General features: G+C 44.8%; 87 protein-coding genes (1 of these 87 running past the window's edge). 35 read left to right on the forward strand and 52 right to left on the reverse strand.

Features of this window, described 5'->3' with window-relative positions; genetic code table 11:
* Positions 1 to 547, reverse strand: a 547-nt coding sequence (locus A4R26_RS21590) for a trehalose-6-phosphate synthase (RefSeq protein WP_207625799.1), incomplete at its 3' end; no start/stop codon positions are given.
* 190 nt (positions 548 to 737) lie between these two features.
* On the opposite strand from A4R26_RS21590, the gene A4R26_RS21595 reads away from it, so the two are divergent.
* Both A4R26_RS21595 and A4R26_RS21600 read left to right on the forward strand, forming a co-directional pair.
* Positions 738 to 1088 carry a hypothetical protein gene (locus tag A4R26_RS21595; RefSeq protein WP_081168375.1) on the forward strand — a complete coding sequence of 117 codons (351 nt, stop codon included), beginning with the start codon at positions 738 to 740 and terminating at the stop codon, positions 1086 to 1088.
* Positions 1089 to 1183: 95 nt separating this feature from the next.
* Positions 1184 to 1561, forward strand: a complete 378-nt coding sequence (locus A4R26_RS21600; RefSeq protein WP_081168379.1) for a YidH family protein — start codon at positions 1184 to 1186, stop codon at positions 1559 to 1561.
* Here the strand turns inward: A4R26_RS21600 and A4R26_RS21605 are convergent.
* Positions 1532 to 2371 (reverse strand): hypothetical protein, encoded by an 840-nt coding sequence (locus A4R26_RS21605; RefSeq protein ID WP_133054749.1) that lies wholly within the window; start codon positions 2369 to 2371, stop codon positions 1532 to 1534. The genes A4R26_RS21600 and A4R26_RS21605 overlap by 30 nt on opposite strands.
* A gap of 158 nt (positions 2372 to 2529) precedes the next feature.
* Between A4R26_RS21605 and A4R26_RS21610 the strand changes: the two genes are divergently transcribed.
* The 4 genes from A4R26_RS21610 to A4R26_RS21625 all read left to right on the forward strand — a co-directional run bounded on the left by A4R26_RS21610 (position 2530) and on the right by A4R26_RS21625 (position 7766).
* Complete coding sequence (locus tag A4R26_RS21610) at positions 2530 to 4041, forward strand: glycoside hydrolase family 43 protein (protein ID WP_081168386.1); 1512 nt, start codon at positions 2530 to 2532, stop codon at positions 4039 to 4041.
* A gap of 326 nt (positions 4042 to 4367) precedes the next feature.
* Entirely contained in the window at positions 4368 to 4616 is a 249-nt protein-coding gene (locus tag A4R26_RS21615; protein WP_081168389.1) for a hypothetical protein, read from the forward strand.
* A gap of 208 nt (positions 4617 to 4824) precedes the next feature.
* Positions 4825 to 5124 (forward strand): RNA-binding regulator, encoded by a 300-nt coding sequence (rbp, locus tag A4R26_RS21620; protein WP_081168392.1) that lies wholly within the window; start codon positions 4825 to 4827, stop codon positions 5122 to 5124.
* A gap of 311 nt (positions 5125 to 5435) precedes the next feature.
* Positions 5436 to 7766 (forward strand): PAS domain S-box protein, encoded by a 2331-nt coding sequence (locus A4R26_RS21625; RefSeq protein ID WP_165760365.1) that lies wholly within the window; start codon positions 5436 to 5438, stop codon positions 7764 to 7766.
* Positions 7767 to 7868: 102 nt separating this feature from the next.
* On the opposite strand, the gene A4R26_RS21630 is transcribed toward A4R26_RS21625, so the two are convergent.
* Together A4R26_RS21630 and A4R26_RS21635 are read right to left on the reverse strand one after the other, a co-directional pair.
* The gene (locus tag A4R26_RS21630) at positions 7869 to 8690 is read right to left on the reverse strand and encodes a class I SAM-dependent methyltransferase (protein ID WP_081168400.1); all 822 of its coding nucleotides are present in this window, start codon (positions 8688 to 8690) and stop codon (positions 7869 to 7871) included.
* A 483-nt stretch (positions 8691 to 9173) separates the two neighbouring features.
* Positions 9174 to 10367 (reverse strand): epoxide hydrolase family protein, encoded by a 1194-nt coding sequence (locus tag A4R26_RS21635; protein WP_133054750.1) that lies wholly within the window; start codon positions 10365 to 10367, stop codon positions 9174 to 9176.
* A 184-nt stretch (positions 10368 to 10551) separates the two neighbouring features.
* Between A4R26_RS21635 and A4R26_RS21640 the strand changes: the two genes are divergently transcribed.
* Positions 10552 to 11364: an oxidoreductase gene (locus A4R26_RS21640; protein ID WP_081168406.1), complete on the forward strand. Its 813-nt coding sequence runs from the start codon at positions 10552 to 10554 to the stop codon at positions 11362 to 11364.
* A 5-nt stretch (positions 11365 to 11369) separates the two neighbouring features.
* Positions 11370 to 11939, forward strand: coding sequence for a Crp/Fnr family transcriptional regulator (locus A4R26_RS21645; RefSeq protein WP_081168410.1), 570 nt, complete (start codon positions 11370 to 11372; stop codon positions 11937 to 11939).
* A 30-nt stretch (positions 11940 to 11969) separates the two neighbouring features.
* On the opposite strand, the gene A4R26_RS21650 is transcribed toward A4R26_RS21645, so the two are convergent.
* Positions 11970 to 12428 (reverse strand): RidA family protein, encoded by a 459-nt coding sequence (locus tag A4R26_RS21650; protein WP_207625800.1) that lies wholly within the window; start codon positions 12426 to 12428, stop codon positions 11970 to 11972.
* A gap of 142 nt (positions 12429 to 12570) precedes the next feature.
* On the opposite strand from A4R26_RS21650, the gene A4R26_RS21655 reads away from it, so the two are divergent.
* Positions 12571 to 14820 (forward strand): tetratricopeptide repeat protein, encoded by a 2250-nt coding sequence (locus tag A4R26_RS21655; protein WP_133054751.1) that lies wholly within the window; start codon positions 12571 to 12573, stop codon positions 14818 to 14820.
* Positions 14821 to 14870: 50 nt separating this feature from the next.
* On the opposite strand, the gene A4R26_RS21660 is transcribed toward A4R26_RS21655, so the two are convergent.
* The 3 genes from A4R26_RS21660 to A4R26_RS21670 form a co-directional block, all read right to left on the reverse strand.
* Positions 14871 to 18065 (reverse strand): reprolysin-like metallopeptidase, encoded by a 3195-nt coding sequence (locus A4R26_RS21660; RefSeq protein ID WP_081168417.1) that lies wholly within the window; start codon positions 18063 to 18065, stop codon positions 14871 to 14873.
* Positions 18066 to 18260: 195 nt separating this feature from the next.
* A complete protein-coding gene (locus A4R26_RS21665) occupies positions 18261 to 19418 on the reverse strand; it encodes a FecR family protein (RefSeq protein WP_081168420.1) in 1158 nt (385 codons plus the stop codon).
* 41 nt (positions 19419 to 19459) lie between these two features.
* On the reverse strand, positions 19460 to 20032 hold the full coding sequence (locus tag A4R26_RS21670) for an RNA polymerase sigma-70 factor (RefSeq protein WP_081168423.1): 573 nt from the start codon (positions 20030 to 20032) through the stop codon (positions 19460 to 19462).
* Between the two features lie 375 nt (positions 20033 to 20407).
* Between A4R26_RS21670 and A4R26_RS21675 the strand changes: the two genes are divergently transcribed.
* The 3 genes from A4R26_RS21675 to A4R26_RS21685 are packed head-to-tail and all read left to right on the forward strand — an operon-like array spanning position 20408 to position 26278.
* Positions 20408 to 23689 (forward strand): SusC/RagA family TonB-linked outer membrane protein, encoded by a 3282-nt coding sequence (locus A4R26_RS21675; protein ID WP_165760366.1) that lies wholly within the window; start codon positions 20408 to 20410, stop codon positions 23687 to 23689.
* A gap of 11 nt (positions 23690 to 23700) precedes the next feature.
* Positions 23701 to 25107, forward strand: coding sequence for a RagB/SusD family nutrient uptake outer membrane protein (locus A4R26_RS21680; protein ID WP_081168427.1), 1407 nt, complete (start codon positions 23701 to 23703; stop codon positions 25105 to 25107).
* 31 nt (positions 25108 to 25138) lie between these two features.
* Complete coding sequence (locus A4R26_RS21685; protein ID WP_081168429.1) at positions 25139 to 26278, forward strand: TlpA disulfide reductase family protein; 1140 nt, start codon at positions 25139 to 25141, stop codon at positions 26276 to 26278.
* 59 nt (positions 26279 to 26337) lie between these two features.
* Here A4R26_RS21685 and A4R26_RS21690 read toward each other — a convergent pair whose 3' ends face one another.
* Positions 26338 to 27123, reverse strand: a complete 786-nt coding sequence (locus tag A4R26_RS21690) for a PI-PLC domain-containing protein (protein ID WP_081168431.1) — start codon at positions 27121 to 27123, stop codon at positions 26338 to 26340.
* A 318-nt stretch (positions 27124 to 27441) separates the two neighbouring features.
* Here A4R26_RS21690 and A4R26_RS21695 point away from each other — a divergent pair, with 318 nt between their 5' ends.
* Positions 27442 to 28191: an energy transducer TonB gene (locus A4R26_RS21695; RefSeq protein ID WP_081168433.1), complete on the forward strand. Its 750-nt coding sequence runs from the start codon at positions 27442 to 27444 to the stop codon at positions 28189 to 28191.
* 30 nt (positions 28192 to 28221) lie between these two features.
* On the opposite strand, the gene A4R26_RS21700 is transcribed toward A4R26_RS21695, so the two are convergent.
* From A4R26_RS21700 to A4R26_RS21800, 21 genes are all read right to left on the reverse strand, one after another.
* Positions 28222 to 32454 carry a P-loop NTPase fold protein gene (locus A4R26_RS21700; RefSeq protein ID WP_165760367.1) on the reverse strand — a complete coding sequence of 1411 codons (4233 nt, stop codon included), beginning with the start codon at positions 32452 to 32454 and terminating at the stop codon, positions 28222 to 28224.
* 600 nt (positions 32455 to 33054) lie between these two features.
* A complete protein-coding gene (locus A4R26_RS21705; protein WP_081168437.1) occupies positions 33055 to 33417 on the reverse strand; it encodes a DUF2200 domain-containing protein in 363 nt (120 codons plus the stop codon).
* Between the two features lie 152 nt (positions 33418 to 33569).
* A complete protein-coding gene (locus A4R26_RS21710) occupies positions 33570 to 35108 on the reverse strand; it encodes a right-handed parallel beta-helix repeat-containing protein (RefSeq protein WP_165760368.1) in 1539 nt (512 codons plus the stop codon).
* 169 nt (positions 35109 to 35277) lie between these two features.
* Positions 35278 to 35571: an NIPSNAP family protein gene (locus A4R26_RS21715; RefSeq protein ID WP_081168441.1), complete on the reverse strand. Its 294-nt coding sequence runs from the start codon at positions 35569 to 35571 to the stop codon at positions 35278 to 35280.
* Positions 35572 to 35781: 210 nt separating this feature from the next.
* Positions 35782 to 37980, reverse strand: coding sequence for a B12-binding domain-containing radical SAM protein (locus tag A4R26_RS21720; RefSeq protein WP_081168443.1), 2199 nt, complete (start codon positions 37978 to 37980; stop codon positions 35782 to 35784).
* A gap of 80 nt (positions 37981 to 38060) precedes the next feature.
* On the reverse strand, positions 38061 to 38648 hold the full coding sequence (locus A4R26_RS21725; protein WP_081168445.1) for a hypothetical protein: 588 nt from the start codon (positions 38646 to 38648) through the stop codon (positions 38061 to 38063).
* 47 nt (positions 38649 to 38695) lie between these two features.
* A complete protein-coding gene (locus tag A4R26_RS21730; RefSeq protein ID WP_081168447.1) occupies positions 38696 to 39436 on the reverse strand; it encodes a DUF1573 domain-containing protein in 741 nt (246 codons plus the stop codon).
* A 31-nt stretch (positions 39437 to 39467) separates the two neighbouring features.
* Positions 39468 to 40490, reverse strand: coding sequence for a BT_3987 domain-containing protein (locus tag A4R26_RS21735; protein WP_107685875.1), 1023 nt, complete (start codon positions 40488 to 40490; stop codon positions 39468 to 39470).
* A gap of 27 nt (positions 40491 to 40517) precedes the next feature.
* Positions 40518 to 41777, reverse strand: a complete 1260-nt coding sequence (locus A4R26_RS21740) for a DUF1735 and LamG domain-containing protein (protein ID WP_081168451.1) — start codon at positions 41775 to 41777, stop codon at positions 40518 to 40520.
* 21 nt (positions 41778 to 41798) lie between these two features.
* Positions 41799 to 42872: a glycoside hydrolase family 18 gene (locus tag A4R26_RS21745; protein WP_081168453.1), complete on the reverse strand. Its 1074-nt coding sequence runs from the start codon at positions 42870 to 42872 to the stop codon at positions 41799 to 41801.
* Between the two features lie 20 nt (positions 42873 to 42892).
* Positions 42893 to 44461 (reverse strand): RagB/SusD family nutrient uptake outer membrane protein, encoded by a 1569-nt coding sequence (locus tag A4R26_RS21750; RefSeq protein ID WP_165760369.1) that lies wholly within the window; start codon positions 44459 to 44461, stop codon positions 42893 to 42895.
* 70 nt (positions 44462 to 44531) lie between these two features.
* Entirely contained in the window at positions 44532 to 47837 is a 3306-nt protein-coding gene (locus A4R26_RS21755) for a SusC/RagA family TonB-linked outer membrane protein (RefSeq protein ID WP_081168904.1), read from the reverse strand.
* Between the two features lie 242 nt (positions 47838 to 48079).
* Positions 48080 to 49348, reverse strand: a complete 1269-nt coding sequence (locus tag A4R26_RS21760; RefSeq protein ID WP_081168457.1) for a FecR family protein — start codon at positions 49346 to 49348, stop codon at positions 48080 to 48082.
* Between the two features lie 121 nt (positions 49349 to 49469).
* Positions 49470 to 50036 (reverse strand): RNA polymerase sigma factor, encoded by a 567-nt coding sequence (locus A4R26_RS21765; protein WP_165760370.1) that lies wholly within the window; start codon positions 50034 to 50036, stop codon positions 49470 to 49472.
* A 236-nt stretch (positions 50037 to 50272) separates the two neighbouring features.
* Positions 50273 to 52666: an ABC transporter permease gene (locus A4R26_RS21770; protein WP_081168462.1), complete on the reverse strand. Its 2394-nt coding sequence runs from the start codon at positions 52664 to 52666 to the stop codon at positions 50273 to 50275.
* Complete coding sequence (locus tag A4R26_RS34655; RefSeq protein ID WP_133054752.1) at positions 52656 to 53036, reverse strand: hypothetical protein; 381 nt, start codon at positions 53034 to 53036, stop codon at positions 52656 to 52658. The genes A4R26_RS21770 and A4R26_RS34655 overlap by 11 nt, the downstream gene beginning before the upstream one ends.
* A gap of 411 nt (positions 53037 to 53447) precedes the next feature.
* Entirely contained in the window at positions 53448 to 54371 is a 924-nt protein-coding gene (locus A4R26_RS21780; RefSeq protein WP_081168465.1) for a DUF4249 family protein, read from the reverse strand.
* Between the two features lie 3 nt (positions 54372 to 54374).
* Positions 54375 to 56720, reverse strand: a complete 2346-nt coding sequence (locus A4R26_RS21785; RefSeq protein ID WP_165760371.1) for a TonB-dependent receptor — start codon at positions 56718 to 56720, stop codon at positions 54375 to 54377.
* Between the two features lie 323 nt (positions 56721 to 57043).
* On the reverse strand, positions 57044 to 59776 hold the full coding sequence (locus A4R26_RS21790; protein WP_081168470.1) for an alpha-L-rhamnosidase: 2733 nt from the start codon (positions 59774 to 59776) through the stop codon (positions 57044 to 57046).
* A 265-nt stretch (positions 59777 to 60041) separates the two neighbouring features.
* Positions 60042 to 60740 carry a DUF2461 domain-containing protein gene (locus tag A4R26_RS21795; RefSeq protein ID WP_081168472.1) on the reverse strand — a complete coding sequence of 233 codons (699 nt, stop codon included), beginning with the start codon at positions 60738 to 60740 and terminating at the stop codon, positions 60042 to 60044.
* A gap of 30 nt (positions 60741 to 60770) precedes the next feature.
* Positions 60771 to 61127 (reverse strand): winged helix-turn-helix transcriptional regulator, encoded by a 357-nt coding sequence (locus tag A4R26_RS21800; protein WP_081168474.1) that lies wholly within the window; start codon positions 61125 to 61127, stop codon positions 60771 to 60773.
* Between the two features lie 162 nt (positions 61128 to 61289).
* Here A4R26_RS21800 and A4R26_RS21805 point away from each other — a divergent pair, with 162 nt between their 5' ends.
* Positions 61290 to 61898 (forward strand): FMN-dependent NADH-azoreductase, encoded by a 609-nt coding sequence (locus tag A4R26_RS21805; protein ID WP_081168475.1) that lies wholly within the window; start codon positions 61290 to 61292, stop codon positions 61896 to 61898.
* Between the two features lie 100 nt (positions 61899 to 61998).
* On the opposite strand, the gene A4R26_RS21810 is transcribed toward A4R26_RS21805, so the two are convergent.
* Positions 61999 to 62652 carry a hypothetical protein gene (locus tag A4R26_RS21810; protein ID WP_081168477.1) on the reverse strand — a complete coding sequence of 218 codons (654 nt, stop codon included), beginning with the start codon at positions 62650 to 62652 and terminating at the stop codon, positions 61999 to 62001.
* A gap of 4 nt (positions 62653 to 62656) precedes the next feature.
* On the reverse strand, positions 62657 to 63079 hold the full coding sequence (locus A4R26_RS21815; protein ID WP_242674985.1) for an RNA polymerase sigma factor: 423 nt from the start codon (positions 63077 to 63079) through the stop codon (positions 62657 to 62659).
* 25 nt (positions 63080 to 63104) lie between these two features.
* Between A4R26_RS21815 and A4R26_RS35095 the strand changes: the two genes are divergently transcribed.
* The 6 genes from A4R26_RS35095 to A4R26_RS21845 all read left to right on the forward strand — a co-directional run bounded on the left by A4R26_RS35095 (position 63105) and on the right by A4R26_RS21845 (position 72078).
* Positions 63105 to 63371, forward strand: a complete 267-nt coding sequence (locus tag A4R26_RS35095) for a hypothetical protein (protein WP_165760364.1) — start codon at positions 63105 to 63107, stop codon at positions 63369 to 63371.
* A gap of 261 nt (positions 63372 to 63632) precedes the next feature.
* Positions 63633 to 64199: an RNA polymerase sigma factor gene (locus tag A4R26_RS21825; RefSeq protein WP_165760372.1), complete on the forward strand. Its 567-nt coding sequence runs from the start codon at positions 63633 to 63635 to the stop codon at positions 64197 to 64199.
* A gap of 192 nt (positions 64200 to 64391) precedes the next feature.
* On the forward strand, positions 64392 to 65243 hold the full coding sequence (locus A4R26_RS21830) for a FecR family protein (protein ID WP_081168485.1): 852 nt from the start codon (positions 64392 to 64394) through the stop codon (positions 65241 to 65243).
* Between the two features lie 79 nt (positions 65244 to 65322).
* The gene (locus A4R26_RS21835; protein WP_242674986.1) at positions 65323 to 68838 is read left to right on the forward strand and encodes a SusC/RagA family TonB-linked outer membrane protein; all 3516 of its coding nucleotides are present in this window, start codon (positions 65323 to 65325) and stop codon (positions 68836 to 68838) included.
* 40 nt (positions 68839 to 68878) lie between these two features.
* Positions 68879 to 70444 (forward strand): SusD/RagB family nutrient-binding outer membrane lipoprotein, encoded by a 1566-nt coding sequence (locus A4R26_RS21840; protein WP_081168489.1) that lies wholly within the window; start codon positions 68879 to 68881, stop codon positions 70442 to 70444.
* 26 nt (positions 70445 to 70470) lie between these two features.
* Positions 70471 to 72078, forward strand: coding sequence for a DUF5689 domain-containing protein (locus tag A4R26_RS21845; protein WP_165760373.1), 1608 nt, complete (start codon positions 70471 to 70473; stop codon positions 72076 to 72078).
* 210 nt (positions 72079 to 72288) lie between these two features.
* Here the strand turns inward: A4R26_RS21845 and A4R26_RS21850 are convergent, their stop codons facing one another.
* The 7 genes from A4R26_RS21850 to A4R26_RS21880 all read right to left on the reverse strand — a co-directional run bounded on the left by A4R26_RS21850 (position 72289) and on the right by A4R26_RS21880 (position 88387).
* Positions 72289 to 72684 carry a hypothetical protein gene (locus A4R26_RS21850; RefSeq protein ID WP_081168490.1) on the reverse strand — a complete coding sequence of 132 codons (396 nt, stop codon included), beginning with the start codon at positions 72682 to 72684 and terminating at the stop codon, positions 72289 to 72291.
* 12 nt (positions 72685 to 72696) lie between these two features.
* Positions 72697 to 78786 carry a DUF6443 domain-containing protein gene (locus A4R26_RS35475; protein ID WP_081168492.1) on the reverse strand — a complete coding sequence of 2030 codons (6090 nt, stop codon included), beginning with the start codon at positions 78784 to 78786 and terminating at the stop codon, positions 72697 to 72699.
* A gap of 34 nt (positions 78787 to 78820) precedes the next feature.
* Positions 78821 to 82702 carry a DUF5977 domain-containing protein gene (locus A4R26_RS21860; protein ID WP_081168494.1) on the reverse strand — a complete coding sequence of 1294 codons (3882 nt, stop codon included), beginning with the start codon at positions 82700 to 82702 and terminating at the stop codon, positions 78821 to 78823.
* 811 nt (positions 82703 to 83513) lie between these two features.
* On the reverse strand, positions 83514 to 83885 hold the full coding sequence (locus tag A4R26_RS21865; RefSeq protein ID WP_081168496.1) for a cupin domain-containing protein: 372 nt from the start codon (positions 83883 to 83885) through the stop codon (positions 83514 to 83516).
* Entirely contained in the window at positions 83875 to 86787 is a 2913-nt protein-coding gene (locus A4R26_RS21870) for an endopygalactorunase (RefSeq protein WP_107685878.1), read from the reverse strand. The genes A4R26_RS21865 and A4R26_RS21870 overlap by 11 nt, the downstream gene beginning before the upstream one ends.
* Before the next feature lie 213 nt (positions 86788 to 87000).
* Entirely contained in the window at positions 87001 to 87987 is a 987-nt protein-coding gene (locus A4R26_RS21875; protein ID WP_242674987.1) for an NAD-dependent epimerase/dehydratase family protein, read from the reverse strand.
* Positions 87988 to 88153: 166 nt separating this feature from the next.
* Positions 88154 to 88387 (reverse strand): hypothetical protein, encoded by a 234-nt coding sequence (locus tag A4R26_RS21880; protein WP_081168500.1) that lies wholly within the window; start codon positions 88385 to 88387, stop codon positions 88154 to 88156.
* A gap of 306 nt (positions 88388 to 88693) precedes the next feature.
* On the opposite strand from A4R26_RS21880, the gene A4R26_RS21890 reads away from it, so the two are divergent.
* The 10 genes from A4R26_RS21890 to A4R26_RS21935 all read left to right on the forward strand — a co-directional run bounded on the left by A4R26_RS21890 (position 88694) and on the right by A4R26_RS21935 (position 98000).
* Positions 88694 to 89644: a D-2-hydroxyacid dehydrogenase gene (locus A4R26_RS21890; RefSeq protein ID WP_207625801.1), complete on the forward strand. Its 951-nt coding sequence runs from the start codon at positions 88694 to 88696 to the stop codon at positions 89642 to 89644.
* 113 nt (positions 89645 to 89757) lie between these two features.
* Positions 89758 to 91020: a dihydroorotase gene (locus A4R26_RS21895; protein WP_081168506.1), complete on the forward strand. Its 1263-nt coding sequence runs from the start codon at positions 89758 to 89760 to the stop codon at positions 91018 to 91020.
* Positions 91021 to 91030: 10 nt separating this feature from the next.
* Complete coding sequence (locus tag A4R26_RS21900; protein ID WP_081168508.1) at positions 91031 to 91579, forward strand: DUF4199 domain-containing protein; 549 nt, start codon at positions 91031 to 91033, stop codon at positions 91577 to 91579.
* 3 nt (positions 91580 to 91582) lie between these two features.
* A complete protein-coding gene (locus tag A4R26_RS21905; RefSeq protein ID WP_081168510.1) occupies positions 91583 to 92527 on the forward strand; it encodes a glycosyltransferase family 2 protein in 945 nt (314 codons plus the stop codon).
* Between the two features lie 2 nt (positions 92528 to 92529).
* Entirely contained in the window at positions 92530 to 93672 is a 1143-nt protein-coding gene (locus A4R26_RS21910) for a glycosyltransferase (RefSeq protein ID WP_081168512.1), read from the forward strand.
* Between the two features lie 49 nt (positions 93673 to 93721).
* Positions 93722 to 94750: a GHMP family kinase ATP-binding protein gene (locus tag A4R26_RS21915; protein ID WP_081168514.1), complete on the forward strand. Its 1029-nt coding sequence runs from the start codon at positions 93722 to 93724 to the stop codon at positions 94748 to 94750.
* Positions 94751 to 94902: 152 nt separating this feature from the next.
* Positions 94903 to 95481 (forward strand): D-sedoheptulose-7-phosphate isomerase, encoded by a 579-nt coding sequence (locus tag A4R26_RS21920; RefSeq protein WP_081168516.1) that lies wholly within the window; start codon positions 94903 to 94905, stop codon positions 95479 to 95481.
* A gap of 60 nt (positions 95482 to 95541) precedes the next feature.
* On the forward strand, positions 95542 to 96249 hold the full coding sequence (locus tag A4R26_RS21925) for a nucleotidyltransferase family protein (protein WP_081168518.1): 708 nt from the start codon (positions 95542 to 95544) through the stop codon (positions 96247 to 96249).
* Positions 96250 to 96263: 14 nt separating this feature from the next.
* Entirely contained in the window at positions 96264 to 96821 is a 558-nt protein-coding gene (locus A4R26_RS21930) for a D-glycero-alpha-D-manno-heptose-1,7-bisphosphate 7-phosphatase (RefSeq protein WP_081168520.1), read from the forward strand.
* A gap of 132 nt (positions 96822 to 96953) precedes the next feature.
* Positions 96954 to 98000: a hypothetical protein gene (locus A4R26_RS21935; RefSeq protein ID WP_081168522.1), complete on the forward strand. Its 1047-nt coding sequence runs from the start codon at positions 96954 to 96956 to the stop codon at positions 97998 to 98000.
* 136 nt (positions 98001 to 98136) lie between these two features.
* On the opposite strand, the gene lepA is transcribed toward A4R26_RS21935, so the two are convergent.
* Positions 98137 to 99930 carry a translation elongation factor 4 gene (lepA, locus tag A4R26_RS21940; protein ID WP_081168524.1) on the reverse strand — a complete coding sequence of 598 codons (1794 nt, stop codon included), beginning with the start codon at positions 99928 to 99930 and terminating at the stop codon, positions 98137 to 98139.
* A gap of 87 nt (positions 99931 to 100017) precedes the next feature.
* Positions 100018 to 100632, reverse strand: coding sequence for a hypothetical protein (locus tag A4R26_RS21945; RefSeq protein ID WP_133054753.1), 615 nt, complete (start codon positions 100630 to 100632; stop codon positions 100018 to 100020).
* 393 nt (positions 100633 to 101025) lie between these two features.
* Between A4R26_RS21945 and A4R26_RS21950 the strand changes: the two genes are divergently transcribed.
* From A4R26_RS21950 to A4R26_RS21960, 3 genes are all read left to right on the forward strand, one after another.
* On the forward strand, positions 101026 to 101307 hold the full coding sequence (locus A4R26_RS21950; protein ID WP_081168528.1) for a hypothetical protein: 282 nt from the start codon (positions 101026 to 101028) through the stop codon (positions 101305 to 101307).
* A gap of 311 nt (positions 101308 to 101618) precedes the next feature.
* Positions 101619 to 102449 (forward strand): sigma-70 family RNA polymerase sigma factor, encoded by an 831-nt coding sequence (locus A4R26_RS21955; protein WP_081168530.1) that lies wholly within the window; start codon positions 101619 to 101621, stop codon positions 102447 to 102449.
* 189 nt (positions 102450 to 102638) lie between these two features.
* Positions 102639 to 103103: a carboxymuconolactone decarboxylase family protein gene (locus A4R26_RS21960; RefSeq protein ID WP_081168532.1), complete on the forward strand. Its 465-nt coding sequence runs from the start codon at positions 102639 to 102641 to the stop codon at positions 103101 to 103103.
* Positions 103104 to 103171: 68 nt separating this feature from the next.
* Here the strand turns inward: A4R26_RS21960 and A4R26_RS21965 are convergent, their stop codons facing one another.
* The 7 genes from A4R26_RS21965 to A4R26_RS21995 form a co-directional block, all read right to left on the reverse strand.
* Positions 103172 to 104785, reverse strand: coding sequence for a recombinase family protein (locus tag A4R26_RS21965; RefSeq protein WP_081168534.1), 1614 nt, complete (start codon positions 104783 to 104785; stop codon positions 103172 to 103174).
* Entirely contained in the window at positions 104782 to 105054 is a 273-nt protein-coding gene (locus tag A4R26_RS21970) for a hypothetical protein (RefSeq protein WP_081168536.1), read from the reverse strand. Before A4R26_RS21970 ends, A4R26_RS21965 begins: the two co-directional genes overlap by 4 nt.
* A gap of 89 nt (positions 105055 to 105143) precedes the next feature.
* Positions 105144 to 105398, reverse strand: a complete 255-nt coding sequence (locus A4R26_RS21975) for a hypothetical protein (protein ID WP_081168538.1) — start codon at positions 105396 to 105398, stop codon at positions 105144 to 105146.
* Positions 105399 to 105793: 395 nt separating this feature from the next.
* Positions 105794 to 106195: a response regulator gene (locus A4R26_RS21980; RefSeq protein ID WP_081168540.1), complete on the reverse strand. Its 402-nt coding sequence runs from the start codon at positions 106193 to 106195 to the stop codon at positions 105794 to 105796.
* Between the two features lie 74 nt (positions 106196 to 106269).
* Positions 106270 to 106398, reverse strand: a complete 129-nt coding sequence (locus A4R26_RS35895; RefSeq protein ID WP_278248442.1) for a hypothetical protein — start codon at positions 106396 to 106398, stop codon at positions 106270 to 106272.
* 169 nt (positions 106399 to 106567) lie between these two features.
* Positions 106568 to 106888 carry a hypothetical protein gene (locus tag A4R26_RS21990; RefSeq protein ID WP_081168544.1) on the reverse strand — a complete coding sequence of 107 codons (321 nt, stop codon included), beginning with the start codon at positions 106886 to 106888 and terminating at the stop codon, positions 106568 to 106570.
* A 13-nt stretch (positions 106889 to 106901) separates the two neighbouring features.
* Positions 106902 to 107810 (reverse strand): HEPN domain-containing protein, encoded by a 909-nt coding sequence (locus tag A4R26_RS21995; RefSeq protein WP_081168546.1) that lies wholly within the window; start codon positions 107808 to 107810, stop codon positions 106902 to 106904.
* Between the two features lie 215 nt (positions 107811 to 108025).
* On the opposite strand from A4R26_RS21995, the gene A4R26_RS22000 reads away from it, so the two are divergent.
* Positions 108026 to 108436, forward strand: a complete 411-nt coding sequence (locus A4R26_RS22000) for a helix-turn-helix domain-containing protein (RefSeq protein ID WP_081168907.1) — start codon at positions 108026 to 108028, stop codon at positions 108434 to 108436.
* Between the two features lie 245 nt (positions 108437 to 108681).
* On the opposite strand, the gene A4R26_RS22005 is transcribed toward A4R26_RS22000, so the two are convergent.
* The 4 genes from A4R26_RS22005 to A4R26_RS35100 all read right to left on the reverse strand — a co-directional run bounded on the left by A4R26_RS22005 (position 108682) and on the right by A4R26_RS35100 (position 112421).
* Complete coding sequence (locus tag A4R26_RS22005; protein WP_081168548.1) at positions 108682 to 109341, reverse strand: AbiV family abortive infection protein; 660 nt, start codon at positions 109339 to 109341, stop codon at positions 108682 to 108684.
* 17 nt (positions 109342 to 109358) lie between these two features.
* The gene (locus tag A4R26_RS22010) at positions 109359 to 110138 is read right to left on the reverse strand and encodes an HNH endonuclease signature motif containing protein (protein WP_081168550.1); all 780 of its coding nucleotides are present in this window, start codon (positions 110136 to 110138) and stop codon (positions 109359 to 109361) included.
* 563 nt (positions 110139 to 110701) lie between these two features.
* Complete coding sequence (locus tag A4R26_RS22015) at positions 110702 to 111919, reverse strand: ComEC/Rec2 family competence protein (protein WP_081168552.1); 1218 nt, start codon at positions 111917 to 111919, stop codon at positions 110702 to 110704.
* 355 nt (positions 111920 to 112274) lie between these two features.
* Positions 112275 to 112421 carry a hypothetical protein gene (locus A4R26_RS35100; RefSeq protein WP_165760374.1) on the reverse strand — a complete coding sequence of 49 codons (147 nt, stop codon included), beginning with the start codon at positions 112419 to 112421 and terminating at the stop codon, positions 112275 to 112277.
* A gap of 382 nt (positions 112422 to 112803) precedes the next feature.
* Here A4R26_RS35100 and A4R26_RS22020 point away from each other — a divergent pair, with 382 nt between their 5' ends.
* A protein-coding gene (locus tag A4R26_RS22020; protein WP_081168555.1) for a P-loop NTPase fold protein crosses the window boundary here: on the forward strand, positions 112804 to 115343 show its 5' portion. The gene runs 310 nt beyond the window's last position; 2540 of the gene's 2850 nt are visible here — the first part of the coding sequence; the start codon lies at positions 112804 to 112806; its stop codon lies off the right edge, out of view.

Raw genomic sequence — 115343 nt, forward strand, 5'->3', positions numbered from 1 at the left:
AGCTGCGGGGCAGCAACCTGAAAATTTCGTAAGAAGGGAACGGTATATGTAAAAAGAAACCGATAGTAATTTCAGGCATTTCATTCCGCAACAATTGTGGCAGGGCAAGCAAATGGTAATCGTGGATCCAGACCGTATCGCCGGGAAGTAAATGTTTTAACAATGTATTAGCGAAGTGCACATTTACCTGGCCATATTGCTCATAATGATCGGCATTATATTCGGCATAGGAAGGGAAATAATGAAATAATGGCCATAACAGGGAATTGGCGTGTCCGTTATAGTAACCACTGTATTGCGCGGGCTTTATGAAAACCGGTAAATAGGTAAAATTCGGATCGATGTTATTTTCTGCTTTTTCTGACCACGTATTTTTTGAACAACCGGGCACCCCGGCCCAATAAACTGTAGAGAACTGCTGTTGACTGCTGTTGCGCATGTAGCCATTGATCGCCGTTACGAGGCCGCCCGATGCGGGTTGTACGCCATTTTCTTCATCTATGGTAATGGGTAATCTGCTGGAAACTATAAATAACCTTTTATCCATGTCTGCAACTTACGATCCGTATCCTTGGAAGGCGTTAAGCTCATGTTAGAATGACATTATAATTTAACTCCGGTAACAATAAAATAGTTGTTTAATAGCGTGAACCTGGCCGCATTATAGGCAGATTCTAATTTGTTTCTAACGGCCCTTTAATATTTTGTAGGGACCTTAGTCATTGGGTAAAACCGGAATGGCAGATATTGATACCATAACAAATAAAAAATCAGTATCGATGGGGCATGTACTAAAGGTTTTTTTCAGGCATCAGGAACTTTATTACTCTGCGTATATTACCATTGTTCATCAATTTGAGACAGAATTTATTTTTATTGAATTCCTCGATAAGGAGATGATAGATAGTTTCAACGCCTCCTATCTTTCATATGAAGGGGAGAACGGGTTCAAAAAATTAGATGTTTACCAGTCAACTTACCTCCGGCCAATTCTTGGCAGAATAGTTTATATGATCAAAAACGCCCAGCACACCTGCATTGAAGATGCCGGTGAAAATCACGATGCAGAATACATTTGTCAAAATTGAGCGCAAAGGAAACTGTTGTTCTTCAGTATTGGCAAAAAAGTCACTTAACAAAACATCAGCTATCAAAATATCGCTTAAATTCCATAAAAAGTTTTATGGAAGGGAATATCAAAAAGAACACCACTGATCATTTAGCCAATGAAAGAACTTTTCTTGCCTGGGTAAGAACATGTATAGGCATTATGGCCTTCGGTTTTGTGGTAATGAAGTTTTCACTGTTTGTGAAACAACTATCATTGATAATTGGCAAACCGGAGCTGATTCAATCAAAAGGATACTCCTCTGTTATAGGTATTCTGCTGGTAGCGGTGGGGGCAATTACCACACTGCTGGCATTTATACGTTATAAAAAAACGGAAAAAGAAATTACCCTTAGCAACTATAAAAGTTCTTCCCTCCTGATAAATTTACTTGCCGGGTTTATTTTTTTAATCAGTATTTGCTTAATATTTTACCTGGTTAAAACAGCATGATAAAGGCTGGAGCCGGTCATTGTCAATTGTTGTTTGCAGCGAATAATTGCGCACCGAATCCTCATCGCAGAGTAATTTCCGGTAAACCGGGTGTGAAAGCACCTCCCTGTAATCTGTCAGGCGCCCGTTAACTTTTATTCTTCGCGAAACCAGCCGTATACCATGACTATAATCCACGTACCAGTTGATATGCCCGCCATACAGCGGTTGAATTGGCTTTCCATTCAGCTGATGCCATCCATAGATCACAACGTTGCGGCCGCTGATCTTCCCACTGCTCACTACATCTTTTTTTATTCCGGCTATCAGGCCTTTCTTCCCGGCACGCTGTCCTTCAATGATGAGGTGATGATGCCAGAAAGTGATGGCGCTATCGCGGAATGCATATAAAGGAACAGGCTCAAGCTTCACGGTGGCTTGTGTATAAATATCGTTTACCATTTTACGGGTAGGCAGAAAACAGTGCAAACTGTCGGCTATGGCTTGTGCGGTGCCGGGTGTTAGCGGAACCCTTGCCCAGTTCTTTGCATTGCCGATGCTCAGGTAGTCGGGTGTTACATAAAAAACCGCCCTGATCTTTCGGCCGGTACTATCAGTAATAGAGGTATGAACAGGTTTGAACTTTCGCAGGAACGGCGGTACATTGCCGGCTAAGAACTGTTGTTGCACAATGGGTTCGCGGTGATCCCACCGCATACTGTGTGCCAGTTGATAAAATTCGCGCCCGGTCATGGAACCGGGCGGCCTCGATGGCAACGGAAGGCGATTACAGGATGTAGAAAGCAACAACAAAACAATGAGTCGAACCATGGCTACAAGCTAAAGAATTTAATGCAAAAATAGTATAGCAAAAAAAGTTACCTGGTGGCTTGTGCTTTTTTGTTTTGTGATGCCATACTGTATATTTTTATGCCAGTGAAGGCTCCGTAGCATACCAGGAGCCTTCATTTAATAATTATCTTTTGGCAATGAGACGATATAAGAACCTATTATTCCTGGCAGGATCAATTTGCATGCAGCTTTGTAATCTTTTACATGCACAAACAAATTCCGGCGCTTTAATTGCCGGCGACTTTGCCGACCCATCCATTATCAAAGCAAAGGATGCATATTATGCCACGGGTACATCGTCTGAATGGGCGCCGCACTTTCCCATTTATACTTCAAAAGATCTGCAAAACTGGAAACTTACCGGTTATGTATTTGATAAAGCCCCCGAATGGACCACCGGTTCCTTCTGGGCGCCTGAATACTACTTTTATAACAACACTTATTATGTTTACTATACCGCCCGCAGAAAAAGCGACAGGGTTTCGTGCATTGGCGTTGCTACTTCACAATACCCCGATAAAGGTTTCAAAGATCACGGGGTTATTGTAAGCTATGGGAAGGAAGCGATAGATGGTTTTGTATATAACGACAGTGGGCAACTATACATGACCTTTAAAGCCTATGGGCTCGATGACCGGCCAATAGAGATCCTCGGCTGCAGGTTGTCGGCCGACGGACTGACAACCGGGGGGGAAGTTTTTTCTCTTTTGAAAGACAATAACCGCATGGGAATGGAAGGCCAGAGCATTTTAAAGAAAGATGGCTATTACTATTTATTCTATTCCGCAGGAAGTTGCTGTGGTAATGGCTGCAGTTACAATGTACGGGTGGCCAGGTCAAAGCACTTCAAAGGCCCTTATGAAGACTATAGCCGGAACCCGATCTTACAAACAAACGAAGTATGGAAATGCCCGGGCCATGGAACATTTGTAGAGCAGCAGGATGGTAAACAGGTATATATTCATCATGCCTACAATAAGGAAAGCAATGTTTTTACCGGCCGGGAAGGCATGCTGGCCGAATTGGTTTGGAGCTGCGACAACGGCTGGCCTTCATTAGTAAGCAGGCAAAACCGCCATAGTTCAGGCAGCAACATGCAGACGTCATTTACCGAGAAAAAGATCGCCGGCCACTGGCAATGGGATTTCCGCCATGCAACGCCTGTTATAAGCCAGGAAAACGGGCGGCTGTCCCTGTCGGGAACAATAAAAGAAGGGAACAGCGCGGGTATTGCCTTAACGGTTCGCCCGGTAAGCCGGCTTTTTGAAATTATTACCACTGTCGAGAACAGGAATGCGGCATTGAAAGGCCTGGTGTTCTATGGCGATGCGAATGCTGCAATAGGAATAGGCACGGTAAATGACAATATTGAATACTGGATGGTCAGAGACAATAAAAGAACGGTGTTAGCCACTCAGAAGATAAGCGGCAGCGGCACGGTGCAATTGAAACTCGCCATTAAACCCGGCCCTGCCTGTGAAGTGTTTTATAAATATAAAGGAACCGCCTGGCAGCAAATAGCTCCTGAAATCAAACCCGGTATCGGTTTTTTACCCCAATGGGACAGAAGTCCGCGGCCAGGTTTGCATTTTAAGGGATCGCCAAATGAGCAGGCGGTATTTTCGGGTTTTGAACTTATTAACCGGTAAACCGGCCGCCATCCCGCCGGGCGGGGCTGTTTTCATTCCCGGTACTACAGCTATTTCATGCCATTCCCCTGGTGGCTGGGGCCTGTATTTTGCAGGAAGTAACGTTTAGGTTTGCGCAGGGCTTGATTTTTACAATGTAGTTCTTATATTTGTCCTGTCTCTTTCCCGGTAACATCTAATTCACTTTCTTACAGCCTCACCGACAGATAGTTACCACGTTTTAACGATTTCTTTAGTTATTGCATCTGTTTTTGATTTTCGTTTTTTCAGTCAAGTTTAAAGTTTTAGGTAAGTCTTTATTAGTTAACAGTAAAAAAATTAACGTTATGAAGCTTTCTGAGTTTATTGTATTGAATGAAGCGGAAAAAAAGCGTGTCGTTATGAACAATGCAGCGGCCCTCGCTACCAGAACTTCTCCCGGCCTTATTATTTTCCTTTTTCAAATTAATGATTACTACGTTGAGGCTTACTGTAATACCGACGACAAGTCGATTGCGGAATACCGGGTATTGCCAAACACGAACGCGATCAGGCATTACCTGGATCTTATCCCGATCGATGACCTCCTGAACTGATCTGGCGGCCGGTTTTTAAGCCGGCCCGTGTTCATTTCAGGACTTTTCAGAATTTATGTAGGAATGTTAAATATTAAGCCTATCTTCGTGCAGTTATTTTGAGCCTCGCATTAGTATTAGTTAATTACATTGCTTAGAACATCTGCATTATAGTTAGTTCCTTACTTTTTGCCTTCCTCAGAAATTACTCATAATATAATTTCACGGAATGAACATTTATGTATCAAACTTAAGCTTCAACGTACAGGATGAAGACTTAAAAGAATTTTTTGCTCCATATGGAGAAGTTACTTCAGCAAAGGTTATAACCGACAGAGAAACCGGCAGATCAAGGGGTTTCGGTTTTGTTGAAATGTCTGACGAAGCCGCTTCTAAAAAAGCGATCGCTGAATTGGATGGCGCAACGGTTGAGAACAGGGCAATCAGTGTATCTGTTGCCAAACCGAAAGAAGACAGGTCTTCACGGGACAATAACCGTGGCGGCGGTTACAACAAAAACAGGTATTAAACATTTTTTGTTGCCGATATAAAAGCCCCGTAAGGGGCTTTTTGTATTATATTATCTTCCCGGAATTGGTAAAGCGCCGTTCCGTTGCAGGCTTTGTGTATGTACTTCTTCCTCCGGCGCCCCCGCGGATGCCCTGGCGCATTTTTCGCTTATATATAAAGCATTCCCCATAATACACATATACATTTCCGCCTCATTTTTGCATGTGGTGGATCTTGATATTTTATGAATTAAAGAAATTATACAATTCATTTGGTGATTATTATGGGCACCCGGTCTTAAATTTATAGCTGCCTAATTGTGAAATGAAAATGATGAATTCGCCGGAACATAACAACCAAAATGCCGGGCAAATAGCCGCCCGCAGATCGGTTGAGGAAAGTGAAAAACACTCTTTTGAACTGCTGGCTCAGGCAGCGGTTGGTATTACCGTTTACCAGGGCGAGGAAATGAGAGTGGTTGTTGCAAATGAAAGCGCCTGTGAGATCTGGGGTAAAAGCCGGCATGAGCTGCTGGGAAAACCGGTACTTGAAATTTCCCCCGAACTCGAACATTCCCCCACCCGGCAGATAGTTTTACAGGTTCTGAAAACCGGCGTGCCTTTTGAAGGCCGGGAGATACCTATTGAATTCATCCGAAACGGACAGCTTCATAAAGGTTTCTTTGACGTTGTTTATACCGCCTGGAAAGGGCAGTCGGGCGAAATAAAAGGAGTAATAACGGTATACACAGAAGTAACGCATTCTGTGATGGCCCGTAAGAAAATTGAAGAAAAGGAAGAACAGCTCCGGATCGCTTTGCAAGGCGGCGACCTGGGCTATTACGACTATCACCCGCAAACCGGAGAGTTGATATGGTCTGACCGCCTCCTGCAGCTATTCGGCTTGCCAGCGCATACCAAACCGGATATGGATGTTTTTTTCAGTATCCTTCACCCCGACGACAGGGAGCAGGCGCGCAAAACCATCCAGGAAGCGATAGACCCGGCCAATGGCGGCATTTACGATAATGAATATCGGACAATAGGTGCAACCAATGGGAAAGTGCGGTGGCTGCATTCAAAAGGAAAAACAAGTTTTGACGAAGCGAACAGGCCTGTTCGGTTTACGGGTGTCGTTCGGGATATAACCAAAGAAAAGCTGGCAGAAGAAAAAGCAAGGGAAAGTGACGAGCGCTTCCGGAGCACTTTTGAAAATGCCGCCGTAGGTATTGCACACGTAGGTTTGAATGGCGTTTGGTTAAAAGTGAATAGCCGTTTATGTGAAATCGTTGGTTATTCGCAGGAAGAACTGTTAGCCCGAACGTTCCAGGAGATCACCTACCCTGCCGATCTGAATGCCGATCTTCAACTGGTAAACGACCTGCTGAGAGGTAAGATCGACACCTACTCCATGGAGAAGCGATATATTAAAAAAGATGGATCATCAATATGGAGCAACCTCACCGTTTCACTGGCAAAGAAACGGAATGGCCACCCGGACTATTTTATTGCAATAATTCAGGACATCAGTGAACAAAAACAGGCTGAGGAACAGCTGAAACAAAGCGAAGAGCAGTTCCGCACGCTGGCAGATAATATTCAGAACCTCGCCTGGATGGCGGATAGCGAAGGCGCCATTTACTGGTACAATCAGCGCTGGTACGACTACACCGGTGTTAGTGCCGCCCAAATGCAGCGTTTGAGCTGGGACAGTTTTCATCACCCGCATCATTTTGACAAACTTAACCAGTCAATAAAGAACGCCTTCCTGCGCAGAGAACCCTTTGAGCTTACGTTTCCATTGAGAAGATCAGATGGCGCCTGGCGCTGGTTTTTAACAAGGGTGCACCCGTTAAAAAATGAAAATGGAGAAGTGCTTCGCTGGGTAGGTACCAGCACGGATATCGATGAACAGAAGTCGGTTGAAGAACGGCTCGAAAACCTGGTAGCCGACCGCACCCGTGAACTTAAACGTTCTAACGAGGACCTGCAGCAATTTGCCCATGTGGCATCGCACGACTTCAAGGAACCGGTACGAAAGATCAGGACATTCAGCAGCCGGCTGAGCGGCGAGTATGGAGAACTGCTTCCCGAAAAAGGAAAGAGCTATCTGTATAAAATTGAAGATGCCGCTGTACGCATTTATGAAATGATCGACGCCATTTTGCTTTACTCTTCGTTCGACGAGAACGATAAACTGAATGACCAGGTTGACTTGACAAAATTGCTGCAACAGATCATTGCCGATCTGGAAATAGCCATAAATGAAAAGCATGCAACAGTTGAGATCGATGAGTTGCCGCGAGTTCAGGGCTCCTCGATCCTGATGTATCAGCTATTTTCAAATCTTATCAATAATTCACTTAAGTTTTCAAAAAAGAATGAACCGCCGGTAATTAAAATATCATCGGGGCTGCAGGGCACAGATTATATCGAAATTCTTTTACAGGATAACGGCATCGGGTTTGCGGCCAGTGAGGCAGAAACAATATTTAAGGCCTTTGCCAGGTTGCATTCAAAGAGTGAGTTCCAGGGAACGGGGCTGGGCCTGGCTTTGTGCCAAAGGATAGTAGAACGGCATGACGGTGAAATTTCTGCACAGGGTGAAGAAGGCGTGGGTGCTTTATTCGTTATTAAATTTCCAATAAGCCGTGTTATTTAATGATCATTACTTCAGCAATTCCTTTGCCGCGCTATTCTACAAATAGCGGAATACTATTGGGGCACGCTTTGCTTCAAAGCCTATGAGTTTGGCTGTTCGCCCTTATTTATATGCCTGACAGATGACAGCGCTCATTGGAGCTATCATGGGGGCGGCGCCGAATTTTTCGGCGAGCTCTTTTTCAAGTTCGCATCTTATCTCATCTATCATTTCAGGGTTCCGTTGCCGTATCTCCTCAAAAATAAAACCGCCGTCAACCAGGCCGGCTGCCGCTTCCCTGGCGGTTGCACAAACAGAGGATAGCTGAACTTTTTCGATAGTCATATTCGAAAATCCTGCCTGTTCCAATAACGGCCTAATTACATCTTCATCACTCATAGAAACAGCCGCGTTGTACGATTCGGGTAATGGGCCTTTCAGGTATTTTTCTGCAAATAATTTCGCTGTTAAGGACATGGCGTTATGCTCCAGTTTATCCCATGTCGTAAACAATAACATACCGCCGGGTTTTAAAACACGCCAGGTTTCGGCAAAGGCTTTTGGCCTGTCGGGAACGAACATATACCCGAAGCAACAAACAATAAGTTCGAAACCGTTGTCACTAAAAGGGAGTTGCTGCGCATCTATTTTTTGCCAGTCGATGTTGGCATGTCTTAATTGTTTCCTGGCTTCCGCCAACATTTCTTCACTGATATCGGAAGCAATTAGTTTGGCGGACGATGGGATCCTTTCCCTTATATGGCGTGTGACCCGCCCCGTTCCGGCGGCAATTTCCAGGGCAATAGATACCGCATTCGGATCGATTCGTTTTGCAACTTCTATGGCATAGGGTTCAAAGAACAGCGGGCCAAAAAAATGATCATAATGAGCGGCGCCTTCTATCGGGCTGGCTGAAGAAGGAACTTTATTCGAAGCATCGTTCATAAATTATGGTATTTACCTGAAACAGCATTCGATCATCAGGGGATATTATTTTTTCAATAATGTTTTTGAATTGCAAATTATACCCCTAAAAAAGCCCAATAAAGGTAAAGGATTTATACTTTCAAATTGAAGGATACTCCTTATGAATGGCCGCTTTATCAAAACTGCATGTTTCAATAAAAAGAACGGGCGCTATGGAAATAGGCCCGTTACTGTGCAAATGAGCACTGTTATGTAATCAACCGAAAACTTTACAGTGTCCCTGCACCACCATATTTAAAGGATTATATTTAGGATTGGGCTTACAGCCGAAAGCAATGTTATGCTGATGTAAAACTATTAACCTTCCGGCCTTCAAGAGGGAGCCTGATGTTTCAAAACAGGGCAGCAAATGTTACATACAGCATGCAAAAAGGGCGTATCAAACCTGATACACCCTTACAAGCTATTTCGATCATGCCTTGCTGAGGTCTTACGACTACATCATTTTCCGGCAACGCCCCCCAAAAAAACATGAAGGTCTTTTGCCAGCACCAACGGGCATTCCATGGCCGGAAAATGTAAGGCTTCATCGTAAGCACTCCATTTGTCAGGGTTGCCCATAGGGCCAAGCAGTTTCTTTAAAAGCGCGCCATTTCCGCCAAATGCGGCCATAGCCGATGGAACTTTGGGCGGCTGCCAGGATTGTTCACCCGCTTGCTGGCTTTGCGTTCCCCAATCGAACGACATATTCATTGAATCATACAGGGTGTTGGCGGTTGATGCCCCCAGTTTATTAAACCAGTACAGGGAAATATTTGTAAGAATGAGATCCAATGCTATTGCATCTTCAGGCAATGCTTTTGATGCATTTGTCCATGTACTGAACTTTTCAATGATCCAACTGAGCAAAGCGGCCGGACTATCAGTCAGCCCATACGCAAGTGTCTGCGGTTTTGTAGACAGTATTTTTAAATAAGCGGTTTCATTCTTTTCATAATTTCTAAAACCGGCAATAGTATTTTTTTCATCTTCCGGAAAAGCGCTGGTATCTGCAGGCAACATGCCCATACCTGTAATTGAGGTAAAATCGGTATTTACATGTGTGCCAGTCAGGCGGTGGGCGGCAATGGCAGACAACATACCCGTAATGCCAGCCCCCATATCTGTTCCATGCACCGCAAATCGCTCATAACCCAGTACTGTCATAAGCTCCGCAAACAAGGCGGCGATCCTGATCATATCCCAGTTTTCATGATGAGAAGGAATCGAAAACCCAAATCCGGGAATGGAAGGAATGATCAGGTTATAGGAAACACCCGCTGCCATACCGTGCGCTTCAGGCTTTGCAAGTATCTCAGCCAGTTGTAAAAATTCAACAAACGAACTTGGATAGCCATGTATCATCAAAAGCGGGATCGCGTTGGCATCAGGGCTTTTGATATGTACAAAATGTACGGGCTGACCATGTATTTCGGCCATGTATTGGGGAAAGCTGTTAAGGTATGCTTCCTGTTTTTTCCAGTCAAAACCGGTTTGCCAGTAATTCGCAACTTTTTGCAGGTAATTAACAGGTACCCCTTTTTCCCAACCGGCTGATCTTTCCGGCGGAAAACGCGATAAGGCTAATCTTGTTTTCAGATCATCGATCTCCTGTTGCGGTACATTGATTGTAAACGGCCTGATTGAAGGATTCATATAGCGTTTGATTTGTTGAAGTAAAATTGCAACAAAAAAGAGGCTGCCCAATTATCCCGATTTCGGTAATACTGGTACATTTTACGGTTGGTATTTAAAATGACCGCTTTTTGCCAAATGGCAAATAATTCCGTTTTTGTAAAAACTACTTTTGTACCATTCGATCACATCTAATATTAAAAGAATGGCAAAGACAGTTCTGGTTACAGGCGCTTCATCGGGAATAGGTAAAGCCACCGCAATTTATCTTGCACAAAATGGCTATAAAGTTTATGGCGCGGCACGCCGGGTTGAAAGACTGGAAGCGCTAAAAGATACTGGTATTAAGCCAATAGCGCTTGACGTTTCAAAAGAGGAAAGTCTGACCGCCTGTGTAGACAGGATCATCAAAGAAGCAGGAAGCGTAGATGTTTTAATAAACAATGCCGGACTGGGCTCTTACGGCGCGCTGGAAGACGTGCCGATGGCTGAAGCCAAAAATCAGTTGGAGATAAATTTGTTTGGCGCAGCGCGATTGATCCAATTGGTATTGCCTCACATGCGTAAGAACAGGTACGGAAAAATTGTCAATATTTCGTCTATTGGCGGCAAAGTAAGCCTACCAATGGGCAGTTGGTACCATGCCAGTAAATTTGCCATTGAAGGACTGAGCGATTCCCTTCGTAATGAAGTAAGACAGTTCGGCATCGATGTAATTGTAATAGAACCGGGTGGTACAAGATCGGAAATGATAGCGGTTGGATCTGAAGACCTGATGCGTGTTTCGGGCAATTCGCCCTACAGCAAACTAGCCAACAGTATACAAAAAATGTATGCAGATATTGAAAAGAATGCGGTTGACCCTGTTGTAATAGCCTCACTGATCAAAAAAGGTATTGAAGCAAAGCATCCAAAAGTTAGGTATATTGGCGGTGCCATGGCCAAACCAATGTTATTCATGCGGAAGATCTTATCTGATAAATTATTTGACAAAATGGTAATGAGCCAGATGAAATAGAAGGTATGGAACGACTTATCAATTATTTATTACATTTCGGGCATTTGAATCAGCAGCAAATAGAGCTGATAAAAAGCAGGATCTGTATAAAGACGATCAAAAAGGATGAATACTACCACGAGGCCGGAAAGATACCACGTGAGATTATTTTCTTAACCGAAGGAATCGTGCGCGTCTGTTACTATAGCAATAATGGCGATGAGATCACCAAATATTTCATTGACGAAAACAATTTTGTTGCAGATATAAATAATTATAACCAGGGCCTCCCTTCCACCGAATATATACAGGCTATTACAGATTGCGAATACATTGTATTGTCGAAGACAACGATGGAAGAATTATCAATGACGATCATCGGCTGGGATGCCATTATTTCTAAGATAACCGCAAAAGCCATGGCGGAAAAAGTAAACAGGATCAGTCCGATGATGACGGAAGATGCCACAGAACGTTACCTCGGATTTTTAAATAAATTTCCCACGCTGGTCAACCGGATACCACTATCGTATGTGGCTTCTTATTTAGGCGTTACGCAATCGTCGCTGAGCAGGATACGGAAAACGATCAGATGAAAGCATTGATTGATCATTTCAACCCATCGCTCAATTGCTCTTTGGAAGATGGGCTACCAGTTCTACCTCTAATTTGGCTTCAGGCATATATAATCGCACAACCTGGACCCGGGTGGCTGCAGGAAAATCGCCCCTGTAAAATGCTTTGCGGGCATTATTGTACTTTTTCATTGCCTCAATATCTGTGGTGTACAGGTTTTCCTTTACAACATGCTGGAAACCGGCGCCAAAACTTTTTAACGACCGTTCCAGGGCACGATAAACCTGCGTTATTCCCTCTGGTGTCACTTCCGTACTAACAGCACCGGAGATATACAGCATGTTGTCTACCTTTATTACCTGTACATACCCCGCGGTGGTATCCTGTTTCAGCTTATTATCCCAGTGCCATTTTTCTTTTGTGATCTCCTTTTGCTGCGCCACTAAAGCTGTGTTTGCCAGTGAAAGCAGGAGCAGCGCCATGTATTTTATGAAACGGTTGTTTTGCATAATACGTTGAATTTGTTGTTGCCCCTAAGATAAATAGAATTACTGTCGGTGGGGTTACCGGCTGATGCCATGATTTTTACGATTGGGACTGATAGGAATTTTTATTAATACATTGCGGTAAGGGATAAAATAGTAATTTTCATTGATTTTTATCCTTATGACCATCATTCCAAAACAACTGTTCTCCTGCGGTAAAATTGCTTTGCTGTTCTTCCTGCTTTTCGCTTCGGGCACTGTTTACTGTCAGCCGGCCGGGTCCGCCGCCGATTCCGCAAAGATCTGGTCCTGGCTCAACCGGGCCGATGAGCTGGCAGCGGTATCCCAGCTCGATTCTGCCCGTCAGTTCGTTACCCTCGCTTTACATGCCAGCAACGAAAAACGAATGCTACGGGGACAGGCATATGCGCATTTAAAAATGGCCGATATCGCTTACCGGAAAAATGAAACCAAATCGCTGGTATATCATGATTCCACCGCGTTGATGATCGCTACCCGGTTAAGAGACAGTTTCCTGCTGGCGCTTGCCCATTACCAGTTAGGTCAGTATTACCTGGAGGACGAAAAGTATGAAGAAGCGCACCGGTTTTTCAATAAGGCTTTAGCGCTAAGGTTTGCCAACGATCAATCATCCTATACCGCCGTAACGTTTAATGATATCGGTTTTACGTATGGGGCCCAGGGGCATTTAGATAAACAGGTTGACTGGTACCTGAAAGCCATCAGGGTATATGAAAAGAATAAAGACCCGCAGGGACTTGCGCAAACAGTGAGTAACCTTTCAACCGTATACAACCAGCTGGATAATCGAAAAGAGGCCATGGCATATGCAAAGCAGGCGATGGCGCTGCGGGAAAGTATCGGCGATGTGAACGGCCTTTCTATTTCGTGCAACAATATTTCACAGTTGTATCTGGGTGTAGATTCGCTCGACCAGGCGATCAGATACCAGCAGCTGGGACTTAAATACGCTGAAAAAAGCGGCGTTAAACTAAGGATCTCGAACAGCTTTATAAGTATGGCGCTTTTGCTGAACCGGCAAAAGAAGAACAAAGAGGCGCTGGAATATGAAAAGAAGGCGATCGCAATTTTGCAGGAGTTAAATGAGCTTGGCACCCTTTCACGCCGGTATATCGCCGCTGCTATATTGTCAAAAGCTATGAATGATTCAGCAACCGCCCTCGATTATTTTCAGAAAGCGTATGACCTTTCCGTACAGTTGAATAACAAAGAGAACCTCAGGGATATTTACCTGCATAAGGCGATCTACTACAAGGATAAAAAAGACTTTTACAATGCCTATGAAAATTACAAGAAATATATTGTATACCGCGACAGCCTTATTTCAGTAAAAACCAGGGCCGATATTGCTGAAATAGAAACACGGTATGAAACCGAAAAAAAAGATTTCGAAATTGCCCGGTTAAATACAGAGCAGAAAATAAGACAACTGGAAATTGAAAAGCAAAAGGCCATCATTTCGGGGAATACCCTGCTCGCAAAACAAAAGGAAAATGAAATTACCCTGCTTTCGCAGCAACGCGAGTTGCAGGACAGTAAAATAAAACAGCAGGACCAGGAACTGGAAAAGCAATTGCTGATAGCCAAAAACAATGAGCAACTGCTTAAGTTGTCGGAACAGGAGAAGCAGTTGAAAGAAAAGGAATTGAAAGATCAGAAACTGTTGCAGCGGGTGCTTGTGGGGGCGGCGGTAATGCTGATATTGTTTGCCGTAATACTCTTCAATAGATATAAGTTGAAGAAAAAGCTGGAACAGCAAAACCAGTTGTTAAACGTAAGAAATGATATTGCCAAAGATTTGCACGATGAGATCGGTTCTACCCTTACCAGTATAAAAATATTGTCGGAGGTATCGAAGAACAACCTGGAGAAAGATCAGCAAAAAGCGTTTTCGTTCCTGCAGAAGATAACCGAGCAGTCGTCGCAAATGCAACAGGGAATGAGCGATATTGTGTGGGCCATAAAACCCGATAACGATAAACTGGAGAATATGCTGGTTCGGATGCGGGAATATGCCAGCCATACCCTGGAGCCTAAGAATATAGAGACCATTTTCATTACAGAGGAACCGGTGCTTTCGCAGAGCCTGAATATGCAGCAGCGGCGCGATTTTTTCCTGATCTTTAAAGAAGCGATCAACAATGCGGCAAAATATTCACAGGCCGGCAAAGTGGAGATAACGATCAGGAAAGAAATGAACCAGTTGCTGTTACGCATTTCCGATAATGGCATTGGCTTCGATTCCGCTAAGGAAACATCTTCAAATGGTTTGAAAAATATGATGGCAAGAGCCGAAGCACTCAAAGGTGCCGTGCACATCCAGTCTGCACCTGGTAAAGGCACTACGATTGTAGCTAATGTACCGGCTATGTAAAAAAGCCATCCCGGTAAACCGGGACGGCTTTATTAAAATAGCGTTCTGTTTTATTGTTTAACGATCTTGGTCATATTCACTTCTTTCCCTCCGTTTTTAATTTTGATCATATAAACCCCTGCAGGCAATGCAGAAATATCAAGTTGTGAGTTAACCGCACTCAATACGCGCTGCATAACCGCACGGCCATTTACATCGAACATGCTCACCTCCGATCTTCCTGTTAAACCTGTAAGGTTGATGTTCACAATATTCTTAGCCGGGTTCGGGAATACCGATACTTTCTGTACATCGCTGGTAACAACATCGGCGCCGCGGCTGGCTGTACCCAATTGTACCCGTAATGTATAACATGAAGTGGCACTATTAGCGCCGTTCCAGCCATACACCCGTGCATAATAGGTACCTGCGGTATAGGATCTGCTGATGCTTTCACTGGTGGTGCCGCCTGCCTGTGAAATAGCGAGCTGCGTACCTGAACTGTTCAGTATTCTCAGGTCGTAATCGAATGGCAGGTTGGTAAGTGTAACAGTAGCAGTGCCACCGGTAGTGATCACAAAACGGTAATGATCTATATCACCGGTCGGACTGATCAGCCCCGTTACATTGGTATTGAACGGAATGGTGGCGGCACCGGAAATGGTTCCGTTGGTTGAATTATCCAATGCACTTGCGCAGGTTGTTGAAATGGTAGTGAACTGGGCGGTTGCATAAGAACCGCTGCCGGCTGAACAGTTGGTTCTTACCCTCCAGTCGTATAAGGTGGCAGAAGTCAATCCGCTTAAACCAACAGCAGTGGAAGTTGTTCCGGTGGCGGCGTTGATCCATGTAGACGATGAATTGGCTTTATAATCCACATCATAGCTAAGGGCGCCGCTTACGGCCGACCAACCCACCGTGGCACTGGTTGCGGTTATTGCCGAAGTAGTTAAACCGGTAGGCACAGTGCAGGTTACAACCGGCGTAGTAGTGAATTGTGCGGTTGAGTAGGAACTGCTGCCGCTGGTGCAATTGGTTCTTACCCGGTAATCGTACGTAGTGCCTGCGGTAAGGCCTGTTAAGCTTACTGAAGTGCCCGTTGTTCCGGTGGCGGCATTGATCCAGGTGGAGGATGAGGCGGCTTTATAATCCACGTCATACGATACCGCGCCGCTTACCGCCGTCCAGCCTGCTGTAGCCGATGTAGTGGTAATAGCAGAAGCGGTTAAGCCGGAAGGTGAAGCACAGCCGGTTCCGGTTGTGATCGTGAAATTGGTATTCGAAATATCGAAGAAAATATTTCCTACCGCTTCTATTTTTATTCTTGCCGTTGTAGACGGGGTATTGGGAATGGTTACCGCCTCGCTGCCGTCGTTCGGCGTGCTGGCTACCAGGGTGCTGAAGGTACTGCCGCCATCTGTTGAGATGGATATTTTTACATTGGCGCAGCTGACAGGAGCCGCGGTGGTATTGGCTACACTCCATGTAATATTCTGCGATGAATTACCCGCCCATGAAACCGCTGTATTGGGCGCGGTAACGGCGAATGGACCTGATGAATTGGTAACGGTAACCGTCATGTCGGCAAAATTGGTTTGCCCTACGCTTACCGGCGCTGTTGAACTATAAGGGGCATTGTCCCTTACGGTTAACCGGAAGTTCAACGTTCTTGATACGGAGCTCAATGCTTCGGTATTGGCGCCCGCATCACCGCCCGGCAGCGGACCCGACACCAACCCCCCTGCAAGGATTGTCGACATTTTGGGAAAATACCTTGTTGGCGAAGTGGCAGGCGGCATCGAGATCCAGTTGGGACCGGATGCTTTGGTTGGATTGGCCACACTATTGGAGCCAGTTTGCCCGGATGCAACATTGTTATTTTGTTCCCAGCAATAGGTAAGCACATCGCCGGCATTGGCATCGGTAGCCGAACCGGTAAGTGCAAACGGCGTGCTGATGGGAATGGTATAGTTGCTGCCGGCATTGACAACAGGCGTTGCATTGCCGGTGAGGGCCGAAGTTACCGGGCAGGTTTTGCCGGTAAGGTTACTCTGGATCTGTGCAATGGATGCCTGGTGAAAAATATCAATGGAGTGCGGCGCAAGGTCCTGGCTGGTAATGCCGGCATACCCCATGATGGTAATGCCCGAACCTGGCTCCATGTTGACCCCGGTGCCTTCATTGCTAAAAGAGAAGGTATGGTTGGCGCCCAACTGGTGCCCTACTTCATGCACCACATAATCGATATCGAAATTATCGCCCTGCGGAATGGCATCGGCAGGTGAAGTAAAGCCGCTGCCTTTTGAATTGTTTACACAAATACAACCGATGCAGCCGGCGTTACCGCCACCGCCGGATGCACCGAACAGGTGGCCGATATCATAATTCGCGGCACCGATCACTGAGGTGAGGGTGTTTTGTAACTCACTGTTCCATGCGCCACCTGCGCCTGAACTGGCCGGGGAATAAGGATCCGTTGAAGGGTTATAGTAAAACACACTGGTGCTTGCCGCTACCAGGTTAAGATGAAGGGCCAGGTCCTTCTCATAAACACCATTGCTGCGCGTAAGCGTAGCGTTGACGGCAGCCAGCACCAATGCAACCTGTGAAGCGCTTGTTGCGCCGAAGAAATTGGAATACTCGGCTGTAACAGACTGGGCCAGCCGCAATGTTTTCAGATCGCCGGTCGACCTTGCTACCCGGGCATTTACCTGGCTGGTGATATCTGTTGCCAACTGGTGCTCGGGAGTAGAGCACTTCCAGGGTAAAGCGCGCGGTTGTTTTTTGAAGACCGCGTAAATAGTGTGATCGGCAGAATAGGGCTCGATGAATTCAGTGGCCCTGCCCGCACGAAATACCATCGTTTGAATGCCCTGCGGCGAAATACTGAGCTTCAACAAGGCCTCGCGGTCGGTAATGCCTCTTCCTGAAAATGCCCGTATTTCGGGGAACTGCGCCTGCAAGGCAGGTTCGAAATTCGAAGCCTCAACAATTTCGAACTGTTCAATTTGTCCGTCGGCGTTAGGCAAGGTGATAATAACAGGCGTAGCCGTAGCCCTGCCTGCAGCTTTGAACACCTCATTCCTGAAAGGAGTGAAATCATCAAGGCCAAACAATTTGAAATCGGTGGGAAATGCCAGCCGTGATACGGCTTTGTCGGTTGTGATCCTGGCGTTATCGGGTTGTTGCCGCCAGTTGTAAAAGTCTTGTGCAAGCATGACCGTGCTGCACAACATTGCTGTTGCGAAGAGTAAGTACTTTCTCATGTGACTAGTTTAATGGTAAAAAATGGAGACCAGGATAAATTTAACTTTTTTTCAGCGATTAAAATTCTACCGGTTCACATTACCCATACACCACGAGCAATGAAGCGGTTTTGCTCATAGTGAAAATACTGTTGCATGAGTAGTTCTACAATTATTGCTTCTTTGTATGCATATGTAATAAACGGAGAACGTGAATTATTTGGCCACAGAAAAATGCAACACATGCTTTTCATCAAAGTAAGTGTTGATATGCGAGATCACTTTAATGTTGTCGAGGAAAGAGCTCAGCGGTTTGTTCTTATATATTGCCCCTGTAAATTTCTTTTGTAACAGTAACGGATCATCCAGTTTCGTTTGTATTCCAAACCACCGCATCAATACCGCCGATATTTCATCGAGGCCGGCGGCTTCAAACATATATATCCCCTGCCGCCAGCTTAATGTTTTTTCAGCAACAAAAGGCGCCTGGGTAATTTTACCGTTTTCCGATACCGCCTGCAATCCGGGTGTTATCTTCACTTTGTTTTGCCCGGCAGAAAGATGAACAACACCTTCCACCAGTGCCACCCTGGCTGTATTGGCGCTATAGGTATTTACATTGAACTCCGTACCGGTCACTTCTACCGTATTACCAGCCAAGTGAACGATAAATGGTTGTTTGGGATTGGTTGCTATTTTACAATACGCTTCACCGGTAATGGTAACCTCCCTTTTGTTTTGCGTAAATTTTGAAGGGAAACTTAAACTGCTTGTACTGTTCAGCCATATTTCCGAACCATCGCTCAGGTTAACCTTATAATCCATAGCCACAGGTACTTTAACGGTATTGATACCAACAGCCGTTTCGCCGATGGCCCGGTAGCTTAATGTATTATTGTCGTTATCGAGGTTGAGTTGTCCTTTTTGCAGGTTGCCTTTGCTGGCGCTGAGATCTATCCTGCTTCCATCTGCCAGTTGCAATACCACGCCTGCGGCAGGTGTAGTAACCGCTACTGTATCTGACGGCATTTGTTTTCCGGTATTGAATTGCGTCATAAACCACCAGCCACCGGCTGCAATAATGCCAATGACGAGGAAGGCGCCGATACCCCTGATCACTTTTCGCTGGCGTACGAGCTTTTGCTGATCGTGGATCTCGCCCGAGATATTTTTCCAGTAACCCGGGTCGTTGAGATGACTGAACGATTGGGCTACCTGTTCCCGCGGCAGCCGTTTCACCAGCTCGGCAAATACAACCTGCGCCTGTTCATCGCGGGCAAAAAGTTCCTGCAGTTCGCGGTCCTCTTCGGCCGTGAGCGAGTTGGTAATTTTACCGAGGAACAGGTATTGATGATAATCGGAGATGGTGGACATATTAATTAGACAGGTTTTTATTTTTCATTCACTAGTGCCGGTCAAAGATTTTTCTTCAGGGTGGCCCGCAGGTCTTTCAGGGCGCGGGCAATATGGTTGCTGACGGTATGTTTGCTGATACCCAGTTTTTCAGCGATCTCAACATGGGTGAGCCGCTCTATATATTGCATTCTGAACACCTTACCCGCCATGGCAGGCAGCTGATCGATGGCGCGGTTGATGATGTTTCCCAGTTCTTCGTTCTCGAGCGGGTAACGCATAGCCTGTTCCTGCGGAAGATAACCTTGTTTCAGCCTGTCGTGAGTGCGCAGTTTCTCCTTTAAGTTATAAGCCCGGTTCCTTACCGATTGATAGAGATAGGCATTTAATGAAGTGGTGATGGTTTCGAAAATGCGGAAATACCATAGATCGATAAAGAAATCCTGCACCAGGTCCCGGGCCGCGTTTTCGTCGTTCAGGATCGACAGGGCCAGTACATACAACCGGTTCCTCGAATTGCGGTACAGATATTCAAAAGCTTTTAAATCATTGTTACAAAGCCTTTGAAGCAGCAGTTCATTATCTGAGTAATTGTCAAACATGCAATTGGAAACACCCGCAAAGGCGAACGACAAATCTATTGACTTTTTTTATCGGTTGAATAAAAAAGCCGTTTTTATAAAAAAAATCGGGTGTTGACTAGTGAATGGGTGAAAAAAAACGGTCTACCTTCAAATACCGCCTTTTAACTGCCTATCCTTTCGATGAAGATCTTGCCACTGACAGATCACATTTATTCAACCAAAACGTAACTATTATGACAGGTAAAAAAGCACGTTCGCAATAGCCTATTAATTAAAAACCCCTCGGCCGTGGGAAGCTTGGAGGGGTATCGTCCGAAACATTACTGGTAACATTTCAAACTCTTGCAATTTATGCAAAAAAACAGGATTTTTTGTAGGGGGCAGGCTATTGCCTGTTCTTTGAATAAAACCAACTGGCTGCGAATAATGAGAACAAGTGCCATTATATTCATGACAATGTGCTGTATGGTGCATTTGCTGATAGCTGCTCCCGGCCGGGGGCAGAACAGAACAAACAGGATCATCAGCCTCGATTACCATAATGCCGCTTTTACAACCGTGGTAAAGGCCATTGAGCAAAAGTCGGGGTTGATCATCATGTATGAACTAACCCCTTCGCTGGAGAACCAGAAAATAAGTATAACCATAAAAGACAGGCCGGTGGCCGAGGCCCTCGACCTGCTGGTTACGGCCAGAAATCTAAAATGGAGCCTGAAGGAATCGGAGCATATCATCAGGCTTGAAAGGGTAACGGTTACCCAACCACCACCTCACATTGCCAATGATGAGGCCCTGATCGATTCGGTGCGGTTATCAGGTATCGTTAGGGACACCAAAGGAATGCCGCTGGAAGGCGCAACCATCGCCATAAGGAACGGCAATGCCTTTGTGACTTCCAATGCTGCCGGTTATTTCTCCATTATGGCAAAAGAAGGCGATGTGCTCATTTGCACATTCGTTTCCTTTGAACCGCGCTTCGTTACCGTTTCACCGGGTATGAAACGTAGCGGCGCTATTGGTGAGATCGTGCTTACCCAGGTTATCTCCGGGCTCGATGAAGCGGTTGTTATTGCCTATGGCACTACCAGCAAAAGACTGGCAACGGGCAGTGTTTCCACTGTAAGCGGTGAAGAAGTGCGCCGCCAGCCTGTGAGCAATCTGCTGCAGGCGCTGGAAGGCAAAGCGCCCGGACTGTTCATTTCGCAGTCGAATGGTTCACCGGGAAGCCAGATGAATATCTCCATCCGGGGCCAGCTTTCTATAGCCAGTGGTAAACTGCCGCTCTTTATCATCGATGGCGTTCCATTTGTTGAAGCGCCCATCAACACCATCGGTAATTCAACTTACGGGGAGCAGGGCGCTGCCGGACTGATAGATCCCATGAACTCTATAAATCCGGCCGACATCGAAAGCATTTCGGTGTTGAAAGATGGCGATGCTACCGCTATTTATGGAAGCAGGGGCGCCAATGGCGTTATCCTTATTACCACAAGGAAGGGTAAAGCCGGCGTAACCCGTTTCGATCTCAATGCATATACCGGCGGTGGTAAAGTTGCCCGCACCGAGCCTATGTTAAACCTGCAACAATACCTGGCAATGCGTAACACCGCATTCGCCAATGATAATGCTACCCCTACTCTTTCCAATGCACCGGATCTTAAGTTATGGGACACTACCTCATCAACCGATTTCAATAAAAAATTCATTGGCGGCACGGCCGAACAAACAGAACTCACCGGAGCTTTTTCAGGCGGCAGCGACCGCATGCATTATCTTTTTTCCAACACATACAGGCACGAAGGCACCGTTTATCCCGGCAGCTTTGGGTATAAACGTTTTGCCTCGCATCTCAGCGTCGACAATACGTCACTCAATGGCAAATTTACCATAACGGCAACAGCGTTGTATACAAAGGAATCGAATAACCAGTCGATGGGCGACCTGGCAACCATTGTTTATAAACTGCCGCCTAATTATCCGCTGTACAATGCCGATGGAAGTTTGAACTGGACCGGTGCCAACAACCCGCTTTCGAATTTGCTGCGTTCATCGCAGATCCGGTCAGACAACCTGCTGGCAAATACGACGCTGCGTTATGCGATTATACCTGGCCTGAATGCAAAGGTGAGCATGGGGTATAACAAGATCAACCAGGTAATTACGGTACTGAACCCCCGTAAATCGATAAATCCGAATACCAATACACAGTCTTCCGCTTCCTATAGTTCCAACTATGTTGAAAGCTATATAGTGGAACCGCAACTTGATTATACCAGCATGGTGGGCAAAGGCAGGCTGACCGCAACAGCGGGTGGAACCTGGCAGCAATCGGGCTTTGTGCAGCCTTACTACGTTATTGCCACCGGTTTCTCCAATGACGATCTCATGAGCTCATGGATCGCCGCTTCCAATATAATTTATAAGAGCAGCGGTTATACCGCCTACAGATACGCGTCGGCATTTGCCCGTATCAATTATGCATGGAAAGACAGGTACCTGTTCAATGCAACAGGGAGAAGGGATGGTTCTTCGCGCTTTGGACCCGATCGTCAATGGGGTAATTTTGGCTCCCTCGGTGCCGGGTGGATCTTCACCGGCGAACCCTGGATGCAGAAAATGGCGCCCTGGCTAAGTTATGGTAAACTGCGCGCCAGTTATGGCACCATCGGCAATGACCAGATCAATGACTATGGTTATTTGTCAACCTATGCTTCCTCCAGTTATTCATATGGCGGCGCAGGTATTTATCCGGCCCGTATCGCCAACCCCAATTATGGCTGGGAAACCAGTCGTAAAACCGACCTGGCGCTGGAAACGGGTTTCCTGAAAGATCGCATCCTGTTCAACGCCACCTGGTTTAAAAGCCGTACCGGCAACCAACTGGTGAATTCCCCTTTATCATCGCAAACCGGTTTTGCTTCCTTTCAGGCTAACCTGCCCGCGCTGCTTGAAACTACCGGCTGGGAATTCGAGCTGAAGACAACCAATATCAAAAGCAGCGACCTTTTATGGACCAGCTCATTCAATGTCACGATGCCACGCAATAAACTGATTTCATTTCCCGGGTTATCAAATACGGCATATGCGTATGTATACATCGTTGGCCGGCCCATCAATAATTATAACGGCTATCAGTTTACCGGTGTTGAGAACGGGATAGCTACCGTGGCTGATCTCAGCAAAGATGGCACAATTTCCCAGGGACTTCAGGAAACGTTGAAAGGAGATTTTTATATGATCGCCACCAGTAACCCGAAATACTACGGCGGTTTAAGTAATTCTGTTCAGTATAAGAAACTGCAACTGGATATTTTGTTCCAGTTTGTAAAACAGGTAAGGCCGGGTTTCAGACAGGCCAATCCAAATGCCCCGGGTGCTATGGTTAACCAGGATGAGCATATTTTATCAGACGGGTTTAAGCCAACTGTTACAGCAGGCAGTACGGCATCGAACGCTTACCTGAATTATTACCTGGTATCGGATGCGGTTTATTCTGATGCCAGCTTTATCAGGTTGAAGAATATCAGCCTTAGTTATGAATTGCCCGCTGCCTGGATGAAGGCTGCCAGCATTCGATCGGCCAGCTTTTTTGTAAGAGGACAAAACCTGCTCACCATTACAAACTATTTCGGTATCGATCCTGAAACAGGAAGCGCTGCGCTTCCTCCCCTGCGCCAGATAATTGCAGGTATTCATTGTTCACTTTAAACACCGGAAAAATGAAAAAGAACCAGTCAATATATTTATTCGTTGTGTTGCTGTCTGGTATTGTTTTTACCGCCTGTAATAAGCTCATCGGGATAGGCGCCCCCAAAAACCAGTTGGTGACCGAAAGTGTTTTCAAAGACACTATTTCTATTGAAGCTGCTGTGCTGGGCATGTATAGCAAACTGGCCAATTACAATCCCGGTACCGATGTGGGAACTGCTACCTCTTTGTTCAATGGGCTTTCAGCAGATGAAGGCTATTATTTCCCCGGCACGTTCTACGACGATTTTAAGAACAATGCGCTAACGCCTACACTCTACTATATCGATGGCTACTGGAGCAATTTGTATAATGTTGTTTATACTGCCAACTCCATCATGGAAGGCGCCGGTGCGGCTGCGTTGCCCGAAGGGTATAAGAACCGGGTTATGGCCGAAGCGAAATTCGTTCGCGCGGTATGTTATTTCTATCTCGTAAATGAATATGGAGAAGTGCCACTGGTGCTTACAACAAGCGTAAGCGAGTCGAATGTACAGCCGAGGGATAATGTAGGTAAGGTATATGATCAAATAGAAAAAGACCTTACCGAAGCACAGGCCATGTTGCCTTCCGATCTCCGGTACTATGGCGGTAACAGAACCAGGGCTACCACCTGGGCAGCCGGCGCACTGCTGGCCAGGGTATATCTTTTCAGAGGCAAGTGGTCGCAGGCAGGTGCAGCAGCAAGCACTGTTATCGGCAACCCGGGACTTTTCTCCATGCAGCCCGATGCTGCCAAAGTCTTTCTGGCCAATAGCCAGGAAGGGATCATGCAGTTCGTAAATGCCATTCCCTCTTCCTGGATGGCTACCAACCTCGGCGCAAGCGCTGCTGCGGTAACACCCAACTTTGTGTTGAGCGACAGCCTGTATGCAGCCTTTGAAACAGGCGATGCGCGCAAGGCAAACTGGGTGGGCATAAAGGTATATGGCGGTAAGAATTACCCTTACCCGGCCAAGTACAGGTATATCAACGGTGTTGGCGCTGTAGAGCATGCGCAACTGCTGCGCATGGCTGAGCAATACCTTATTCGCGCAGAAGCCCGCACGCAACTGGGGCAGTTTACCGATGCGGCAGCAGACCTCGATGTGGTGCGAAAACGGGCAGGATTGGGCAATACCACCGCCAATGACAAACCTACGCTGATAGCAGCCATTGAACATGAATGCAGAACCGAATTCTTTTGCGAATGGGGGCACCGCTGGCTCGATCTGAAAAGATGGCCCGGCATTGCCAACCCTGCCGTTACGCGGGCCGATGAAGTGTTGGGTAAAGAAAAAGGCACGTTATGGCAGTCTACAGATATGTTATACCCGGTACCGCAACCGGCAAGGAATGTAAATGTTAACCTGACTCAAAATGCAGGTTATACGAACTAAGTATAAAAATTAATTACCACAATATTTAAAAATGAGAAAGAACCTACTGTTTATCCTGGCTTTGTTCCCCGTGATCGGATTTGCGCAAACCGGCGGCGCCTGTACCCTCCATATCAATATCGGCAAGGTGAAAGCATCCAAAGTATGGGTAACCTGGTACGAAGGCGATCAATATAAGCTCGACACGGCAAACATCAGCGGCGGAAAAGCAACGTTTCATATTAACCTTCCCTACCCGCTTGCCGCCAGGTTATGGCTCGATAACCGGGGATTTGGTTATGAGAATGGCAACCGGCCCGATATGCTGTACTTTCATTTGGAAAAGGGCACTATCAATATCAAAACGACAGACTCGGTTAAAAAGGCGGTGATAACGGGCTCCAGGCTCAACAACGAAATAGCTGTTTACAGAAAATATGTTGCACAAACCATGGCAAAACTTGAAGACTGCAACGCAGCCATCATGACGGCGCCCGAACAAAAAAGAAAAGATACGGCTTTCCTGAACCCGATATACGCAAAGCAACAAACCGCTGTTGCCGAATTGAAAGAAAAGGCCAGAAAATTTGCAAAGGAAAATCCCGATAATTATGGTAGCCTGCTTGCATTGAGCGAAACAAGCGGCGTGCATATCGATCATGTTGTGATCAGTCCGTTATACGACGGTTTATCGGCAAGGGTCCGCAATTCGCAGGATGGTAAACGTTTTGGGCAACGCATAGAAACATCGAAACAAACAGGCATTGGTTCTATTGCGCCCGATTTTACACAGAATGATGTGAATGGCAACCCGGTGAAACTGTCTGACTTCAGGGGGAAATATGTGTTGATCGATTTTTGGGCAAGCTGGTGCGCACCCTGCCGGAAAGAAAATCCAAACTACGTAAAGGCGTACAATACATATAAGGACAGGAACTTTACGTTATTGGGCGTATCGCTTGACAAGGAAGGTGATAAAGACGCGTGGATAGCGGCCATAAAAAAAGACGGACTGGAATGGCCGCAGGTGTCGGACCTGAAGTACTGGTACAATGCCGTAGCCAAACTATACGACATCAAGTCGGTACCCATGAATTTTCTTCTAGATCCCAATGGAAAGGTGCTGGCAAAAAATTTAAGAGGAGAAGACCTGTTAAAGAAACTGGATGAGCTGTTGAAACCCCTGAATTAATAAAAAAACTGAGCCATCTGCCAGCCGGCGGATGGCCCAATTTATAAACCGTTCGTACTTTATGTTTTCCTTACCCCGTTCGTTTTTAAAAACTCAGCCAGGGCCTTGATGCTATCGGTGTTGAGGTAATCTACGCCCAGCTCGATCATCCTCCGCCAGCCTTCCATATTATCAGGGGCATTCCACAATCTTACTTTTTTACCTAATGCATGTCCCTTGTCGACGATCTTTTTAATGGTTTCCCATTCATTGGCCGGCGGTTCGCCTTTGCCTTTCCATTTGGTATAGTTGATCATATTGTCGCCCATAACAGCTATACGGGAAAGAACTTCCTTATTGTAGTTGTCACTGAGCAGGCCATCGAACCATAAAAATGAAGGGTATACATTATACGTGTGTGAAGGCGGTTTACTGCCTGTTACCATTATGGTCAGTGTAGGACAACGGGTAATAGCCGGATATTTTATTAAAATATCGATGAGTTTATTGATAGCCGGGATCGCTTCCGTTTTTACGTCCAGCATCAATATCATCTCGCGCGATGTATCGGCATATACGCTGCCATTATTGTTTTGAATATTTTCCGACAATGGTTTAAGATACAGTTCTTCAAGCGTACGGTGTTGCGCCGCGTCGGCTGCATTGCGGGCCACGAGTAGTTCATTGTCGGCGACGTTTAAATAAACATCAACTTCAATAGACCCGTACTTCAGATTATAAGCTGCATAAAATGGAGACCCCTGCTGGTAATCATTGTGGGAATGTGCGTTGGCCGTAGTGTAAATGTCGGGTTGTGCGAACGCATAGGAACATGGAAATAAAATAAAAAGCAATAACTTTTTCATACCAAATTTACATTGATCGTTTGTTATGTCAGCAACTGTTAGTATTCAATTGCTAATCTACAATGGGTTAAAATAAGTAAATGGTCTGAATTAGTGTAATTTTCTTCCGAAGGTTATGAATGGCCTTATAGCTTCGACAAATAAAATTAAATTTATCGACTGTTGCAACAATTTTACAAATAAATCTGACAAATACTTCGGGGATACGGATGGTTATAACGTATTTACCTGATGAATATTGTTCGTGACCGGCTATTAAAAAGACGCCCTGGCAAATTATCTGCTAAATGTATATTTTAGCGGGCACTAATCTGTACTATGAAACAAATAGCCTTTATGCTGCTGCTGGCAGCTTCTGCCCTATCCTCTTTAGGCCAGGGCCTTACCGAAACCAAATACTGGGATAAAAAAGGTGACAGTACCGGTAAAGAGAATGCAGTTGCATATACTGTAACTACCTATGCAGATACCTCCAAAAGAGCATACACTAATAAACGTTACGCAATTAACGGGCAGCTGAGATCGGAAATTTCCTATTATGACAGCAGCGGTAAAAGATGGCAATATGAAGGAAGCTATCTGACCTATCACGATGATGGCAAACCAAAAATAAAAGGCAGTTTTACAAAAAGCAAATTGAATGGTGAGTTAACTACCTGGCATGCCAACGGGCAGTTAAAAAGAAAAGATCAATATGTACTGGATTCATTGATCAGCGGCCATTGCTATACAGCTACGGGCCAGGATACAACCTGGTTCCCTTTTCATATTTCTTTTAAGTATGGAAATGACATAATGGAAATATCGCGTTTAATTGGTAAAAATATCAGATATCCGAGAGCCGCTTATAAAGCTGGTGTTGAAGGCACCGTGCAGATCCAGTTCATTGTTGAAAAGGATGCCAGCCTGTCGCATGTAAAAATACGCCGTTCAGTAAATGCAGAGATCGATGAAGAAGCATTACGGGTTTTCAATTCGATGCCGGCACGCTGGAAACCAGCTTTGGAAGATGGCGAGCCGCAGCGGGGATATGGCATTCTGCCAATCATATTCAAATTAGAGAGGTGAAATAAAGTTGGTATGTGCTATGGATTGCAACTAGTTAATCGTTTTTTTTCCTGGGAATGGCGGCTGAGTGGCACCAGATGGTATGGGTGATGCTATAAAGCTATTGAATGATGAACTGGTCCTTACTCCGTGCATGCGGCATTCCTTTATTCCATTTATTAGTTTATCGTTCACCAGTAAATACCTGTCCATCGCCGCACCAAAATGGTAGGCAGCATCATTAAGATCATCTTCGAGATAAAGAATATCATTGATGGCCGATTTGTAATCGTCACCACCTGAATGTAACTTGATTGCCTTGTCATAATAATGGGCGCCCATTTCATAATTATATTCCTTATTGAGAAGGTTGTTGTAGTTTTTGTGCGGAGAAATATTTTTCATATAGTGAAGCCTTGTTTCATCAAGTATTGTCCGTGATATACCCATATTGTTTTCACCTGAGTTATTTATTGTAAAAAAGCGGCCAAGCTTAAGATAATGATAGGCTAAGAAGCCATTTCCCAGCAAATAGTCATTGTCGTATATATCCATTATTTGAACAATGGAAACCAGGCAATGAACATATTCCAGACAATATCTGGCTATTTCTTTATCATCTTTCAACTCTTTCTTCAATTCCAGCCTTTTTTCGTTCAATTTGGCACAATAGGTCAATTCAATTAGACGCATGTATTGAGTAGAGATTGTAAAAATAAAATCTGAAAACGAGGGTAATTGCTTTATATTAAGTTCCTCAATTTTTAATTTAATATGAGCAAAAAGAATAACTCCTTCTCTGGTATCAGGAAAATTCGAAAGATTGTGTCTGATCTTTACTTTTACGTCTGGAAAAACCTTACCATTTTCCTGGTTTTTTTTATCGAAATGCTTTTCAAATTTCTTCTGGTCATGCAGGTCTGAGAATTCTGAATTATGAGATGCGGTTTCAAGTATCGGCGCTAATATGAGTTTTTCCAGTACGTAAAGAAAAGGAGTAACGGCAGTTTTATCCTCCTGTTCGCCTAAAACCAGGCGAAACAGATATAGTATTTTACGTAATTGAAAACTGTAGCTCCGTATCCTGCTTGCCTTCTGAAAATAATAAGCCGATAAATAATAACAACAGACGATTGTTTTTACACTCAATTCGGGTTGCTTCCGGTTAAAAAGGCTGTTAAGTATATCAAAATCTTCCATGCCCGGTTTGCTATCAGTATTGCAGGGCGACTTTAATTCAGAATTGTTCACCTTACTCAGATCTAATGACACGTCCTTAAGCTTATTCGCATCAAATATATCTTTCAATTGATGAATGTCGTTACCGTCGGGAGTTTTCAACATTGATAAAAGGCAATCCCCCAAATGAGACAGATAGTTGGCAATATATTTATAGTGGATTTTTGTCAGAGCTGTATTATGGATGGTGAAATTACGGGGCCGTACTGCTTTGATAATTCCTAAAATATAGGAATTTCGAACAGGGCATATTAAAAAGCCATCAATTCGCTTCAATACATATTGCATTCCCAAAATATACATATTCATGGCTATTACAGGAACCCTGTATTCCCCGGCAAATTGTTTTACATAAGGCAGGTGAAAATTTATTATTTGCTCAATTTCTTTCAAATACGGCTGTGGTATCTGACCTGTGATCTTTTCCGGGTGCCATTCTGCAAACCTGATACTGTTTTTGAGATACAGAAGATTGCCCAACTGCATAAAGAAATTGGAAATAATGGAGGTGTTGGTTCCGCAGTGTTGGCCTATTCTATCTGCGAGGGAAAGGAATCCGCCAAGGGTTACGGCTGTTTTTGTAGAGGTGATCCCTTCTACCCCCATCTTTTCCTGGATGACCATCTTAGCCAAAAATGCCTGATTGGCAATCTGGAGCAGGTCGCTTAATGAGGAATTGAGTTTGCTTACTTTTTCCTGGTTCCCGATCAAATATGCATTGTCAGCTTGCGCTTCGTGGTCTGATAACCGGGCATAAATGAAGTTTTTAGTATCAAGAACGGCATCGGAGTATAATGCCAGGGCTTCCTCAAATGATTTCACTTTTTCAAAGACCAACCCAAGTTTGAGTTTATATTTGACCTGTATTACATAGTCTTTCATGCTTGCAGATGAACAATTGCTTTGCAATACTCTCAAAATTTCCGAATAAGCGATTATGGCTTCATCATATTCCTGGTCGAAAGAGTGGAGGTCGCCCAATATCCCATTCAGATAAGCATTTGAATATACCGACACCTGCCCCCCTTGCTGATCGTTTCCGGCATTTCTGGCAATATCTTTTAATTTTTTCCTTACGTGTTGTTTAATGAGGTACGATTCATCTAACGTAAAATTAAAAGCGGCGGATTCCTCTTCAAACGTTTTTGATAAATAGAACATTTCATTCACTGTCTTATTATAATACTTATAGTCGAACAACCCTATTTCGGTTTCGCGTATATGATTAAGCGATAGAAACTCAATAATGTGTTTGATATGGTCACGTAACGCAGGTGTTCGGGATGCGGAAAGCACCTCAGGCATCAGCTCAAGGTGAGTTAATGAAAAAGCAAAAGGATGAAATTTGAGGAAATGATCGAACAGAAAAGAAAGTGAAACAACCAGGTGATCGCTGTATTTTTTAAAACTGGTGCCATATCGTACAATAAAAGGCCGGTACAGATAACTGATGAATCCTATTCGTTGTTGCTGCCGGAAATCAAAATACAGAAAGTTACCTGTTTCATCACCTTTTCCCCATATCGAAATCAAATTTTTGTTATCTGGTTTCACCGGAAGGCCGATCCTTACGAACTCATGGATCAGTCTGATCAGTTTTTTAGGCGATCCATTGCTTCTATAGGTAAGGTAAACAACAAAATTTTGCAGTAACAGGTTTACCTTAATAGCGTCATTGATATAATTTTCCTTCTTTCCCTGATATTTATCTGGATCTACATCATAAAGGCTATTAGTACCCATTGTTTTATGATGTATTAGCTGATACAGGTACTCCTGTATACCTGTACTTAAAGAAGTACTGTCCTCGAAGTTTTTCTTTAAGAGACTATCTATATAAAAAACATATGTAAAAATACTGCTAATGGAAGACTGACGATCGGCAATATCGGCCATAGACGCATCAAACATTTCACGCCCTGCTATAAAAACAAAAGGAGCCTCCGTATTGGTAAAGAAACTTTTTAAACCTGAAATGATTTGCTGAATAGCCTGCACTCTTGTCCGCAATTGGTCGAAATAAAGTTTTTCCTGTGCCTGGTCTGTCGTACCAGTCGTGTTTTCTGTTATAGGTGGTTGTTCTACTTTATCCAATTCATCGAAAATAAAAATAAATTTTCGTTTCAGTTTGTCTGCTATCTTATTTATAATCCTGTTTAATTCGCCCTCAATTTCCTTGGCTGATGCAATAGGATAACTTTCCACTTTCTTAGGCCCGCTTAATTTGAACACAGAACCCAGTTGCTCCAACGATAACTCGCTTTCGCTATCATTTTCGAACGACATGGCTGCATGACAACGCTTGTCGAGGTTATCCAATCTGTTATAAATATCATATCGTTGACTAAAGAACCTTATCGTTAGGAGTAAAATAAATATGAGGCCTGTGGTGATCAGAAAGCCGGGAATAAAAAAGCGTTTCAACAATTCCGTTACAGCAGACACGGAAATATAACCGTGGGAAGTACTGAATGCTTTCGCAAACTCATCATTTTTGTACAGAAACAATAAAGAGGTAAGTACAAATAAACCACAGAATATTCTTAACATCAGACTGAGCAGTCGTTCCCACCAAAGGTATCTATCGATCTTCTCATACGATCTTAATTTGTCTTTGAGATTACCTACCAATTGTTGAAATATTTCAGTCTCGGTTGGGTTATTGGAGGAGATAGTAAGTGTTATTGGTGTAAGCTTTCCATTCTTATCCAAGCGGGAATCATTATACTCACTAATTGCTATATTTACAAAACTGGTTTTTCCCATTCCCCTATAACCTGTTACGAGAAATACGCCTTTGCCCGACTCGAGCATCTTACCGAATTTCTCAAGCAAGCCATCCCTGCCCACGACAAAGGGCTTGAATTCGGAGGAAGAATTTTCGGCGTTATCTTTTTGACGTTTGAAAAGCTTTTTATTCCACTTCCGGAAAATACCCATATTCCCCTCTTTCTCTTTAGGCTGTTGCTTATCCTGTAATTTAGGCGATCGATTTTTATGGGGTAGGTTGTCAAAAATAAATGTGCCATTTAGCTTGATTGCCATCCCTTTGACAAAAGTTTCGGGACGATCTGATTCCTCAAACAACTCGTTTTCGGCACCTGAAGTGTTACTTTCACTCATAAAAATGCGGGTCCTTTAGTATTTTTCGAAATAATGTTAAAAGTTATAGGCTTCAAAAGGATTGGGAAAGGAAACACAAGGTGAGGATTGGGATACTAATGAAAGAGTAAGCGATAATGATGTTTTGAATAGAACAGGGGGAAGATAATTGATGACCATTAATTAACCAACAAACCGTGCTTGATATAGATCATTTTTTTCACTTCAAATTCGCTCAGCCGTATGAGTGTTCGGTACACATTTGTTAGTGGCTATTTATTTTCATTAGAAAGTAAAATAACATCCTGGAGTAATAATAAACTGTGAAAAGGATTGTAAGGTATGAAGATATTATTCCACGACAGTGAGTAAAGGTATAAATAGAATATGAGTTGTAATTAATGAAGGAAGCAGGAAAGTTTACCATTCAAATTTATGGTTAAGGTAATTGTAGCAAAGCCATTTTATACTCTCCTAAAAAAGAAGATTTAGCATGCTACGCACGGAAACAGTCGAGACCGGGACATTGGATTTGATCAAAAGCTATCCCCGCAGGATCTTTTCCATTTTCCTGCCTTTTGCCAGTTCATCCACCAGTTTGTCCATATACCTGGCCTGTTGTGTCAGTGGATCCTCGATCTCTTCCACCCGGTATCCACAGATCGCTCCGGTAATGAGACCGGCATTGGGGTTTAGCGTGGCCCGCTCGAAGAATGTTTCAAATGTTACTTTTTCTTTTATCAGTTGCTGCAACATCTTGTTATCGAAACCGGTTAGCCATTGTATTACCTGGTTTAATTCTTCTTTTGTGCGCCCTTTTTTCTCTACTTTTTCCACATACATAGGATAAACAGAGGCAAACGTAAGTTTTGCAATGCGTTCACGATGTTTGTCGGGATTCATCATGCCTTTGTATTTTAACGTTAATGTGATAACGAAGATACAAAATTAGATATTTTTTGGGGCCGCTGCCCTGATTCGCAAAAAAAGCCCGTACCGGTATAACCGGAACGGGCTGGGCTTATCGTGACTGCCCGATCTGAAATACTGTTTGTTCATTATTGCTGGTAGGCGCCTATGTCAACAGCGCCGTTAACTACCCTCGGTTTGCCTTCGAGATCTTTTTCTGAAGCATCTGTGATCCAGGCCGGATTGCCTGTGCGTAAGCAGGGGCTGCCTGTTTTCACATGCAGATCGGGAGTAGTTCCTACATTGATGAAAAGCGGGTCTTTGAATGCCGAATGCGCATCCTGCCCGGTTTTGGATCTATAGCCGGCGAAGGTATCGTAACCGGTATTACGCCAGTTTATCCAGATGTCGGAGGCGTTCCCTCCCGGTGTATACCAAACATTATAGTCGATGACATTACCCGATTGCGGCGAAATATTCTCCAATGAGAACAGGGTGTTCTGATTATTGGTATAAAAGACATTATTTCCGATAGTACAATTGGAAGCTTTTGTCATATAGAACTCCCCGGAGCCATCATTGAGGGTATTATTCTTAAACAGGGTATTATTCCTGAAGACAGAATTGATCACCTGCCCGCTTGTACCGGAGTCATAGCCGCCGATGGCAATACCGGTAACCTCGTTCAGATAGATCAGGTTATTGGTGACGATGATATTACTTGCTGTGCCATTCTCTTCATGGCCCACTTCAATTCCATATCCATTTTGGTAAGTTATGTTCCGGTCAATTTTAATGTCCCGGCCGCCATCGACATATATCCCCGCGCTTGTTGCATAATCGGCCCTGTTGTTGAAGCAGGTATTTCCCCTGATAAGGCCATTGCGCGCCTGATCTACCTGGGCATTGGAGCTTACTCCATAATGTCCGATCGCTGCAATGCCAATGTTCGAATTGTCGTGTACGTTGTTGTTGGTAATAGTGAAACCGTCGATGTTGCCATCTAAAGATAATGACTCGCTGTAGCCGGTGATGTTGTTGGCGAATTCACAACTGTCGATCACCAGGTTGGTAATGGCATTTGCCTGCGCAGCTCCATAACCATATACGATAAATGGTTGCGAATTTTGACTGTTACCCGGGGTTGTTGAGGCGCTGGCGGTCCAGTTAATGCGTTTAACCTTCACATTACGGAAGGTAAGATCACTGGCGCCGCCGTTCTTACCTGCCGAAACCAGGATACCCACTGCATTGTTCTTCGTAATATTTTGTATTGTGAGATTACTGAACACGAGATATTTCCTGTCGGTGATGGTAAGAATGGTAGTGCCTGATATTTTTGAGCCATCGATGATCACCTGCTCATTATTGTAACTTGTGAAGGTGACAGGGTTTCCCGCAGTACCGTTAACCCGTACCGTAAGTTGTTCAAAGTAAGTTCCTCCTTTGATCATCACCGTACTTCCGGCTACGGCGGTACTAAAAGATTTCTGGATCGTTTTCCAGGCGGTGGCAAGGGTTAAACCGTCATTCTGGTCGTTGCCCTGCGCTCCATCAACATAATAAATACGAATGGCAGACGGGTTGGCAAGGTTGTCTTTAGGATTTTCAGTACTATCTTTTACAATAGCATCTTTTTTACAGGAAAAACAAAAAAAGAGAAAGGATAGAATTAAAATGTTGCGCATTAACATAAGGTTTGATTTGTTAATGCCCCCAATAGAAAAAATAGTGCCGTTTTTGCCGTTACCTAAATAGATATTTACCTGTAATATGAACATTAAAACGACTGCTCCACTTTGCGATAGCGAAATGAAGTCGCGCAATCGATTGATCAGGCTGCTGAAAAAAATTAACTTACCATACCTGGTATATTTCCCGGGAACCTGTCAGGTACATTTCATGGTATCCGGCCATTTTTTCCTGCATCTTTTTCGATTTCTCCACATCCTTTTTCATGTCTTCCCAGCTTTTTTCGTAAGCAGTGAGGTTGTCGTATTTGCTTACCATTATTACCCGGTTGTATTGTCCGGTCATGTCGGTCATCACGCTTACGAATTCATTGTCGTCCGACATCACTTCTTTGAACAGTTTGGCCAGTTTTGATGCATTACCGGGTTTGCAGATGAAAATGTCGTGTACTAAGATCATAGCTGAATGATTTTAATTAAAGTTACTTTAATTAAAGTTTACATATTTATTAATTGATGGGTGTTATGTTCAAAGGTTCGCCACCGGCCACGAACGGCTTGCGGATCAGATAAAGAATTGATTTAAATATTGAAACGGTATTATTTTGGGCTGAATCATTTAGCCGTGGTCGTCATCGTTATAAGAAGTAATGAAGTTTGTTGCGGAAAATTATAACTTCAGCAACCCAACCTTATGCAAAGTATTCACTGGTTTGTTGTCCCAGAACAGTTCAAAGTCTTCCAGTGCGGCGGATTGGTAGCTGTCCATTACATCCTGTAACGTTAATACTTTTTGATTGGTGATCGACAATTCTTTGAGGATGGCCGCGAGCCAGTCGCCCTGTTCGCGGCTTACGCTGATGCTGTACTTTTCGCGTTTGTCCTGAAAGGTAAGTGAGGTCATTTCCCAGCTATTGCCTTTTTTACTTTTCGTAAAATGTTCAACGAGGGGCTGTTTGCCGAGGTACACGATCCGGGTAGTGGGTTTGGGTGCGGTATAAATATCCTGTTCCAGCACTTTTTCGATATAGTCGGGTGCAATCTTCGTTTTGGGCACTTTAAATTCGAACCATTTTTGCAACGGTTCATCGAGGCCGATGCCGTGCATATAATTGAACAATGATTTCTTTAAACCAAATGCAAATTCTTCATGTTCGGCGCCTGTTTCATCGATGTGCACGAGATCGTTATTGGCAAATGCGCCTACCAATGCCGATTCTCTCTTAACCCTGAACCTCTCCGGTTCCATACCTATGGGACTGTGCACCGTCATGGTGAACAAATGCCAGAAAGCAGACTGCAAAACCCCGGCGCGAAACATTTGCCGCACCATTTCAAGCGAATCGATGGTTTCCTGTGCGGTTTGCGTGGGAAAACCATACATGAGGTAAGCATGCACCATAATCCCCGCTTCGGTAAAGTGTTTGTTCACCTGCGCTACCTGTGCTACGGTGATGCCTTTTTGAATCAGTTGCAACAGGCGGTCGCTGGCTACTTCCAGTCCGCCCGAAATCGCAATACAACCAGAGCGTTTCAACAGCAGGCAAAGATCGCGGGTAAAACTTTTTTCAAAACGCACATTGGCCCACCAGCTCAAGGTTAGTTTGCGGCGGATGATCTCCAGCGCCAGCGCGCGCATCATGGCGGGCGGAGCGGCTTCGTCAACAAAGTGAAATCCGTTTTGCCCGGTTTGTTTCATCATCTCTTCCATGCGGTCGACCAGCAAAGAAGCGGCTATCGGCTCATAGAGTTTGATATAGTCGAGCGAAATATCGCAGAACGTGCATTTGCCCCAATAGCAACCATGCGCCATTGTTAGTTTGTTCCAGCGGCCATCGCTCCACATGCGGTGCATGGGATTTACCACTTCTATGGCCGAAATATATTTATCGAGCAGGAAATCGCTGTAATCGGGTGTGCCCACCTGCGCCTGTTTGTAATCGGAGCAGCTTTTGTTATTGATATATTGAACGGCGCCGTTCTGCAGGGTAAAAGTGCGTTTCAGTTCTTCGGTTGAACGATGGCCTTCTACCAGTTGCACCAGTTGTTCAAGGGGCGCTTCGCCATCGTCGAGAGTAATATAATCGTAAAATTCAAATACACGCGGGTCGCTGAGCGAACGCAGTTCGGTATTGGCAAAACCACCGCCCATGGCCACTTTTACATTGGGACAGTGCTGTTTAATCCATTGCCCGCAACGCAGTGAGGCGTACAGGTTACCGGGAAAAGGAACGGATATAGCCACCAGTTTCGGTTGCAGCGTTTCCATATGTTCTTTCAGCAGCCTGATCAATAGTTCATCGATAAAGGTATATTCCTGTTGCAGGGCGTTGTACAGTTCGTCGAAGCTGTTGGCGGAACGGCCCAGTTTTTCGGCGTAACGGCTAAACCCGAAATGTTCGTCGATACATTCACTGATAAGATCGGAAAGATCTTCGAGGTACATGGTGGCAAAGTGTTTGGCTTTGTCCTGGGTGCCCATTGAGCCGAATGCCCAGTCGAGGTCGGTCAGCTGCGCAAAACGGCTGGCCTCGGGCAGAAAGTCGCGTTTGCAAATGCGGTGTGCGAGTGTAGGGTTATGTCCCTGTAAAAAGTGCACTACATCATCGATGGTGTAAATGTAGTCTTCCTGCAGTGCCACCATGCGGGCGGCGTTTTCCGACAATGGTTTGTCAATGCGGTTGATGCGGTTGAACAGTTCCTGCAGCCCTTCCTGGCAGAACAGGGCCAGCGTTACCTCTATGCCCAGATCGCTCTGGAAGGAACGGATATTTTTGGTGTTCAAAAAGCCCTTCAGATAAGCCGTCGCCGGATACGGCGTGTTAAGCTGCGTAAAAGGCGGAGTGATCAAAAACACAGGAACGCTCAAAATCAATAAGTTTTGGGCAAAATTAAGCTAAAAAAAGCTATCAGTGTAAGAATGGGGTTATCAGGGAGTTAGGGGAGTTTTTACCCTTTCCATTTAACTCTGTCTAAATAGTCCTGCTGCGCTTTGGTTGTATACTTTTCTTTGAACTCTTTTACATTTTCATCAAACGCATCTTTACCTGATGAGGGATAGTATTTCTCCAACAACAGCATGTCAAATTCAAAGCTGAACTCACTGTCATGTATCAGATCGAACAACTCAGATGTCGGATAACGGACGTTATCTTTGTCAAGCAGCATCGCCGTTTTTAGGATCGGCCATATTTCTCCGGCATGCCCTTCTGCCATCAGTTTGCAGTCTGCATAATGGAACATCAGTTCATAGCTCGCGGGAAATTTATCTGTGAATTGTTTATACAGGTCAGATTTTAATTGAAAATCATCACTACCTAATCCCATGTACGCTGAGCCATAGTGGGCCATGATGGCGCCGTTGATAAGCAATGCCGTATCCGGATATAATTGGTCCTGTGATAAAACGAAATGGCTGAATTCAGCTATAACTTCCGGTTCGGGCTTGCCGGATAATATTATATTTCGTAGCAATTTCGCCTGTTCGGAACTGTCTGTTTCCTTTCCATAATTCCTCAGGTAATATTCTATTAACATATAATGTGAGTTTGCATTGGTACTTCAGGAGCACAAAAATAAGCATCTCACAACTTATTATCCCTAAGCACTTTTATCTGCAGCGGCTCAGGCAGCTTTTTGTCATTGACATACACATCGAGGATAATGGTTACGTCGGTATGTGTGTGGAAAGGCATGGAGTAGTTGAAGGTAACCGTTCTTTTGCTATTGGGAGCTATTTTACCGGGATTAGTGAAGTACAACCCTTCGCTGTTATTTTTGGGAATTAATTTAAGCACCATCTCTTTATTTCCGGCATTGATCAATGGCAGTTCCACTTTTTTTGCCTGTCCGGGTTTTAAATAACCCAACGCCATTACTTTGTAACGCAGGTGCAGCTCACTGCCGAAATTGTAAGGATAATCATTTTCGACAGGGCGTTCGCCGGGGATGATGTTCCCCTCTACCCACACATGATTATACTGTTTTCCGTTTTCACTGAAAATGAAGATCTCCTTCGAGAAGAACCCGCTTTTATAAGCGGGATCGAAGGTAATGGTAAGCGCTGTTCTTTCGCCCGGTTTAACCTCACCGTCATGCTTTTTTTTGCCAATACAACTGCAACCGGTATTAATAGCTGTGATGGTCACCGGCTTTTTACCTGTATTACGAAAATAAAATGTGTGAGATACCTTACCATCCTTTTCATGAATAGTACCAAAGTTATATACCCGCTCTTCAAACACCAGGGACTGTGACAGTTCCTGGGCCTTTAGCGATTGTACCCAACTACCGGTAATGATCAGGAGAATAAGATATCTCACCATTTTTTTAGAATATTGTCATTTAAAAGCGGGATCAGTTGGCATATACATCCAGCTCGGCAATACGGAAATTATTGCTACTGGTTGAAGTTCCATAACTCACTTTCAACCGCAGGTACCTTGCCGTTATGGGTTTATAAAACAACACATAATTATAACCTGATGCATAATTCAGGTTTGCCCGCAAAGGCGATCCCAGCAGCTCATAGTTGATACCGTCGTTACTGACAGATACTTCCATCTGGGTGGGGATATTGGTGCTGCTGGTGGTTGAATACAACCGGAAACCGGTTACATTCTTAGCCGCCTGCATATCGAGATCAACCTGTACAGGTGAACCGCCCCATCTTGAATAGGTGCTGGTAACGCCATCGAGGATATTGCCCGCTGTGTTTGGCGCCGGGTTGAAATTTACCATCCATGAGGCCTTGCTTTGTAAGGTTCCGGTTACATCGGCCGCCGTGGCATTGTAACGGATCCGGCGCAATTCAATGTTCAACACTACATATACAACTTTAATAGTGGTGTTGGAAGTGATACTTCCTATTGAAGGATCAGATACCGTTGTAAGTTTTATGGGAACCATATAAGCCGGCGCCGTCAATGTATTAAGATCGGCGGGGTTCACTCCTATTGAAAATGAATCAACGGAAGTGGTTTGCCCTTCCATGATCTTTGCCGTCAACGACTGGGTAGTAAGGATACCGGCCGGCAATTGCGCATAGTTTGTATTGTTAGCTGCATTATATACCGCTACCAGCGAGTTATCGGGTTCGGCCGTAACAGTTACATCGCGGCGTACCGGGTTGGTGGCATACAATGGTATTTTGATGGTTCCCGGAAGACCCGAAGAAAGATTCAGCCAACCGGTTGAAGCCGCATCGGGAATATTCACCACGGAATAACTCAGCGAGTTGCCGGGCATATTGCCAAGGTTGGTATTGTTCGTAAAGAACATGGTTTCAGCGTTGCCTTTGATATCTGCTGCATCATCCTTTTTACAGGAAAAGAGCACCGTCATCGCCATGCACCCTATAATATATTTTAGCTTGAGCATATTTCAGGTTTTGATTGGGGTTATCGGTTATTGACTGCACTTGTTCAGCGCATCGTTTGTCCAGGTAACGTACGACGATTTGTCGGCCTGCAATAAAGTACCGGAACCGGCCTGGTCCCACCAGACTTTCGACCAGTCCATATCATATTTGGCACCAGCCGTAGATGAGTTGTAGAAGATATGGCCTGCCCCTTCGTTCAGTTTCCAGTAAGCCAGCAGTCCATCGGCGTTGGGGTCTGCACCGCAAAGGTTCAGTTTTATTTCACTGGCTGTAAGTGCGCGGCTCCATACCCGGCATTCTGCAATACGCCCGTTGAAATACTGTCTTGTATCATACCCGCCCCACATTTGTCCGAATGTCAATCGTGAGAACTGCATTACGGTGGAGCCGGTTTTCTCAGCTACCTTGTTACCATCTACATACATGATCAGTTTGGCGCCGTCATATGCCAGTGAGATCGTGTACCACTGGTTGGCATTGAAGTTATAAGCAAACGCACTGCCTAATGCACCTATCAACTGCAGCGAGTTATTAGGGTTACCCAATTCGCCGTAACGCAAACCGATAGAAGTTGCCTCAGACTGGTCGCTCCACGACATCAGCGTTTGAATTGGCTGGGGATTCGAGTTGCCGTCGCCGCCTCTGAAACTATACACCAGGTTTTTTATTTCAAACGTAAAGTTGGGAAGGCTGACTGCATCGCCCGGGTTAAAAAGGTAAGTAGCATTGAAACGGCCGCGTGTGCCCGGCGTACCGGTTGTAGCGCCCTGTGCATTGTTCATCGACAATGCCGGGAAGTTGATGATCCTGGCTATGCGCAGGAAGATGGTGCGGCCCGATTCCAGCACATTCATTCCGCCCCCGTTTACGCTTTTAATTTTCAGGGGTATCAGGTAAGAACGGCCATCCACTAACGGGGAGGTAGATATTACTTTTACGCTCACCGGTGTTGAGGTGGAAGAACCGGCTTTAATAACCGTTTCGAGATTGGTTACATCTATAGCGGCGGTAGGAACCGCAAAATAAATGGTGTTATGCTCTTTGTTATAGCCTGCCACCGCTGCGGTATCCAGTGCAAAACTCACCTGCATATCTTCCGTTGCACGGAAGGTGGTGGTTGCGGTAACGTTGTATTCCGAGGGCGTATTCTCCACGGCAAATTTAACAATGGGAGTTACCTCGGTGCCGGTGATCAGCACTACGCCGTCGCCAAACTCAGCTTTCTTGCAGCTTAGCGCATACAGGGCGAACACCAGGGCCAGGTATGTTCTGATATTTTTAGTCATGATAGTTAAGTTTTGTTGGCATTACTTAGCTGCCGGATTAGCGATCTGGATACAACGCCTTACATTATAATATGGCACCCCGGTCTTCGAATAATAGTCCCGGTCGAAGTAAAAAGCGCCAAAACCGCCTTTTTTACCCTGTGTGGGGTTCCAGCGAGCCATTCCTTCAAGGGAATACATTCTTGTTCCGTCGGTTGTGTTCAGGTTGCCATTGGCTTCGGTAAAAGGTGTACCGCCATTCTCTGAAAAGTCGCCAAAGTTTTCGGTTACGATAAACTTGCCAGGTGGAACGGCTGCCTGTACCGCATTGTAATAGTTCTGGAGGTTAGTTGCAGTTTGAATACCACCGGTGTTTTGCGAGTAAGCCTGGCGAATGAAGTAGTTCGCATACTCACCGGTAGCGGCCGGCGGCGCCACTGAATAGAAGTCGATGATGAACAATTTATCGGGGTATTTGCCTTTGGGGCCAAAGAACTGTCCAACGTATTGTACCAACTTTATGAAGTTGGTATTCGGATTGTTCAGCCACTCCCCGGCTTCGGGTTCCCAGTCTATGTCCAACCCATCGAGGTCATTGTCGAGCACCTGGTCAACAAGGTATTGCCCGTAGGTGGCAATCCCCTGGTCGTTCCTGTTGGCGGCCGATGTGAGGTCGAACACGGTACCATCTTTCAATGTTATTTTGGTATTGAACCGGGTGATGGTAGGCGCCACAAAGCGGGTGCCTTTTTTCTCTCTTACATATTTCCAGTCGGCATAGGCAACAGGCGCATATGATTTTGAGGTGGAATCATTGCTGGGTATGCCCATCCACAGCGAAATGATATCCATACTGTCGGGCAGGCCGATGATCCTTTCGCCCCATGATGCGGGATCTTTATAACCGGTTGAACCGGCAATGGGCGCATAGGCCGCATACCAGCCAAAACAAACCGTGTGGTCGGATCTTTTATATGCCCGCAGGTTTTCGTAATACTGTTCGTCGTAAGTAAAGGGTTTCTGCAGTTCCAGCGCTTCTTCCTTCACGCATCCTGCCAAGGTAAGCAGCCATGCGCAAAAAGTAAATAGCGGAATCAGTTTTGTTTTATTATTCATAATAAAATCATTTCAGGTTATTATTTTTTATCCCACCAGAGTTTTACGCCACCGCCGTCGGGGCCGCCCAATGCACTGAGGCCCGATTGCACACCTGCCTTGTTATTGGTGTATTCAGATTGCGGATACGGGATGCGGCGGATGTGAACAGCAGTGTTGATAGTGCCGTTGCTGTTATTGTTCACCACGGGTAACAGCTTGGGATAACCGGTACGGCGGAATTCGGCCCAGCCTTCGGGGCCATCGGGATAAAGCGCCAGCCATTTCTGGGTAATGATCCTTTCGAGGTTGGCCTCGAAATTGTCGGCTGCATTCCAGGCAATGGTAATGGCGCTGGGGGCAGGCGCATTATTACCGCTTTGTCCGCTATTGTCGGTAAAGGCAATGGGCATGGCGGTATTGTTGGCTGCATAAACCGCAGCATCATCAGCCAGTCCGTTTTCCTTAAATGAAACGGCAATGCCCTGGTTATAGAGGTCCTGTGCGGTTCCGCCCATATTCCAGCCGCGTAAAGCGCCTTCTGCACGCAGGAAATAAGATTCTGCAGCCGTGATCCAAACGATGGGCGTTGAGCCGCTGTTGACATTCAGGTTTGAAATGGCCGGTCCGCTATAGGGCGTCCAGGTGGTTGTAACAATACCCTGGCGAACGCCATGATAATTACCATCACCGGCTTTTGTAAAATAAGCGGCCCGGCGGGGATCTGCATAGCCGTTCATATATGCGTCCATGGATGCGCTCATGCGGACTTCACCGGCATTGAAGTTATAGGCGATCTCATACAAAGGATGCATGTATGCCAGGGTATTCGAGCGCTGAATAGCGGCCCGCTCATCGGCATTCGAAATAACGCCAAAGGGATTGGCGATCGATTTCTCGGCTTCTGTTTTTGCCAGTGAGGCATTGGCATATACCACGCGCATAGCTAATCGCAGCCGGAGCGTATTGGCGAATTTTATCCATTTTGTTACGTTACCGCCATAAATGTAATCGTAATCGCGCATAAGAACACTGGAAGGGTTGCCCTGCGCAAATTTGGTGAGCACATCGATTGCTCCATCCAGCTCTTCGAAAAAACGGGTGTATACATTTTGTAAAGGATCGTAATTGTTTTTCAGCGAGCCGCTAAAGTTCACATAGGGAATGGGACCATAAGCATCGGCCACGCGGTGCATTCCCTGCACTTTTACTACGGTGGCCAGCGCCGCTATTTCGGGCAGGTTCTGCTCGCTGGCAATGGTATTGATCGACCGCCATGCCGGCATTACAGAAACAAAACCGGAAGTAAATGTTCTTTCGATCCAGTTTGAAATAAGATAATACGAACCGTTATGAACGCCGCCATACCAGGTGCCTGTAGGCGCCACATAACCGGAATACACATCGCTTGTTAACCCCTGTGCTACCTGGTAATCGCTCGATAAATTGATCCCGTCTTTGAACAGCACCACGTTGCGTTGCATTTGGGAAAAGAAGGCGCCGGTTTTCAGGTTATCGGTTGCCATCATTTCCTCAGTGGCCTCATGCTGGTTGGTATTCAGCTCTTCGAAGTTGCGGGTACAGGCGGTACCGGCAACCAGCAGCAGCATACCTGCCGGTATAAAGCTTTGCCAAAAATTTATTTTACCTGTTATCATAATATTCGAAAGTCGTGGGTGATCAGAAATTGAGTTTTACAGAAAAACCGAATGATCGCTGGCTGGGCGCCATGAAGTAATCGATACCCTGGAAATAGGTACCCGTATTGGCGGTGAGCTCGGGATCGAACGGCGCCCTGCTATACAACAGGAACAGGTTACGGCCTATCAGTGAAACGTTCATTTTTTTCACCACCTTGTTCCATTTCTTTACAGGAAGGTCGTAACCAAGCGTTGCTTCGGCCAGCCGAACGTTGGTAGCGCTGTAAGTGTACATAGAGGCAATACCGCCGGAAGCGCCAGCGCCCACTACCTGGTAATATTCTTTGGCCGGGATGGGGCGGCCGTTCACGATTGCGCCTCCATTGTCCCTGGCTTTGGCAGAAGCTTCTGAAACGCCAAATGCGTCGAGCATGGCCTGGGTATTCGACACTACGATACCGCCTACCCGGGCCGTAAAGAGAAAGCTCAGGCCTATCCCCTTCCAGTTGAGGTTGTTTCCCCAGCTAAGATTGTATTTGGGCATACTGCTTCCTGCGTAAATAAACCTGTTGGGGTCGGCCGCTACGGTTTGTGAAGCGGGATCCACGTAAATGGCGCCGTGCTCATCAACCCGCAGCGTATTCACATAAATGTCGCCCATTGTGCCGCCTTTTTTCAACGTGATGCGGTAGCTTCCTGTTCCCGCCATATTCAATTCATCGAGGGTTATGATCTCTTTTGTGCCCGGGTCTTCCATTGCCGGCAGCATTTCAACGATCTTATTCCTGTTCAATGCGTATGTGGCAAAAGAACTTACACTCAGTTCCCCGAACTTGCGGGTGTAACGTGCGGTAGCCTCTACCCCTTTATTGTCTACGCGGCCTCCATTGATGTATATAGAAAGGAAACCCGATGCAGGAGACAATGTTGGTTTGAATGGCTGATTATAGGTACGCGAGTGATAGATCGTTGCGTCGATACTCAATGCGCCTTTTAAAAATGAAGCATTCACACCCAGTTCTGCAGATTTCGTTAACTCAGGCTGCAGATCATAATTAGGCATGCTGGTGAGTGTAACGGGTAAACCGTTTGCCAGCGGGTATGTTGGAATAGAGAGAAAAGGCGCGGGTTCATTTCCTACTTCGGAATACGAACCGCGTAATTTCAGATAAGAAAGAATATCTGATTTTATCGGCAGTAAGTCGGTAAGCACGCCTGAAAGGCCTGCCGAGTAATAAAAGAACGACTGGCTTTTTGTCAATGCAAGCGACGATGCCCAATCGTTACGGGCGGTAATATCGAAAAACACGCCATTGCGGTAGGCCAGTTGCGCACTGGCAAACACGGCCTGTTTCTGCCTGCGGATCCCTGTTTGCTGAATATCTGCACCGATAGGGTTTATGTTTGTATAAGTGTACAGGTTGGCAACCCCTTGCAGTCTTCCGCCAAACAGGTATTGATTCTGCCTGATGTCTTCTATAGATGCACCGGCAACGCCCGTGAGCGTATAGTCGGCATTGAGCTGTTTATTCACGTTCACCAGTACATCGGCATAGATCTGCTGGTTATCGAGCGTATTCAGCGAATAATAACCTTTCTCCGAGGCAAACAGCTGGTTGGTGGAAGCGCTGTATTTTCTTTCGGCTTTCTCATTGTTCCGGTCGAGTTTCACCCGGCCGGCTATATTGACCCAGTCTTTTATCTGGTATTTCAGCGATGCGTTGGTGAGGTAGCGGTCTTTCCTGTTCGGGAACAGATCGCGCTGGGTAACCCAGTAAGGGTTCTGCATCATTAAACCATTATCGCCAAATGGCCAGAACTGCGTCATCAGGTTGCGGGAAGGATTATAGCGCTCAAATGCTTTTACCTTGTTGAAGTCTTCACCCGGTGGAAAAAGATAAACAGCTACCAGCGGGTTGAAATACTGCCCCTGTGAGATCATGTTCTGTTCATTCACCAGGCCGCCCATAAAGCTCAGGTCGAGCGTCATTTTACCATCGAGAAAGGTTGACGTGTTACGGCCTGTAAAGTTGTAACGGCTGAATTTGTTATTGGGAATGATGCCACGGGCATCCACATGTCCTAATGAAACATAGGTCTGGCTTCTTTCGCTGCCGGTTGAAAAAGTTACCGCGTTGGTGACATTCGTTCCGGTTTGAAAGAAATCTTTGGGTTTGTATGAGGAAGGCGTTTGCAGTTTTTCTCCCCAACTGTAATAACTGCCGGGTTCCGACTGGCCGTACCTGTTCTGGAATTCCGGCATCAGTAACGGGTTATTGAACATGGTGGAGTTGGAGGCGGTTATTTCTGCTTTGTTCTTCGAACCTTTTTTTGTGTTGATGATGATGACCCCATTGGCGGCGGTACTGCCGTACAGGGCTGCCGCGGATGGACCGCTCAGTACGCTGATGCTTTCAATGTCTTCGGGGTTGATGTTTGAAACAAAATCGCCCGTTTGTCCGGCCCCGGAGAAAATATCTTCCGCCTGACCACGAATATTATTCTGCATAGGTACCCCATCGATCACATAGAGGGCATTGTTGTTATTGTAGATAGATTTCGTACCACGCAATACCACGCGGGAAGAACTGCCCGCACCGGCAGAAGAACCATTGATGGTAGCGCCGGCTACTTTCCCTGCAAGGGAATTAACGAAGTTGGCGTCTTTCACGCGGTTCACTTCGTCGCCTTTTACTTCCTGTACATTATAGGTAAGTGATTTTGATTTGCGGGTAATGCCAAGCGCGGTAACCACTACTTCGTTCATTTGGGTATCGGCTTCTACAAGCGATACATCGATATTAGTCCGGTTTTTGATAGCCACTTCCTGGCTTACAAAACCAACGAAGCTGAACAAAAGCGTTTCCGTTCCTTCGGCCCGAATGGAATACCTGCCCGATGCATCGGTGATTGAAGACGAGCCGGAACCTTTAACGGAAACGGAGGCGCCTTCAAGCGGGGTACCATTGGCAGAGCGAACGATGCCGGTAATGGTTATTGGCGGAATTTCCTCAACAACCGTTTCCACAACGGACTGCTTTGCAGGCAGCGGCGTTTTATCTTTTATGAAAATGGTTTTACTGCTGATCTCATATCCCAGCGGTTGTTTATTGAAGATGAGATCGAGGAACTGTACCAGCGGCATTTCAACGGCGGATGCAGTTACGGGTTTGGCGCCCTTCAGCAATTCTTTGTTGGCAAAAATGGTGTAGCCGGTTTGTTTTTCAACGGCATTGAATACCTGAACAATCGATACATTTTTACCTGTGAAAGTAATTGTTTGTGAAAATGTTTCCGCCTGTGCGCCAAGAATGCTCAGGGCAAGAAAAATAATCGTCAGTTTCATAACTAACAGCGTTTTGGTGAGCACCCGAAGCCGTTGCCGTGGCTTTCCTGCTGAATGCACATGCCTTTCAGCGGGAAGGAGCACAGTGGCAACCCTCCGGTCACAATGAGCAATTTTTTGCATAAATTCACATCGGTTTAGTTTGAAATGTTTGAATCGAACGAACGTTTATAATTGAACCTTCCCGACAAGTCGGGACGGCCGCCTTCGGATGCCAGTCCGGGACGGCCTTTTTATTTTTATTAATGCAACACGATCAGTTTTCTTCCTTCCAGCCTGAAATGCACTTTGCTGAGCTCGAGCCCGCGCAATACATTATTGAGAGACAGATCACGTCCCATTTTGCCTACGAATTCGAGTTTGGGAATACCGGTTTCATATTCCACTTCTATATCGTACCAGCGTTCTAACTGATGCATTACTTCCTGCAGGGTAGCTTCTTCAAAATTGAACACGCCGTTCTTCCAGGCGATCACTTTTTCGATGTTGGGTGAATGGTGAATGGTCAATGGAGAATGAGTGGTGAGTGGCGAATGGCCGGCAATTATAGCCTGCTGACCAGGTTTCAAAACTGCTGACAATTCATTATCCTTTGCCGTTTCATCCCGCTTTGAAGCAGCACCGTTTGCCGTTTTCACAACCACCGACCCTTCCAGCAACGTTGTTTTTATGGCAGGTTCATTGGAATATGCATTGATGTTGAAGTGTGTGCCCAACACTTTTACTGAGGCCCCCCGTACCCCTCCCGGTTGGGGGGGAATAGTAACAATAAATGGCTTTTGGGCGTCTTTGGCAACTTCGAAATAGGCTTCGCCCCACACCTCTACCCTTCTTTCATTGCCGCTGAAATGAGTTGGGTATTTTAATGAAGAGGCGGCATTCAGCCATACTTTGGTTTTATCGGGCAGCACTAACTGGAACTGGCGGCCTTTGGGCGTACTGATTGAATTGTAGGCCAGTTGTTGCCCGGCTGAAGCCACAGGCGCATAAACCAGCTGTCCGTCTTTCAGCCGCACTTCAGCGCCGGTTTGCACAGTAATAGTACCATTGCCGAGGCTGTCGAGCACTACCTGCCGGCCGTCGGCGAGTGTTAAGATAGCGCCCTGGCTGCCCGGGGCGATGTCGTCGGACGTTGGTTTAGGCGTTACCACTGAAGCGGTTGGCGCCGCCTTTTTTTGCCGTGGTGACAAAAGGAAAAACCCAACTGTAATTATTAAAACGGCTGCTGCCGCGTATTTGAACCAGGGTTGAAGGAACAGGCTTACTGAACTGCGTTTATTTCGCTTTCCGGCGTTTAAGATCGATGGAAGGCGGCCCTGCAGGGAATTACGGATCGCTGGTGTAATGGCGCTTTCCAGCACCGGGGTTGATAAATGAGCTGAAATGATACCGGCCGCTTCGCCGGCATTGTCTTCCCGGTTCAACCATTCAAGTAGCTGATCGGTTTCTTCGGGCGACAATTTGCCCTGAAGCAGGCGTTCGAAAAGGTCGTTATAGTTCTGGTTATTCACGCGGTTAATGTTGTATAAAACAGGAACGGCGCGGGGAGGAAGATGGGGGGATGGGATTAAAAAGTTTTTAGTTCTTAATTCCGGGAGGCTTAAAAGGCGGGCATACTAATTAATAGCCGGCCTACCCCACAGTATCAGTTAATGAAGAAGAAAGAAGAATCGCCACCAGGATGGCGGCATCGGTATGGGTAAGTATATAATTGCGGATCGATTTATTGACGGCTACCACGTATTCCTTTACGGTGAGCGGGGAAATGCCCATGATCTCGGCGGCCTTTTTATAGGTGCAGCCGTTTTCTTTTATCAGCTCATACACCTTTTTTTGTTGCGGGGGAAGCTGTTCAATGGCTTTATGCAGAAAGTGAGAATGTTGTTTGTACTGCAGGCCTTCCTCTATGTATTCGTAATTTTCTTCGGCCAGGGCCCTGAACTTTTCAAGCAGCTGATGGTCGCGTTTCAGTTTCCTGAAGAAGTCGTACACGAGGTTTTGGGCTATGCGGTAAACATACCCTTCAAAGTTCTCGCCGATCCCTTTATTGGAGCGTTTTTGCCAGATGCGGGTAAATAATTCCTGAACGAGCTCGCCGGCCTGCTGCTCATCTTTTACCATGCGGAAGATATTTACATACAGGCGCGGAGCATAATGATTATACAGGGTGGTGAAAGCTTCTTCACTACCCTGCTGCATTTCCTTAACCAGTAAGTTTTCGTTATGGAGAATAATGGTCTGCAATACGTTTTAACAAATCAGTGTCTAAAAATAATAAAAAAACAATACGTTGAATAATTATTTTGACCAATGTATCTTTTGCCTGGAGTTTCTATTTTAAATGAAAAGAAAAGGCCGCCCCGTTGAGGCGACCTTATAAATGTCTTAAAGCAGCTTAGGCGAATGACCGGAATATTTGCGCGCTACTGTGCGGTTTATTCCGTTCTCAGATTGTTGACCGGATTGCTTTGCGCCGCCTTCAATGCCTTAAATCCAACCGTCGCCAGAGCGATCAGCATGGCCAGCATACCGGCCCCGGCAAATACCCACCAGCTGAGGTTTGTTCTATAGGTATATTGCTGTAACCAGTCGTGCATAAAGTACCAGGTTATAGGGCATGCAATGATAAAGGCAACACTTATCAATACGATGAATTCACGGGAGAAAAGGTAGATAATGTTTTGAATACTAGCCCCCAGCACCTTTCTTATTCCAACTTCTTTTAACCTTTGCACGGCCATGAAAGAGGCCAGTCCATACAAACCCAAACAACTCAGGAATATAGCAATGGCAGCAAAACAGGTATACAGGTTATACAGCATGTTCTCCTGTTTATAAAAACCGGCGACTTTATCATCCATGAATTCGTATTCAAACACAAAATCAGGGAATGCTGCGCTCCATATTTTCTCGATGTTTTTTATTTCTGAACGCATATCATTGCCGGCTATACGGATACTTGCGGTATTATACCTTTTTTTCAGGTTACTGATTAAAACGGCCGAAATGGGATCTTTGAACGACGAAGCATTGAAGTCCTTGATCACGCCTGCGATCGATCCTTTGATCCTGCCATTCCACAGGTCTATTTCTTTATTAATGACAGCATGGGGATCGGCATAGCCCAGTTTCTTTACCAGGCTTTCATTCACCAGGAATTCTCTTATGGAGTCGGTGGTGGTAAAATTCCTCCCGGCCACCAGGGGCAATTCGTAGGCAGGAACATATTCGGCATCGGCGAACTTGATGATGGCTGCAAAATCGACATCTTTTTCACGATGATCGAATTTGAAACCGCTCCACCAGTTATCGACGTCGGAAGGTGACTGCGAATTGAAGCTCACTTTAGTGATGCCGCCTGATTGTTGTAACCGGTTGCGGATGTAATCGATCTTGCTTAAGCCTGCACTGTCGTTCTGGAACGGCACATTTACCAACGCTTCTTTATTAAAACCCATAGCGCTGGTATTGAAGAAACGCATTTGTTTCATCATCAGTAGTGTGCCTATAATGAGCGCCTGTGCTATTACAAATTGCGCAACCACCAATGAACGCCGAAGGTTTATATGTTTTCCGCTTACCGTTGTAAGTTTTGTTTTTAGTGCGGTAACCGGGTTGTAGGCCGAGAGCACAAACGAAGGATATAAACCCGCCAGCAACGTTACCAGCACGGTGATGGCTATCGTAAACAGCACCACTGCCGGTTGCCACAACAATGATGATGACATGCGCAGGTCGAGCAGCGTATTGATAAAGGTAATGAGCGAGATGGCGATCACCCAGGATAATGCTACAGAGCAGGCAGTCAAAAGAAAGGTTTCGGTCAGGAATTGTTTTTTCAACTGAAGCCTGCTGCTGCCCAATACCTTCCGCACACCTACTTCTCTCGATCTGTTCACCGCCTGTGCGGTAGAAAGATTAATGAAATTAACACAGGCGATCAGCAGAATAAACCCTGCAATAAGCCATAACGTTTGAATGCGTGAAGGGCTGATGGTCTTTCGCAAAAAATTACCCGCTTTTTCATCGAAATGTACCTGTTGCAATGATTGCATCACCTGTACATTCTTATTATCGGGTTTACGGTATTTCTGTGAGAAACTGATAAGCGGCTGCGAGTAGGCAGCGGCTGTGGCGCCTTTCTTCAATAACACATAACACCCGTGATTGCTGTCGATGGTTATCCAGTCGGTTGATTTCGAAAAGCCTCCCTGTTCATAGGGAACTATCATGCACATTTGAAAATCGGTATTCACCGGGAGGTCGGCCAGTACACCCGTGACCTTCAACAGCAGCCGGGGGCCTATTCTTATGGTTTGTCCCACGGCTTTTTCCCAGTTGCCGAAATATTTAGTAGCAGTAGCTTTTGTTAACACTACAGAATTAGGGTCTTTCATGGAACCGGCAGGATCGCCGGCCAGCCAGGGAAAATCGAAAATGCGAAAGAAAGCCGGTTCCGTAAAAAATGCATTCCCTTTCTCTTTGAACTTTTTTACCGGGTTACCATTGGCATCCATCACCAATACCTGTGCATCAGTCACTGAAAAAATACCACACACGTCTTCAAATTGGGGGAAATCATTTTTCAGTGCTGCAGGTAATGGAAACGGCACCGCACTTGTGGAATCGGTTGCCGATCCTTTGGTGAGCACGCGATAGATCCGGTCTTTCTTCGAATGGAAATTATCGAAGCTTTTTTCGTAATGGATCACCAGGAAAATGATCAGGCAAACGGCAATACCTGTGCTCAGGCCGGCGATATTGATAGCGAGATAACGTTTGTTGCGCAGCAGGCTACGGACCGCAGTCTTTACATAATTACGAACCATAATAAGCTGTTTTCAGGTGTGGCAAAACGATTTGCATGGTTACCTTACTATACTTATTCAGTGCCAATGTTCCAGCAGCCTGAAAATCAATTATCCATTTGGGTACATGCACAATAAAGTGCACGGTTTCGATACAATGTACGCACGGTTCCGGCACAGGTTTGAACATGGAATGCCTGACGCCGGATGCAGTGGGCCGGGCTTCAAAAATGTTTCGGCCTGGCTCAGTAAGTTCCGCGATAATTTCCGTATCGGTTTTGCCTGACTTTCTTGCATTAAGCGCATAAGTCCAGTTTGAGGTACCCATATGCGCCGCAGCTTTGATCTGCTCTTTTTTTTCAACCAGATGCTTCAGAATGGCTGTGTCCATTCCCCGGTTTCCAAATTCATCGAACAGGTAATCGATGGCTTCGTCGGTCAGTTTATTTCCTTCGTTCTTTGTGAGGTTGATCAATTCCTGTTTAGACAATTGTGATAATACCGTTGGATCAATTCGGGATCTATAAGAGACATTTGGTTGGGTTTTTACAGGTGGAAATTTTGGAACGGCTGAAAATACATATTCAAACAGGAAAATGCAAGCGGTAAACCAATGATCGCAATGATGAGGTTTCTGATGTTCATACGGCAGGGAAATGTTATAAGATGAGGTTTCGATGGCATGAGTCAACTGGCAATAGACAATGGGCAAGGGCTCGCGTTTCACGTGCCTGACAACAGGCATTCCAATAATTAAAATTATCTGAATGCCTGTTGGAAGACGTCTCTCCCTATATAGCAATTATTTTATAATGATCGTTTTCGTACTGATACTAAACCCGCTGAAACAACCGATCACGTTCTCTCCTTCGATTGTGTTCAGCAATTTAACCGGTGTAGAGAATGGGCCGCCGTTAGATCTTGCTTTATTGAAGCTATCCCAGAAATTATACACTTTCCGTTCTACGTTGACCATGTAGTATACTACTGAATCTTCTATGGCAAATCCATTCCCATGGGTCAGGTGCATGTACTGTCCGTTGGTAAGTTCATCGGTATTGGGTGTAAAGCGGTTGCTGTTGAGACCGCCCCAGCCGAATTTTTCGCCTGTATCCTGGTTGCGCCAGTAATACAACTGCGTATTACCGATAGTATCGGGGTCTTTATAATGCACTGTTAAACGGGCTTTCAACTGCGTTGTGTCATCATCTTCGTCGATATAATGAAAGCCGCTGGTAAGGCTGTCGAGCCTTATGGGCATCAATAAGGAGGTGATAGACGAATAGCGTTTGCCTTCCGCTTCAATTTCGAGCAGGTAATGTTTTCCCGGTGTGCCTTTTAATGCATTGTTAGGATTGGTGGCTAACGTATTGTCGAAATAAACGCCGGGCAGCAACACGTTACCGAACTGCCGCAGCCGGCCTTCGCGCAGTTGTTTGCGGGTTCCCTGATCCCAGATGTACGTATTGTTGGCGCCCAATGTGCCTTCAGTTATGGTAACGTTGGCGCCGGTGACCGGAATATTTTCAAAACCCTCTTCATAATACCCCTGGCTGCGGCCGAGTATTACGTAATTATAATATGGCAGTTCGTTGTTGATGTATGCTTCTACGATCATTTGTGGTTCGTTCTGTTTGAGATCGATAGGGAAATCCCGTTCGCACGACATGAACGAAACAGTTAACGCGGTAATAATAACAAGCCTGTAGATGTTCACTGTTCTCATCGCTTAAAATTTGAAGTTCCAGGTTACGCCGGGCAGTATGGGGAACAGGTATACCTGCTTGCCCTTTACTGTACGTTCATCCTCATCGGCATCTATATAAATGAAATACGGGTTTTTCCGGTTATAAACATTGTATAAACTAAACACCCAGTTGCTTTTGAAGCGTTTGGTACTTTTGGGTTTGGGCGTATACGTAAATGCAATGTCCATCCGGTGATAGGCCGGTATACGGAAATCATTGATCTTGTCGTATTGATTGATATTGGTAAAAATGGGTTCACGTTCGAGTGGGTTATAACCGAGGTTATATACAAATCTCCCGGTTGGCATGGTGAGCGCATTGCCGGTTCCATAAACAAAAACGGCAGAGGCTTCCCATTTTTTACCTAGATCGTAATTAGCTACTACGCTCACATCGTGCGTGCGATCGTACCGGTAGGGAAATGCCCTGCCATCGTTCATATCGCGAAATGTTCGTTCTGCCCTGCTCAGGGTATAACCGATCCAGCCATTGAGCCTGCCGGTTTTCTTTTGAAAGAACAGTTCAAGGCCATAGGCTTTGCCGGTGCCGAAGATCATTTCACCTTCAATATTCTGGTTCAGCAGTAACCGGGCGCCGGGTTTGAATTCGAGTTGATTGCCCATGGTCTTATAATAGGCTTCGGCGCTTATTTCGTATTTGCCATTGTTCAAACTTTTGAAATAACCCGCCGCCACCTGTTCTGCTTTTCCTGGTTGTATTACGCGGCTCGATGGCACCCAGAGGTCACTGGGAAAGGTAGCCGCACTGGTAGTGGCCAGGTGCAGGTATTGAATTGTTCGGGTATACGAGAGTTTTATACTGGCAGCGCCGGGCAGTTTGTATAACAGGTTTACCCGCGGTTCGGGATATTGGTAACGGGCTATGCTTTGCCCGCGTTTATAGTATTCTACCTCCCCGGTGGGCGATCCGTCGGCTCCGTATATTATGCGCTCGGTTGGACCGATCTGGTTGAAATAACTATAACGCAGCCCGGCTATCAGGTTGAGGTTGGTAGTAACGTTTATGTCTGTGCTTATGTAACCGGCTGCTTCGCGTGCATACTGGTCGTGGATCTGCGATTGAAATTCCTGTACGCCTGCGGTAGAATTACCCGCGCCGGGCCGGAAGGTATGCCAGGTATATTGTAAACCGCCCTTCCATTTTATCCAACTGGCGGGTGTAAATACCCAGTCGTTTTTTATGGAGTGATCGGTGAGGCCCGACGAAAATAGAAAGCCATTGGTACCAAACGTAACGCGGCTGTTCAGATTGAAATCATTGCGTATAAGCGATAATTCGTGTTTCCATTTTTTATTCACCTGTTGTTTCCAGGTGAGGCCAAGGATGGTATTGCCCCAAATGGCATTGAACTCGCGCTCCGGACCATCATTGTCATCATCGGCAAAGGTGAAATTGTCTTTACCCGTATAAAAGGTGAAATAAAGGGTATTGTTATCATCGATGGCAAAATCGGCTTTGGCGTTTATGTCATAAAAATAATAACCGTTGTTGCCGAGACTGTCAGGTGCAAATACTTTGGCCACCTGGTCGATATAGGTGCGGCGGGCGCTGATGACAAACGATGATCTTTTTTTGATCAATGGCCCTTCCAGCGAGAGTCGTGAAGAAATAAGCCCGATACCGCCGCCAAATTTAATGGAGTCTTTATTGCCGTCGCGGGTATTCACGGAGATCACACTGCTTAATCGGCCGCCATATTCGGCGGGCATGCCGCCTTTTATTACTTCAATATTTTTTACGGCATCGCCATTGAATACGCTGAAAAAGCCGAGCAGGTGATTGGGATTGTAAACAGGGATCCCGTCGAGTAAAACAAGGTTCTGGTCGGGTCCGCCGCCGCGTACATAGATCCCCGCGCTTGCTTCGCCGCCATTTTTGATACCCGGTAACAGCGTGATCGTTTTTATAGGGTCTACTTCGCCAAGGATCATCGGCAGCTTCCGGATCTGCGCCATATCGAGGTTATGCACGCTCATCTGATTGCGCAAAACATTCCGGTTGGCCGTTACAACCACATTCTGCAACAAACTTTCCCGGGAACGCAGGAATACCTGAATGGTTGTATCCTGGCTGATAGTGATATGCCGGGTAGCGGCATAATGACCTACCGCACTTACAGTAATGCGGTATTTGCCATTGGGTAGTGTTGCAGAGAATAAACCGGTAGAATCGGCCAGTTTTTCCTTCTGGTTGATCCTTACGGTTGCATTTCCTACCGGAAACTGCACACTGTCAAGTACTTTAATTGTTATTATATGGTCCTGTGCATGAATGGTACGGGTAGCTATCACAATCAGCACCAACATCAAAACCACTTTTTTAATACTATATCTTTTTGCCACTGTCATCTGTAGAAATCCATTGTGTTTTAGCCAGATGGAACTTCCCCCCGGCCAGCCGGGGAAAAACTTTCATTGCCTTTAGATGCATAATGAAAATTTCCAGGGTCGTTTCATCACCGGTAAATTAATATATATCCTGCTAATAAGTACTTTTTTCGCAAGGAAAAGCCCAACACAGGTACGAAATACCGGGGTAAAATGGATGGGTGGCCATTAAAAAAAAATAACCCTGCAGGCCCGGTTCAACCGGGACATGACAGGGTTGCAATTCGTTGCATCTGTGTTATTTATTTGGCAGCTGCAGTAGCCGGTGTTGCCGGTATAGCAGTAACGAACCGGTATTTTCCTGATCCCGCTTTTACTACTACGTATTTATCAGCGGTGGCAGTTGCCTGCCATTCTTTTTGAGCGGAAACCGCTTTCCCGTTTTCGGTGATGGTTTCGGCGCTGGCGCCGGGGATATAGATATCGGCTGTAGTATTGGCCGGTATCTCTACTTCCAGTACCAGTTCGTTGCCATTGATCGCCCAGCCGCTGGTGGCGGTACCATAATTGGTTTGCAGGCTGGCTTTTGCTTTTGTCAATCCGCCGCCGATATGCGGCTTAATCTTAATATGCTTGTAACCAGGTTTGTCTTCATAAGTGTCGAGCCCCGCCATTACGCGGTACATCCAGTCGCCAATAGCGCCATAAGCGTAGTGGTTGAAGGAGTTCATGGTTGGCGTTTGAAAAGTGCTGTCGGGTTTTTGTCCGTCCCAGCGTTCCCAGATAGTGGTGGCGCCCATTTTTACAGGATATAACCACGACGGATAACTTTCCTGTAACAGTAATTTATAAGCGAGATCGGTATAGCCGAAGCGGCTTAGCACATGGCATAAATAAGGTGTTCCTAAAAATCCGGTTGTAAGGTGGTTACCGTACGACCTGATATTTTCTGCCAGCCGCGCTGCCGCCTGTTGGCGTAACTGTTCGGGCAGCATATCGAAATTCAGGGCCAGTACATAAGCTGTTTGGGTACCCGATACCAGCCGGCCATTAGGTGTAAGGTATTCTTTTACAAAAGCCGCTTTTACTTTGTTGAGCAGGGTTTGGTAAGTGGTTACATCTTCTGCCTGGCCCAGCAGGGTGGCCGTATTTATTACAATTTGCACCGAATTGGCGTAAAAGCACTGGGCAATGAGGTATTTGTCGGTAACGGCGGATCTGCCGTCATTGTCGTCGAAAGGGCGGAAAAAAAGCCAGTCGCCAAAATGAGAGCCTGTTTGCCACAGGTCGTTTTTGCTTTGGGCCTGCATATAACCTACCCATGCTTTCATGCTTTTATACTGGTTCTGTAAAATTCTTTTATCGCCGTAGGCCAGGTACATATTCCAGGGCAGAATGGTGGTTACATCGGCCCAACCGGTGGATGCGCCGTCATTGGCATGTAAAACATTGGGTATTACGTGAGGAACCAGGCCATCGGCGCGTTGATCTGCGGCTACATCGCGCATCCATTTGTCGAAAAAATTATTCACGCCGAAATTGAAGGCGGCCGTGCGGGAGAATGCCTGTGCGTCGCCCGTCCAGCCCAGGCGCTCATCGCGTTGCGGACAATCGGTTGGCACATCGAGGAAATTACCGCGTTGTCCCCATTGAATATTATGCTGCAGTTGGTTGAGTAACGGGTGCGAACAGGTGAAGTCGCCCGTGCGTTGCATGTCTGAATACAGTGCCACAGCGGTGAAGTTTTCCGGTTTTATTTCTTCCGGGTACCCTTCCACTTTTATATAGCGGAAACCAAAAAATGTGAAATGCGGTTCCAGCACGGTTTCATTTCCATCGAGAATATACGTGGCCGTGGTTTTGGCGGCACGCAGGTTCTCGGTGTAGAAATTGCCATATTTGTCAAGCACCTCGGCATGTTTTATTACAATACTGTCGCCGCTTTTTCCTTTTGCCTTAATGGTTACCCAGCCCACGAGGTTTTGCCCGAAGTCGAGCACGGTTTCGCCGTTGGGTGTTTTCAGCACTTTAACGGGTTGGAAGGTTTCGTGTTTTTTTATGGGTTCGTTATAGGTGGCAATCAGCACGTCTTTTGAATAGTTCTCCGGTTTCACATTGCTCCAGCCCGCGTCATTATAACCGGCATTGGCCCAGCCGGTCTTTTCCTGTCGCAGATCGATGGTTTCGCCATGATAGATCTCAGTATAGCGGATGGCGCCGGTCGATGATTTCCAGCTATCGTCCGATACTACCATTTCGGTTGAGCCATCGGTATAGGTAATGGCCAGTTGAAACAGCAGGGCGGCATCGCTGCCAAACGAGTTTTTATTACCACTCCAGGCGAGGAAGCCACGGTACCAGCCGTTTCCAACTGATACGCCTACTGCATTTTGTCCGTTGGTGAGCATCGGCGTTACATCATATACCTGGTACTGCAGGCGTTTTTTATAGCTCGTCCACCCGGGTGTAAGGTAGGCATCCCCTACCCGTTTGCCATTGAGCTGCGCCTCGTACAAACCATGGGCGGTAATATAAGCGGTGGCTGTTTTTACTTTTTTGTTCACCCCAAATGCTTTCCTGAAAAGTATGGCGGGACGGTTCTGTGCATCTTCGGTAAAACCCGGCGTTATCCATTGCGCTTTCCATTCGTTTGGTGGCAATGCGGTTTGAAAAGAGGCCGGTGCACTCCAGGGTGTTGCGCGGCCGTTATTGTCCCAAACCCGTACCTGCCATTGATATCTGGTGGCCGACTGAAGCGGTTTACCGGCGTATGGCACCTGTACCGACTGGTCGCCGGAAACTTTTCCGCTTTTCCAAACGGCATTGTTACCTGCCGATACTTTTATTTCAAAGGCTGTTTGGGCTATGCCGCGCCGGCTGCCCGCCAGTTGCCAGCTAAACCGGGGTGTGGTAACATCGAGGCCAACAGGGTTCACTAAATTTTCGGTACGTAGTTGTTGCAGGGTTACCTGGGCGGCAGCTCTCTGCAAAAACAATAAGCCAAAGCAGCCAGCTATTACTAATTCCTTTTTCATTGACAGGCAATTTGATTTTTTGGGATTTTGAAGGTAGTGAAAAACCATAATGAGCCGTCCTGTAACATACTGCTTAAATGTTTAGCACTCAACACATAAAAAGTGAATACGTTGGTACGAAGCAGAACTACCAGCCTGGCCAATAAAAAAGCCGCCAACAGTGTAAGATGGCAGCCCTGTTATTCTTTTTGCTATTGTTTATCCGGCTCGTAAGTTTTTTACCGGGTTTCTTACTGCCGCTTTAAGGCAAAACAGGGTGGCATTTTCAAACTTCCAGCCCATTGGGATCGGTAGTGAGCACTTCGCTCATATAATCGAAGAAAGGGCGCATGTTCCTGAAAGTGGTGGCGGCTTCCCTTAGGAAACTTTCACTTAACACTTCTTTATCGGTAAACCGCCTGATAAGCAGGAATTGTTTATAACGCAACAGATCGATGGCTTCATGGCCGGCGTCGAAACCTTTGGGTGCGGTTTTCAATTGTTCGCCCTGCAGTACGCCAAAGGTGGATACAAATGTTTTACTTTTTAATATTTTACGCAGGGAGCCGGCGTCAAAGGCAATTTCATCCCTGATGCGTTTAATGTCCTGCGCATTGGGGGCCCAGAATCCGCCGGCAAGATAACTGTTGCCGGGCTCGAGATGGAAATAGTAACCGCCGCGGCGGTATTTGGTTGCGCGTTTGAAGTTGCCGCTCCAGTTTGTTTTATAGGGTGTTTTATCGCTGGAGAAACGAATGTCGCGGTAAATGCGGTGCAGGCATTTTTTTCCCGACAGCGTTTCAATTTCATCGTGCGTACGAAGCTCGCGTAACAAAGCTTCTGCAAATTGTTCTACCAGCTCCAGTTCTTTTTGATAAGTACCTTTGTTATCATTGAACCAGTCGCGATGATTGTTCTTTTTCAGCTTTTGTAAGAAATCGAAACCCGATCTGTATATAACAGGCGCCTGATGTTGTTTTGCCATACTTCGTTTTGTTATAGCCGTTCGAAATGCCTAATCTTTCGACATGATCTTTTTCCGGTGCCGGGTGCCCCATTTGTACAGTTCATTGATAATATCATCGAGCGACTCACCATATTCGGTAAGTGAATATTCAACCACTACCGGAACGGTATCGTACACCGTTCTTTTGATGAGTTTGTTCATTTCCAGATCGCGCAACTCTTTCGAGAGCATACGATCGGTGATCTTGGGAATGTCCTTGGCAATTTCACTGAACCGTTTATTGCCAAACTGAAGTGAGATAATTATCGGCAATTTCCATTTACCGCTGAGGGTGTTTATGGCGTCCGATACGGGAAGTATCAGGCCGAGGCATTTATGATGTTCCCTTTCTTCCTTTTTTGCCATGTTGCATGTTTTTTTACTGCTGCTATACTCCTGTATAGTACTATACCGCGGTATAGAGCTATACAAGCGTATAGTACTTACTTATGTATAGCAAAGGTAGGTAGCTTTGTGATGAAAACAAAAAGCGATTACTACATGAGCAAAAACTTAAATTCATCTACAATGAAAAAGATACTGAATATAGTGTCAAGTGCAAAAGGTGATATGTCGTTCAGCAATAAGCTGTCTGGAGCTATCATTGACAAATTGTTAACAGTTTACCCCGGCAGCAGGGTGCAAACCCGCGACCTGGCTACCGATCCCCTGCCCCACCTGCAGGGCCACCAGATCGCAGCGTTTTTTACACCTGCCGATCTGCGTACCGAAGAACACAAGGAAGCCATCAGGAATTCAGATGATGCGGTTAAAGAATTGATGTCTGCCGATATCATTGTGATCGGCGTTCCTTTATACAACTTCGGTGTTCCTTCCGTTCTAAAGGCATGGGTCGATCATATTGCGCGTGCGGGAATTACATTTAGTTATGCAGACGGAACGCCAAAAGGGTTGGTCACCGACAAAAAGGTTTACCTGGCCATTGCCTCCGGCGGTATTTATTCTGAAGGGCCTATGCAGTCGTACGATTTTACTGAACCATTCCTGCGGAAATCCCTGGGTTTTATCGGCATGAACGATATTACCGCATTCAGGGTAGAAGGTACTTCCATTCCGCAATTCAGTGAAAGCGCTTTACCTAAAGCGGTTGCAGAGGTTAATGAGTTCGCGTTCTAATACAGTAGGAAATACACCTTCTCAAAGCGGTGCGCTTCTTATATATCAATAAAAAGGTGAGCCGTCATGCAAACTTCATTGACACCGGCTCACCTTTTCGTTATTTATTTTCGACGCGGAGCGCTTTCAACTCGTTCAGTAGTTCAATCGATTTTATTACAGGGTCCCATTCACTGCCGTTAAAAATAAGACGGAACCATTTTTTGTCTTTATTCTCGTATCTGATGTTACGGAAAAGCCAGATGGCAGCGAAGATGAACGACAATGTGACCGCCGCCTGTATCAGATACAGCACCCAATTGCCATTTAGCAGCATCGACCTGTTCCAGTAAAAGGTTGTCCATACCGGTAATTGCAGAAACAGGATGCGGGTTACCCAGATGGTTGTCGATCGCAGGCTGGCCAGTTTGTGCTGTGTTTCGAGAACAGGCTCGCTGATATCAGCCTCATGAATAAGAATGAGTTGGTACAGGTAGATCACAATAGCCAGTTTGGTAAGCAATACCTGTATGCCTGCTGAAATGATAAAGAACCAGTTGGCTATTGGAAAGAGTTTGATGATCAGGATATCGATGAGCCCAACCCAGATGATGCCCACCGCTATAGTAAACAGCTTTATTGGTTTCATTGACGAAAGAAATGACTTCACTTTCAACCGGGTGATCTCTTCTGCATTTCTGCGGTTAAGCTGCAGGCTTTCTTCGAGCCGTTGCCCGTATGTTCTCCATAGACTGATGATTTCGTTGTCTTCCATTTTATTAAGCGTTTAATGATGCAAATTTTTGTTTCAGTATTTTTTTAATGCGCCCAATGCGCGTAGATACATTGGTTTCAGAAATGCCTGTTATTTCGGCGATCTCCTGTTGGCTTTTTTCTTCCAGGTACAACAACACCAACGCCTTGTCGAGTTCTTTCAGTTCTCCGATAAACTGGTTCAGGTAGCTGATCTGTTTGCCGGTTTCACCGCCGTTGTTTTCATCTGCCAGGTCAAAGATGTTATCGGGCAAAGGATTGGTAAGCTGTTTACGGCGGTTTTCCCTGCGGTAGAAGGAGATGGCTACATTCAGGGCTATGCGGTACATCCAGGTTGTATATTTATATTTATCATTATACTGGTCGAACGATCTCCATAACTGTACAATGATCTCCTGTATAAGGTCCTTTCTGTCTTCTGAATGCATACAGTAAGCATTGGCAACCTTATAAATGATACCCTTGTTTGTTTCAATCAATGAAAGAAATATGGCTGGTTGTTCTGATAACATGGAAAAAGTTGCCGGGAAAAGGCTTTTATTATTATTCGCAACAGCATCGGAAATATCACAGGAAGCTAAAAAATTTATTAGGCACCTGACAGGGATGGTCAAAATAACCTGCCATACCTGGTGTAAATGGGTATTATGCGGTTTTACCTTTTTAAGTTGGCAGTCTGACTACCTGCAGGCATTGCCCCAGGGGCATTTACATCATTAAAGTGAACAAACAAAATATTGAAACATGTTTAAAGCTGGTAAAACAGTAACCATTTCGAACGCATTCGAAAAAGACCGTTTCCGGTTTCGGAAACGGTCTTTTTCTTTCGCTTTTGCGTGATTATGCGGCCAACGTATGGTTAAACGAAATAATGCAAACGATTGCGTAAGCAAAAAGCCTCAAAACAGGTTAAAAAAACTTAAACATTTAGTAAAACAACTTACTTTATGTTATTACATTTGGATGCTAAGTTTGCGCCATATGAATGTACAGCCAATTGTTCCCGAAGACGGCGAATTATTGCTGCAGTTGAAACAAGGGGACCGTATTGCTTTCGATGAGATTTTTAACCGCTTTGCCGATCCAATCCATACGTATATACGCGTACGGCTGAATGGGTCGGAAGAGGCAGACGATGTTTTGCAGGAAGTTTTCATACGCCTGTGGAACAAACGTCAGTCTATCGTAATCCATACTTCTTTCCGCAATTACCTATATACCATCGTGCAGCATTGCATCAGCGATCACCAGCGGGCTTCCAAACGCAAAAGGTATACGCTTCCAGAAGAAATGCCCGAGCGCACTGAAGGAAGGCCCCTGCCCGATGAGCAGTACCAATACAAACAGGCATATCATATCTGGCGGACCGCCACCAATAAACTGCCGGGACAAATGCGGCGCATCTACTCCATGAAGAACGAAGAACAATTATCGGTAAAAGAGATCGCATCTGAATTACAGCTCAGCGAGCAAACTGTAAAGAACCAGTTGCATACCGCCGGCCAGCGGATCGTAAAGATGTTACGGCAGGTGCAGATCTTCTTTTGACGTGAAACGGCAAACCTCAGCGCGGCCCCCGTCGGCAACCGTGAAAGGATGCCGATTTCCGGGCTTATCTAAAGGTCGCGCGCTATTGACCATTGACCCAATATGACCAAATTGTTAACTCCCGCCTTTTTCTACATTCACTCTAGTACCAGTTTCATTTAACCACCGTCTATTACCTAAAGCTGTTTCTGCATGCCCCGTAAATCAAGGCACAATAATGATAAAAATGACAAACAACCTGATGAGCAATGGTTGCAGGCATGGCAGTCGCCCGAAGGCATGGGAATGCGGAAAAAGCAGATCCTGCTGAACAGCATCAATGACCGGATCGACAACCGGCGGAGACAAAAAAGGAAGCTCTTTTTTATTGGCCTAAGCGCTGCTGCTGCCATACTGGTGGCATTTTTCATTAAAATGCCAGGCAATGGATCGCCCGTACAAGCGAACGCATGGCAGGAACTGGCCAGTACCGACAGCTCAAAGAAGATCATACTTGAAGATGGTTCTGTTGTTTGGCTGGCGCCCTGGTCGGAAGTAAAAGTGCATACCGGTTTCAAAAACAACCGCAGCACTGTTTTATCAAGAGGAACGGCTTTTTTCGATGTAACCAAAGATGCACAACACCCGTTCACTATTGAAGTAAACCAGCAACGGGTAACTGTTGTAGGAACGGCCTTTACCATTCGTAAACTCGATGCGGTTGATCTGCAACTGACCGTAAAGGAAGGCAGGGTAACCCTGAAAAATACCGGCGGTAACCTGCTGTTCACCGCAGGCCAGCAGACATGCACTGATGGGGCTGTTACCGGTACGGTTCAAAACATTGACCCGGGTTCGGCAGACTGGTGGTTACAACGACAGATCAGGTTGAAGAACATCAGGCTGGAAGAACTGCTCAATCGCATTGAAACCTATTACCAGGTAAAGTTGTTGCATGGTGAAATCAATAAAAAGACCAAAGTGACACTGACCTGGGACATGAACCTTTCCCTGAAAGAAAATTTATCGGTACTAAATACATTGACTGGCTTTAATATCCACTAAGTAATCCTTATCGAAGTTCATTTTTTTGACCTGCTGAAAAGCGGACTGATATTGTATTGCTCATAACGTAATGAAATATATGGAATACGCAAAACTAACTAAAACACTCACTGCGCTATTACTACTGCTGATGACAGGCGTAATGCAAGTGCATGCGCAAACGGCTCCATTGCACTACCGGCACCCGGCTGGTAACCTGGCCACGATCGCAGAAGATTTTGGCCGTGTATTTAAAGTGCAGCTCGCTTATGCCAATGATGAGCTGTCTGCTGTTAAAGTACCTTCGGCTTCTTATGAAGCGGGTACGGTAGGTGAGCTATTGAATAAAGTACTGGCTCCCGGTGACTTTGTTGCCACTGCAAGTGGAAGCAGTTGGGTGATCAAAATAAGTAACACGCCTAAAAAAGCGCCGGGCATGGTATTGAAAGGTACTGTTACCGAAAGCGGAAATCCCGTACCGGGCGCTACTGTCATTATTAAACAGGATGGACAAAAAAATGCGGTAGCCATAGCCGATGAAAATGGCCGCTTCAGCAAAAACCTTCCGGCAATAGCTGAAGGAACTATTGAGATCACAGCGGTTGGGTTTCAGCCGTTGAGAAAAAAATTCACTGCCGCAGCGCAAACCTCGTTAAGCCTGGTGCTGCAGAAAGACGACCAGCAGATGCAGAATGTGGTAGTGACCGCATTGGGTATCAAAAAATCGGAAAGGTCGTTGGGTTATGCGCTTACGAAAGTAGACAGTACGCAGCTTACCCAGGCAACGAGTTTGAACTGGACCGACGCGCTTTCCGGAAAGGTAGCGGGTCTTAACCTCGTTCGTTCGGGCTCGGGCCCTGCCGCCTCCAGCAAGATCATTCTCCGCGGCGAAAACAATCTTACCGGCGACAATGAAGCCCTTATAATAGTAGATGGTGTGGTTATCAGCAACAGCAGCGGCAAACGTTCTGCCAATGGCAGCGACCGCGTGTATGCCACCAACTCAGACAACCTGCCGGCCGACTATGGCAGCTCTTTAAATGATATCAACCCGCAGGATATAGAAAGCGTATCTGTACTGAAAGGGCCCGCCGCAGCTGCACTGTATGGCCAGCGGGCGGCAAACGGCGCCATCATTATCACCACCAAAGCCGCAGCCCAGAAAAAGAAAGGCAGGCTCAATGTTCGTTATACGATAAACGGAAACATGGAAGAGGTAAACAGGTACCCCGACCTGCAATATGAATACGGCCAGGGCCTGGGCGGAGCGTTGCACTACTCTTTCGGCGCAAGCGAGGATGGCGCCAGCACCAGCGGTACCAGTTCGGCTTATGGACCTAAGTTCGATGGACAAATGTTCTTTCAATACGATCCGGTGCGGCAGACAGTGGGAACAGAGCGCACTCCGTGGCGGGCCTACGACAACATCAACGACTTCTGGGATAAAGGAACCGACCTCAGGCATAGCCTTAGTTTAGATACCAGGTGGGGCAATACAGGCATCAGGGTAAACATGGGTACTGAAAAGAACAAATGGATCGTACCCAACACCGGTTTCACGCGCAGGAACGCCGGATTGACCACCAATACGGAGATCACCAAAAAACTGAAAATCGCTACCAAAATAAACTACGGTTTCAGAAGCAGCGATAACCTGCCAGCCGCCGGTTATGGAAACCAGTCATTGATGTACTGGTATATTTTCTGGCAGCCCAACGCCGATTACAACTGGCTCAGGAACTATTGGGCAGGTGGAGAAGGCAGCGTATACGACAGCATGTATAAACAGATCCGTTACCCCTTCTCTTCTTTCCCCGAGAACCCGTTTGCGATCGTCAATGAATTTTTAAACAAAACAAGAAGAAACAACGTAACCGGCAACGTAACCCTGAACTACCAGCTTACCGATGAGTTAAGTTTAATGGTGCGCGGCAACCTCGACTGGATGAACGATAAACGTGAGCAGGACCGGCCCTACGATGCGGGCACCCGGCTCATCTATGGTTCTGTAAGAAAACAGAACATCTATAGCCACGAAAAAAGCTACGATTTCATGGCCAGGTACAATAAGAACATTAATAAAGACATAAAACTGGGTTTCACCATTGGTGGCAGCCAGTTGAAAAATGAATACAAAAAAACGGATATCAGGGCCGATGGATTAAAATATCCCGACTCTTTAAAAGACGGCTCACCCTATCCGCAGATCTACAGTCTTGACAACAGCTTGTATGGATTAACCTATTACCCCGACAAAAGCGCCTACCAGATCAACAGTATTTACGGCATCGCAAACTTCAGTTACAAAAATTATCTGTATGCAGAAATTACCGGCCGGCAGGACTGGAACAGCGTACTGGCCACTCCTAAAAGAACGGATAATGTAGGATTTTTCTATCCTTCCATCAACACCAGTTTCATTTTGTCGGAAGTGACAAAGCTGCCTGCTTTCATTAACTATACAAAGCTAAGGGCATCGTTTGCCCAGGTAGGCAGCGGCAGCACCACGCCGTACAGAACAGCCTATACGTACTCCCTGGCAAGCGGTGGTATTTACCCCGACAGCGCCCTGGTTAGTCCAACCCTTTTGCCTAACGTCAACTTAAAATCGCTTACTACTTCCACATTCGAGTTGGGTACCGAAGTGCAGTTTTTGAACGGCAGGTTAGGCGTTGACGTGGCAGTGTATTTTGGTAATACAAGGAACCAGATCTTCACAAGAACGGTAGACGCTTCTTCGGGTTACAGTTCTGCCATCATCAATGCGGGAAGAGTAAGGAACAATGGTTTGGAAATACAGCTTAATGCCAAACCCATTGCCAACGCAAAAGGATTTAACTGGAGCCTTTATGGAACGTTTTCTTTCAACAGGAACAAGATCATGTCTATGCCCGATAGTTCGGTATTGCTGCGGGCCGGCAATATAGCCAGCGGCCAGATAGTGGCATCGGTAGGCGGCAGCATGGGCGATCTGTATGGCCTGGGTTACCAGCGCAGTCCCGACGGACAGGTGATCTTCGACCCTGCAACCGGTTTCCCCGAGATCACGGATAATATCATTTACCTTGGGAACACGGTGCCAAAATACAGGTTCAGCCTTGGCAACAATTTCCGCTATAAGAATTTCAGTTTAAACCTGCTGTTCGATGCGCAGGTGGGAGCAGTAGCTTATTCACTTAGCCATTACAAACTGGCAGAACAGGGCAAATTGAAAAGCACGCTACCGGGCAGGTACAACGGAATTATCGGCAACGGCGTAATACAGAACCCCGACGGGTCTTTCCGCAAAAACGATGTGGTGGCAACCGATATCGATCAATATTATCAATACAGCATTGGCAGCTACAATGCAGAAGGCAGCACATTCAGCACCGACTTTTTAAAATTCCGCGAAGTGTCGTTGTCTTATGCCTTTAAACCAAAATTGCTTAAAAAGATAGGGTTGAACACAGCCAGCGTTGGTGTATACGGGCGCGACCTGTTCATCTGGTCACCCTGGCCAATATTCGATCCTGAGTTCGGTACACTGGCAGGGTCAGACATCGTAAGAGGTTTTGAAACGGGTCAATTTCCTTCTACCCGCACAATGGGCTTTACTTTAACCGTGGGGTTATAATTATTGCGTAAAACTGATCAATCAAAAAAAGAATACAGGGATGAGAAAGAATATATATATAGCATGTATGGTTTTGATGGCGGCGCCGGCATTCTATTCATGCAAAAAGGGTTTTGAAGAGCTGAACACAGACCCTATCAACATTATCAGCACCACTCCTGACAAGTTGCTGGCTCCCGCCCTGATAAACGCCATTTGGCCGGGCATGAGCCGGAACAGGAGCTTTAACAACGAACTGATGCAGGTTACCGTATCGCAAAGCGATGGCGATAATACCGTTTTCAGATATGCATTCCGGGCTAACTGGTCAGACTATTTATGGAATGCCTGGTATGTGCAACTGACCAATTTCAAACAGGTAGACAGCCTGGCGCGTTCAGAAAAAATTACCAATGCTTCCTACCAGGGTATTGGTAAAACATGCAAAGTATGGTTGTTCTCCAACCTCACAGACATTTACGGCGATATACCCTACTCACAGGCACTGATGGGCGATCAGCAAAATGTTGTACCGGCTTTTGACAGGCAGAAAGACATTTACCTCGATATGTTCAACCAGCTGGAAGCAGCCAATACCCTGCTTGCCACAGGCGATACGATAGCAGCAACAAGCGATCCGTTATACAAAGGGGATATTGGCAAGTGGAGAAAATTTGCCAATTCATTATACCTGCGCCTGTTACTGCGCGTATCGGGTAAAGCAGAAATGCAACAGCAATGTATTGCAAAAATAAAACAGATAGTAGAGAACCCCGGCCAATACCCGATCTTTCAAAACAATGCCGACTGCGCCAGGATACTTTGGAGCGGCGGTACCAGTACTACCGATCCCTACACCTCGCCTTATTTGAACGGGGTGCGTGCGCAGGATTTCCGTAGCCCATCGCTTTGCAGTTTCTTTTTAGACAATCTGGTTGCGTGGAGCGACCCACGTTATGTTTCATCAACCCCGTATGGAAAGGGCAGCATTGGCCGCTTCGGTATTGCGCAGGCCAGCGGTGGCGGATGGTATGGCGTAAAAAGCGGGTACCAGCCTGGCACCGGCGATGTAAAAGGTTGTTATTTTCAAAGCTATGATAACGCCAGCACCGGCGGTGTATGGTCGCTTCAGCAAAATCCCAACACCGGTATCATTATGCAGTATGCCGAAGTACTGTTTATACTCGCTGAAGCAAGTGCAAAGGGATGGATCAGCGGCGATACAAAAACCTTGTATCACCAGGGTATTGCAGCTGCCATCAACTACTGGGTGCCCAACTTTCCTGAAACCATACCTTCTGCAGCGTTTACCGAGCATTTGCTCAATCTTGACGCTGCCGGTGAAATTTGGGATGATAGCTACCCATTAGACCAGAAAATGGAAATGATCCACCTGCAAAAATACTATTCACTGTTTATGACCGACCTGCAACAGTGGTTTGAATACAGGCGCACCGGGCACCCTGTTCTACCCAAAGGGCCGGGACTGGAAAACAACGGCGTAATGCCTGCACGCCTGGTATATCCTGTATATGTACAGGCTGCCAACCCTGTAAACTATAAGGCTGCGGTAGCGGCACAGGGCCCCGATGAAATATTTACGAATGTATGGTGGCAACGGCCTTAAGTGTTTCAACAAAAAAAATCATGAAGATGAAATATTTAGTAAATCTTTTATTAATAATAAGCATAGCTGCGGTATCAAACAGTTGCACCAAAACATACAAGAATTATCCGGGAGGTGAGCCTAACGACGTAGGGGCTATTCTGGATGTGCGCCCGCTTTATAAAGACCAGGATGTGGTGCTTTCAAAAGACAATTTGTATGGTGCTTCCAAACTGGCCGTGGTAGTTATATCGGACCATACGGAAAAAAATCTTCCTGAAGGCCTGCTGGTGGTTCAGGATAACCGCCGACTGGGTTTGGTAAGAGGAATTTCCATTGAATTGGGCGCTGCTGCGGCCAAATATCATACCGGCGACTCCCTGCTGATAGATATCACCGGCGGTACATTAACGCGCAAAAATGGCATTTTATTGATCACCGGCCTTACTGAATCGAATTTTACCTCCAGGGGTAAAGGTGCGGTTGCTATCAACGCCATAACAATTGCTCAGTTGCAGGCCAAACCTGAAAACTATGAAAGCACGCTTTGCCTTTTCAATAAAAGCAGTTTAAATCCTGCGCCGCAACCGGGCGAAGTGATCAGCGGTACCAAAAAGATCAATGATGGTTTCGGTGACCTGGTAATGTATACCGACCCCGCTGTAAGCTATGCGCAAAAAACGCCTAACGCACTGGGGGCCTATGTAGGCATCCCTTTCGGTACTCCCGAGGGATCGATACAATTCAGAACAAGAAATGAAGATGATATAGTTAATATGGGATCATCTGCACAGGACCTGCTTATAACCGGCATCCAAAGCGACCCCAAAGGCGGCGACGGCGGTTATGAATACGTACAAATGATGGCAACTAAAGATATAGACTTTACCGTTACACCGTACAGCATCGTATTCTGTGGCAACGCAGGCACTGCCAGTTCCAACACACCGCTCGATGCGGGCTGGGCTACCGGCGGGCAACGCACTATTAAGTGGGATATCACAACAGGCGGCGTACAAAAAGGAAAGTTCTTTTATTTTGGCTTCCAGGGCAAAAAGATCAATGGTTCGGCAGGCGCTCATTCCTTTCCGGCTACCACAAACTATTATCAAAAAACGTTTACCACCAGCGGTACAAATCCCAATAAAGGGGATGGCGGACTTGTTCGCGCAAGTGCGTTCAGCACCTCGGGCCCCTGGCCCAATAGCGGAAATACCTGTGGGGTAGCCATCTTTAAAGGAACTACCGTTACTGAAACTTCGGTGCCTGAAGATGTGCTGTTTGTGGCTACAGGCGGCGGCGCCGCTGTGTATGACGCTAACAAAACCCCCACACTGGGTTACAGGATCTGTAATAACGACTGGTACTCTATGTATTCGGTAAGTATAGATCCGGTTACCTATAAACCTGTGGTTGTGCCTTATTTGCATTACCGTTCCAATGGGAATACCAACAGTATGCCTTATCCTGTAAATGAAGCGCACCCGACTGCAGCTACCGATGCCGGTTTGTTTAGTATGATGGGAGGTGTTTATAATGTTACGCTTGGCCGGTGGACATCCGCACGTAAACAGGTGGTGGTGGAATTGTTTCAGGCTACCGCTACTATTGACACATTGGAATTGCATGAAAGTGTAACGAAACTGGTGGAGTGATTTGATCCGTCCTTTATAAATTAAAGGGGCTGTCTCCTAATTTTGACAGCCCCTTTCTATGTTTGCGAAGCAAGAAGCTTGCTAATTTCAAAAGCGCCCGGCTTTAGGGTACCTTAGACTTCGTACTTGTACCTCTTACCTCCTACTTCTGTTCTTCTATGTTTAGGAAGTAACAAGGAAGTACGAAATCACAAATCACAAGTAGGAACACTATTCATAAAATCTCATTATATAAATTAAAAAAATAACTATTGCAAAATTCAGGAATAAATACGAAAGGCCAATAGCTCTTCCAACTTCTGCAACTTTCGAATCTTTATACGATTTTATTGATTTGGCCAATGTGTTCTTTTTAAAAATAACATTGACCAGAAAGTAAACTAATAGTGGCAATAAATAAAGCAAGAAAAATTTGCCGTCTGTGAAGTCTAGCCTTTCTTTAAAAAAAAGGGAATTTGCAACTAATACAATTTCTACAACATTTATTGCAACTGCAAATGTTATTAAGACTTTTGCTCTTCCAAAATGATTAAATCTGCCACGTTTAGTACCAGCAAGATCTTCTGTAGTTTTATATGCAATAAACATTATTAGTTCTCTGCTCATATTAAAACATTTTTACCACTTACTTATTTTATCTGCCACCCAATCTGTTGCGCCAAATGCATCTAAAACACCTAATGCCACTCCTGTAATTGGATTTGAAAAGCCAATTGCGAATATTGTTGTCTTAACCAGAACTTTCACATAAGCAGCTTTTACTTCCTGCGGACTCGCATTGGGATTGGTTAAAGCATTTACAAAATCCGTTCCTGCCACACCGGCATCCAGCGCACCTGAGGCTGTTCCAAGTATTTTAGCACCTAATGACAATCCTCTTAAAGCCTTTGCTGTTGCCACTGCCCCCCCTTTTACTGCTCCATCTGTTGATTTCTTGGCAATATTAACCAGGGCTTTTGCGCCGCCAGCTGCACCGTTATCAACTATATCGGCTCCAACCCCAATGATATCGTTGGTTTTGGCTGTCGCCTCAGGAAGTACAGAGGAGGAAGGCTCGCTTTCCTGGCTTTTCTTGGTTACAGATGCTTTAGCTTCAGGCTTTTTAATTACAGCAACAAATTTATCATTATATTTTTGATGTGGTACAATTTTGGGATCGGTGGTTTGGAAATCAGGCGTATTAGTCCATGCATCTACCCCATCTGCCCCGGGAATAACAGTTATATCGCCTGCCTTGATCTCCATCACCCGGTCATATGTATCCTTATTTCTAACCCTTGCATAAACTTTTCCATTTCTTGTATAAATGTCATCGGTTGGCGACATTCCGTCAGGATCAATAAATCTTAATGGATTATCAAATGCATAATTATAGGGCGAGTGCCGCCTCATGGCATCAGACTTTGGATCGATAGTATGCCATCTGCCAACTTGAGGATCGTACATCCTGGCCCCAAAGTCATACGCTTCTAAACCCGATCCATCTTTAAACTCGCCGGACTGGTGCTCTTTATCGCCGAACTTCAGCTTGTTCTCGACATAATTGGGTTTAAATGCTTTTGCCGAAATACCAGCCATTGTAAGACCAAATGGCTGATAGTGTGTTTCCTCTGCCAGCGGGCCGGTATAATGCTTTACAAACAGGTCGTCAAAATATACATCCCAGAACTGAGTTTCATTACTTACATAAACATAAAGGTATCCATTTTTGGTTATGGGAATATCATTTTTTAAAAGGGGAAGCACCTGGTCTGGGTCTTCAACAGGCAGCGCATAACTTTGAGGGTAAGTCTTCACATAATTGAATTGCTCATCCAACAGGATCCAGTTCAAATATGCTTTGGGTTTATTGGGAACATCCGGATTATTGGTTTGCCTGAACATATTTACTATACCCAGTAACGGGCTCACAGCCGGATTGCTTAACGTGGCAAGTGGACCTTTTGCTCCACCAGCCGCTGACGATACACCGCCAGCCAGTGATGAAAAGATATCATTCACGGCGCTGCTGGTGGTATTTCCACTTCCATTACTCCGGTATAAATATTTAACTCCAACATCTACTTTATCACCGGCCATCACCTTTAATACAATACCCGGTCCAATTTTCTGACCGCTTCCATTTAACCTGGCAACAAACTGGTTGGCGTTGGGATTATTGGGATCTATCGGATATTGCGCAATCCCTACGCTACAGGAAGAAGCATCAATATTGCTGAATAATGCTTTTTCATCATCACGGATCTTATTATTCGCACCCATTTCCATAGTGGCCATATAATGGCGGGTAGTTTCTTCTTCGGTAAGCACCATGCGAATATTGCCCAGGTAGTCCTTCACAAAATAATCGTACTCAAAATGGGCTGGCGTTCCACTTACCGCAGCCACATATCGTATGCGGCCTTCCTCATGACTGATATACAGCAGTTTGTCTGAATATTCCTCGGTTACCAGGGCTGGATTATCATAGTCCTTACTTTCATACACAAACCCATTCAGATAAGTTGTAGTTGTTGTTACGGTTGTATTATACTGCTGCTTATTATACTCTACAGAAACATTTGGCTCTGTTACGATCTTCTGCAGTTTATTACCTCCGGCATCATATATGTAACTGATGGTTCCTTTCGAATTACCATTGGCATCCTTCACTGCAACCTGTTGCGGCAGGTTAAGGTAATTATATACAATTGCGCCATCTGTATTATCAGTAGGTGTTACACCACTATCTATGCGTTTGTTTTTATCCGTGACCATATTGCCATTGGCATCGTATCCATAATCATTGCCATTGCCATTTCTATCGGCAAAATCGCCCAAACCGGCACCTGCAGTTGTTGGTGAAGTACCTCCCTGCGCCGCGTCCGATACTGTTGCCAGTTTATTACTGTTGTCACCTTTATAGTAATTGTATATCAGATCATCAATTTGCTCGCTGCCAGAGATCTTATATCCCCATTGCTGCAAGCGCTTAATATTTCCATTGGCATCATATGCCTGATCTGGATGATCGCCATCACCCAGCTTTATATCGTAATTTACCTTGAGCTTATTCCACAGGTGGTCATCATCATTTTGTTGTATGAAATCACCTTTTAACAGGCGGCTGGCAGCATCATAGGTAAAATCATACTTACGGCGGATATCATCTCCATCACTTTTCCATAAAACACCGGCTATATCGCCATTTAAATAAGTCTTATTAAATGCATCCCCCGATTTGTTGGCCACTTTGTCGTACCCCAGTTCAAAACCAAATAATTTTCCATCGCTTGTCTGTCCTTCAACGGTTAAATACTGGCGGTTAGCACCCAATAACCAACCTCTTATATTATAATCATAGTCAATTGTCTGAAGCCCGGCATTGTTATTAAAGTCTGGTGAAAACGTTCTGCTTATTACCTGACCTACCGCATTGTATTTCATTTCTAGGATCGGCTTCCAATCTGAACCATTGAATTTTTTCTCAATAGATGTCAATCTTCGCAGATCATCATAATTATTCTTAGTGCCGATCTCATGGGTTTGCTGGTTTGAACCGATCCTGGTTTTCAGGTGACTTCTTAACACCTCACCCGAAAAGTTATATTGGTAGGTGACAACATCCATTTGCCCGGTATGATTTACCGTTTGCACCTGTATCACCCTTCCTTTCTCATCATACAAATTACAGGAAGTAATGTACCCCGACTGGCCCAGTACTTTTGTCCGCGTCCAGGCAACCTTCCCAATCACGTTTTCGCTTACCTGCAAAGGCTCAGGAAATTCCGAAGGCCCTGCATCCAGGTAACTACCATATCCACTAGCATTAAGCTGGGTAGTGTTAAAGCCACTAAGGCCATTATAATTATCATAGTGCTTTTCAGTTAAAAGTTCATTTGTATAAGCAGCCACATTAGGATACGACAAACTTCCTTTTGCCTGACCGCGATGATAGTCTGCATTATTGACAGGATCAGTTATCATGTATATTGATGTGCCCCGGTTTAAACCATCGTATTGGGTAACCAGCCATTGCATTGAATTAGGTTTTCGCATATTGCCATCCTGCAGCATTACCAAACGATCTCCTGCATCATATACCATTTGTACCGGCTCTGCACCCGGTAATTTTTTTATGATCATTCGCTTGCGGTCATCATATTCATACCTGAAGCACTGTTCAGTTTGAACATCTGCATTAGTTGAAAAATTCCAGCCACCCGCAATCAATAACTCAACACCTTTGGGCTGAACTACGGCGCGTAACATGCCAAGGTCGTCATATATATAATAGGTGCATAACCAACCGGTATGATCGCTGCCAGTGGCCCCATCGTCATTTGAGGCGGTTAACTGTACCTTTTTAAGAACAAGGTGCCCCTCTTTATCAGTAAATTCAATGATTTGCTTCCCTTCTTCATTGACCAATACATCTTTCACCAGCTGTCCCGGGTCATAGGCAGCACTGGTACTGATAGCGCCATAAAGGTCACCGGGTAAAGGATCATCTATTTTCCATGCTCTTACTGCATCCACAGTTGTATTGTACCAGTACTTATTTTCAGTACCCTTATTGTTGCCGGCCCAGTTATTTCCAGCTGGCATTATTTTCTCAACCCTTTCCAACGGTGAGGCTTCATAATTGATCTTGCCTTTATAAACAGTTTCACCCTGACCAAATACCGGACTTCCAGTATTATTATCACTGTAAAAAAACTGTTGCTGTGGGTTTACATTGGCTTTGAAAGCACCATCGTTCAATGAGGTATTACCGCCAGCCGTGTTTGCAGCAAATGGCAGGTTGATTACAGATTCATGGCTCATGGCATCATATTCCACCGGGCTTACCAGGTCAACCGGCGAATTGGATGCGCCGGTTACTAATGATCCTTTTTGAACCACCGTTTGAGAGGGTCTTCCCAGCTTATCAATATACTGGGTTGTTTCCTTCCCTTCGCGCAGGCTATGATTACGCATGTCCTGGTAAGTAATGCCCGGCTTAAAATATTCGTAGGTCCTGATAAAGTTATTATCTGATATTACAGTGCCGGGAGAAACAGTCACTACATTACTATAGGCGGTTTCAATACCGCAGGTAACTTTCAACCTGAAATATTGCGTGCCCGATACATCCGGTATCAGACTATTACCAATTGCATTCTCAACATCCTGGTATGGGTTAGCCGGGTTATCAGTTTGTTGCCACTGGTACTTATATAAGCCATTACAGGACCCGCCCCTTGGGAGTTCGCCCATTAGTAATCGCTGGTCGGGAAAGTAGAAAATATTACCTGCTTTTAAAAGCTCCGGAATAATGGTTATTGTAAACGTTTCTACAGCAAAGCTGCCAGCTGCATCTTCTACCCTTACCGATATATTATATACCCCTACAGTACCCGAACCGGGTTTTGCAATTAATTGCCCCTGGTTGTTATTAACAGATACGTACTGGACAAAGGATGGCAAACCTGATGGGAAAGACCAATTGGTAATAGGTAATGTGCCATTGCCGGCAGCAAACATATCAATGGTCTTTTGATCATTTTCCTGCAGGGATACATCCGGAATATTAGCTATTGAAGGCGGAACAATTGCTGAAATAACCAGGTTAAAAGTTCGCTGGGCACTACCGCCATGCTGATCGGTAACCGTTACAATAATTGGGTAGGTACCCGCATTAGCAGATGCCGCCTGACTAATAAAAATAACACCCGTTCCATTTCCATTATCAGTAAACGTAGTTTGATTGGGCTCACCGGAAATGGAGAGTGTCAGCACGCCGTTGTCTATATCCGAAGCGGTCACTGGTATAGAAAGCGTGGAGTTCACTGGCATGGAGAGATCAGTAAGCCCATTGATAACAGGCGCAGCATTCCCTGTTGTGGCAAATGCTTCATTTGACAAAAGCGACATATTATCGGGCGAAACAGCCTTTATTTTGTAATAATAGGTAGTGTTGCCAACCACTGCATTATCAACATAACCGGTAGTATTGGCCGGTAATGTGGCCAGCAATAAATAACTCACATTATTTCCGGTTGATCTGAATACCTGGTACTGAGTTTCCGCTACATTATTGTCAGTCCATTGCAGATTTATTTGCCTTGCAGTAACCAGGTTAGCAGTTAAGTTCTGCGGTGTTGGTAATAGCGGCTGTACATCAACTACTACGGTGTTCGTATACAAAAAATAACACGTTGAAATTAAATGAACCCTGTAATAAGTCTTTTGGGAAACAGGGCCAGGCGAGAAACTGGTGCCTGAACCACCTGCAGGATACCAGTTTTCATAATCGTATGAATACTCCCATTCGTAACCAATATTCTCATAATCGCTTCCGCCATGGTTGGTGGCAGGCGAACACTCAAGAGTGGCGGGCGTTTGTCCTGCCTTTATATACTGAAAAGTTGGATATGCCTGGCCGGGTGTAACCGCCATGATCGCAATTTCGGTTTCTGCATCATTGCCATTGCCATCTGATGCTGTAAGATAACCGGGGCTGCAATCGGCGTCAACAACGGTCCAAATGATGCTCACGGTCTTGGTACCTTGTCCACCCACGATGTACCCGCCCGATACCGACCACCATGCTTCATCGTTGTATGCGCCATCAAGCGTGTATGAATATGTTGTACCTGGGGTCACCATGGTAACCCAGCTACCCTGAGCAACCGCGCTTTGGCCAAGGACGGTAAACAGGAGGAATGCAATTAAATAACGTATCATAATTGCCTGTATAATGTTGTGTTATTGGTATTGATTATTTTATGATAACAAAGGGCACAGGAGACGCTCTGAGGTAATGTTGCATTTGCCATGAAGCAATGGTTTGCCACCATTGAATGTCCGTATTCCAATACGAGTCGGTCCTGTTCACTGTAACATTGTTTGCTATAAGGGCAAAATCATCACCACCACATCCTATTTCCATTTCCTCTTCGCCACTGTCATTATAAACCAGCGCCTGGGGATCAAGATGCACGTTTAAGATAACATCGTGTACAACGGCCCGCTGGGTGCAGGCTTCATCACTATAAAAACGGATATATAAATCGGCGCGCAATTCTTCGAGGATGCGTTCGTGGGGTTCTTCTTCTATAACAACATCAGTATAATTATCATACTCAAGCCGTGCATAAACAATTTGGATACAGGGACCATGCTGATCTACGTATGCCTGACCGTTTTGATTTATGTAATTCCGGGCCATTGCATTGGCCTCATCCTTGTTTTTGAATGAAACAAAAAGGCCCGGTGATAATAAATAATCCATTTTTCCACCCACATAACCCGGGCCACAGGTAGTTCGGGTAAATTCCTGAGTCAGGAGATCATTGCCGTATGCGGGCAAACAGTTAATGGGCTGCCCCAGATAGTTGTAACAAAAAGTCTTTACTATATTTTTATCCTGGTCGCGTACTACTGATAGGCGGCCAAAATCATCATATTCGTAAAAGACGGTTTTGCCATTCAGATCGGTTTCACTGGTCATGCCGCCAAGGGGAGAAAATGTATAGCTATAAATTTGAGTATTGGAGGGGAATACCCGCACATCGTCTATACCATCGCCTTCGGTAAGAGACATGTTATTATTAAATGCCTTACACATATACTTCCAGGTACCATTATCGTAATACCGGTAATCAACCAGGTAATTACGGGCGTCGGGTTTTGTAAACGGCACCTGAAAATCGCCGCTCAGGTACCGCCGGCCGCTATATGGGTGATCAATAGATGCGGATCCATTATCTTCAAACCCTTCACTAAAATATACCTTTACCCCGGACGGTACTGAATGCTGCGGGTTCACCAGCTTAACAACGGGATAACGTTGATTATACGCCCACTGATAATTTTCAACAGGGCCTGCAAACGGCCGTTTCTCCAACACATTACCTTTATTGTCGTAATTAAAATAATTAACCGGGCCGTATACAGCATCTACCGAAAGCGTACCGTTTGCATCGTCATAATTCGTATTGGCAACAGTGCTTACTGCTACCGGCTTTTTTGTTCTTAATTCATAAGTTGTCCGAGGCATAAATACAGGCCCGCCGAACTCCGCATAATCATTGATTGAAGCACCGGTAAGCAACTCCTGTCCATTTCTGGCAAGTACATTCCGCTGCTCCACTGTATAATTTACCATGTACCGGTCTGTCATTTTCCTGTACGGATTATTGGTATTACCGGTACTGAAATTATATGGGTACTTAAAAAGGGTTTTTGTTTCTTCCCCTTTTGAGTTACTGCTTTTAACCTCTACCAGATTATTATAACCGTCGTATGCATAGTTGGTTTCTTTTACCTGGCTGCCAGCTACTGTAGATATTGATTCTTCCTTTTCGTACCGCACTACGTTAGGGAAATAATATTTGGGACAGGCTGATGCCCTGTAACTGGCAGGTTGATCGTGGCGTTTAATGCGAACGGCCCTTATAAACCGGCTGTAATCGTCATATTCGTCCTGGTATTTATATTCAGATTTCTTAACCGGGTTTCCCTGGTTGTCATATAGGGTTAGTTCTTTTACCGCACCCCGGCGAAAAGAATTGTTGACATAAGGTATGGCATCCCAAAACGCCGGCGTTGCCGTTTCATAAGTAGGCTGATTGTCATTTGTACCGTTATCATAATTGGAAAACACATATTTTTTATAACTACCGTCGCGCCTTTTTTCAAAAACGGTAGAATAGGTTATATGGCTTTGAATCCTGTCGAAAGGCGTAAAACTGGTGGTACTGAAATAATATCCCCCACCCGATTTGTCATCGGTGTATTTAGGCCTGGGGATAGACAGCACCCCGGAGGAAGTGGAGCCACTGATGGCCGTTTTATAAATAAATTCGGTTTCATTGGCCAGGCTTCCGTCCTGCAGGTAATCACTGATCTTATGTACGCGTATACCACCGGTTACCAGGTTACCGCCAGCAGGCGTAACGCCAAAAGGCCAGCGGGTTATAGCCTGGGAATAATCATTTTCCTGGTATTCATATTTGCGATAGCCGCCTGTAGGGAAATATACTTTATCCAGCGTTTCATATTTTGCGTAGATAAAATCAGGCTCCCGGCTGTTATAATACTGGGTTTCAAAATCAGTTCTGCTGAGCGCATATGCTGTTTGAGTATTGTTGACAAAAAAGCGTTTGTTATTATAGAAACCCAAATGATCTACTTTGCCCGAACCGTATACCGGCAACTTGCCGCTGTTATAAACAAAAGAATATTTACTATTATATTTTCTGCCATCTGGTGATAATTCTTTTAAGGCGGTCAGCTTTAACCGCTCTGTTAAATTCTCAATATATTCAAAAGCAAATGACTTAATGACCTCACTGCCATTCTTAACCTGCAAACCGATGAGCTTTTGGAGATTGTTTTTGTCATTTATTACTGCTCCTACAATATCTCCATAGTTGGTAAAAGTTGAATGCGGAGTGAGGTCTCTCAATGGCAGATCGGTATTTAACTGATGCGAGTCCTCAGATTGCAATTCAATACTAGTATTATTACTGCAAACAATTTTTGTGAGGTACCAGGGCTCGGCCATTGACTGATGAAGATAACCAGGCATAAACCGGGTAAACGAAGTACCGGTGCCTTCGCCCCAGGGTGCATCGGCATATTGCAGTTGCAATTTTCCCTTTTTGTACTCAAAGTTTACTGTATAATTATCGGGGGTTTCAATTTTAGTGATAAGCCAGGCATCAGGAACAACGCTCAGATAGGTATTTCCGAAAATACCGAAAACGTTGCCGTCTCCATTACCACTGTATGCGCCAGTTGGGCCACGCCAGAATTCGACGTTTTTTAATTTATTGGATGCATCGCCGCCAAAATAATACCTGGTTCCATCGGGCCCCGTTATTACAATCTGGTATATCATTCTGGGAACAGGTACTGAGCCTTTTATAATATTGGTAGCCGGCGCCGTTACCTCCACCATAAAATTGCCGCCGGGTGATTCACACTTCCATTCACCGTTGTGGTTAAGATAAAATTTACCCGATACATTGCCCACCGAAAAATAAAATTCGTCGGGTTCAAAATCATAGTTTCGGCTAACATCAAAAGCAAGCACAGGATCCTGAGTTACAGTATTATTATCCAGGTTAGTAATAATCCTCATTCCCGGCAATTGCTCATCAGCAGGTATTTTGTTCAATGTATTGAAGGTATAATCATAAGAAGCCCAGTTGCTGTTATTTAATTTGCTATAATTATTAATATATCCAAAATCATTTGAAGTAAGTATTTGAACTGAAGTGCTGGTTGTATAAGCACTACCGCCCGAAATAGTAGTATTAATGATGGTGTACGATTTGGTTTCCCTTAGCTCATCAGGTTTTCCATTAACTACCCGCGACACCTGACCGCCGATATTCAAATTCCAGCCCAACCCAACCCAGCTGGGAAGCTGATCAACCTGAATGGCGCGGGTGTTATAACTTAAATTTACCGGCAGGCTGTTCTTTCCAAACTGCAGATCATACAAGGGGATATTCAGTGTAGATGTACCTGTGTATGGATTGTTATCCTGTCGCATATCCACCAGGTTCCAGCCGATATTTGGAGAAGGGTGCACAGAAGTATACTGTGCGCATAAGTGACCTAACGGCAATAGGATCACTAAAAAGGACATAAGAATTCGTTTTCCTTTACATGTAACCATACAATAGTCTATTTTATATTATACCCGATTCGTGATTTTGTTGAATAAGATGCCGGCACCGCTGAATAAATTATGAGCAGCGGCGAAGTCTATTTTTCTATAATTGTTTAGGAGGTTTTGCTTTCCTTTTTTTATCCAATAGACGATCAGCTTCGCTTCCAGAAATGTCCTGTGCAATTGGGCGGGGAATAAGTTTTAATAAAATGAACATAATAAGCAGCAGTTTGCATACTATTTGGGCAATGATATGAGTTAATGGTTAGGTATTTATAAACGGTGTAACGTTGGCTGCTACGCGCTTACAATATGAATATAGGTTGAATCCAAATGAGGTGTGTTAACTGGCTATTAACAATAACTGGAGATTAATAAGTGCGCATTTTTAGCAATAGACGTGTTATTTTAAGCAATAACCGTGTAAGACATATTATTTATTTACATATACAAAATGAAAATACCGGCTGCAAAAAAACGCATGCAGACGGGAACTTGTCATCATGTAATTCCGTTTAACCCTACGGAAAGATTTATGGAGATAAATAGGAACAACCTGTTTGCTTACCCATTACAGGAAGCCAAGGCCGTGACTAAAAAGCATTATAATTTTTCGTTTTTTCTCTCAGCAAATCGATGTAAACACCGTTTATTTAGCAAGTCGGACAAGTTTGGTTGCCTAATGAGTAATTCGAAATGTTTCATTATTAGCGCTTTTATATTGAGCGTTTACAAATCCCCATTTCACGGATTTATCACAGCGCAACTTACCTCTTACCTTCTACATCTAATCCCCCGTAGGAACAATTTCACTCGTTTCCACCATTAGCATCACCGTTTTCTTTAGTGCCCGTGTTCGGTGCACAATGCCTTTGGGAATGGTGAAACCTTCCCAGGGATTCAATGCAATTGTCTTATCTTCGAGATCGATAAGCAGTTGTCCTTCCAGCACAAAAAAGAATTCATCGTCATTGTCATGTTTGTGCCAGTGGTACTCCCCTTCTATAATTGCCACGCGCACCACGCTGTCGTTCACTTTTGTAAGCGTTTGGTTGAACCATTTGTGCGTATTGGCCTTTACTATTGCCGGCACGTCGATCAGCTCAAGCTGCTCATATTTAACATCGAGCCGGGTGTCGTAAGGATAGTTATTTTCCATATGTAGTCTTTTCAGTAAAAATAACGATATCCTTCGATCCTTTTATTTTTATCACTTCCCGGTTACCGGCCGGGCGAACCGTTTTTACCCCGGAAATGCTTGCTCCAATCACATCATCTAAATACACGGCATAGCGCCCGTCGCGTTGTTCATAATTGAAAGAACAGTTCTTTACAGTTAAGTTCATTACATGCCGCGCCCAAAGCCCATAGGAAGGTTGCACCTTTAAATTGGAGGCATTGTATTGCCCAACACCCAGTTCGGGCGGTGTGGCCGCCGTATCTGACAACGGATTGCCGCCTTTTACCAGCACCTGCACATCGTTGAATTCAATATTTTTTATATAACCGGTATGTTTGCCATTGGGTAAAGTAAAATCGAGCCCGCCGGTAACTTCGGCGGCAGCAGGCAGGCTATACCCTGCTATGATGGGGGTGGCGCGGCGTTGTTTGCCATCGTAGGCCGACCATCTTTTTCCGCGGAAAGAACTACCGGCATACACTTCATAAATATCGATGCCATTGATGATAATATTTTCAACCTGGCCGATATTGATATTCTTTACCAGCAGTTCATTGTGGTTTTCGCCATTATCGGTAAAGGCATATTTACCCACGGTGGCGCCCAATACCCTTCCCCTGTTGGAGATCGAAATAAAAAAGGGCGTAAACGTCCTGAACATTTTTGACCGGCTGTGCAACGGACCAGTATGTCCACAATTGAGGTGAATATTCTTCACATGCCCGCCATCGTTGGTTGAAATAGAAAACCCGGCCTTGTTGGAGCCGAGCACATAAATATTGTCAACGCAAATATCCATGATGTCATCGGCTGTTTCGGAACCTATCTGAAACAGGTTGCAGTTGGTATCGCCGATCACATTCCTGATCTTATAATCGCGCGCCGGCCTGGTAAACCCCAATGCGCAATCGGAGCCGGGTTTTACGATATCGTCTGAACTTACTTTTGAATAAATATTGGTGACCGTAACATGGCTGCAGGCCATGAAATCGTAGATGTCGCGCACGTTGGATGTATGGTACCGGCTGAAATAAGTATTGTGCACGTTGATATGATCGGTGCCGGTGGCCAACAATGCAAAATGACCGCTGCGATCGATGTGCAGCATATTACCGGTGTTGAAATCTTTTGAGCCGTCTTTATTTATATAATACGGTTCGTCTTTACTGCTGTCGTACCAGAGGTCTGCTTCGCGGTGAATACCGCCAATTTCAATATTGGTACATAATTTAAAGGTGAACATTTTATCGGCGCGGTTACCCGGCTCGTTGTTCATAACCTTATCGCCGGTAACCAGGTTGCCATTGCCGGTTATATAACCATTGCCAATGATCTTTACATTATCGAGCCTTTCGCCAAAGAACATGGTATTCCTGAAATAGTGGTGGCCAACATCCTGTTTGGTTAAATAATTATCGGCGTCTGCATAAGGGCCGGCATCGGTTGGTGATAAACCCGACCGGTATTTTTTATCGCTGAACCAGGTTGTTTCAGGGGCATCGGCGCCTTTCAGGGCTTTTATGGTTGCTTCTTTATCGACATAGAGATACACATTACTTTTTAAATGAACGGTGCGTACACCATAAACGCCTTTACTGAACAACAGGGTGCCGCCGCCTAACCGGTTCACATATTCGATAGCTTCATTAATGGGTTGGGTATAGTCCTGGGTACTATCGCCGGTTACTCCGAACATTTTAATGTCGAGTTTGCCCGAATAATACCGGGCGGTATTGGAAAGCCCTTTGTGCCTGCCATCTTTCACCAGCAAACGGAACATATACTGTTTGCCGGGCTGCAAGCCGGTAACGGTAGCGGATGATGTTTTACGATCGATAGCAGCGCTGGCAGGCTGAAAACTTTTACCGGAATCGAGCGACTGCAGTAATTGAATGGCATTGGCCGGGATGTAGCTCCAGGTAAAATGCGCACAGGTATAAGTTGCTGCATCTTCGCTGTATTGAAGCGTTCGCTCCGCCGTTCTGGTAAAATCAGCTACCGTTGGTATTGCTTTCAATATGGCGGTTTCGACGCCAGTGCCGGCACTGGTAAGCACTTCTGGTTTTGAAGTGGTGTAAGTTGCTTTGAAAGTATAATTCCCGGCTTTTTGTAATCGCACACCGCCGATAACGATTGTAATGTCGGCGCCATTGGCTGGCCGCAGATCGAGATGGCTGAGCTGAAGTTTTGTACCCCCATTGGCCAGTGGAGTGATGGTGGCGGCCCCCACCCTGTTGTATGAATATGCCGAACCTGTTCTGCCGATAGATTGTTGGGCAAGCTGCGCCAGCGTTACATGGCCCCGGCCAATTACATTTACGGTTGTGTTTTGCATGGTTACCCCAATGCCTGGCGGCAGGTATATGTTTACGGTAGCATCGGGACTTCGCTGCCCGGCCGTATAATAAAGTACCAGTTTGTTGGTGGTATTAATAGTTACTGCCTGTTGCTGCAGTTGAAGCCGGCCGCTTAGGGCCATTGGTTTTACAACCAGTTGCCAGGTTTTGGCGGCTTTGTTTTTTGACGTTACAATCAGCCGGTCGCCCGGAATGACGTTACCGTGCTGTTTAGGGTTGCCTGTTTTATCAGTAACCAGGTACTGTTGTTTTAAGCCATTAACGGAAGTGATCTGCGCCAGTATTTCATTTACAGCAGGCGTGGTAGAAACAAGGCCCTGGTCTTCGGGTGTCTCAACGGTAAACCGGTAGGTGCTTCCGGTAATTACAACAATGGTATCTTTTGTGATGGACGCAATATGGGTGGCGTGCGCAGCGGGGTGGATGCTTACGGTTGGTTTCGGTTGGGCCTTTACCGGTTTGGTAAGCAGCATGAACAGGTAACAACCAGCAAGCAACTGTAGCAATTTCAGGAATACATTCATATATGACAATAGAAATATTAAAGTAATTCCTTTATGAGCACAGCTATTAATACTGGTTGGCAAATCATGCATCGGAATATGCATGCTGAACGCTAAAGGCAGAAAGCTGAAGGCGGAAGGCGAAAACCCGGGATATTGTGTTTACCGCAATTAATCGGGAATAACGAATTTTAGAGGCTGGCGTTAAGCCTTTAGCCTTAAGCATTAAGCGTTTCAATCCACCGGGAACGGGCCGTCGGTAAATTTTTCAGGATGATATCCTTTTACGCCTACCTGTACAGCCAGCCGGCTGCGCAGATCGTTCGATGTACGCATTTGTTCAAGAATATAGCTGAAGTCGTATTTCGGCTGCCAGCCCAGTTCGGTACGGGCGCGTTCATTCACATATACCCTGTCGAGCGAGGGAAACATTTTCCAGCCAAGTTGGTCGTATACGGGAACATATTCAGGCACCAGGCGCTTAACCACTTCAGTGGCATGCAGGCGCAGATCGGCGAGGTCGGCTTTCGTGAAAGGCGTTGTGGCGCTGATGATGTAGGTGCCAAAACCAATGCCCCGGGCTTTTTGCGCAGCCAGCAGGTGCGCGCTTACCACATCTTCAATTTCAACCCGGCGATACAGGAATTCATTGGCTTTTATATTCGAATCGGGATAAATTGCCCGCATTTTCCGGTTATCATCCTCTTCGGGAAAAAAACGCGAGGTGCGTAATACGATACAGGGTAGTCCGGAATTACGATAGTACAACTGGCACAAGTTCTCCGCGGCGGTTTTGGTAACACCGTAGATGTTTTTAGGCACCGGCGTTACGTCTTCCGTTATCCAGGCGGCGGGTGCGCCCGGCGGTGGCACCAGCGCATCGCCGAACGTGCTGGTGGTGCTGGTAAATACAAATGATTCAACACCGGCGGCCACTGCTTCCTGTAATAAATTGAGCGTGCCGGTTATATTGGTATCTATAAATTGCTGCGGCGTATGCGTTACCACATGCGGTTTGTGCAGGGTGGCCGTATGCATAACCACGTTCACCCCCTGCATGCATTGTTTTACAAATTCGCGATCGGTTATGGTTCCGGTATAGTTGGTAAATGCAGAAGCCTTTAGATCGATGCCCACCACATCGTACTGCATTTCTTTCAGTGTTCGCACCAGCGCTTCTCCCAAATGTCCGGCACTGCCGGTAACTAATACTTTCATCATAAAAATTAATTGCTAGGTAATGCTGAAGGCTTAAGGCTGAAGGCTGAAGGCTTAAGGCGAATACAAATACAAACCGGCATGCTTCTCCTGTTTTATGCTTAACGCGAAATACGCCACTACGTATCATTGTATTTTGCCTTCGGCCTTAAGCATTAAGCCTTTGGCTTTATTCTTCCTTCACGTATTTATATACATTCTTTTTGTAAGCGTTGAGGTCTTCGGGTGTAGTGATCTCATCGAACCTGTATTGTTCACCGTTGGCATTTTTACGAACCAGCGCCACTACTTCACCGCCTACCACTGCGCTTTGCGCCTTGCGAAAAATTGAATCGAGCGATTGCCTGTCGTTCAACATCTGGTACTCTTCTATCTGGTTCACTATAATAATATATTCGGGCATGTGGAAGATTTGGAACGAAGATAATACAAATGCAGCTGCAAGCGAATACGAATACAGCTGCAAGCTTCAAGCAGAATACAAATACAGCTGCAAGCTTCGAGCTGCAAGCTGCAAGCAGAATACAAATACAGCTGTAAGCTTAAAGCCGAAAGTTACAGCGTATACTGTATCTCACTTCGACATTGGAAGTTGGACATTCAATGTTCTTCTGTTTTCTGTATTCCTTTCTAATTTTTAATTATTCATGTCTCATTTTTTATTTCCCTGTATTTTTGTTCTTTACTCATTGATATTAATAAAATACAGATGATGAAAATAGTTGTAACCGACGGTTATACTTTGAACCCGGGCGATCTGAGCTGGAAGCCGATTGAAGCAATGGGTGAGCTTACCGTTTATGAAAGAATGAAACCGGAAGAGATCGTTGAAAAATGCAAAAACGCAACGATCGTTGTTACCAATAAAGTGCCGTTCAATGAAGCCGCCATATCGCAATTGACGAATTTAAAAATGATTGCCGTTACCGCAACGGGCTACAACATTATAGATGTACAGGCTGCTGCCAAAAAAGGGATTGTGGTTTCCAACGTACCGGCATATGGAACCGCTTCCGTTGCCCAACATACCATTGCACTACTGCTCGAGCTTACCAACCAGGTTGGCAAACATGCGGCATCGGTTGCCGCCGGCGAATGGGTGAAGTCGCCCGACTTTGGTTATCAAATAACGCCCATCACCGAACTGGCCGGTAAAACCATGGGTATTGTTGGCTGGGGAAATATCGGTTCGCAAACCGCCCGCATTGCGCAGGCGTTGGGAATGGAGCTATTATATTATAACCCCACAAAAAAGGAAAGTGCCTTCGCTCCCTGGGCTTCCCTGCCTGAATTATTTGCGAAAAGCGATTATATTTCCCTGCATTGCCCGCTCAAACCCGACAATACAGGTTTCGTTAATAACGAACTGATCAGCTTAATGAAACCATCGGCCTGCATAATAAATACCTCCCGCGGACCACTGATCAATGAACAACACCTGGCCGATGCCCTGAACACCGGCCGCATTGCCGGGGCCGCCCTGGATGTGCTGTCGACCGAACCGCCGCCGGCCGGTAATCCCCTGCTAACTGCAAAAAACTGCATCATTACCCCGCATAATGCCTGGATCAGCAGCGAGGCGCGCCAGCGGGTGATGGATGTAACGGTTAAAAATGTGGCCGCTTTTTTAAAGGGGGCGCCTGTTAATAAAGTGGGTTAAAAGGCAACGAGGCAAAAAGGCATAAAGGCAATCCGGCGGAGGAACTAAAGAACTGAGAACTAATAGATAAGAACTTAAATGAGAAAACCGTATCTTCGCTCAACTTTTTGAGAATGAAGATCCTAATTCAACAGGTTACAATTACTGACCCATCATCTCCATTTAACGGACAAAAGCAGGATATCCTTATAGAATCAGGAATTATCAGGGATATTCAACCTGCTATTTCAGCAGAAGCAGACAAGGTTATCGCAGGCAACCAGCTCCATTTATCGCCGGGCTGGGTTGATGTGTTCGCCCATTTTGCCGACCCCGGCTACGAGTTCAAGGAAACACTGGAAACCGGTGCCCGCGCAGCGGCTGCCGGCGGGTATACCGATGTTTTCGTGATCCCCAATACCAAACCGGTGGTCGACAGTAAAACCCAGGCGGAATACATTAGCCAGAAGTCAAAATCGCTGCCGGTCAATATTCATCCCATCGGCGCAATATCAAAGGGCACGGAAGGGAAAGACCTCGCAGAAATGTACGATATGCGCTCCAGCGGCGCCATAGCGTTCAGCGATGGTTTGAACCCCATACAATCGGCCGGTTTGTTACTTAAAGCACTGCAGTATGTAAAAGCTTTTGACGGAACGGTTATACAAATACCCGACGACAAAAGCGTAGGCGCCAACGGCCTCATGCATGAAGGCATTGTTTCAACCCGCCTTGGTTTGCCCGGTAAACCCATGATGGCGGAAGAATTACAGGTGGCCAGGGATATTAAACTGGTTCGCTATTCCGATTCAAAACTCCATTTCACGGGGGTAAGCTCGCCGAAATCGCTTGAATATATCCGCCGCGCAAAAGAGGCCGGTTTGGCGGTAACATGTTCTGTTACTCCTTACCATCTTTTCTTTACCGACGAAGACCTGCTGGAATACGATACCAACCTGAAAGTGTATCCCCCCTTACGTACAAAAAGCGATGTGGAAATACTGCGACAGGCTGTACTCGACGGCACCATCGATTGCATCGCATCGCATCACCTGCCGCATGAATATGATAGTAAAATACTTGAGTTCGAATATGCCAAATATGGTATGATCGGGCTGGAAACTTCCTACAGCGCCGTCAGGACCGTGCTGCCCGGGCTTACCGAAAATCGCTGGGTAGAGCTGGTGAGCATCAATCCCCGGAAAATATTCGGCCTTGAAATTCCGGTGATCAAAAAAGAAGCACCGGCCTGTTTTACCCTGTTCGAACCTGGTGTTCCGGTTACCATTACGGCGGCTTCTTTCCGGTCAAAATCAAAGAACTCGGCATTTACCGGCAAAACGCTCAATGGTTCAGTGAAAGGGATCATCAATAAAGAAACCTTAATTCTAAATTAATACACACTTTATGACCGGTGAAACAATGACCTCCAAAAATCCAGGGGTCCTTTACGGGCTTATCAACGGTGGCGTTTCCATCTTATTTACAGTAATTCTGTACCTGGGCGGCGCCCAGACATTCGTTAGCCCCATCGCCTACCTCGGCATGGCCATACCAATAGTAATTTGTGTAATAGGCGGATTGCAGATCAGGAAACAACGCGGTTATCTTGAGTTTTCCGAAGCATTAAAGAATACTTTCCTTATACTGGTGATCGGGTCGCTGATCGGAACTATCTTTCATTTTATTTTATTTAATTACATAGACGTATCGTTCAGGGAGGCGCTTGCACAAGTAACTGCCGAAGAAGCGGAAAGACTGATGCGGAAGTTCGGCGCGCCCGAAGGACAGATAGAAAAAACAGTGGAAGAAAGCTTAAATAAAAATAATTATACGGTAGGAAGATTGATGTTGGGTTTTGTTTTTAGCTGTATTGGCTGGTTCGTCGTTGCTTTGATAGTTTCGGCGATCATAAAGAAAAAGCGACCACCGTTTGAAAATTCGTTTAACCAATAAACTATGGATATATCCATTGTAGTGCCATTGTTGAATGAAGAAGAATCCCTGCCTGAATTATGTGCATGGATCGAGCGGGTGGTAACGGCCGGCAATTTTTCCTATGAAATCATAATGATCGATGATGGCAGTACCGATAACTCATGGGCCGTCATTGAACAATTGCGCTCAAAAAATTCTCATATAAAAGGCATCCGCTTTCAACGGAACTATGGCAAGTCTGCTGCATTGAACGAAGGCTTCAAAGCCGCATCGGGCAATGTGGTGATCACCATGGACGCCGATATGCAGGATAGTCCCGATGAAATACCCGAGCTGTACCGCATGATCGCAAATGACGGTTATGATATGGTCAGCGGCTGGAAAAAAGTGCGCTACGACAACACCCTCACCAAGAATATTCCAAGCAAATTCTTCAACTGGGCTACCCGGCGCATGTCGCATATCCAACTGCATGATTTCAATTGCGGACTGAAAGCCTATAGGATCAAAGTGGTGAAATGCATAGAAGTGTATGGCGAAATGCATCGCTACATACCTGTGCTGGCCAAATGGGCAGGTTTTAAAAAGATCGGGGAAAAAGTGGTAGAGCACCGCAAACGCAAATACGGCACCACCAAGTTTGGCTGGGAACGTTTTGTGAACGGTTTTCTCGATCTGGCCTCCATTACATTCGTAGGCAAGTATGGTAAAAGGCCCATGCACTTTTTCGGTTTGTGGGGTTCAGCCTTCCTTATAACCGGATTTTTAATGGTGCTGTACCTGGTTATTTCGAAGTTCATTGAACCGGAATATGCCATCACCAACCGGCCGGTGTTCTATATTTCATTAACGGTCATGATCATTGGCACCTTGCTGTTCATTGCAGGATTCCTTGGCGAACTGGTTTCACGAAATTCTCCCGGCCGCAATTCTTATTTGATCGAGAAGAAAACAGGGCTCAACTAATAATGGCGCATAAAAATATTGTAATCATAGGGCCCGGACATCCGTTGCGGGGCGGGTTGGCTACTTTCAATCAGCGGCTGTGCAAACAGTTCATCGATGAAGGCCATACCTGCTGCATCTATTCTTTTTCCCTGCAATATCCCTCTTTTCTGTTCCCCGGTACCACGCAATATTCAAACGAACCTGCGCCAGCCGATATGGAAATATATGCCGTTATCAATTCCGTTTGGCCGCTCAACTGGGTACAGATAGGAAATGCCTTACAGCGAATACGTCCGGATATTATCGTTGTGCGCTACTGGCTGCCATTTATGGGACCGGCATTAGGCAGCATATTGCGAAGGGTAAAAAAGAACAATCATACAAAGGTTATTGCCATTACCGATAATGTGATCCCGCATGAAAAGCGGCCCGGTGATGTGCCCTTTACCAGGTATTTCCTGAAGAGCTGCGACGCTTTCATTACCATGAGTGAAAAAGTAATGAACGACCTGCGGCAGTTTGAAAAAACAAAACCTGCAAAACAGGTTTTGCACCCGTTGTACGATAATTTTGGCGAACCGGTTCCTAAAGACGAAGCAAGGAAAAAACTGGGCATCGATGTCAATGAAAAGGTGATCCTTTTCTTCGGCTTTATTCGTAAATATAAGGGGCTGGATATTTTGCTCGGGGCCATGAGTTTGCTGAAACAACAAATAACAAACAACAAACAACAAACCATAAAACTACTGGTGGCCGGTGAGTTTTATGAAGATGAAAAACAGTACAACGACCAGATAAAGCGGCTGGGCATAGAAGACAGCCTTATATTAAGAACAGATTTTATACCCGATAGCGAGGTGAAGTACTATCTCTGCGCAGCAGATGTGGTAATACAACCCTATCGAAATGCCACGCAGAGCGGGGTTACGCCGCTGGCTTATCATTTTGAAAAGCCGATGATCGTAACCAATGTTGGCAGTTTGCCCACGCTGGTGCCACATGAAAAGGTGGGGCTGGTATGTGAACCGGAACCGGCTTCGCTGGCTGCCGCCATCAACCGGTATTTCGAGCTTGGAGAACAATATTTTATACCGCATCTTCGCACCGAAAAGGAAAAATACAGCTGGCATAATTTAGTCGATACGATACTGACGGTAATTTGATAATGTGATAATGGAATACAAATACTGAAGTTCATTTCATAATAATCCTATGACCAAAAGCATTTATAGAAGTAAAGCGCCATTGCGTATTGGTTTGGCCGGCGGCGGTACCGATGTCAGCCCTTACAGCGATCTGTATGGCGGGGCTATTCTCAATGCTACCGTGTCGCTGTTCGCCTATGCCAATATTGAGCTTATTGAAGAGAAAAAGATCTACCTGCAAACAATGGACAGGCAGGAGGAACAACAGTTTGACTGGAGCAGGGAACTGCCCATCGATGGAAAACTCGATCTGCTGAAGGGCGTATATAACCGCATTCAGCGGCAATACGGTATGCCTGAAACAGGATTTAAATTATCTACCTATGTAGATGCCCCGGCAGGTTCCGGCCTGGGTACTTCTTCTACCCTTGTGGTAGCCATTGTAGGCGTGTTTGCAGAAATGTTGCGGCTACCATTGGGTGAATACGATATTGCACATCTGGCATATGAGATCGAACGCAACGACCTGGCCATGGCGGGTGGTAAACAGGACCAGTACGCTGCTACTTTCGGCGGGGTGAACTATATGGAGTTTTATGGTGAAAATGTTGTGGTGAACCCATTGCGCATAAAACAACAATATTTATTTGAACTGGAGAACAACCTCGTTCTTTATTATACAGCTACCAGCCGCGAATCGGCAAAGATCATCGAAAAGCAAAGCCAGAACGTGGTATCGAAAAAGGAAAAACCCATCGATGCCATGCACCAGTTAAAACACCAGGCGCAGTTGATGAAAGAAGCCCTGTTGAAAGGCCGTTTGCATGAAATTGGCGAGATCCTTGATTTCGGTTTCCAGCAGAAAAAACAAATGGCGGAGGGTATTTCGAATACACTGATGGATGAGATCTACGAAGCAGCCAAAAAAGCGGGTGCAACGGGTGGTAAAATCTCCGGCGCCGGTGGCGGCGGTTTTATGACGTTTTATTGTCCGGCCAATACCAAGTATAAAGTAATTGAAACGCTGAACACATTTGGCGGTTTTGTAAAGAACTACCAGTTTGTTGACCATGGGTTAACAGGTTGGAGCATCTAAAACAATTAGCTAATTCGATAATTGGCTAATGTGCTAATAACTTAGTTTGTGCAGTACTTATATTAGCCAGGCTCACGCGTAAGCATTTTTTTAAGCTGTATTCATTAGCAAATTAGCACATTAGCAAATCAGCACATTAATAAAAGATTTCTATGAATAATAAGATCACCGACATCATTAAAGCCTCTATCAGCACCAAGGAACTAATTCTGAAAGACCCCGTGTTATTAGGCACTATCGATAAACTGGTGGAGATCATTACCGCTGCCCTGCGTAATGGTAACCGGGTATATTTTTGCGGAAATGGCGGCAGCGCTGCCGATGCACAGCACCTGGCTGCAGAGTTCAGCGGCCGTTTTTATACCGATCGCGATGCTTTGCCTGCTGAAGCATTACACTGTAACACTTCCTATTTAACCGCGGTGGCCAATGACTACAGCTATGATGTAGTATATGCCCGTTTAATAAAAGGCATAGGGCTGAAAGGCGATGTGCTGGTAGGGTTATCTACATCGGGGAATTCAACCAACATTGTAAAAGCATTTGAAGTTGCCCGCGAAAAAGGCATCGTCACAGTTGGCTTTACCGGCGATGCCGGCGGTAAAATGAAACCACTGAGCGATTATCTCGTAAACGTTCCTTCAAAAGATACCCCACGTATACAGGAAAGCCATATTATGCTGGGCCATATCATTTGCCAGTTGGTAGAAGAACAATATTTTAATAAATAGTTAAAATGTGTGCCACGCTTACAACAGCGCGGCGAAGGAAACGTGGCAAACCTAACACGTATGTCAATTAAAGAGTGTATAATATTAGCTGGAGGCCTCGGTACCCGGTTACGCAGCGCAGTTCCCGATCTGCCGAAATGTATGGCCCCTGTTGCAGGCAGGCCATTCGTTTCGTATGTGATAGATCATTTTCGCCAACAGGGCGTTGAAAAATTTATTTTTTCACTGGGGTATAAACATGAAGCCATTCAGTCGTTTCTCGATACGGCATATGCCGATGTAAACAAACAGTACGTAATAGAAAAAGAACCGTTGGGAACAGGCGGCGCCATTCAGTTTGCCTGCCAAAAGGCTACCGAAGAAAATGTACTGATCCTGAACGGCGATACGTTATTTTCTATTCAACTGGCGGCCCTGACCGCATTTCACCGGCAAAGCAAAAGCCACTGCACGCTGGCGTTAAAACCCATGCAGCGGTTCAACCGGTATGGCGTGGTTGAATTGAAAGAGAACGGCGCCATCAAAAGCTTCAAGGAAAAACAATTTTATGAAAGCGGACTTATCAACGGCGGCATTTACGCATTACAGGTAGCTGCGCTTTTGAAAGAAGGGCTTCCCGAAAAGTTTTCCTTTGAAAAAGACTACCTGGAGAAATTATATACCGAACGGCCGATGTTTGGCGTAGTGCAGGATGAATATTTTATCGATATCGGCATACCCGAAGATTTCGAAAAAGCGAACCGCGACCTGGCAGGCCGCACCGGTTAAAATGAACATTAATTATGTTAGATCTTAAACAGATAGATAAGTCCTGGACATTGTTTCTCGATCGTGATGGGGTTATAAACCATGAAAAGTACCAGGATTATGTATATAACTACGAGGAGTTTATTTTTTACGACGGAGTGCGGGAAGCCATGAAAACGCTCGCCGATCTGTTTGGACTGGTAATACTTACCACCAACCAGCGGGGCGTTGGGCGTGGACTGATGACAGAAGCCGATCTGAAGGATATTCACACCAGCATGGTACGCGATATAGAGAAGGCCGGCGGCCGTATCGATCAGATCTACTATTGCGTAGCCAACGATGCAGGCGATCCTAACCGTAAGCCCAATCCCGGTATGATCTTCCAGGCCAAAAAGGATTATCCCGCCATCGATCTGCAAAAATCGCTCATTGTAGGAAACAATATGAGCGATATGGAATTCGGACGCAATGGCGGCATTCACACCGTATTTGTAAAAACAACCCACCCCGAACAGGCGGTTCCCCACCCTGCTATTGACCTGGCTTTTAATACGTTGCCCGATTTTGCAAAAGCTTTGCAGAAGAAATGAAATTTTATCAGGTCTTTCACGTTCCATTCGAAAGGTTTGTGGTTTATGGTTTGTAGTTTGTGGTTCTTTTATTCGGGATCACTGAGTAAATTCATTCTTCCGATATTTGCCATTGAGTAATTAAATTGATCTATGATTAACCGACATATCAGACGTTATTTTTTTACCAGCTGTTTAATAATTACCGGTTTACTGGGCGTTGGTCCTGTTATTGCACAGCAGCGAATCACTGCGGCCGACAGAAAGGAATTGCAGAAGAAAGAAGATTCGCTGCAGGAGTTATCGGCCAATATGGTTTTCAGTGAGCGGCCGGCTGACCGTTTCAGGAGCGATAGTACGTTCACCCGCACCTTCGTAAGGGCGTTAAAAGTAAAGAATGCGTTTTATTACCCTTTCGATTCTTTGAACGTTTCGAAACTGTATTCGCCCGACAGCACGTTCCGCATCTTCACCTGGCAATTGAAAAAAGATGAATATGTATACCTGCAAAAAGGGGCTATACAAATGAATACACCGGATGGCTCGTTAAAGCTGTTCCCGTTGTTCGATTATTCAATGTTCACATCCAAACCGCTTGATTCGGTTCGCAACCGTAACAACTGGATCGGCGCTATCTACTACCGCATTATTCCTAAAGAACACAATGGCAAAAAGTATTATACGCTGCTGGGTTTTGATGATTTCAGCATAAGCAGTAACCGCAAGTGGATGGAGGTTATGCATTTTAATGAACGCGGTGAACCGGTATTTGGCGGGCCCGTGATCTCGTTCAAAGAAGATTCGGTAAAGAAACCCGTACAGGCCCGGTTCAATATAGAATATAAAAAAGAGGCTAAGACCTTCTTCAACTACGATCCAGAAAAAGACATTATTGTATTTGATCACCTTATTTCCGAAAGCAATGAGCCGGAGAGAAAATCAACCTATATACCCGATGGCGATTTTGAGGCCTTCAAATGGCAAAACGGCCAGTGGGTGCATATGGAGCGGCTCGATTTTGAATTGAAATTAAAAGATGGGCAGTTTCCGCAGGAATCGCGGATCTTAGATGATGCGGGTAACGCCAATGAACAGCAGCTGGAGGAAGCGTCGCGCAGGAATATGGAAAGAGAAACCGGCGTGCCGGCACAGCCTTCTTCCAAACCTAAGAAAACTACACCGGCTAAAAAGAAAGGATAACTTGTGGTTTGTGGTTTGTGGTTTGTGGTTTATGGTTTGTTGTTTGTGGTTGGCTAACTTGCGATAACTAAATATTTTGGTAACAAAAAAGCCCCAACGATTATGTCGGGGCCTTTTACATATTGTTGAAATTTGCTTAATCGTCAAGTTTCAAAACCGCTAAGAACGCTTCCTGCGGTACTTCCACATTACCTATCTGGCGCATACGCTTTTTACCTTCTTTCTGTTTTTCCAACAGTTTACGTTTACGGCTGATGTCGCCGCCATAACATTTGGCGGTAACGTCTTTCCGCATTGCGCTGATGTTTTCGCGGGCGAGTACTTTGGCGCCAACGGCGGCCTGTATGGCTATCTGGAATTGCTGGCGGGGCAACAGCTCCTTCAGCTTTTCGCAGAGCTTACGGCCGAAATCCTGTGAGCGGCCCCGGTGAATAAGCGCGCTGAGGGCATCCACCTTGTCGCTGTTGAGCAGGATATCCATCTTTACGATATCGCTTTCGCGGTACCCGATCGGATGGTAATCGAATGACGCATAGCCACGGGTCTGGCTTTTCAGTTTATCGTAGAAGTCGAAAACGATCTCTGTCAATGGCATCTCGAAATGCAGCTCCACACGGGTTGTGGTCAGGTAGCTTTGGTTCAAAAGAATGCCGCGTTTGCCCAAACAAAGCGTCATAATGTTACCGATATACTCCGGCTTTGTAATGATCTGGGCTTTGATGAATGGTTCTTCGATCCGGTCAGTTTTTACCGGGTCGGGAAACTCTGTAGGGTTGTTCACGATGATCTTTTCGCCTTTGGTTGTGTAGGCGATAAAGCTTACGTTGGGAACGGTGGTGATCACGGTTTGATTGAACTCCCGCTCCAGCCTTTCCTGGATGATCTCCATGTGCAGCATACCAAGGAAACCGCACCGGAAACCGAAGCCAAGGGCCTGGGAGGTTTCCAGTTCGTAGGTAAGAGAAGCGTCGTTCAGCTGGAGTTTATCCATACAGTCGCGCAACTCCTCGAACTCGTCGGTATTAACGGGGAAAATACCCGCAAATACCATCGGTTTCACTTCCTGGAAACCCTTGATCATTTCCTGTGTAGGATTATTTTTGAGGGTAATAGTATCACCCACTTTTACTTCTTTCGCATTTTTGATACCGGTAATAAGATACCCTACATCACCCGCGCTTACTTCTTTCTTTTCCGTCATTTTCAGTTTGAGGATCCCCACCTCGGCGGCCTCGTAATCCATGTCGGTAGACACAAATTTTACGATATCGCCTTTACGGATGGCGCCGTTCAGTACGCGGAAGTAAACGATGATGCCCCGGAAGCTGTTGAATACGCTGTCGAAGATCAGGGCCTGCAGGGGCGCTTCAGCATTGCCTTTTGGAGCAGGGATACGTTCCACGATCGCCTGCAGAATGCCGTCGACCCCAATGCCGGTACGGCCGCTTGCCAGCAGAATGTCTTCCGGTTTGCAGCCGATAAGTTCAATGATCTGGTCCATTACCTCTTCGATCATGGCGCCGTCCATATCAATTTTATTGATAACGGGTATGATCTCGAGGTCGTTCTCGATGGCCAGGTACAGGTTGCTGATGGTTTGGGCCTGAATTCCCTGGGTGGCATCAACCAGTAACAGGGCGCCTTCGCAGGCGGCCAGGGCACGGCTTACTTCATAGCTGAAATCTACGTGGCCGGGGGTATCGATAAGGTTCAGGATGTACTCCTGACCGTCGTTATGTTTATAGTTGATCTGAATGGCGTGGCTCTTGATGGTGATCCCTTTTTCCCTTTCCAGGTCCATATCGTCGAGTACCTGGTCCATCATTTCCCGTTCACTGATGGTATTGGTGCTTTGTAACAGTCTGTCTGCCAGGGTACTTTTACCATGGTCGATATGCGCGATAATGCAAAAATTGCGGATATTCTTCATTAAGTCGATTGTCCTTTAAATATCCGCAAAAGTAACTGATTTCAGTGGCATTATGGAGAGAATGCAAATGTGTTTTTACGGTCTGGCCTACGAAATATACCGGCTCAGCACCTGGGTGTAAACGAGCTGGTTACGGGCGCCAACGGCGGCCATGCGAAAGCAGTAATTTATGCCGAGGGGCAGGCCCGAGATCACCTTTTTGCAGCGGGTGTCGGCAATGCTTTGCCAAACGCTTTCGGGGGTAACCGGGGCGGGCGTCCATTGGTACAGGTAGGAGCGGGCGCCTTTAATTCCGCGAACTTTCATTGTTATTTCCCCTGGTTTGGGGCCGGGGAGTATTTTGAAATCATTGGGATGTTTTAACTTAATTTCATCCACCGGTTTTATAAGATCAAATCCACTGCTCCACAGGAGGTATTCTTGTTCATTTGAATGGGTATTGACAAATTCGCCGACCTGTTTTAGTTTTTTGACAAGCAGTATCCGAACATTATTTTTTATTGCAATTTTTAGCCGGTCGCCCAAACTTGCATCTGACATGGCCTGCTCAAATTGCCGGGATATTTCTTTTAGTTCAATAATAAGCATGCCGGGATCGGGAAATTTCTCATTACCATCCATACCCTGACATACAGAAGATGCCAACATGCGGATGTCAGTGTCTTTAACTCCTTTAAAATTCAGCGCCAGTCTCCTTTTCATAATTTTCATGCTTATAAATGGTTGAAAATGTGACAATCGAAGTTCCCTAACCATTATCGGCAAGTTGAGTGCGCGGTGAATCCCTTATAGAAATTTGCTATTGACCAGAGTGGCTTAATGTGAAGTGATCCGTCAATTTATAGGATGTAATTGACTGTGAGCTCTAAAAATAATAAATTTTATCAATAAGAAATACAGGCGTTTACATGGTTTCAGGTGCAATTTGTTTGTGTAGACTAAGGTTGATTAAAATAAATTCTCAATTCAGTATCACAAAGAATTAGTTCTCAATTTATCATAATTATGTGCCTGAAATTCAGCATCCTGCTTTATCACAAATAAAATTTTAAGGAAAAATCTTTTCCCTTCGGGAAAACATAAAGGCCTTAAGGAATGCATGAAATCTTTCAGGCAATAGCAAAAGCCTACCGGAAAATCGAAAAGATTCGAGGAAATCGCAAAATCCTTCGGGAAAAGCTATTTCCTTTCGGGTATTCTCAACATCCTTCAGGAAATCCGGAAAGTATTCAGGTTACGCCTTTTCCTTTCGGGAATTTGCAATTCCCATCGGAAAATGCTGCGCAAAATGCAATTGAGGTAGATAAACAGTCAAATTATGGCATAACATCAAGAACCAGCACCAATAATAAAGCGACAACAGGCCCGCTTTACTGATCTAAGGGCGCAAAAATGCAAACAATGGATTATGATAATTAAAACACCCCGATAAATAGCCTGCATATCCGTATAAATAACTTAACTGCCCTGTATTTCATTCAACCGTTCAATAAAAATGAATAACCATAGGCTTTATGCTTACAAACATTTCCGCAAAAAGGTCAAACACCAGCCGTAAGTTGTTAAACCCTGCACCAGATTTATAAAAAGCTGGCTGATTTTTACTATATACAGGATAACACGCTCATACTAACAACAATAACCGGTCATCCGGTTCACAAAAACTTCATTCCATCTTACATTTGCGTATGAATTCCCTGCGGCAGTTACTTACTTCGTATGCATATAATATTCTCGGCTCCTATGAGGAAGCCCGGGATGTGGTTCAGGATGTAATGCTTGAAATGGTGAACCGTTCCGGCGGCGAAATTGAAAATGAAAAAGCCTACCTCACCCGCTCGGTGATCAACCGCGCTATCAATGCCCGTAACAGGCTGCAGAAAATGCAAAGCGGTTATCCCGGCAGCTGGCTGCCCGAACCGGTAGCTACAGAAACCGCCGACGCTGATCTGAACCAAAAGGATATTCTCTCCTACTCTCTGATGGTATTGCTTGAAAAGCTCGATGCCAGACAACGCGCCGTTTTTATTCTCAAAGAAGCCTTCTCTTACGAACATGAGGAGATTGCCGAAGTGCTGGATATAAGCGTAGAAAATTCAAGAAAGATCCTCAGCCGGGCCCGCACAGCACTACAGAACGAAGAAATTAAGCAGACAGCTCAAACGCCGGCCAGTTACCTCGATAAATACATCGAAACCATCCGCAGCCGCGATGTTAAAAAACTGGAACAACTGCTGAGCAATGATATTGTAGTGGTTTCCGACGGCGGCGGCAAGGTAAGGGCAGCGCTCAACCCGCTCGTGGGCATCGAAAGTGCGTCCCTGTTCCTGTCGGGCGTTTTCCATAAATTCTACAATGGTACTGAACCGGTAAGAGGCTGGGTGAACCACCACCCTGCCCTGTTCTATTATCACAACGAGCAACTGGTGACCTGTATGATCTTCGAATGGCGGGATGGGCTTTTACACCGGGTTTACATAATGCGCAACCCTGATAAGCTGGTTTCATTCAGGAAATAACGTTGTTTTTCATTGCTGATTTATAGATGTAGAGATTTTGGGATTTCATCAGGGTTCTGCCTTCCGGCAAATCTCAAAATCCCTAAATCTCTAAATCCTGGGAGCTACTTCTTTAAAAAATAGAAGAAATCGAAAAAACTGTCACGCGAAATACGCTCCGGTTGTCATTACGCCACAAAACCAATTAGTATGGAAAGAATCACATTCAAAGAAGCAGCCGGCGTTTACAATGCGTTGAAGCAGGGACAAAATTATGTTGACCAGTGTGGACTGGATTATAAATTACTTGAGTTGATCTACATGCGGGTATCACAGATCAACAGTTGCGCTTATTGTTTGGATATGCACTTTAAAAAGGCCATTCATGCCGGGGAAACACCGATTCGGCTGCTTTCGGTTGCTGCCTGGCGTGAAACCGATTATTATACGCCCCGGGAATGCGCGGCACTTGCTTTTGCAGAAACGCTTACCCGTATGAAGGCGGAAGAACCCAGCGATCATTTACACGATGAATTGAATAAACACTTTTCCAAAGATGAAGTTGCGAATATAACCATGGCCGTTGTACAGATCAATTCCTGGAACCGGCTGGTGCGCTCGTTCGGAACAGTTCCCGGGCATTTCAGGGTTCAGGAGAAGACGGCTAACGTTTAAAGTAATATATTTGGGAGGCGCTTAAAAATATAAGATAATCAGATAGTGGTGGCCGGTTCGAATCTTGTTCACCCGACTAAATTGGACAAGGCAGCAGAAATGCTGCCTTGTTTGTTTTTATCATCGTCTGTAATGCTGTTCAGTTGCGGGATTCGCTTAAATACTTCGTTTACATTTTCAGTTAGAAACGTGCCATTTTTGTGAAAATAGCTTATTCCTTCAGGGAACACCATTTTTTGTAGCTTTTCCTTTGCCGCTACTTCGCTGGAATGCCATAGCAGCGGGATTTTCAGCGAAATATTGATGGCGCACTCGAAAGCTTCTTTTAAGTTAGAACTCTCGATGTTGCTACCGGCCAGGTTGTCCAGGATCTGCTTTTTCTCTTTGGCGAGCTTTATCATTAGTCTGTCATAGGTTTCAGCAGGTACCCTTTTATCAACGTAATAGTTTTCTTCCAGTTCCTCAATCTTTGCATCTACTATAGCCAGATTGCTGTACAGGGTATCCCTTAACTTAAAGGAAGCCTCGTAATGCCGGTCAAAAGCATAGTTCATGTGGTATAGCAGCGGCGTTACCAAATGCGATTTAATACTATAACCAGCTAGGTAATCGAGAAAATGGTTATTGACCACTCTTGTGCTTTTATTGCAGTTACAGCCTTCAGTACGGCATTTGTAATAATGATACCGGCCTATCTCTTTGGTTGCTTTGATTGTTTTGGTAACGGCATAGCCGGTGTAGCCAATTCCACAATTGCCACATTTCATGAAAAGTTTTAACGGGTATGCTGAATTCTCCTTTTTATGCGATACACCATACTTACCTCCCGCCGCTGCCCGGATATCGTGAATACGCAGGAATAGTTCCTGGGATATGAGTTTCTCGTGGTCACCTACCACCAGTTTTCCATTCAGGGTTTTATGGGCAATGATTCCGCAATAAAATGGGTTAGAAAGGATCATGCTTAGTTTCTGCTTATAGATCTTAACACCCATTGCCTGTAACCGGGATAGGATTTCATCATTTTTCATTCCCTGAGCTTTCCACTCAAATGCCTTGCGCAGTTTTTTGCCTATTTCATTGACAACAATCTGGCGTTTTTTATCTTCCTTTATAATTGAATAGCCCATTGGTGGTTGCAAGCACCAGATACCTCTTTCCAGCTTTTCTTTTGTACCGGCAATGGCCCTCTGCCGACGTAACTGGTTATCATATTCACTGAACAAAAATTGCATATTTTGCTGGAACACCCCGCCGGGGTTGCTAGTATCAATGGGCTGCGTAACCGCAATGATAGTAACGCCATATTTCTCGCGGAGTTCTTTGGATAGCCGCATAGCCCCATCCCCTGTACGACTGAACCTATCCAGCAGGTATACCAGAATATGGGTTACTTTTTCCTTATTCTTTTTGATGAACTCCAGCATTCGCTGAAACTCCTTGCGGCCATCAGTACTGGCGCTTTCATAAGTGCCACCATAGTAGCCCATGATGGCAAACTCGTTGCGGGCTGCAAACTCCTCAATGGAGCGTTTCTGCGTATCCAGGCTCAGGTTGGTTTCATATTGCTCTTTGGAGGATACACGGGTGTATACCACGCAAAACTTGCCGGTTGACGTTTTCTTATAGTGTACAACTGGTCTTTTTGACCATTGCTGAAACAAATCAAGTTGCTGATTCATGACGCTTTCTTTTTAATAGGATTTAGGTATGATATGTTCTTAGTGTCTGGTAAAGGGACCACTTTGGCTTTTGAAACGCATTCGAACAGAATAAGAACATACTGGTGAATGGTCTGCACTACCTGTTCAGCTTCTTCATCACTGTAATGTTCGCATCCAGGAAAGGTGCGTAGCTTTTCAATGGTTAATGCTTCCTTTTTTGGATTGATGGCCTGGGCAAAGGCTGAACCATCCCCCTGGTTTTTCAGGGATTTGATTTTGGCTTTCATAGTACAAGGATTTTTAAGATTATGTATCTCTTTATAAATGGAAAAATCGTGAGGTTATCCCACGATTTCATTTAACTGACGGCAATGATCTAATCTTCCTCGTCGTCATCATCATCCTCCTCTTCTTCTTCCGTTTCTTGGTAATCGGAAATCATGTCTTCTATGTGATGAATAACATCACGCTGTTCCCGTTCAAACTGTACTTCTATTAACACTTCATCAGTTTTAGTATTCGCACCAATGATATCGTTAATAATCTCGTTTTCTAACAATACCTCTGCCACTTCTGTGATAATAGCAGCAGGAATACTCAACTCTTTTTTAGTTATTAATTTGCTTGACATACTTTTTAGTTTTTTTGAAAGGATTAGTTGTAACACAAAAGTATGCTAGGGCTATAGGGTACCTTTGCAAACGTGCTCGAATGCATACGATTACATCTAAATTTCTTCGATTTGGTACAATTTGGCTCGATTTTCCTCAATTTGACTCATCCCTAATGTTGATTGGGCACCCAGGTTGACTACCATTTAAATACTATTTGAATTCGAATTGATTTTAATTAACAGGAGCTGAAAACAATTGAAAATAATAAGTGGCTTGGGTCAATATTATCTGAAAGGTGGTTCTGTCAAATTGTATAAGAATCGAAGATTGATGATCGAATAAGATGAATCAGGCTCTGCCTGATGTAAATCTGTATTAATGTATAAATACAGATTTACCAACTCCGCTGCATTTACTGGAGGGCCATTCTAATGCCGACTATTTGGCTGCTTAATAGCGCCAGTGCCTCTTTCAATTCCTGGTATGGGCCGCTTTTGGAAACGATTGCGTCTGCGCCTTCAGGTTCCCCTGCATGTGGATTTGTAAAATCCATGGAGTAAGCAATGATTTTAATACCGGGCCATTTTCCCTTTACCGCTTTTATAGTTTCATAACCATCCATTTCGGGCATGCGCATATCTAAAATGCAGATGTCTGGTATTATCCCCTTTACCAGTAAGTCCAGAAAGTCCTTACCGTTTGTAGCCGGTGGAATTACCGTGTATCCCCACAGGTTCAATAATTCCTGAAGGCTTTTACGGATGAGATCATGATCATCTACGATGGCTACTTTTATTTGACTGTTAACATTCATAAATAGGAATTTAGGTTGATGAAGATTTAATTTGCGAACTCAGTATGTTTGTTCGGCTGAATATGGAAACTGCATTAGTGAGTGATCTTCACCCTGATCTTGGGGATGCCACCTATGTGGTTGTTTTCCCTGACATCGATCAGGTGGGCCGCTTCTACCAGTTTGCAAAGATGAAAATAAAGCGATAGCATATCTTTTTTCATACCTGCTTCATATAAACTTGTTTCGACCAAAGCATATTCTAGCAGGTCTTGAAGTTCCTCTTTCCAGGCAGACAAAGCCAGGTATTTAAAGAAGCGCTTGAAAACTATATATGGATCGACATATTCTTTAAAAGAGAGAACTTTTGGGAAAAAGTCCCATTGGGTAGAATCAGCATGCCAACTGCAAAAGAGATTGTGGGTTAAATGAATTTTCGTTGTTAATAAGAAGTGGGGATGATTTATTTTCTTTATTTATCAGATAGGCAGCATTGATAATGGATTCTATCATTTTAAAGTAATATAATAAAGCACCTGGGTTCTTTTTTGGCCAGATATGTTTTCCAAAAGCAGCTTTTAATACTGCCTTAATGCGCTTTCGGTAGTCTTTAAGAGCCGCTGCGGTGAAAAATTCAGCGAAAATCTGGTTGGGGTCAGTTATGGGTTCTTTAAACCATATGGAGGTTTCCAAATAGTCGTTGGCTGATTTCATATGAGTTAAAGTTTTAGATGGCAGCGTCGGTAGCCGTTAATGGGAATGTGGTGATTCTGTTATTTTGTAACGCCGTTATTTTTTTGTCATATAATTTCTTGGCTAACAGCAGCAATTCTTGCACTCTTTTCTTTAATAGGATGGCCGTTTCAGTTGGCACAGTGTAGTTTTCTTTATAACGGGAATCGGAGTAGGCTTTGTTGAGCTGGTTAAGTAGCGCAATTTCCTCTGCCGTAATACAGGGGAATACACTGGAAGGAACAAAAGAAAAGTTCTCAATTAGGGCGAGTAAACGGAAAAGGTTGTGCGTGGTAGACCGGTATCCGGTGTATACCCGTAAAAGGGCCATACAAGTATGTTGGGTTGCTTGGTGTAAATCAAATAGGGCTTTTTCATTCCAGTCGTTGTCCAGACAAAAGCAGGCAGTTTTAAAGAATCGTTCCGCTGTTTGGTAACAGTTGTTCCAGGCCGTTTCTATTTTTCTTGTTGTTTCTTCATGCGATATTGCTGCCGGACGATATATTATATCGCCATTACCCGCATTATATACCAGTACGGCTTTATGATAAACAGTGGTCAAAAAGCGGCTGTTTTTGGCTATTAAGTCGTTTACCGAGTCCAGAGATTGGACAATTGCAGTGACTTCACAATCCAGGGGTTCCGCCAAATGATTAATTTTTTGTAGCATTTCATGGTCGGGCTGCTTATTGTTACCATTGGTAATGACCAGTAGATCAAAGGTGACCTTAATTGTTTCCTGGTGGGGGCTGTCTTCAGTAAAACAGCTCCAATCATTGTGAGGGGAGGCCCGGTAACCGTAACAAAGGATTTTTTCTGGTTGAATTGCCCCAGCAACTTTCTGTGTAAGCTCAGCTAAAAGAGTTATCAGGTGTGGAGGTAGGTTGTCAAATGTCGTTTGCATGTAGGTTAAAAAGGTTTGGTATTAAAATAAAAGCATATGCCTTGTGGCGGGGTACGGCTTTTATCTCTAGTGAATAGCAAATTACAGGGTACTTGTGCCGTACCGAACCAATTTAACTGGTGGAGTACCAGTATTTTATTGTATTTTACAAGGGATATAACAGTGCCAAACCAATACCATAAATTCCATATATTTGAACCATGATAACTACGCCTATGCCAGATAAAGTACATCAAGGACGAGCTGTTAAGCGCATACGAGAAATATTACAGGTAAAACAGGAAACACTGGCTAGCGAGCTAGGTATTAGCCAGCAAAGTGTGTCCCTGCTAGAAACTAAGGAAACGATTGATCCAGAGACTCTGGAGCAGATAGCGAAAACGCTGAAGGTACCAGTGGACGCAATAAAAAACTATAACGAGGAAGCTGCGGTTAGTTTTGTGAGTTCATTTCATGACAATAGTGTTAGCCATGTTATCGGTAACTATGGAACTTATAATTTTAACCCCATAGATAAATGGGTAGAAGCGATTGATAAAAATGAAAGGCTTTACGAGGCATTATTAAAATCCGAGCGTGAAAAGATTGCGCTGTTGGAAAAAATGTTGAGCGAGAAAAAGAAGTAGTAAGGAGAATGCTTTTGATAATATTGAGCCACCTTGGTAGGTGGCTTTTTGTTTACACACAATATTTGTCAAAGTTCTTTATTTACGTTTTTTGGTCTCCCAAGCAGGTGAATTTGCGGGTAAAAGCGGCTTTAAGCATGATGCAGATGAAGTAATTGAAGCTCCAAAGTGGATAGCTGTCTGCCAACAACCTACAATGAAATAAAATTCATAGGATCATCATTTGTTGGTTAAGGCCCCATGACTTATTTTCTTTTAATTGTTTCAGCGACTAATGAAGGAAAATCCGCCTCCTTAAAATTTAGCCTAAATGCTTTTAACTGCGCCGGTGTTATTTTTTTGACTTCATCTATGAACTGCTTTATATTTTCGGAAATTGACATTGTTCGGCGTAATGCTTCTTCAAAATCTTCCGCTGTCAGTTGAGTAGGGTTCATTACCTCGTTTTTAAAATCCGTATAAAATCCCCGTTGCTTTAGTTTGTCGGCCTTTTTCCACCAATCGACATTACTCATCGCCGGGAAAATAGTAAAGGCCGCTTTAAATAGATGCTGAATAATTCCACTTCTGGAACTGTTGATTCTGATTTCATATAGATGTTTTATCACCATCCATACCGAATAGGTATCCCGCAGGATGCTATGGCGCGGTGCATGGTGTTTGAATATGCCATGCAGTTCTGTCATTTTTCGTAGCTGGAAATCGTGCCCTTCCAGAAAAAGAAAGAGCCCTTTGATATACTCTTCGGCTCCCAAGATCAAATGGGCAATTGCTTTTCCGTAAAACCCGGACCCTGCCATTAATTGGGCAGTAGTATAAAATTCATCTGCGTTTTTCAATACCTCGGGATAGACATCCAAGCACTCATTAGGTGTTAGATCAAGAAAGCTGCGGTTTACATTCATTTTGAGTTCAATTAGATTTATCCAATGTTACGCATGATCATTAGTGGTTCATTCTCTCCGCTGCAATTCAGAAAGACGGGAGGAGCAGTCAAAATGTTGTTCCCATTGAAATAAAAGGATAAATAAAGGACATATCTCCCAACAGGAGCAATGTCTAAGTCACCCACCATCTTGCAATAAATCTCCGTATCAAATTTAGCAGCTAGCCCTGCCGGGATTTGTAAGGGTGATCGTAGAGGATAAAGCTTTTCACCAAGTTTGGTGATACAAAGCCGGTATTTAACGGCGCTTTTTAATGCCGATGCATGTGGAATTCCACTCAAACCACTGGGCAAATGCTTTGCAAACATCCGAATGGTTTTCATAACCACGGTTTTGGGAGAATGATTAATCAAGGTAAAGCCAATAACAGGGATTTCGGGTTTACCTGGCTCGCCTTTGTAAAAGCAGCGTTCATTCTTCTGGTACCAACGACACTGTTCTTCATCGATAATGGCCGAGACAAACTCGATTTGTGAATTTCGGTTCAGCGCCATTGTTTTGGCATTCCGCACCATTTCCATTGAAACGATTTTCTTATCAATTTTTGCGTGACAGGTTGGGCATACGAGTAGCAAGTTATTCTTTTCGTTGTGCGCGGGGTTTTCGTCAATATGATGCAATTCAAACACGCCCACTTCTTCGCTGAAGCAAAGTGGGCATAGGGAATTTATCTCCTGTTGCAATTCGGCTAGTACTTTTCGTAGCTTGGGAATAGGTGTTCTGATTTTCTTGTTGAAAGAAGGCTTTTTAGTCATAGCAGTTGATTAGGGTAGTTTATCAATCTGGTACAATTGTTTAAACGTTAGTAAAATTTGGATAATACTCTGGAATCAGTATGAACAATTCGCCGCTGCCTCATTATTGTATCAATATCTCCTAGGCTTCTACTTGATGACGCAAAATTTGCGAAACTTTTTTGCTCAGTGATAATAACAGCTCCAGTATATGCGGCAATTATGGTTTTAAATCCAATAATTTTTATTATCACTGAAAAACTCCCGGGAAAATGCGAAGTTTTCTTTTAACTTGAAAGAACTGCGGGAACTGATCAAAATCAATTCCAACGTGTACAGTGAGGTTAGCTGAATGGGTTTTGCATAAGAAATAGACTAAATTATGTAAAAAAGACAGCAAGCTGAATGTGTAATATTTTCAGTGTTTTTTTTCCTTTTTTCTGCCATAAAGACAATTTAGTTGGGTATCCATAGAGCCTGCCTTCATCTTAAATAGGCATAAAAAACTAACCCTTAGATTATATCGGACTATTGCTTTACTGGTGCTGATCAGAACCTACATACTAATTTCGGCTTACAATTATTTAGAGATAAATTGTGATATCATTTTGCGCAATATTGGTTTGGTGAATAGAGAAACCAGCTAAATGCAAGGCTCCAATATATGAAGTATTTGGATGGCCATAGCGATTTGCACCAACTGAGATTATTGCATTTTTAACCCTCACTAATGGCGGAATTTTGTAAACATAAGTACCTGCCTTGCCTCCATGATGAGGAACTACCAAATTATTTCTGTGTCGATAGTTTAAGTGCGCTAGGATATCTCTTGATACTTGTTCATAATGGGCATCACCTGACAAAATAATACTCTCTTTCTTTGATTTAACCGACAGGGCTATGCCTGAAATATTCCTGTTTTTATGATACTGTGCATTGTAAATAATTATTTGATTATTTAAAGAATTAAGATTTCTAAAAAAGGTCGCTCCCCCTCTTGCTCTTCTAACGTCAGCAGGAATTGAATAAGTGTTTGATGGACCTAATGAGGAATTAAGTCGTCCAAAAAGAATCCTACTTGTCAAATTGGGAACGCGATCTCTACAAACAAATGCTGAAAAATTATTTTGCAGGTCAACATTGCTCATTCCAAGTAAAGAATGATAATGATCTTTGTCCCAATGTGATAAAATAAGAATAGGCTTTGCTCTTTTATATAAGACATTTCTGTTTCCAATGATGTTTAGTACAGCAGGCTTGGAAGCGTTCATTGGAGCTCCTGCATCATAGACGACTTTAGTCTCATCGTTAAAATTTATTTCATTCCAATTACCTTGCCCTACATCTCTCACTGTTACACTTAATTTCCCTTTCCTGTGAAATGGAATTGCCGAGCTGTCGCCATAGCCATTCATATAATAGTTGAGTCGCCAATCAAGAAAGTCATTGAGCGAAACAGAAGAATCAAAAATTTCGCTTCCGGCATTTGAAACGTCGATTATATAACCAATTAGAAAAGAGTTTAAATCCTCAGAATTATTCACTTGTTCACTCCAACTCTGTATAGTTTCTGGTTTTATTGAATAAATAGTATTCTCCTGAATTGGTCTGCCTTGATAATTATTTAATAAGACCATTGATGGTTTAGTAAGATCAAATGCCCTATTTATCAAGTCGGTAAAGGTTGTGTATTCATTAGAGTCAATAAAATCAAACAAGACTGTATTGTCTTGTATATTAAGCTCCTCAATGCAAACAAGGACATCTCCAGGAAATAATCTTTTGTAACGGCTGTAATACATGTTGGTGCGACAGAATTGAGATATAGACACTCAGGAATATAAAAAAATATTACTCATTGATCCGAAAGGATTATCTACTAAAATTTAACTCTCTTGTCTCTTAATAAACCGAATAACCATGGAATCCTAGGAGCATCAAAGTATGGGTAGTAAGTAAGTTTTGCATCAGGTCTTTTTTTAAAACTTAATGCCAATGTTCTAGCCAATTGGTTGTATATGAAAAATGTCCTTCCCTATCTTCTTTAAAAATTCAAAAAAGTACTCTAAATAAAAAAAGTTGTGGTAGACATTATTTAGTCATCTCACAACTTACTAACCTTTTGCAATGCTACAATACATGCTTCAATGGCAAGAGTTATTTTTTCTTGCTTTTGCCTTTCGCTTGTGTTAATGCAGATGCTGCTACACTTTTAACAGTTTTGGACGTACTGGGATTAGACAACAATTTTGAGGCTTTGGAAGCGACCTTATTTGATGTATATTCCCCTTTTTTACCAGCCATAATTAATGATTTTTAAGTTTAAAAATTCGATACCCTAAAAATATAGATCAATAGGAAATTGAGACTAATAATATTCGCACATGGTGTGTTAAATAAATTAGTTTAATTTGACTTTTTTTTCGTATATACTATCCTTCTAATGTCCTATCGTACAATTTAAAAAACGGTATATAACAGTGAGGTAAGGGTCGTATTACTTAGACTGATTATCAAGCATCTCGAATCGCTACCAAATTGAAGATATGAACTATCACTTCCCTACTATTCGATTACGCGTGCGCTATACATATTTGCTGCTTATGTAGATTAGGACAACCCTGTTTTGTGTCAAAATTCAAAAATATGTATCTTATCCTCATTCTCCTTTCTTAAATGTTAGAAAATGAACCAACAAAGCCTCGAAATTCTCTATACAGCATACTTTCTTTCACAACATAATCTTTCCCAAGGTATAAAAGCCAGCTTGGTGAGGAGACTTACCGGCATAAAAGGATCGGTCTTTTCGTTGCTGATTTCAGAATTAATCACCGAGGAATTTGTGGTAGCAAACAGCACGGTGGACGGCAACTTGGTATTGTCAAACAAAGGAATAACGCTCCTCAACCAACAACTCGCCGTCAACCGTATACTCATTTTACAAATAACCAACCCGCAATTCTTACCACCTACATCCCGGATGGTCTATGGCTACCGCTATAATTACTATTTTTCGGAAGATGGGAAAATTATCAGGGAAGGTACCATAGCAGTACTGGTCAGTGATGTGCTATCCATGACTTGGCAACTTAATTTTAACAACATTGACAGTGACGCCGTCCGTTTGCTGTTGTTGTTTGCTAAAGACCATCTCGTTAAAGCATTTACTGATGGATCAATGACGAGTTCGGAACAGGTGGAATTGATGACCAATAATCAACCTCCTAAGCCACCATACACCGAACAGGATTATCTGGCCATCCAGGATGCTAAATTTGTTATACTGAATAGCAACACCAAGGCAACCAGTTCAGATTTGACACACGCTGTTTCCGACATTACTCCGCAGATTGATCAGTCAATAAAATATAACCGGGCTCTTGACTGGTATACCGATGTGAAGAACATACCGAATCAAAATCTTGTTTCCACTACCCTGGAATTCATGCAGCGACATCACTTAAAGCTCGTGAATCCCCTGGATTTTATCAATCTACTTTATAAGCAGATCGATGACCTCAAATCTTCCCTGGATCGCCCAGACGATTACCTGAACCAGTTGAAAACATTGCCCGTTGCTCAATCACTTCGGTACACACTGTTCGGAATGATCCTTAAATGGCATGGCGGTTATCCGGTAAACAACCTGAATCCACAATATAATGCCATTCTTCAACTGGTAGAACGAGAGTTCCTGTCGATGACGGCGCCGGAAGGTAGCCCTGAAAAGGAATTTTGCCGGATAGATGAAACCATACAGAATCGATTACGGGACCTGGAAAACGAATTGAATAAACAATTCGGCGCTAGGACTGAAGAGTTGTTGGAAGAACAGAAAATCATTAATCTTCTTAATTCGTCACCCGATGATGAGCAGCAAAAAGAGTTTGAATACGTCAACCAGGATGATCCGGAGGATGAGAATGTGGAGGTGCCTCCGGCTTTTTTCCAGGAACCGGAAGGCATACATGCTTATATAAATGACATTGTATATGCTGAATTTGGTAATATTACCCCCGTTATGGGCGTCACCGGACTTGCGGCAGATTACTGCAAAGTGCTTTCTACTATGCGTGGAGAAACCGGACAGATGATCGGCATTTTTGGAAAATGGGGGCGCGGAAAAACCTTTTTCCTCAAGCAACTCAGCCTGCAAATGGCACGTAGCAAATCACCCACGTTTATACAGGTAGATTATCATGCCTGGAAGTACCAGGAAACACCTGCTTCCTGGGCTTATTTGTATGAGCAGTTCGTGGAGGGCTATTTGGGCAAAAAGAAGTGGTGGCGCATACGGTACCACTGGCGCCTGGTGAGGCTAAATATCAAAAGAGATGGCCTTTATACTATTCTTATTTATCTGGGAACTCTGTCAGTGGCCATTGCTTCCCTTTTTATTCCTTTAGAATCTTTCGCTATTAAAGCAGGCGCTGTTTCAGCCATCGTCGCCTTAACAACCACATACCTGTTAAAACTTAAAAAGGATTTTTCAACGAAAGCTATCAATCTCATCAAAAAATATCACCTGAGAAACAGCTTTAAATCTTCATTGGGCATACAAGCGGACATCCAAGATGAACTGATTAAACTCCTTAAAGTATGGATACCCCAAAAAGAATGCGGGCAAACAAGGATCATCTTGGTTGTAGAAGATATTGACAGATGCAGCGAGGAGAAGATCATTCAAAACATTGATGCTCTTCGGGTATTACTGGAAGATCAGGAGGTTGCCAAAAGGGTATTAATTATAACCGCCATTGATGAAAGGATCTTGAAGAATGCAATTCTGATCAAATACAAAGGACTGCTGAATACCAAACGGGAATTTTCTGAAAATTCCACTACCCAGCAAACAAGTGAGCATCATGAGCTGATCTCCGAATATCTGGATAAACTGTTCATCTCAGCTATCAAGTTGGGAGAACTGAACAATCTCCAAGTGAAGGAATACATGCTACAGCTTATAAAAAATGAAATGCAGGATAATGGTAGTACTGCGGACCAAGCCGGGGCCACTTCAACAACTGCTGTAACAAGTACGGAGGCGGCCACGATGAACAAACTTAACCTGCTGGCACCTGATATTTCCAACCAGTCTGCATCAGGTTCTGTCCCTGTGGGCTCCACTGCTAAAAGTACAGGAGGCCTTCAGGAACAAAGCAGCGTTATCAAACTAACGCAGGTAGAATTATCCTGCCTGGAAACCATCTTTACGAATTGGATCCA

Origin of the sequence: Niastella populi (assembly GCF_002078015.1) — a bacterium.
Taxonomy (GTDB): domain Bacteria; phylum Bacteroidota; class Bacteroidia; order Chitinophagales; family Chitinophagaceae; genus Niastella; species Niastella populi.

What these genes read in the sequence shown, in the direction of transcription:
- A4R26_RS21700 (WP_165760367.1), bottom strand. Translation starts at nt 32,454, where the DNA reads ATGGCAATCAAGCTAAATGGCACATTTATTTTTGACAACCTACCCCAT.
- A4R26_RS21805 (WP_081168475.1), top strand. Translation starts at nt 61,290, where the DNA reads ATGAAAAAGATACTGAATATAGTGTCAAGTGCAAAAGGTGATATGTCG.
- A4R26_RS21965 (WP_081168534.1), bottom strand. Translation starts at nt 104,785, where the DNA reads ATGAATCAGCAACTTGATTTGTTTCAGCAATGGTCAAAAAGACCAGTT.
- A4R26_RS21980 (WP_081168540.1), bottom strand. Translation starts at nt 106,195, where the DNA reads ATGAATGTTAACAGTCAAATAAAAGTAGCCATCGTAGATGATCATGAT.
- A4R26_RS21605 (WP_133054749.1), bottom strand. Translation starts at nt 2,371, where the DNA reads ATGGTTCGACTCATTGTTTTGTTGTTGCTTTCTACATCCTGTAATCGC.
- A4R26_RS21740 (WP_081168451.1), bottom strand. Translation starts at nt 41,777, where the DNA reads ATGACTAAAAATATCAGAACATACCTGGCCCTGGTGTTCGCCCTGTAT.
- A4R26_RS21890 (WP_207625801.1), top strand. Translation starts at nt 88,694, where the DNA reads ATGATGAAAATAGTTGTAACCGACGGTTATACTTTGAACCCGGGCGAT.
- A4R26_RS21815 (WP_242674985.1), bottom strand. Translation starts at nt 63,079, where the DNA reads ATGCATTCAGAAGACAGAAAGGACCTTATACAGGAGATCATTGTACAG.
- A4R26_RS22015 (WP_081168552.1), bottom strand. Translation starts at nt 111,919, where the DNA reads ATGTATTACAGCCGTTACAAAAGATTATTTCCTGGAGATGTCCTTGTT.
- lepA (WP_081168524.1), bottom strand. Translation starts at nt 99,930, where the DNA reads ATGAAGAATATCCGCAATTTTTGCATTATCGCGCATATCGACCATGGT.
- A4R26_RS21705 (WP_081168437.1), bottom strand. Translation starts at nt 33,417, where the DNA reads ATGATGAATCCCGACAAACATCGTGAACGCATTGCAAAACTTACGTTT.
- A4R26_RS35475 (WP_081168492.1), bottom strand. Translation starts at nt 78,786, where the DNA reads ATGATACGTTATTTAATTGCATTCCTCCTGTTTACCGTCCTTGGCCAA.
- A4R26_RS35095 (WP_165760364.1), top strand. Translation starts at nt 63,105, where the DNA reads ATGATACCCTTGTTTGTTTCAATCAATGAAAGAAATATGGCTGGTTGT.
- A4R26_RS21730 (WP_081168447.1), bottom strand. Translation starts at nt 39,436, where the DNA reads ATGGTGAGATATCTTATTCTCCTGATCATTACCGGTAGTTGGGTACAA.
- A4R26_RS21840 (WP_081168489.1), top strand. Translation starts at nt 68,879, where the DNA reads ATGAGAAAGAATATATATATAGCATGTATGGTTTTGATGGCGGCGCCG.
- A4R26_RS21675 (WP_165760366.1), top strand. Translation starts at nt 20,408, where the DNA reads ATGAGAACAAGTGCCATTATATTCATGACAATGTGCTGTATGGTGCAT.
- A4R26_RS21915 (WP_081168514.1), top strand. Translation starts at nt 93,722, where the DNA reads ATGACCAAAAGCATTTATAGAAGTAAAGCGCCATTGCGTATTGGTTTG.
- A4R26_RS21825 (WP_165760372.1), top strand. Translation starts at nt 63,633, where the DNA reads ATGAATGTACAGCCAATTGTTCCCGAAGACGGCGAATTATTGCTGCAG.
- A4R26_RS21595 (WP_081168375.1), top strand. Translation starts at nt 738, where the DNA reads ATGGCAGATATTGATACCATAACAAATAAAAAATCAGTATCGATGGGG.
- A4R26_RS21795 (WP_081168472.1), bottom strand. Translation starts at nt 60,740, where the DNA reads ATGGCAAAACAACATCAGGCGCCTGTTATATACAGATCGGGTTTCGAT.
- A4R26_RS21960 (WP_081168532.1), top strand. Translation starts at nt 102,639, where the DNA reads ATGGAAAGAATCACATTCAAAGAAGCAGCCGGCGTTTACAATGCGTTG.
- A4R26_RS21905 (WP_081168510.1), top strand. Translation starts at nt 91,583, where the DNA reads ATGGATATATCCATTGTAGTGCCATTGTTGAATGAAGAAGAATCCCTG.
- A4R26_RS21650 (WP_207625800.1), bottom strand. Translation starts at nt 12,428, where the DNA reads ATGCAAAACAACCGTTTCATAAAATACATGGCGCTGCTCCTGCTTTCA.
- A4R26_RS21895 (WP_081168506.1), top strand. Translation starts at nt 89,758, where the DNA reads ATGAAGATCCTAATTCAACAGGTTACAATTACTGACCCATCATCTCCA.
- A4R26_RS21635 (WP_133054750.1), bottom strand. Translation starts at nt 10,367, where the DNA reads ATGAATCCTTCAATCAGGCCGTTTACAATCAATGTACCGCAACAGGAG.
- A4R26_RS21725 (WP_081168445.1), bottom strand. Translation starts at nt 38,648, where the DNA reads ATGTTAATAGAATATTACCTGAGGAATTATGGAAAGGAAACAGACAGT.
- A4R26_RS21975 (WP_081168538.1), bottom strand. Translation starts at nt 105,398, where the DNA reads ATGTCAAGCAAATTAATAACTAAAAAAGAGTTGAGTATTCCTGCTGCT.
- A4R26_RS21800 (WP_081168474.1), bottom strand. Translation starts at nt 61,127, where the DNA reads ATGGCAAAAAAGGAAGAAAGGGAACATCATAAATGCCTCGGCCTGATA.
- A4R26_RS21755 (WP_081168904.1), bottom strand. Translation starts at nt 47,837, where the DNA reads ATGAAACTGACGATTATTTTTCTTGCCCTGAGCATTCTTGGCGCACAG.
- A4R26_RS21630 (WP_081168400.1), bottom strand. Translation starts at nt 8,690, where the DNA reads ATGAACGATGCTTCGAATAAAGTTCCTTCTTCAGCCAGCCCGATAGAA.
- A4R26_RS21935 (WP_081168522.1), top strand. Translation starts at nt 96,954, where the DNA reads ATGATTAACCGACATATCAGACGTTATTTTTTTACCAGCTGTTTAATA.
- A4R26_RS21950 (WP_081168528.1), top strand. Translation starts at nt 101,026, where the DNA reads ATGCATGAAATCTTTCAGGCAATAGCAAAAGCCTACCGGAAAATCGAA.
- A4R26_RS21615 (WP_081168389.1), top strand. Translation starts at nt 4,368, where the DNA reads ATGAAGCTTTCTGAGTTTATTGTATTGAATGAAGCGGAAAAAAAGCGT.
- A4R26_RS21810 (WP_081168477.1), bottom strand. Translation starts at nt 62,652, where the DNA reads ATGGAAGACAACGAAATCATCAGTCTATGGAGAACATACGGGCAACGG.
- A4R26_RS21995 (WP_081168546.1), bottom strand. Translation starts at nt 107,810, where the DNA reads ATGCAAACGACATTTGACAACCTACCTCCACACCTGATAACTCTTTTA.
- A4R26_RS21660 (WP_081168417.1), bottom strand. Translation starts at nt 18,065, where the DNA reads ATGAGAAAGTACTTACTCTTCGCAACAGCAATGTTGTGCAGCACGGTC.
- A4R26_RS21955 (WP_081168530.1), top strand. Translation starts at nt 101,619, where the DNA reads ATGAATTCCCTGCGGCAGTTACTTACTTCGTATGCATATAATATTCTC.
- A4R26_RS21880 (WP_081168500.1), bottom strand. Translation starts at nt 88,387, where the DNA reads ATGCCCGAATATATTATTATAGTGAACCAGATAGAAGAGTACCAGATG.
- A4R26_RS21970 (WP_081168536.1), bottom strand. Translation starts at nt 105,054, where the DNA reads ATGAAAGCCAAAATCAAATCCCTGAAAAACCAGGGGGATGGTTCAGCC.
- A4R26_RS21945 (WP_133054753.1), bottom strand. Translation starts at nt 100,632, where the DNA reads ATGAAAAGGAGACTGGCGCTGAATTTTAAAGGAGTTAAAGACACTGAC.
- A4R26_RS21845 (WP_165760373.1), top strand. Translation starts at nt 70,471, where the DNA reads ATGAAATATTTAGTAAATCTTTTATTAATAATAAGCATAGCTGCGGTA.
- A4R26_RS22010 (WP_081168550.1), bottom strand. Translation starts at nt 110,138, where the DNA reads ATGACTAAAAAGCCTTCTTTCAACAAGAAAATCAGAACACCTATTCCC.
- A4R26_RS21850 (WP_081168490.1), bottom strand. Translation starts at nt 72,684, where the DNA reads ATGAGCAGAGAACTAATAATGTTTATTGCATATAAAACTACAGAAGAT.
- A4R26_RS21830 (WP_081168485.1), top strand. Translation starts at nt 64,392, where the DNA reads ATGCCCCGTAAATCAAGGCACAATAATGATAAAAATGACAAACAACCT.
- A4R26_RS21750 (WP_165760369.1), bottom strand. Translation starts at nt 44,461, where the DNA reads ATGCTGCTGCTGGTTGCCGGTACCGCCTGTACCCGCAACTTCGAAGAG.
- A4R26_RS21875 (WP_242674987.1), bottom strand. Translation starts at nt 87,987, where the DNA reads ATGATGAAAGTATTAGTTACCGGCAGTGCCGGACATTTGGGAGAAGCG.
- A4R26_RS21930 (WP_081168520.1), top strand. Translation starts at nt 96,264, where the DNA reads ATGTTAGATCTTAAACAGATAGATAAGTCCTGGACATTGTTTCTCGAT.
- A4R26_RS21860 (WP_081168494.1), bottom strand. Translation starts at nt 82,702, where the DNA reads ATGTCCTTTTTAGTGATCCTATTGCCGTTAGGTCACTTATGCGCACAG.
- A4R26_RS21910 (WP_081168512.1), top strand. Translation starts at nt 92,530, where the DNA reads ATGGCGCATAAAAATATTGTAATCATAGGGCCCGGACATCCGTTGCGG.
- A4R26_RS21745 (WP_081168453.1), bottom strand. Translation starts at nt 42,872, where the DNA reads ATGAATAATAAAACAAAACTGATTCCGCTATTTACTTTTTGCGCATGG.
- A4R26_RS35895 (WP_278248442.1), bottom strand. Translation starts at nt 106,398, where the DNA reads ATGAAAAAAGATATGCTATCGCTTTATTTTCATCTTTGCAAACTGGTA.
- A4R26_RS21610 (WP_081168386.1), top strand. Translation starts at nt 2,530, where the DNA reads ATGAGACGATATAAGAACCTATTATTCCTGGCAGGATCAATTTGCATG.
- A4R26_RS21925 (WP_081168518.1), top strand. Translation starts at nt 95,542, where the DNA reads ATGTCAATTAAAGAGTGTATAATATTAGCTGGAGGCCTCGGTACCCGG.
- A4R26_RS21685 (WP_081168429.1), top strand. Translation starts at nt 25,139, where the DNA reads ATGAGAAAGAACCTACTGTTTATCCTGGCTTTGTTCCCCGTGATCGGA.
- A4R26_RS21715 (WP_081168441.1), bottom strand. Translation starts at nt 35,571, where the DNA reads ATGATCTTAGTACACGACATTTTCATCTGCAAACCCGGTAATGCATCA.
- A4R26_RS21990 (WP_081168544.1), bottom strand. Translation starts at nt 106,888, where the DNA reads ATGAAATCAGCCAACGACTATTTGGAAACCTCCATATGGTTTAAAGAA.
- A4R26_RS21710 (WP_165760368.1), bottom strand. Translation starts at nt 35,108, where the DNA reads ATGCGCAACATTTTAATTCTATCCTTTCTCTTTTTTTGTTTTTCCTGT.
- A4R26_RS21765 (WP_165760370.1), bottom strand. Translation starts at nt 50,036, where the DNA reads ATGCAGCAGGGTAGTGAAGAAGCTTTCACCACCCTGTATAATCATTAT.
- A4R26_RS21920 (WP_081168516.1), top strand. Translation starts at nt 94,903, where the DNA reads ATGAATAATAAGATCACCGACATCATTAAAGCCTCTATCAGCACCAAG.
- A4R26_RS21695 (WP_081168433.1), top strand. Translation starts at nt 27,442, where the DNA reads ATGAAACAAATAGCCTTTATGCTGCTGCTGGCAGCTTCTGCCCTATCC.
- A4R26_RS34655 (WP_133054752.1), bottom strand. Translation starts at nt 53,036, where the DNA reads ATGGACACAGCCATTCTGAAGCATCTGGTTGAAAAAAAAGAGCAGATC.
- A4R26_RS22005 (WP_081168548.1), bottom strand. Translation starts at nt 109,341, where the DNA reads ATGAATGTAAACCGCAGCTTTCTTGATCTAACACCTAATGAGTGCTTG.
- A4R26_RS21690 (WP_081168431.1), bottom strand. Translation starts at nt 27,123, where the DNA reads ATGAAAAAGTTATTGCTTTTTATTTTATTTCCATGTTCCTATGCGTTC.
- A4R26_RS22000 (WP_081168907.1), top strand. Translation starts at nt 108,026, where the DNA reads ATGCCAGATAAAGTACATCAAGGACGAGCTGTTAAGCGCATACGAGAA.
- A4R26_RS21770 (WP_081168462.1), bottom strand. Translation starts at nt 52,666, where the DNA reads ATGGTTCGTAATTATGTAAAGACTGCGGTCCGTAGCCTGCTGCGCAAC.
- A4R26_RS21665 (WP_081168420.1), bottom strand. Translation starts at nt 19,418, where the DNA reads ATGTCCACCATCTCCGATTATCATCAATACCTGTTCCTCGGTAAAATT.
- A4R26_RS21680 (WP_081168427.1), top strand. Translation starts at nt 23,701, where the DNA reads ATGAAAAAGAACCAGTCAATATATTTATTCGTTGTGTTGCTGTCTGGT.
- A4R26_RS21835 (WP_242674986.1), top strand. Translation starts at nt 65,323, where the DNA reads ATGGAATACGCAAAACTAACTAAAACACTCACTGCGCTATTACTACTG.
- A4R26_RS21735 (WP_107685875.1), bottom strand. Translation starts at nt 40,490, where the DNA reads ATGCTCAAGCTAAAATATATTATAGGGTGCATGGCGATGACGGTGCTC.
- A4R26_RS21790 (WP_081168470.1), bottom strand. Translation starts at nt 59,776, where the DNA reads ATGAAAAAGGAATTAGTAATAGCTGGCTGCTTTGGCTTATTGTTTTTG.
- A4R26_RS21865 (WP_081168496.1), bottom strand. Translation starts at nt 83,885, where the DNA reads ATGGAAAATAACTATCCTTACGACACCCGGCTCGATGTTAAATATGAG.
- A4R26_RS21900 (WP_081168508.1), top strand. Translation starts at nt 91,031, where the DNA reads ATGACCGGTGAAACAATGACCTCCAAAAATCCAGGGGTCCTTTACGGG.
- A4R26_RS21600 (WP_081168379.1), top strand. Translation starts at nt 1,184, where the DNA reads ATGGAAGGGAATATCAAAAAGAACACCACTGATCATTTAGCCAATGAA.
- A4R26_RS21870 (WP_107685878.1), bottom strand. Translation starts at nt 86,787, where the DNA reads ATGAATGTATTCCTGAAATTGCTACAGTTGCTTGCTGGTTGTTACCTG.
- A4R26_RS21625 (WP_165760365.1), top strand. Translation starts at nt 5,436, where the DNA reads ATGATGAATTCGCCGGAACATAACAACCAAAATGCCGGGCAAATAGCC.
- A4R26_RS21785 (WP_165760371.1), bottom strand. Translation starts at nt 56,720, where the DNA reads ATGTTGGTGCTGATTGTGATAGCTACCCGTACCATTCATGCACAGGAC.
- rbp (WP_081168392.1), top strand. Translation starts at nt 4,825, where the DNA reads ATGAACATTTATGTATCAAACTTAAGCTTCAACGTACAGGATGAAGAC.
- A4R26_RS35100 (WP_165760374.1), bottom strand. Translation starts at nt 112,421, where the DNA reads ATGGCTGGTAAAAAAGGGGAATATACATCAAATAAGGTCGCTTCCAAA.
- A4R26_RS21640 (WP_081168406.1), top strand. Translation starts at nt 10,552, where the DNA reads ATGGCAAAGACAGTTCTGGTTACAGGCGCTTCATCGGGAATAGGTAAA.
- A4R26_RS21780 (WP_081168465.1), bottom strand. Translation starts at nt 54,371, where the DNA reads ATGAGAACAGTGAACATCTACAGGCTTGTTATTATTACCGCGTTAACT.
- A4R26_RS21645 (WP_081168410.1), top strand. Translation starts at nt 11,370, where the DNA reads ATGGAACGACTTATCAATTATTTATTACATTTCGGGCATTTGAATCAG.